This is a genomic window from Arcicella aurantiaca, from assembly GCF_003148625.1.
In the GTDB taxonomy this organism is placed as follows: Bacteria; Bacteroidota; Bacteroidia; order Cytophagales; family Spirosomataceae; genus Arcicella; species Arcicella aurantiaca.
Window position 1 is genome coordinate 1 of sequence record NZ_QGGO01000016.1, and the last position, 115343, is coordinate 115343.

General features: G+C 35.7%; 85 protein-coding genes and 1 riboswitch (1 of these 86 running past the window's edge). Of the genes, 38 read left to right on the forward strand and 47 right to left on the reverse strand.

The window, feature by feature from the left end; translation table 11 throughout:
• The first annotated feature begins 80 nt into the window (after positions 1 to 80).
• On the forward strand, positions 81 to 224 hold the full coding sequence (locus LV89_RS25200; RefSeq protein WP_158279596.1) for a hypothetical protein: 144 nt from the start codon (positions 81 to 83) through the stop codon (positions 222 to 224).
• Between the two features lie 99 nt (positions 225 to 323).
• Positions 324 to 1169, forward strand: a complete 846-nt coding sequence (locus tag LV89_RS14990) for a prephenate dehydrogenase (RefSeq protein WP_109743732.1) — start codon at positions 324 to 326, stop codon at positions 1167 to 1169.
• Between the two features lie 87 nt (positions 1170 to 1256).
• Here LV89_RS14990 and LV89_RS14995 read toward each other — a convergent pair whose 3' ends face one another.
• The 8 genes from LV89_RS14995 to LV89_RS15030 all read right to left on the reverse strand — a co-directional run bounded on the left by LV89_RS14995 (position 1257) and on the right by LV89_RS15030 (position 20643).
• Complete coding sequence (locus LV89_RS14995) at positions 1257 to 3200, reverse strand: RagB/SusD family nutrient uptake outer membrane protein (protein WP_109743733.1); 1944 nt, start codon at positions 3198 to 3200, stop codon at positions 1257 to 1259.
• A gap of 27 nt (positions 3201 to 3227) precedes the next feature.
• Positions 3228 to 6434 carry a SusC/RagA family TonB-linked outer membrane protein gene (locus LV89_RS15000; RefSeq protein ID WP_109743734.1) on the reverse strand — a complete coding sequence of 1069 codons (3207 nt, stop codon included), beginning with the start codon at positions 6432 to 6434 and terminating at the stop codon, positions 3228 to 3230.
• A gap of 430 nt (positions 6435 to 6864) precedes the next feature.
• On the reverse strand, positions 6865 to 11268 hold the full coding sequence (locus LV89_RS15005; protein ID WP_109743735.1) for a pectinesterase family protein: 4404 nt from the start codon (positions 11266 to 11268) through the stop codon (positions 6865 to 6867).
• 133 nt (positions 11269 to 11401) lie between these two features.
• Positions 11402 to 13081, reverse strand: a complete 1680-nt coding sequence (locus LV89_RS15010) for a DUF4957 domain-containing protein (protein WP_109743736.1) — start codon at positions 13079 to 13081, stop codon at positions 11402 to 11404.
• A gap of 139 nt (positions 13082 to 13220) precedes the next feature.
• The gene (locus LV89_RS15015) at positions 13221 to 15062 is read right to left on the reverse strand and encodes a RagB/SusD family nutrient uptake outer membrane protein (protein ID WP_229201526.1); all 1842 of its coding nucleotides are present in this window, start codon (positions 15060 to 15062) and stop codon (positions 13221 to 13223) included.
• A 31-nt stretch (positions 15063 to 15093) separates the two neighbouring features.
• The gene (locus LV89_RS15020) at positions 15094 to 18708 is read right to left on the reverse strand and encodes a SusC/RagA family TonB-linked outer membrane protein (RefSeq protein ID WP_229201527.1); all 3615 of its coding nucleotides are present in this window, start codon (positions 18706 to 18708) and stop codon (positions 15094 to 15096) included.
• A gap of 193 nt (positions 18709 to 18901) precedes the next feature.
• Positions 18902 to 19951 (reverse strand): FecR family protein, encoded by a 1050-nt coding sequence (locus LV89_RS15025; protein WP_109743737.1) that lies wholly within the window; start codon positions 19949 to 19951, stop codon positions 18902 to 18904.
• Positions 19952 to 20049: 98 nt separating this feature from the next.
• A complete protein-coding gene (locus LV89_RS15030) occupies positions 20050 to 20643 on the reverse strand; it encodes an RNA polymerase sigma-70 factor (RefSeq protein ID WP_109743738.1) in 594 nt (197 codons plus the stop codon).
• A 388-nt stretch (positions 20644 to 21031) separates the two neighbouring features.
• On the opposite strand from LV89_RS15030, the gene LV89_RS15035 reads away from it, so the two are divergent.
• The 10 genes from LV89_RS15035 to LV89_RS15080 all read left to right on the forward strand — a co-directional run bounded on the left by LV89_RS15035 (position 21032) and on the right by LV89_RS15080 (position 32685).
• On the forward strand, positions 21032 to 21958 hold the full coding sequence (locus LV89_RS15035) for a helix-turn-helix domain-containing protein (protein WP_109743739.1): 927 nt from the start codon (positions 21032 to 21034) through the stop codon (positions 21956 to 21958).
• A 142-nt stretch (positions 21959 to 22100) separates the two neighbouring features.
• Positions 22101 to 22198, forward strand: a riboswitch (TPP riboswitch).
• 257 nt (positions 22199 to 22455) lie between these two features.
• Positions 22456 to 22659 carry a sulfur carrier protein ThiS gene (gene thiS, locus LV89_RS15040; protein ID WP_109743740.1) on the forward strand — a complete coding sequence of 68 codons (204 nt, stop codon included), beginning with the start codon at positions 22456 to 22458 and terminating at the stop codon, positions 22657 to 22659.
• Positions 22660 to 22750: 91 nt separating this feature from the next.
• Complete coding sequence (gene thiC / locus LV89_RS15045) at positions 22751 to 24607, forward strand: phosphomethylpyrimidine synthase ThiC (RefSeq protein WP_109743741.1); 1857 nt, start codon at positions 22751 to 22753, stop codon at positions 24605 to 24607.
• A gap of 6 nt (positions 24608 to 24613) precedes the next feature.
• Positions 24614 to 25201 (forward strand): thiamine phosphate synthase, encoded by a 588-nt coding sequence (locus tag LV89_RS15050; protein ID WP_109743742.1) that lies wholly within the window; start codon positions 24614 to 24616, stop codon positions 25199 to 25201.
• Positions 25202 to 25217: 16 nt separating this feature from the next.
• Positions 25218 to 25967, forward strand: a complete 750-nt coding sequence (locus LV89_RS15055; RefSeq protein WP_109743743.1) for a hydroxymethylpyrimidine/phosphomethylpyrimidine kinase — start codon at positions 25218 to 25220, stop codon at positions 25965 to 25967.
• 18 nt (positions 25968 to 25985) lie between these two features.
• Complete coding sequence (locus tag LV89_RS15060) at positions 25986 to 26612, forward strand: thiamine phosphate synthase (protein WP_109743744.1); 627 nt, start codon at positions 25986 to 25988, stop codon at positions 26610 to 26612.
• 99 nt (positions 26613 to 26711) lie between these two features.
• Entirely contained in the window at positions 26712 to 27473 is a 762-nt protein-coding gene (locus tag LV89_RS15065; protein ID WP_109743745.1) for a thiazole synthase, read from the forward strand.
• 2 nt (positions 27474 to 27475) lie between these two features.
• The gene (thiH, locus tag LV89_RS15070; protein WP_109743746.1) at positions 27476 to 28585 is read left to right on the forward strand and encodes a 2-iminoacetate synthase ThiH; all 1110 of its coding nucleotides are present in this window, start codon (positions 27476 to 27478) and stop codon (positions 28583 to 28585) included.
• 100 nt (positions 28586 to 28685) lie between these two features.
• On the forward strand, positions 28686 to 29744 hold the full coding sequence (moeB, locus tag LV89_RS15075; RefSeq protein WP_109743823.1) for a molybdopterin-synthase adenylyltransferase MoeB: 1059 nt from the start codon (positions 28686 to 28688) through the stop codon (positions 29742 to 29744).
• Between the two features lie 334 nt (positions 29745 to 30078).
• Positions 30079 to 32685: a carbohydrate-binding domain-containing protein gene (locus LV89_RS15080; protein ID WP_109743747.1), complete on the forward strand. Its 2607-nt coding sequence runs from the start codon at positions 30079 to 30081 to the stop codon at positions 32683 to 32685.
• Positions 32686 to 32792: 107 nt separating this feature from the next.
• Here LV89_RS15080 and LV89_RS15085 read toward each other — a convergent pair whose 3' ends face one another.
• The 12 genes from LV89_RS15085 to LV89_RS15140 all read right to left on the reverse strand — a co-directional run bounded on the left by LV89_RS15085 (position 32793) and on the right by LV89_RS15140 (position 54596).
• Positions 32793 to 36065: a glycosyl hydrolase gene (locus LV89_RS15085; RefSeq protein ID WP_109743824.1), complete on the reverse strand. Its 3273-nt coding sequence runs from the start codon at positions 36063 to 36065 to the stop codon at positions 32793 to 32795.
• Positions 36066 to 36070: 5 nt separating this feature from the next.
• Positions 36071 to 37045 (reverse strand): alpha/beta hydrolase, encoded by a 975-nt coding sequence (locus LV89_RS15090; RefSeq protein ID WP_109743748.1) that lies wholly within the window; start codon positions 37043 to 37045, stop codon positions 36071 to 36073.
• A gap of 30 nt (positions 37046 to 37075) precedes the next feature.
• The gene (locus LV89_RS15095) at positions 37076 to 37987 is read right to left on the reverse strand and encodes an alpha/beta hydrolase (protein ID WP_109743749.1); all 912 of its coding nucleotides are present in this window, start codon (positions 37985 to 37987) and stop codon (positions 37076 to 37078) included.
• 301 nt (positions 37988 to 38288) lie between these two features.
• Positions 38289 to 41498, reverse strand: a complete 3210-nt coding sequence (locus LV89_RS15100) for a TonB-dependent receptor domain-containing protein (RefSeq protein ID WP_109743750.1) — start codon at positions 41496 to 41498, stop codon at positions 38289 to 38291.
• 320 nt (positions 41499 to 41818) lie between these two features.
• The gene (locus LV89_RS15105) at positions 41819 to 42889 is read right to left on the reverse strand and encodes a FecR family protein (RefSeq protein WP_109743751.1); all 1071 of its coding nucleotides are present in this window, start codon (positions 42887 to 42889) and stop codon (positions 41819 to 41821) included.
• Between the two features lie 180 nt (positions 42890 to 43069).
• On the reverse strand, positions 43070 to 43636 hold the full coding sequence (locus LV89_RS15110; RefSeq protein WP_109743752.1) for an RNA polymerase sigma factor: 567 nt from the start codon (positions 43634 to 43636) through the stop codon (positions 43070 to 43072).
• A 360-nt stretch (positions 43637 to 43996) separates the two neighbouring features.
• Positions 43997 to 46621, reverse strand: coding sequence for a TonB-dependent receptor (locus tag LV89_RS15115; protein ID WP_109743753.1), 2625 nt, complete (start codon positions 46619 to 46621; stop codon positions 43997 to 43999).
• A gap of 361 nt (positions 46622 to 46982) precedes the next feature.
• Entirely contained in the window at positions 46983 to 47681 is a 699-nt protein-coding gene (locus tag LV89_RS15120; RefSeq protein WP_109743754.1) for a LytR/AlgR family response regulator transcription factor, read from the reverse strand.
• Positions 47671 to 48735, reverse strand: a complete 1065-nt coding sequence (locus tag LV89_RS15125; protein ID WP_109743755.1) for a sensor histidine kinase — start codon at positions 48733 to 48735, stop codon at positions 47671 to 47673. Before LV89_RS15125 ends, LV89_RS15120 begins: the two co-directional genes overlap by 11 nt.
• 133 nt (positions 48736 to 48868) lie before the next feature.
• The gene (locus LV89_RS15130; protein ID WP_109743756.1) at positions 48869 to 52531 is read right to left on the reverse strand and encodes a PVC-type heme-binding CxxCH protein; all 3663 of its coding nucleotides are present in this window, start codon (positions 52529 to 52531) and stop codon (positions 48869 to 48871) included.
• A 122-nt stretch (positions 52532 to 52653) separates the two neighbouring features.
• On the reverse strand, positions 52654 to 53778 hold the full coding sequence (locus tag LV89_RS15135) for a Gfo/Idh/MocA family protein (protein WP_109743757.1): 1125 nt from the start codon (positions 53776 to 53778) through the stop codon (positions 52654 to 52656).
• Positions 53779 to 53783: 5 nt separating this feature from the next.
• Positions 53784 to 54596, reverse strand: a complete 813-nt coding sequence (locus LV89_RS15140; RefSeq protein ID WP_229201528.1) for a sugar phosphate isomerase/epimerase family protein — start codon at positions 54594 to 54596, stop codon at positions 53784 to 53786.
• A gap of 193 nt (positions 54597 to 54789) precedes the next feature.
• Between LV89_RS15140 and LV89_RS15145 the strand changes: the two genes are divergently transcribed.
• On the forward strand, positions 54790 to 55659 hold the full coding sequence (locus tag LV89_RS15145) for an AraC family transcriptional regulator (protein ID WP_109743759.1): 870 nt from the start codon (positions 54790 to 54792) through the stop codon (positions 55657 to 55659).
• 8 nt (positions 55660 to 55667) lie between these two features.
• Here the strand turns inward: LV89_RS15145 and LV89_RS15150 are convergent, their stop codons facing one another.
• Together LV89_RS15150 and LV89_RS15155 are read right to left on the reverse strand one after the other, a co-directional pair.
• Positions 55668 to 58373: an alpha-L-rhamnosidase gene (locus LV89_RS15150; protein ID WP_109743760.1), complete on the reverse strand. Its 2706-nt coding sequence runs from the start codon at positions 58371 to 58373 to the stop codon at positions 55668 to 55670.
• 729 nt (positions 58374 to 59102) lie between these two features.
• A complete protein-coding gene (locus LV89_RS15155) occupies positions 59103 to 60116 on the reverse strand; it encodes a replication initiation protein (protein WP_109743761.1) in 1014 nt (337 codons plus the stop codon).
• A 1020-nt stretch (positions 60117 to 61136) separates the two neighbouring features.
• Between LV89_RS15155 and LV89_RS15160 the strand changes: the two genes are divergently transcribed.
• The 16 genes from LV89_RS15160 (at position 61137) to LV89_RS15235 (ending at position 76797) form a co-directional block, all read left to right on the forward strand.
• The gene (locus LV89_RS15160; RefSeq protein WP_109743762.1) at positions 61137 to 62078 is read left to right on the forward strand and encodes a ParA family protein; all 942 of its coding nucleotides are present in this window, start codon (positions 61137 to 61139) and stop codon (positions 62076 to 62078) included.
• Positions 62079 to 62083: 5 nt separating this feature from the next.
• A complete protein-coding gene (locus tag LV89_RS15165) occupies positions 62084 to 62938 on the forward strand; it encodes a ParB/RepB/Spo0J family partition protein (RefSeq protein WP_109743763.1) in 855 nt (284 codons plus the stop codon).
• Positions 62939 to 63306: 368 nt separating this feature from the next.
• On the forward strand, positions 63307 to 64926 hold the full coding sequence (gene flxA / locus LV89_RS15170; protein WP_211321214.1) for a flexirubin biosynthesis tyrosine ammonia-lyase FlxA: 1620 nt from the start codon (positions 63307 to 63309) through the stop codon (positions 64924 to 64926).
• Positions 64927 to 64977: 51 nt separating this feature from the next.
• Complete coding sequence (gene flxB, locus LV89_RS15175; protein WP_109743764.1) at positions 64978 to 65706, forward strand: flexirubin biosynthesis SDR family reductase FlxB; 729 nt, start codon at positions 64978 to 64980, stop codon at positions 65704 to 65706.
• Positions 65707 to 65772: 66 nt separating this feature from the next.
• Positions 65773 to 66195: an acyl-CoA thioesterase gene (locus tag LV89_RS15180; RefSeq protein ID WP_109743765.1), complete on the forward strand. Its 423-nt coding sequence runs from the start codon at positions 65773 to 65775 to the stop codon at positions 66193 to 66195.
• A 12-nt stretch (positions 66196 to 66207) separates the two neighbouring features.
• Entirely contained in the window at positions 66208 to 67356 is a 1149-nt protein-coding gene (locus LV89_RS15185; protein WP_109743766.1) for a beta-ketoacyl synthase N-terminal-like domain-containing protein, read from the forward strand.
• Positions 67353 to 68045: a beta-ketoacyl-[acyl-carrier-protein] synthase family protein gene (locus LV89_RS15190; protein ID WP_109743767.1), complete on the forward strand. Its 693-nt coding sequence runs from the start codon at positions 67353 to 67355 to the stop codon at positions 68043 to 68045. The genes LV89_RS15185 and LV89_RS15190 overlap by 4 nt, the downstream gene beginning before the upstream one ends.
• A 106-nt stretch (positions 68046 to 68151) precedes the next feature.
• Positions 68152 to 68421 carry a phosphopantetheine-binding protein gene (locus LV89_RS15195; protein WP_109743768.1) on the forward strand — a complete coding sequence of 90 codons (270 nt, stop codon included), beginning with the start codon at positions 68152 to 68154 and terminating at the stop codon, positions 68419 to 68421.
• Between the two features lie 12 nt (positions 68422 to 68433).
• Positions 68434 to 69072 carry a 4'-phosphopantetheinyl transferase family protein gene (locus LV89_RS15200; protein WP_109743769.1) on the forward strand — a complete coding sequence of 213 codons (639 nt, stop codon included), beginning with the start codon at positions 68434 to 68436 and terminating at the stop codon, positions 69070 to 69072.
• Positions 69073 to 69100: 28 nt separating this feature from the next.
• Positions 69101 to 70288: a beta-ketoacyl-[acyl-carrier-protein] synthase family protein gene (locus LV89_RS15205; RefSeq protein WP_109743770.1), complete on the forward strand. Its 1188-nt coding sequence runs from the start codon at positions 69101 to 69103 to the stop codon at positions 70286 to 70288.
• On the forward strand, positions 70285 to 71280 hold the full coding sequence (locus tag LV89_RS15210; RefSeq protein ID WP_109743771.1) for a beta-ketoacyl synthase chain length factor: 996 nt from the start codon (positions 70285 to 70287) through the stop codon (positions 71278 to 71280). Before LV89_RS15205 ends, LV89_RS15210 begins: the two co-directional genes overlap by 4 nt.
• Positions 71277 to 71729 (forward strand): hotdog family protein, encoded by a 453-nt coding sequence (locus LV89_RS15215; protein ID WP_109743772.1) that lies wholly within the window; start codon positions 71277 to 71279, stop codon positions 71727 to 71729. Before LV89_RS15210 ends, LV89_RS15215 begins: the two co-directional genes overlap by 4 nt.
• Positions 71726 to 72100 (forward strand): ApeI family dehydratase, encoded by a 375-nt coding sequence (locus tag LV89_RS15220; RefSeq protein ID WP_109743773.1) that lies wholly within the window; start codon positions 71726 to 71728, stop codon positions 72098 to 72100. Before LV89_RS15215 ends, LV89_RS15220 begins: the two co-directional genes overlap by 4 nt.
• 93 nt (positions 72101 to 72193) lie before the next feature.
• Positions 72194 to 74548, forward strand: coding sequence for a TonB-dependent receptor (locus tag LV89_RS15225; protein ID WP_109743774.1), 2355 nt, complete (start codon positions 72194 to 72196; stop codon positions 74546 to 74548).
• Positions 74549 to 74815: 267 nt separating this feature from the next.
• Positions 74816 to 75565 (forward strand): DUF2306 domain-containing protein, encoded by a 750-nt coding sequence (locus tag LV89_RS15230; RefSeq protein WP_109743775.1) that lies wholly within the window; start codon positions 74816 to 74818, stop codon positions 75563 to 75565.
• A 41-nt stretch (positions 75566 to 75606) separates the two neighbouring features.
• Positions 75607 to 76797 carry a carboxypeptidase-like regulatory domain-containing protein gene (locus LV89_RS15235; RefSeq protein ID WP_158279598.1) on the forward strand — a complete coding sequence of 397 codons (1191 nt, stop codon included), beginning with the start codon at positions 75607 to 75609 and terminating at the stop codon, positions 76795 to 76797.
• 297 nt (positions 76798 to 77094) lie between these two features.
• Here LV89_RS15235 and LV89_RS15240 read toward each other — a convergent pair whose 3' ends face one another.
• From LV89_RS15240 to LV89_RS15355, 24 genes are all read right to left on the reverse strand, one after another.
• On the reverse strand, positions 77095 to 77991 hold the full coding sequence (locus tag LV89_RS15240) for a serine O-acetyltransferase (protein WP_109743777.1): 897 nt from the start codon (positions 77989 to 77991) through the stop codon (positions 77095 to 77097).
• A gap of 16 nt (positions 77992 to 78007) precedes the next feature.
• Positions 78008 to 78757, reverse strand: coding sequence for an alanyl-tRNA editing protein (locus tag LV89_RS15245; protein ID WP_109743778.1), 750 nt, complete (start codon positions 78755 to 78757; stop codon positions 78008 to 78010).
• Between the two features lie 495 nt (positions 78758 to 79252).
• Positions 79253 to 80203: a PLP-dependent cysteine synthase family protein gene (locus LV89_RS15250; RefSeq protein ID WP_109743779.1), complete on the reverse strand. Its 951-nt coding sequence runs from the start codon at positions 80201 to 80203 to the stop codon at positions 79253 to 79255.
• 101 nt (positions 80204 to 80304) lie between these two features.
• Positions 80305 to 81474: a molybdopterin-synthase adenylyltransferase MoeB gene (moeB, locus tag LV89_RS15255; protein ID WP_109743780.1), complete on the reverse strand. Its 1170-nt coding sequence runs from the start codon at positions 81472 to 81474 to the stop codon at positions 80305 to 80307.
• An 89-nt stretch (positions 81475 to 81563) separates the two neighbouring features.
• Entirely contained in the window at positions 81564 to 82598 is a 1035-nt protein-coding gene (locus LV89_RS15260; protein ID WP_109743781.1) for a sulfite exporter TauE/SafE family protein, read from the reverse strand.
• Positions 82599 to 82603: 5 nt separating this feature from the next.
• A complete protein-coding gene (locus tag LV89_RS15265) occupies positions 82604 to 83917 on the reverse strand; it encodes a hypothetical protein (RefSeq protein ID WP_146199170.1) in 1314 nt (437 codons plus the stop codon).
• A gap of 28 nt (positions 83918 to 83945) precedes the next feature.
• A complete protein-coding gene (locus LV89_RS15270; protein WP_109743783.1) occupies positions 83946 to 84698 on the reverse strand; it encodes an outer membrane lipoprotein-sorting protein in 753 nt (250 codons plus the stop codon).
• Positions 84699 to 85080: 382 nt separating this feature from the next.
• Positions 85081 to 85527 carry a hypothetical protein gene (locus LV89_RS15275; protein WP_109743784.1) on the reverse strand — a complete coding sequence of 149 codons (447 nt, stop codon included), beginning with the start codon at positions 85525 to 85527 and terminating at the stop codon, positions 85081 to 85083.
• A 19-nt stretch (positions 85528 to 85546) separates the two neighbouring features.
• Positions 85547 to 86689 (reverse strand): hypothetical protein, encoded by a 1143-nt coding sequence (locus LV89_RS15280; protein WP_109743785.1) that lies wholly within the window; start codon positions 86687 to 86689, stop codon positions 85547 to 85549.
• Positions 86690 to 86723: 34 nt separating this feature from the next.
• Positions 86724 to 87008 carry a ubiquitin family protein gene (locus LV89_RS15285; protein ID WP_109743786.1) on the reverse strand — a complete coding sequence of 95 codons (285 nt, stop codon included), beginning with the start codon at positions 87006 to 87008 and terminating at the stop codon, positions 86724 to 86726.
• A gap of 152 nt (positions 87009 to 87160) precedes the next feature.
• Positions 87161 to 88411, reverse strand: a complete 1251-nt coding sequence (locus tag LV89_RS15290; RefSeq protein ID WP_109743787.1) for an ABC transporter permease — start codon at positions 88409 to 88411, stop codon at positions 87161 to 87163.
• 4 nt (positions 88412 to 88415) lie between these two features.
• Positions 88416 to 89117 carry an ABC transporter ATP-binding protein gene (locus LV89_RS15295; RefSeq protein WP_109743788.1) on the reverse strand — a complete coding sequence of 234 codons (702 nt, stop codon included), beginning with the start codon at positions 89115 to 89117 and terminating at the stop codon, positions 88416 to 88418.
• Positions 89118 to 89429: 312 nt separating this feature from the next.
• Positions 89430 to 89879 carry an acyl-CoA thioesterase gene (locus LV89_RS15300; RefSeq protein ID WP_109743789.1) on the reverse strand — a complete coding sequence of 150 codons (450 nt, stop codon included), beginning with the start codon at positions 89877 to 89879 and terminating at the stop codon, positions 89430 to 89432.
• On the reverse strand, positions 89866 to 95439 hold the full coding sequence (locus tag LV89_RS15305; RefSeq protein WP_109743790.1) for a type I polyketide synthase: 5574 nt from the start codon (positions 95437 to 95439) through the stop codon (positions 89866 to 89868). Before LV89_RS15305 ends, LV89_RS15300 begins: the two co-directional genes overlap by 14 nt.
• 73 nt (positions 95440 to 95512) lie before the next feature.
• Positions 95513 to 96514, reverse strand: coding sequence for a DUF1702 family protein (locus LV89_RS15310; protein WP_109743791.1), 1002 nt, complete (start codon positions 96512 to 96514; stop codon positions 95513 to 95515).
• Positions 96515 to 96534: 20 nt separating this feature from the next.
• Entirely contained in the window at positions 96535 to 97515 is a 981-nt protein-coding gene (locus LV89_RS15315; RefSeq protein ID WP_211321215.1) for a hypothetical protein, read from the reverse strand.
• 81 nt (positions 97516 to 97596) lie between these two features.
• On the reverse strand, positions 97597 to 99483 hold the full coding sequence (locus LV89_RS15320) for a CRTAC1 family protein (RefSeq protein ID WP_109743792.1): 1887 nt from the start codon (positions 99481 to 99483) through the stop codon (positions 97597 to 97599).
• Between the two features lie 751 nt (positions 99484 to 100234).
• Positions 100235 to 101383 (reverse strand): pyridoxal-dependent decarboxylase, encoded by a 1149-nt coding sequence (locus LV89_RS15325; protein ID WP_109743793.1) that lies wholly within the window; start codon positions 101381 to 101383, stop codon positions 100235 to 100237.
• A gap of 339 nt (positions 101384 to 101722) precedes the next feature.
• A complete protein-coding gene (locus tag LV89_RS15330) occupies positions 101723 to 102280 on the reverse strand; it encodes an SRPBCC family protein (RefSeq protein ID WP_109743794.1) in 558 nt (185 codons plus the stop codon).
• 10 nt (positions 102281 to 102290) lie between these two features.
• Complete coding sequence (locus LV89_RS15335) at positions 102291 to 102743, reverse strand: DinB family protein (protein WP_109743795.1); 453 nt, start codon at positions 102741 to 102743, stop codon at positions 102291 to 102293.
• 314 nt (positions 102744 to 103057) lie between these two features.
• Positions 103058 to 103396 carry a YciI family protein gene (locus LV89_RS15340; protein ID WP_109743796.1) on the reverse strand — a complete coding sequence of 113 codons (339 nt, stop codon included), beginning with the start codon at positions 103394 to 103396 and terminating at the stop codon, positions 103058 to 103060.
• Positions 103397 to 103554: 158 nt separating this feature from the next.
• Positions 103555 to 103893, reverse strand: coding sequence for a YciI family protein (locus LV89_RS15345; RefSeq protein ID WP_109743797.1), 339 nt, complete (start codon positions 103891 to 103893; stop codon positions 103555 to 103557).
• A 57-nt stretch (positions 103894 to 103950) separates the two neighbouring features.
• A complete protein-coding gene (locus tag LV89_RS15350) occupies positions 103951 to 105636 on the reverse strand; it encodes an MBL fold metallo-hydrolase (protein WP_109743798.1) in 1686 nt (561 codons plus the stop codon).
• A gap of 267 nt (positions 105637 to 105903) precedes the next feature.
• Positions 105904 to 106269 (reverse strand): LytR/AlgR family response regulator transcription factor, encoded by a 366-nt coding sequence (locus LV89_RS15355; protein WP_109743799.1) that lies wholly within the window; start codon positions 106267 to 106269, stop codon positions 105904 to 105906.
• Between the two features lie 491 nt (positions 106270 to 106760).
• On the opposite strand from LV89_RS15355, the gene LV89_RS15360 reads away from it, so the two are divergent.
• From LV89_RS15360 to LV89_RS15395, 9 genes are all read left to right on the forward strand, one after another.
• The gene (locus LV89_RS15360) at positions 106761 to 107513 is read left to right on the forward strand and encodes a LytR/AlgR family response regulator transcription factor (RefSeq protein ID WP_109743800.1); all 753 of its coding nucleotides are present in this window, start codon (positions 106761 to 106763) and stop codon (positions 107511 to 107513) included.
• A 1-nt stretch (position 107514) separates the two neighbouring features.
• A complete protein-coding gene (locus LV89_RS15365) occupies positions 107515 to 108636 on the forward strand; it encodes a sensor histidine kinase (RefSeq protein WP_109743801.1) in 1122 nt (373 codons plus the stop codon).
• 49 nt (positions 108637 to 108685) lie between these two features.
• A complete protein-coding gene (locus tag LV89_RS15370; RefSeq protein ID WP_109743802.1) occupies positions 108686 to 109807 on the forward strand; it encodes a sensor histidine kinase in 1122 nt (373 codons plus the stop codon).
• Between the two features lie 348 nt (positions 109808 to 110155).
• Entirely contained in the window at positions 110156 to 110563 is a 408-nt protein-coding gene (locus tag LV89_RS15375) for a LytR/AlgR family response regulator transcription factor (protein WP_109743803.1), read from the forward strand.
• 233 nt (positions 110564 to 110796) lie between these two features.
• Positions 110797 to 111348, forward strand: coding sequence for a DUF5655 domain-containing protein (locus LV89_RS15385; RefSeq protein WP_109743805.1), 552 nt, complete (start codon positions 110797 to 110799; stop codon positions 111346 to 111348).
• A gap of 253 nt (positions 111349 to 111601) precedes the next feature.
• Positions 111602 to 112327 carry a 4'-phosphopantetheinyl transferase family protein gene (locus tag LV89_RS15390; protein WP_109743806.1) on the forward strand — a complete coding sequence of 242 codons (726 nt, stop codon included), beginning with the start codon at positions 111602 to 111604 and terminating at the stop codon, positions 112325 to 112327.
• Positions 112328 to 112334: 7 nt separating this feature from the next.
• Positions 112335 to 112511: a hypothetical protein gene (locus LV89_RS25205; RefSeq protein WP_158279599.1), complete on the forward strand. Its 177-nt coding sequence runs from the start codon at positions 112335 to 112337 to the stop codon at positions 112509 to 112511.
• 231 nt (positions 112512 to 112742) lie between these two features.
• Entirely contained in the window at positions 112743 to 112937 is a 195-nt protein-coding gene (locus LV89_RS24915) for a hypothetical protein (protein WP_146199171.1), read from the forward strand.
• A gap of 103 nt (positions 112938 to 113040) precedes the next feature.
• The gene (locus tag LV89_RS15395) at positions 113041 to 114504 is read left to right on the forward strand and encodes a cysteine peptidase family C39 domain-containing protein (protein WP_109743807.1); all 1464 of its coding nucleotides are present in this window, start codon (positions 113041 to 113043) and stop codon (positions 114502 to 114504) included.
• 249 nt (positions 114505 to 114753) lie between these two features.
• Here LV89_RS15395 and metE read toward each other — a convergent pair whose 3' ends face one another.
• A protein-coding gene (gene metE, locus LV89_RS15400; protein ID WP_109743808.1) for a 5-methyltetrahydropteroyltriglutamate--homocysteine S-methyltransferase crosses the window boundary here: on the reverse strand, positions 114754 to 115343 show its final stretch. The gene runs 1738 nt beyond the window's last position; the window shows 590 of its 2328 coding nt (coding positions 1739-2328); its start codon lies off the right edge, out of view; the stop codon is at positions 114754 to 114756.

Here is a 115343-nt window from a genome sequence, read left to right on the forward strand (position 1 = left end):
TGTTTCTTTGACTTAGTAAACTTCTGGGGTAGCCGAAAACCAGCAAAAGAGTAGGCAAAAATCCTAAACTAAACATCACTATGAAAAATCAAGAAATCGAATTAACAGAAGGTTTATTCACCATCGAGGCTGAAGAGAGATTAGAAACTATCCAAATGGCAACCGACGTAGCAGAAAGCTGCTGTGTTGACGACAATGGTGACATTGGATTTTCACTTCTATAATTGAAACTTCTGGGGGTGCCGAAAACCAGCAAGAGAGTAGGCAGTTTTTTGAAATAGTAATTTTTGATTCATACTCGAATCAACATAAATATAAAAATCATGACGGTAACTATACTTGGACTCGGACTCATTGGAGGCTCTATCGCACTAAGTTTGAAAGAAAACAAATTTGCAGATTTAGTCATTGGCGTTGACAGCAACATTGACCACATTTTAACGGCTCTCGACCTCAGAATTGTAGATAAAGTCATGCGACTATCTGATGCAATTGCCCAAGCGGACATCATCATTTTAGCGATTCCTGTGGATATGCTTTCAACAATGTTACCTCATGTATTAAATCTGATTTCCGAAAATCAAGTGGTTATTGATGTAGGTTCTACCAAAAAAATAATCATTGATAAAATTAAAAGTCATCCTAAAAGACGTAATTTTATCGCTACTCACCCAATGGCTGGTACAGAATTTTCTGGCCCTAAAGCCGCCATTCCCAATCTCTTCACTAATAAAAATTGTGTACTTTGTGACGTTGATGATTCAAAGCCCGAATTGGTAGAAATCATAGAGAATATGTACACCAACGGACTAAAAATGAAGGTGATGTATTTAGAATCTACCTCACATGATGTTCATACGGCTTACATTTCTCATATTTCACATATCTGTTCATTTGCCTTAGCCTCAACCGTTTTAGCGAAAGAAGAAAATGAAAACAACATTTTTAATTTAGCAAGCACAGGTTTTGAATCGACGGTGCGTTTGGCAAAATCTAATCCAGAAACTTGGATTCCCATTTTCCGACAAAATCAGCAAAATATCATTGAAGTAATGGATGAATATATCAATACGCTTCATTCGTACCGAAATTTAATGCTTGCAGGAGACTATGAGGTATTAAAAAAGATGCTTTGGCAAGCCAATCAGATAAAATATGTGCTTTCTTAATGAAAAATTAAGCATAAAAAAACTCCTTTATTAGCTCTAAAATTCATTAGTAACCAATAAAGGAGTTTTTCAAATTAATGAGAAATTTTAGTATCCAGGATTTTGCATTGCAGTTTTTTGCTCAGATGATAATGGTTGACCACCGCTAAAAATTGCATCAAGGAAAGTCTGTGGAATAGGTCTCAATAAGTGATAATCTTTGATATTGGCTGCTGCACCTACGTTAAATGCTTTTGCTCTTGCTACCAAAGTTTTTGTTCTACTTAAATCTTCCCAACGGTGAAATTCACCACAAAGTTCTCTTGTTTTTTCATTCAATACTAAACAGAGCATTTTATCATAAGTAGAAGTATAACCTAATTTATTGATAACTGCTACGTCTTGTGCTGGTAAGTTTGAAATACTTGAGATAGTAAGGTCAGTTGCTGTTGTAGTAGCAGGAATGTTGTTTGACTCGTAGTATGAGTTTTCAGTCATATAAGAGTTAATACTAACATTTTGTCCAGAAGTAGAAACCACGAAAGCCGCTGCACCGTCAGCATAAGATGCTCTGTCTTCACCAGATTTAAAAGAAGCTCTATTTCTTAGAGCATTAATATATGGTAAAGCAGCATCATAAGAACCTTGACCAAGGTTAGCCAAACGAACTTTAGCTTCAGCAGCCATCAAATATGTTTCAGCTGAACGTGCCAAAACTTCATCTCTATATCCTTTCACTTCGTTAACACCCACACGAGAACCGTCAAAGTGTTTGCTTAATGATGGGAATCTAACACCCCCTGCTAATCCTTTTCCATCAAGAGCATTGGCTACATAAACTGAAGGGATTGTTTTTCCCGTTTTAGCATAAACAATTGCATCAACATTGACCGTATTTGCAAAGCGAGTATCGGTTGGACTGTTGATTACGTACATAATTCCTAAGTCACCATTTACATATTTACCACTTCCTTTGTTACATCTTGATTTTGTTCTAAAACTTTTCCAGAATCTTGAGTCATTTACTTGGTCAAAAACTGAATAAGTAAAATAAGTAGGAGCTAAACGGCTAAATGGTCTCATTCCTGTTAAATCACGTTGCATATACGGAAGGTCATCATAACGACCTGTAAAATACAAATGTTGATTATTATTGGTAGTTGCCAATGTATTATCAGAGAATTGAGCAGATAAAATCAATTCAGGGAGAGCTTCACTTGCTGCGTTAGGTTTTTCCCATGCCCAAAGGTTTCCATAATTTGTAGCCAATGGGTGTCTTGAAATTACTTCGTCTGAAAGGCTAACTACTTTTGCTAAGTCGGCAGCTTTAGTAGAAGTATTCCAAGAATCATTAATTTCACTTGCTCTTGAAAGTAATGCTTTTGCAAGAAAATGTGCAGCAGCATCTTTACTGATTTTTTGAGGTAATGGCCCTGTATTATCCAATAATTCGTAAGCTTTCGTGAAATCACTAATCACAAGGTTATAAACTTCTTGTGCAGTAGAACGTGTAAATTCAAGTTCTACTGTGGTACTTACAGTTGTTTTGATAGGTACACCTCCGTATTGACGAACTAATCTAAGATAGTTGAATGCTCTCAAGAAATATCCTTCTCCTAATGCGGTTTTTTTGATAGCATTGTTAGTAGAATTAATCTCAGTGGCTGATTTGATAACTTGATTAGCCATTCCGATTCCCACATAATACATATCCCAAGCTCTTTCAGCCGCAATCGTATTTGAAGTTACCGACGTTACGATAGATTTTAAACCTCCATCATAGTTATTCCATGGACTGTTTGAACCATCACCACCTACATGAAATTCATCTGTTCCGTAGTTAGTTGTGGCAAATTGAACTTCACCACTAAATGGAACTGCAAATACTTGGTTATATGCACCTACTAATGCTGCTTGAATACCAGCTTCTGAATCGTAATAACTATTTCCTCGTTGAGTGGTAAGCTCTTCTTTCAGGAAATCATTTTGGCAAGCTACTGTTGCGAAAAGAGCAAAAGTACAAATGCCTATTTTTATATATTTTGTATTCATTTTATTCCTTTTTAATTAAAGTTGTGACTAAAAATCAACATTTATACCAAATGTATAACCTCTGTTCCATGCAGACGACTGTAAATCCATGTCAATCCATTTAATGTTATTGTATAACATTCCTAAGTTCTGAGCTTGGAAGAAGATTCTTGAGTTGCTCAATCCTAAGCTTTTGTTCAAACTTTCAGGTAATTTATAACCTAATGAAATGTTACGAACTTTAATGAATGAACCATCTTTATAACCTAAGGTTGGTGAATATACATCTCCAGCTCCTTCAGAATAGAATGGACGTTGATAATCAGAGTTTGTATTATTAGGAGTATAATAACTAACTACACGTTGAGTTGAGCGTCCAGAAAGAGCTTCACCACCAGTGTTGTATAGATAACCTAAACGTCCGTATAGCATCACTGACAATGAAATACCTTTGTATTCAAAGTTGTTAGTTAAACCAACAATAAATCTTGGAATTGTACTTCCTAATACTTTACGGTCATTGTTAGGGTCAATTTTGTAGTCACCATTTTGGTCAACAGGTCTAACAGAACCCACAGTAAACGTACTTCCATTTGCGTTGAATTTTGCCATTTCAGCAGCATCAGCATCTTTCCATAATCCATTTGACTGATAGTCATAGATTACACCTTGACTTTGACCAATGAACCATTTGTTATTGATATCATCAACTTTACCTTTTGATAAAGTTACGATTTCATTGTCTTGCCATGAACCGTTAAATGTGGTACTCCATTCAAAACCTCTTTTATTCAAGTTTACGCTTGTTAAGGTTAAATCAACACCACGGCTTGCAGTTTCTCCAACGTTTGAATAAGTATTAGCAAATCCAGTTGTTGATGGAATAGACATTAACATCAATAAGTCACTTGTATGTGAGGTATAATAGTCTAAGCTACCCATGATATTTCTTTTAAATAAAGAGAAATCCACACCGTAGTTAAATTGAGTTGTTTTTTCCCAAGTTAAATTTTGGTTTGCCAAAACAGTGTTATTGGCAACACCTGAAGAAAGACTACCACCAGCTGCATAATAAATAGGAGGTAAACCACCTTGCGTTGCATAAGGGTCGATAGCGGCGTTTCCTGTAACACCTACACCAGCTCTTAATTTCAAGGCATCAATCCAAGTTTGTTCTGCCAAGAATTTTTCGTTGTTTAATCTCCAACCTAATGCTGTACTTGGGAAGAATGCCCACTTATTACCTTCTGCTAATTGTGATGCACCATCAAAACGACCAGAAACTGTTAATAAGAAACGATTATCGTAGTCATAGTTGATACGTCCCATATAAGAACGAAGTTGTTTTTCGGTCAATGTAGAAGCCCATCCACCTTGTGCCAAGGTAATATTTAAAGCATTCCATTTTTGACTTGAGAACGGAACATTGTCTGCTGCCATTCTGTTACTTTCAAAGCCGTACTCTGTTTGTGTCTGTAAAGCTGTAATCCCGATTTGATGCTTATTATTAATTGTCTTATTATAAGTAAGCATATTATCCAAAGTATAAGAAACAAATTGGTCTTTCGACAAAGAAGCATAGCTTGTACCTGTTCTTGTAACAGAGTTTCCATCTAAGAATATACCATTTCTATTGAATGAAACGTCTGGGCCAAAGTTTACACGGAATTTTAAACCATCTAAAGCTTTTGAGAATGCTCCAAAGTTTAATTCTGAATAAAAACTACCGAAAAGTCTCAAGTTGACACGTTGGTCTTGTGAATATTTTTCTTCATCAACAATTGTATATACCAATGGGTCATTACCTGGTTGTAAAATTCTAACACCATTTGCATCGTAAGGAACGGCATAGCTAAAAAGTCTTCTTGAAGATTCATAAAGACTTGATGCAATATTGCTACCTACAAGTGCTGATTGTCCAAATTCATTTACAGAATAAGATGTATTAAGAACTCCACCCATTGAGAACCAACTTAATGGTTTCACATCAACACTTAATTTACCTGTATAACGCTTGTATCCTTGTGCTTTTACAGTCCCTTGGTTATCAAGAAAACCAAATGAAGCATAAGCTTTCATTTTTTCAGTACCACCACTTACACTAATTGTGTGTTGTCCTGTCAAAGATGGTCTTGTTACCATACCAATCCAGTCAGTAGTTTCTACTTTAGAACCGTCCCAAGTACCACTTGCCCAACCTTTCATAATATTTGCCCAAGCAGATGGGTCAGAATCTCCTTTGAAGATTAACTTGTCATTTGCTTGTGTAGGTTGGTCTCCACGTGGATATGCCAAAGTTGGCGTTGATTTGTAGAAGTATGACCATCTTCTATAATCAATATACTCTGAGGCATTCATTAACTGAGCACTGTTATTGATGTTTTCACTTGTAAATGTTGAGTTCAAACTCAAAGTATATTTCCCGTTTTTCCCTTTTTTAGTTGTGATAATAACAACTCCATTGGCACCACGAGAACCATAAATGGCTGTTGCAGAAGCATCTTTCAATACGTCAACAGATTCAATGTCATTTGGGTTAAGGTTATCAATACCACCAGTTTGTACACCATCACTTCTTGTTGCAACATTTTTGAATTGTCCGTTTTCAACCACCCCAGTAGTAAGAGGAATACCATCTACTACATATAATGGTTCGTTTGAAGCAGATAATGAACGAACCCCTCTAATGGTAATTTTACCCACTTGACCAGGTCTTTCATTGGAAGTAATATCAACCCCTGCTGCTCTACCTTGCATACCTTGTAAAGCGTTGGCTACTGGTCTTTGATTTAATTCTGCCGACCCTACACTAACCATCGCACCTGTTACGTCAGACTTTTTACGTTCTCCGTAACCAACAACTACAACTTCCTCTAATGATTTTATATCATTTGCTAAAACAACATTAATAACTGAACGTGAACCAACGGTTACTTCTTGTGTTTCAAAACCTGTTGAAGAAATCACTAATACACTATTCCCGTCTGGTACATCAAGTTTGAATGAACCATCTCCTCCTGTGATAGTACCTCTGGCTGTCCCTTTAATCTTGATGGTTACTCCAGGAAGTGCTTCTCCATCACTACTTGTTATTTTTCCTGTAACTGGTAAAGCAATCCCCGACTTGTTTGACATTCCTTCCGAACTCACCAAGCTAATACCTTTTGAAGGTAGCGGATTCCCTTTACCCTGAACTTGAGTATAACCACCAGCGAAAGCCATCAGCACACTCACACTTAGTAATTTTTTAAGCATTGAAATTGGGTTTTTAAAATTGAAAAAATTGAAAGTTGACTCAAATACATGATTTATTTAATATTTTTTTGTCTTTTAATGTAAAAGTATTGTGGCTAAAATACCAAACCTTCATGGGGCGTCCTGTAATATAAGTCATATCCTGTAATAGAGGGAAACACAAAAATCTACTCATTTTACTTGAAAAAATTATAAAAAAAATGATTTTTACTTCAAATTATACAAATAGTGGAGATATTTTTTTGAATAATTTAATGTCAGCGAAACGAACTTTCTGTCCCTTTTTACCCGATTTTTACTAAATTTTACTGATTTTGACAGTTAAATTTGAGTCGAAAAAACCTCACCCCCAACGGAGAGAGGGTGAGGTTTTGCGACATTAAGTACATACTTCCGTTAATTTATTAGATATTTTTTACAAGGTTGATTTTTAGAGCTTTATGAATTTAAAAGCCTTGTTCCCATTTTCACTTTGGTATTGCAATAGGTAAACGCCTTCTGCCAAATTACTAACATTTATGCTTGTAGATGTGCTACCGTGTTGAATCATAAATGTGTTAATTTTTGTGCCTCCTAAAGAATAAATAGACAAACTGTCATGTATTAAACCATTAGGGTGACTGACTTTTAATATATTTTGAACAGGGTTTGGGTTTACCGTAATGGTCGTTTCAAGGGATTCATTTTCGGTTGATAATGGTAACGTTACCAAACTTTTTACAGGAATATTTTGAGCAACAGCTCCTTGTGTTGTGTGTACAATTTCTCCTGAATAAGTACCCGATTTTAAGGTTTGAATTGGGCGAATAGAAACGGTTGTTTGGGCTAATTTCCCAAGCGTTGAAGTTAGTTTTAAGATTGATGCCCATGTTTTTGCATCACTACTAATTTCAAAATTTGTGGGTGCCGTAATGGTAATATCACTTGTTAAATTCTCCGCCGAAATCGTATAGTTTTGAACTGCAACTGCTTGTCCTTCTGTCATCAGAAAGTCATTCAATGCCGAAGTAATTGTTACAACTGGCGGTTTCACCGTTAAATCTTTGCTTGAACCTTTCAATTGTAAATCTTTAATTTTGGCATAACGTCCAGTACTTCCACTTCCTGTACTGTAATATAAACGAACTGTTAGCGAGTCGCCCGAAGCTAAGTTGATACCTTCATTTCCCTTTAAAGCCATTTTATACAAAGTTGTGGTACTGGCAGGGTCAGATGCAAGAATTAATGGCGTTGCAAATGCTCCATTAGCAGCACTAAGCATTGGCGTACCGTCTGGTAATATTCCGCCAGAAACATCTGTTGAATCGGCTTTGAAAGCACTTTTAGAATATACAACGGCTAATTTTCCTGTTGCTGCTTGATATAAAGAGCTTTTCAGAATAAGAGAATCCACCTTTACTGAAAAATTTGCTTGGGCTTTTATGACAAATTGTTCATAAATTCCACGATGCAAATTGTTGGCATTTCCACCGCCCGCAGTAGTCCAAAGTCCACCACCGTCTGCTGATGGGGCAATACATTGTCCGTGCAAAATAGAATATGGAGCTATCACAGAGCCATTCGATAGGGTTAATCTTTTCAATGTAGGTGTTTGTGGAATAACTCCTTTAGCTCTTAGGGCTAAACTATCAGCATTATTTACATTCATCGACCAAAATGCCAAAGTTTGTGTTACGGGCAAAGGGTCTTTTTGAGTAATGCCATTGATGTTAATATTTTGTGTGGTAGCCCCTGTACTTGTGTGTGTGATTATACCTGTATAAGTGCCTGCAACATTAGCATTCAGACGTACTTGTACATTCGTTGGCCCAAACGAACCATTTGTAATTGAAAGCACTATTTGTCTTTGGTCGTTGTTCCAAGTTTTGCCACCATCTACTGAAATTTCAAAATTAGTGGGAACTTTTATGGTTAAATTTTCTGCCAAGTTTACACCCGCAAGCGAATACACTTGTGGAATTGATGGAGTTCCCATGCCTTGTAAAAAATCTTTTGGCGAACCAGAAACCGTTATCGTTGGAATACTTGAAACCGATATTGTGTCAGAAAAATACGTTTTCAGACCTGATTTAGATACTTTTAGAATGTAATAAAACTGTTTATTGGCAGCAGGAGCATCGTCGGAAGTATTAAAATTAATGAGCGTATCAGTCGTTGCGGTAATTGTTTTTACGGCTGAAAACGTCGCTTTATTATCGGTACTTCTCAAAAGTTCATACTTTAAATCTTTCATAGCCCATACAACATTCCAATTAAAAGTTGTTGGAATTGACAAATCAGCTCCTTTTTTAACTTTAAGATTTACCACTGCTATTTCTGGGGTAGTCGTTTTGCACAAATCCGTTACCGATGTACATGGTTCCCAATTATTAAAAACTATGGAATTGCTTAAATACGGATTGGCTTCTGCGTCTGAAAGTTGTTTTGACCATGCAACCCGACTACTAATATTGGCAGATATTCCATTATACTTTTTGGGTTTATATTCGGCATACGTAATTAAGGAAGTATTCGTGCCTGAATCCCAAGTTGACCAACCTTCTGACTTGATAATTTTATCACCATATACACTATTTAAGAAAACAACTTTATTGTTTTTCTTGGCAGCGTCGGCAGTAGAAGCATCATTTTGCCACGGACGACCTAACACATACGCTGTTACGCCTGTGTTGGAAGGTAAAGTACAATTTCTAAAAACATAACCATACGCTTGTCCGCTTGGAGTATTGGCAGCCGTAATATAACTGCCTGATAATTTATCAACACGGTCTTTGGCATAAATCACGCAAGAGTCAAAAACAGCGGTTGAACTTCCAAAAATAAAATCTACCACACCGTCAATATAGGTGTTTTTGATGTACTGACGTTTGCCGTCTCCGTTGGCTAAAAAAGTATCTTGTCCACCCAATAAAATACAAGATTTTACGATGTCTCTATCAGCTTCCAACGAAAGGGCTACTGCTTGCGGAGAATCACCCGTTGAGTTTTCAATCGTCAAATTCATTAATAAACAATCAGCCGCTTTAACCGCTAAAGTAGTTGAGGTACTTGTGCCAATGGTAACGCCACTTACTATTTTGCCAGAATAATCATTCCAAGAAATAATGGTTTTTGCGGCACTTTCACCAATTAAATGAATAAATGGTTTGTTAGAGGCAATGGTTACTTTTTCAAGATATTTTCCATTTTTGATAAATATTCTAAAAGCTTTTGTACCGTTTATTACTACCGAATTTATAGCGTCTTGTACTGTTTTAAAACTACCTGTTCCGTCTTTGGCAACTACGGCATCATAGCCCATTAAATCAATTATGGGGTTATTGCTACCCGAACCGCCGACAATAGTACCTGTTCCAGTATCTCCCGTAATAGAATTGAGATAGTTTTCAAGATTGGTATAATCGTTTGAGGCTATCAGATTTCCATCACTTGCATTGTTAGGATTTAGCCCTTTTGAAATTTCCCAAGCATCGGGCATTCCGTCTTTATCCGTATCAATATAAGCGGTATTTGAGCCATATTTAGGGATACCCCCTACGTTTGCTGGACTATCAATTATTCCCGAAGGATGACTTACTCCTGCATCTTTTACGGCTGCATACGCTGCTCCTTCGTAAGTGGCTGTTCCTGTTTTGGTTTCATATACAATACGGGTATCAATGCCATCACGTCTTGGTAAAATAGCCCCAACACTGTCTAAAACGGCTTTGTAAGCATCAATAGCACTTTGTACTTTAATCGTTGAAACCATTTTGAATGGTTCAGTTTGCTTGTTTGTTGCAATTAGAGCAGAAGCACGAGCGTAACTATCTTTTTGAACACCTTTCGCCCAGTTGTCAGCCGAAACATCTGGAAAACCATCAACATAATTTCCATCAATATAAAATTTTCCTCCAAAAAGTGTATCAACCCCTGCTTCGGCGTAATAGCTGGTATAATTTAAAATTCTATTTCTTTTGTTGGAAGTTGAACTTGTGGTTAAATTACCAGCCGTAGCAGGGCCTGCTTTGTAGTAATTATTCACCATATTGATTTTTGCCCCTTCACCGCCGTAAGAAGAATTGATATTTCCCCAGTTATAAATCACGTTATTACGATAATCAACCAATTCTTCGCTTGGTTCATAAGGAATATAACCTTTGCGAGTTCCGCCAAAACGTGGGTTTCGAGAAGTATGATGGGCAACTAAATTATGGTGAAAAGTAGCATTTGCTCCCCCCCAAATACCTGCGTATCCGTGGTCGCCTTTATCATGTTTTGAACGATATAAACTTTCAGCGACAAGACACCATTGTAAGGTGAAATTTTTAATTCCATAGAAAGTAGCCGTTTCGTCAATTGACCAACTCATAGAACAGTGGTCGATAATAATGTTTTGAAAAGCTCCATTCCAACAATTCATCGCATCGTCGTCCACTGCGTTGGCATCTCCAAAACGGCAACGAATGTAACGCACGATAATATTTGAGGCAGAAATATTTAATGTATAGCCTGTCAAACAAATACCTTCACCCGGAGCCGTTTGACCCGCAATGGTGATATTATCTTTTTTTATTGAGAGACGACTTTGTAGTTTAATTTCTCCCGAAACTTTAAAAATAATGGTTCTATTCCCTTCGCTGATGGCATCTCGTAAACTCCCAACTCCTGCGTCATTTAAGTTGGTTACTTCATAAACTGTTCCACCACGCCCACCTATGGCATAACGCCCACCGCCTTCTGCTCCAGGAAAAGCGATTCTTTGAGAAACGCCAAAATAGGATAGCGTAAGTAGCAATAGAAAAAAAGAAAATGTTGAGGGAATAAATTTTATGATTTGAGATTGTTTTTTCATAGTTTTAGATTTTTGAAATTAAATCAATTGTCTGTAAATCAAATAGTTATTTTGTTTTAGATTTTAAATTGGCTTTAAAAAAAGCTCCCCAAAAATCAGGGAGCTTTGTAAATAAATCCAACTTAATCTATCTTTATTTTATTCTCCAACGTGGGTCTCCAGTGTCTTTTCTTCCTGCAAATCCCAAATCTTTAAAATTAAAATTCAAATCAGCATTTGGGCTTACCCATAAATCTGTTGCCGTTTTGGCATACACCGTTGTTGGGAAACCTGTAATTTCTGTTCCTGCTACAAACGTTAAAGTGCTTAATCCGTAAGTGTTTTCTACGGTGAAATTTGTTGTTGCAAGTGACGTAGCCGATTTTGCCCGTATCGAAACCGCAGTAGGCGTACCTGCTTGGTCCCAAGCTCCACCCCAAACACAATTTGATATTTTTATACCATTGGTTACGTTGTTGGTTGCTGCGGTTGTGCCTCTCCAGTTAAATAATAGCACCGAAGTATTGGTATTTGAACCAACTTCATTTAGTGTACAATCAGAAATTAATACAGATTTTGAGCTTTGTCTCGAAGTCAAGAAAATATTAATTTTACTAAACGTACTATTTTGAATCGCAATATTATCAACTGCCGCCATGCCTGTTCCGTCAGTGTCAGTTGTTAAAATACCATAATTTCCGATTTGATAAACAATTGAATTTTTGATATTGAAATTGGTTAAGAAAAACTTTGTTCTCATTCTCAATACGCCACGCATATTTGATAAAATACAATTATCAAAAGTCAATTCTTTTAATAACGTAACTGAGGCTCTATCAGGATTGAAAACATAACTCGCACCAATATCAGCACCTTTAATTTCAACATTTGAAAAACGGATATAATCTATCGTTGAACCATCGGCAATAACCCCACCTCCAGAGGTAGTAATAATGGTTTTTTGTTCTCCAAAACCATAGGCACTTGTTATCCAAACCGACTTTGTAAATGCGGTTGTTGGCATGGTATAAGTAGCTCCTTTTTTCAAAACAATGATACCTCCATCAACAGCGTTTGATAAGGCAGTATTCAGAGCAGTTGGGTCGTCACTTTCAGAAAGGTCAATTACATTTGACTGTTTTGTGTCAACTGCTTGTTTGATAGTGGTATAATTATCCCAGCCTTGCACTTTTCCTGTGGCATCATAAATAGCTAATTGATAGGTGGTTTCTGGCAATAATTTCTTTACGATGGTAATACCTGTTTTTTGGTCGGCATCGCTAACGTCATAAGATGCCAAAGGATTGGCTAATTTCAAGTCTGTTTTAGCAAATACCTTTACTTTAGCAACTTTAATTCCAGTAGAAATATTCCATTTTACTCGTGCAGACACATCTAATAAATCTGCTGATGTTGGAACAATAAGAATACTTGGAAATTTATCTGTTTTTACGCTTCCTAAGTCAGAAACTTTACTATTATAGATGGCATCTGCGGCTAAAGCGGTGGCTCTGACCTGATAAAGGGTATTCCAAAAAAGAGATTCTCCTTTTAACAGTTTTTCATTAACTACCACATAGTTTGTATCGGCATTTATTTTATAATCAACCGTTTTAAAAGTATCTCTACTAACTTCTATGGCATATCCTGTGGCTGTTTTTGCCCCTGCCATATTGACAATAATGGTATTATTGAGGACTGATAAATCTTTTTTCAGTACAGGCATAAAAAGGCGAGTTTGTTGCACAAGCTCTTCTTCTGGCTTGCAGGCAAGTAATAAACTAACGCCTGCAAATGCTACCCAAAATGATTTTATTATATGACTTTTATTCATTTTTCTTCTGTTAAATACTTTCACTTAAATGATAATTAAGTAATGATGCAAAATTAAAATACACTTGAAGATTTCATAAATCATTGATAATCAGGCTTATGAAAATGCTAAATCCTAACACCTAAATTCCAAGTCCTAATTACTGAAACTGATAGCCGTCGTTTGCTAATTTGCCTTGGCTATTGGTGATGGCTTCGGAAGGTATTGGGAAAATATAACGAGCCACACCTTTGGCTGGGCCAGAATTATAGTGTTTATCCCAATCTTTCAGAATCCATTCGCCGTATCCTGTGGTAGTTTTCATACTTGCCAAAAATGATACTTTTGTCCACGTAGCATCGGGAGTTCCAATGAATTTTCTGCTCGGATTTAAAATGGTGAATACGCCACTTGTGTTACGTTTCCAGTACATAAAATCTGGTAAATCAGCATATTGACCTGTTCCTGTTGTGGCAGCGTCAGCCATTTGCTTTAAAATATTTACGGTTTCTTCTGATTTTTTAGCGTATAAATTCCAACGAATCAATTCATATTTACGAATCATTTCACCGCCAAATTCCCATGCTCTTTCGTTAACAATTGCATCAAAAAATGATGATTTACTTTTGGCAATGTTTGATACATACGTTTCAACTTTATCCGACCAATATTTAGAAGCAAATGCTCTTTGTCTCACTCGTTTTAAAGCATCTTGTGCAAGTGCAGTTGGACCATTTAATTCATTTTCTGCTTCCGACAACATCAATAAAACATCAGAATAACGCAACATTGGCCAGTTGATACCTGTACCTTTTGCTGAAGAAATACCCGGAGCTTTATCTAATGACCAACGGCTCCATTTACCTTGAGCGATATTTAGGGAGTTATTGACAAAAATTTGTTGACCGCTTGTGTTAATTTTATACAAAGCACAAGTAACATCACGACGAACGTCCAAAGTATCAAAAGAAAAATAATACGACGGAGGCATTGACATATAATTACTTCCAGAACCATAACTATGTGAAGCCGTAGCTCCGCCATCTACTGTAATTCCGATGTTCCAACCTACATCTCCGTTACCATTGGCAAAAGGAATTTCAAAAAGAATATCGCTATTAGTAGGCGTAATTAATTTTGCTTCATTTAGAAAAACCTGACGGAAATCTGTTGGTAAAGCACGGTCTTTTAAAGTAACCAATTTTTGAGCGTATGTTTTGGCAATTTTGTAGTAATCTAAATAGTCAGATTTACGTTCCATTTTTAGGGCAGGAGTCAAATAATATCCACCTCTTTGTAATGCCAAACGAGCTATCATTCCCAAAGTAAATTCACGGTTTACTTGCTCAATACCAAAACTTGTTTCGTCAGCCCAAGACATTTTAGGTTCAATTTCAATCAAATCTTGAATACATTGCGTAAGAATAACGTTGCGGTCTTCTTTGGCTAAAAAGAAATCATTTCCTGCCTTCGGAGCATCACGAACATTGGGAACGTCACCAAAATAAAATGCTAACATACTATACCAATAAGCTCTGATGGTATAGGCTTCACCGAGCATATTATTCATTTTTTTAGCACTTGCTATATCAGCCGAATTCAAGACTTCACTTGCCAAAATTCCTTCAATAGCAACATTACAGTTACGAATAGCCGTGTAAGCAGCATTCCAAACAATTTTCAAATCTGCGTTTGAAGAATTGGCGTTCAAATCCCAAATTTCATAACGAGCTCCCGTTGCTCCCCATCCACTTTGGCGTTCAATGTCGGTATTACCTGTCATATTATTCGACAAACGAGAACGAAACGCATCTTGTCCGAATGGCTCATAAATGGCATTTACGCCTTTTCGGGCATCGTCCACATTGGAATAAATATATTTTGTATCAAAAGTTGAAGGAGAGTCTGGTTCTAAAAAGTCTTTGCAGGAAGTCAAAAACATCGACAAGCCTGCGATTAAAAACATATATTTTTTCATATTCTGAAATGATTGAATTAGCATTTATGTAAATTATAAAGGTATTTTACCTCAATTAAAAGGTAATACTAAGCCCTACTGTATATGAACGGCTTCTTGGAAATGACGAATTATCGATACCCGGTGTAAGTGCAGAGGTACTATTTTTTGCGGTACTTACTTCAGGGTCATAACCAGAATATTTTGTCCAAATATGTAGGTTGTTGCCAGTTACATAAAATCTACATTGTGACATACCCAATCTGCCGATTATACTTTTTGGTAAAGAATAACCAATATTTACATTGTTTAAACGAATGAACGAACCGTCTTCAACTGCCCAAGAGTGAATAATTGCCTGTGAGTCATTGAAAGTAAAAGGTGACCAAATCGTTTTGTTGGCATTTATTTCTGCTAATTGTGCCAAATCTGTGACAATGCCACCTGCAACGCCTGTGTATTTCCCGTCAATATCTAAATATGTAAAACGGTTATCCAAACTCATCGCATCTGTTAAATTTCCGTAAGTCACACGGCGAAATTGGTTATACTGAATTTTTCCTGCGTTATAGACATCATTGCCATACGACCAGTTAAAGAAAACGGAGGCATCAAAACCTTTGTAACGTCCATTAAACCCAAAACCTCCTTGTGCTTTTGGTAACGTGTTTCCAATTACTTGACGGTCGCTGGCATTGATGACACCATCTCCATTCAAGTCTTTCAACTTTAAAAACCCTGGACGTATAGCGGTATTTCCAGTGATAGTTGTGGAGTTGGTAATTCCTTCTTTAAGAATATATTTTTTAGTGGCTACGTCATAACTTGAAAAGTCATTAGTAGAATAAAAACCATCTGTTACATAGCCGTAAACATCCCCTATTGTTCCGCCAACTTTCAAATAAAAGTCTTCTTGTTCTCTTAAATCTGTACTTGCCCAACCCGACTGGATGAATCTTTCAGTTGTTCCGTCTAATTCAAGAATTTTGGCTTTGTTTACCCCAATATTGAAGTTTGTAGAGAATGAATAATCCGATTTATCAACAAGGTAAGCTGTTAAACCTAATTCAATCCCCCTGTTTGAAGTACTACCTACGTTGTTCCATTGTTTGGTAAATCCAGAACTTGAAGGAATGGCAGACTGTAATAATAAATCTTTGGTTACATTTTCATATAAGTCTAAACTACCCGTTAAACGTTGTTTGAAAAGTGAGAAATCTAAACCAATATTGGTGGTTACGGTAGTTTCCCATTTCAAATTCGGATTGTATAAAACTGTTCCAACTGGCGTGTAATATACGTTATCGGCATTGCCAAATCCAGGGCCTCTTAGTGTTGTAGTTTCAAATAAAGGTTTTGTGGAAGTTGGGTCAATACGGTCGTTTCCTGTTGCTCCATAACTGGCACGTAATTTCAACTCGTCCAAAGATTTGAAAGATTTGAATAATTCTGTTTCAGAGATTTTCCAACCTAAAGCTAAAGCAGGGAAAAAACCAACTCTATTGGCTTCACTGAATTTACTTGAAGCATCGGCACGGAAAGTTACGGTTGCTAAATAACGGTCTTTGAATTGATAATTAACTCTACCAAATCCTGATATTCTGTTGGCGTCAGTATTTTCAATGGCGTATTGGCGGTCAGTTCTACCTAAAGCCATGTTTGCAAATAAATCTTGCGGTGCTATTGAAGCTCTGTAATCTTCTGTACGAATAAAACTCTGATTTCCACCGACGGTATAAATCTCTTGTCCTAATAAAAAATCTAATTTATGATTTCCCATTCCAGACATTTGAAAACCTAAAGTGTTTAACCAACGTAAAGAATTAGTTTCTGTTTGCGTTTTTTCTCCGACAGGCAAGCTACCGCCGTTATTGAATGATTCGCCTGTAAGTGGGCCATAAAAACGAAGACTTTTGTCATACGTTTTAGAACCCGTTATGGTCGTTTTAAAATCCAAACCTTTCAAGATAGTCCATGTCAAGCCAGCATTTAAAACATAATCATTGGTGTTTTTCTTTCTCCAATCTTGTGCAACTAATTTAGTTGGACTCACCAAAGCTGTAAGGAATGAAGCGAAATCGTCATCTGTACTTGCACCACCCAAATCAATATCCAATTGGTCGGCAATACCGTTGATTGGACGAGTTTGAATGGCATCTTTGATACTTAATTGAGCTCCTGCCGTACCTGCACCGTCAACGATTGTACTTGTAATACGTGTTGAGGCATCAAATTTTAAGTTTTTTGAAATTTTCTGATTTATTTTAAAATTCAAAACATTACGAGTATATCCAGAACCAGTTAATAAGCCTTGGTCAGTATTGTTGGTGATACTTAAATTAAACATCGTGTTTTCATTTCCACCACCAATACTTACGTTATGTTGTTGGGACATTCTTGGCGAACCAAATAATTCATCTTGCCAATCTGTTCCTTTTTGGGTTTTATATAAATCGTAGTCACCGTATTTGCCAAAGTATTTTTCCATACTTGCCAAAGTTGCTGTACTTCCCAATTTAGCCTTTTCATAATTTGCCATTACATATTCATAAGGTGATAAAACCTTGTAGGCTCTGTTTGAAGGCAATTTTTTGAATTGAAAGAATCCGTTATAAGAAACGCTTGTTCTACCTGATTTTGGTTTTTTAGTCGTAATAACTACCACACCATTTGATGCTTGAGCTCCATAAATTGCCGTAGAAGCGGCATCTTTCAAAACGTTGATTGATTCAATATCTGATGGTGGAACATCCTTAATACTACTTACAATAAAACCATCAACCACAAATAATGGTGAATTATCTTGCGTGATTGAACCTCCCCCACGTACACGAATTACCACATCAGCATCTGGCGAACCATCGGTTGTTTGTACACTCACCCCTGCTAAACGTCCTGTCATGGCTTGGGCAGCACTTGTAAGCGGAATATTTCTAATATCTCTTGCAGACATTGAAGCCACCGAACCTGTATTGTCTGTTTTTTTGACAACGCCATATCCGTCACTTACCACAGAAACTTCATCTAAAATACTATTGTCATTTACAAAAGAGACATTTATTTCAGTACGGTCATCCACCGAAATTTCCTGAGTTTTCATGCCAATAAATGAAAAAACTAAGGTAGAATTTTTGGGTGCAGTAATGCTATAATTCCCTTTTGAGTCGGAAGTCGTACCTTTTGACGAGCCTTTTACCTTAATAGAAACGCCAGGAAGAGGTTCACCTGTCTCTGAATCCACGATTTTTCCTTTGATGGGATTGTCGATGACTGCTTTTCGCATTTCGATTTCTTCATTACTGGGAGTATTCCCTTTTTCTTCCGAAGAAACTAAAGGCGTAAGTACAACTGCATCATGTACCACTTTATAACCAATATTTAATGGCGGTAAAAAGCGACCCAATACATTTTGTAATTTTTCATTGTTGGCGGTTAAGCTCAGATTATTTAATTGTGTAAAATTGTTTTTTGAACTAAAAACAAAAGTTACACCCGATTCCCGTTGTAGTTCGTTCAATACACCTTTGATATTGGTGTTTTTGATAGAGACTGTTACAGTCTTGCTCAGAATTTCTTGGGCAAGCGTTTCTTTGGCATACGCAACCACCGCAAAGGCTATGACAAAGGCAAACTGTATGACAGTTATCCGCATGATTTTTAAAATTGTTGTCTTAATAAATTGTTTTTCCATAAATTTGCTTTGTACGATTTTGGTTTTGAAATCTACAATTACTCGATGAATTACCTTGTCAGGATGATTTGAGTTAAATTTGAGCGAAAGTGTTGGTAGCACTTTCGCTTTTTTGATTAAAATGAGTATAGTAATGTGTTAATGGTATTCAATAAGTTGAAATGTTTACTAAGAAAATTCCTCTTGCTTTGAGTTACAAACAGCCTTCTCCGATAATAGTAATCTCTTGACCGTCAATTTGATACGTTGCATTAATTGAACTGCAAAGAATATCTAAAATCACGGGTAAACGTTGGTTGTTAAAATTGGCAAAGAGCGTACATTTCCGAATAGAAGCATTGGGTGTTCTAATGGTTACGCCATATTCTTGCTCTAATTTTGTTAATACTTTCCCAATTGGCACTTCATCAAAACCAATACTGATGGGTTCCCACAATTGGCGATGAGCTGAATGTTCTAAACTCAAATCATGCGTTTCTAAAGTGTTTTCTTGTTTTCTGATGATAACTTCTTGTTGTGGTGTAATAATTACCTGATTGAAGCGGTCGCTATGTTCAGGGTCTTGATATTTTACTTTTACCTTACCTGTTACTACCGAAACCTCATATTTATCATCTTTTTCAGAAGCTACCACATTAAAACTTGTTCCTAAAACCACCACATTTAAGCCTCTGTTTTTTACATGAAATGGTTGTTCTTTATTGGGTTTTACATCAAAAAAAGCTTCTCCTTCCAAAAAAATATCACGTGTTGGGGCATTTGCCAAAATCTTGTAAGATATTGTTGTTGATGGGTTTAACCATACTTTTGAGCCATCTGGTAAGTTCAGTTCATAAATGGCTTTTGAAGTATTGGAGAATGTATGCCAAAGTGGTAAATCTGCCTTTGCAACCTCTCGGAGCGTAGTAAATTGTTTTTGTACCGCATCTCCATTATTTTTCCCAACAAATAGCCAACCCACAACAAGTATGATACTGGCTGCCAGCCCAATCAACGACCAAGTGTTAAATAATTTTCGGCTTAATCCTGTTGGTTCTTCTTCTATTTCTTCAGCAAAGGCAGTGCTTTGTTGAAGTTTGCCCCAAATCTTATCCTCAACTTCCAAAATATTATCTTCACCGAGGTCTTCTGTGTCATCAAAAGCATTATACCATGCTAATAATTTTCTTAATTCCTCGGGAGTGTATTTATCTTTTAGCGAGTTTAAAATCTCATCGTCACCCTTTAAATCATTGAGGTTCATATATATTAATATTTTTTATATGGAAAATACCATTTACCCCACATAAACAAGGTCGGTTGGGCAAAGGGTTTCCACTACTTGAATGCGAAAAATTTTAATTATTTTTCAAAAAGGAAGAAAAAAATGGGAAATAAAGCGTTCGGATTGATAAATTCTGCCATGCGTGTTTTGAGTAAACGCAAGGCTTTGGCAATATGATTTTCAACGGTATTTTCAGAAATACCCAATTTTGCCGCTATTTCTTTTTGAGAAAGTCCGCTTCTACTTAATAAAAATGCTTCACGACATTTATCAGGAAGAAAAACTAAATTTTCTTCATACAACTTCATGGCATCAGAATATAAGATGTTTTCTTCGGTAGTATTTGAAATTTGAGGAGTAAATGATTGATAATCAGCAAATTTTTGCTTTACTGTTTGATGGTCTAATTCATCCAAAACTCGATATTTTACACTTCTCATTAAGTAATTTTGGAGTGTATCAATCTGAATTTTTTGGCGACTCACCCATAAGTTCAAGAATAAATCATGCACAATATCTTCGGTGTGTTGTACATTATTGATACGTCGTTTGGCGAGTGAATGTAATTTTTGAAAGTAACGACGATAAATTTCTTCAAAAGCTGCTTCGTTGTCTTCCCTTAAGAGAACAAGCAACTCGTAGTCGGTAGATGCTTTGAATGGTCTATACATGAGAAATATTTAAAGAAGAGCAAAAGTTTATTTTCTACATGGCATAAACCACAATTAAGTAATATTCTACTCATAAAATCACTACGTCTCTAAGCAAGGTTATTATATTTTTAAAATTTTTGTGATGGACGAAAGTGATTTTATAGAGTACGACATAACGTATCAGAATATATTTTGGAATAATGTTGTTTAGATTTGATAGCTTTCAAAAATTTGTCAAATTTAATTCCAATACGTCATGTCATTGTCTATAAATTGATTGAAATTATCAAAACTCAGACTGATTTAGCTAACATTTTGAGATTATTATAAAATTAACTTTGTTCAATAAAATATTATAATTATTCAATCTATTTTTGAAATAAATTTAGAAAACATTATTTCTGATATGAAAAAAGAGGAAATATTATCAATAGAAGTTCAAGAACTCATTAAAACGGAGCTAAAGGCTATTGAGGGTTCATCTTTATTGAAAATTACATCGTTTGCTCATAACTACTTTCATATCAATAGATTAGAAGATTTTTTCAAATTGATAGAGTCCCCTTTGCCGACTGATTTTTTACCAAGAAGAATGAATGTTTACTATTTTATTTTTCTGACCAAAGGAAACACAACGAGAAGTATTGGTTTAGAAACGTATGAATTTGGTGAAAACACTTTCTTTTTTGTGCCAGCTCATGAAATTACCACTCATAAATTTGTGAGAAATGACGTACAAGGATATTATTGTCATTTTGATATTCAGTTGTTAGCTAAACATACTATTCCCAAAAAAATATACAGTGATTTTCCCTTTTTGGAATACAATAGTTTCCCATTATTAGAAATAAATCCAGAAGCTAAAAGTCATATTGTCAGCTTATTAGAAAGACTTTTGTTTGAATACCAGAAAGGTGTTAATGGTAGAATTGAGATTTTTGAGACTTATCTACTTTCTCTTTTTACAGAACTGCAACCATTTGTAAAACGCTTGTCGCATAATAGTATAAATGCCGCTTTAGAAATTACGAAAGAGTTTAAAAAAGCATTATCCAAAAATATTACGCATAAAAATAAGGTGTCAGATTATGCCGAATTACTAAACATTTCGCCAAACCATCTTAATAAATGTGTAAAATCAGCCACTGGAAAATCAGCTAACGACTTAGTCAATGAAATGCTACTACTTGAAGCCAAAGTTATGCTGAAACAAACCAATCTTTCGATAAAAGAAATTGCTTATAATGTGGGTAAAAGCGAAGTAAGTGTTTTTTCGAGATTCTTCAAAACTCAAACAGGAATTAGTCCGACCGATTATAGACTTCTTCAATAATTTTTCATTTTAGTAAAAAAAACTAAACATAAGTGGTTGATTTTCAATTATTTATGATTGTATTTTTTCTGCTTTAGCTTATTTCTTGAAATATTTTTTACAAATAATTAGCATCAAATTATAAAATTATCATTTACATTTGTCCAAACTTTAGGGGTGCCTTTAATATTACGGGCTGAGATTATACCCTCAAAACCTGAACAGCGTAGTTGCTGCGTAGGAAAAAGTAAGGCAGACATTTCGTAGCGATTCGGTGTATTCCGTTTTCAAAATTTCACTGCTTTTCTTGGTTAAATTACATGATAGACAATCAAACAAAGTGAATTTGTTGGCTTGTTTCGTCGGAATTTTAAAACTGTTTTTGTTCTAAAAGCATTGGCTTTTTAGTGACAATTCAGTGTAATTTCTTGGCTTGTTAATTTTACCAATTTTCACTTTTCCTCTCAATAGGTCTTACCCAAAAGTTCATTTGTACAAATTTTTAAACAATTGAACGCATGACAATTTTTATTAACGACCAACCCACCGATTTTGACCCTCCCCCAACAATCGTAGATATTTTCGAGAAACTGCAAATTTCTGATTTACAAGGAATTGCCTTAGCCATTAATGACGAAGTCGTTAAGAAAGCTGATTGGCAACAAATCACGCTAAATCAAAATGACCGCTTGATGCTCATTCGAGCTACGCAAGGCGGGTAACACAGGTTTCCAACCTGTAATTTCTCAAGTACCACAGGTTTTAACCTGTATTTAACCTCAACTGACAGGTTAGAAACCTGTCCTACTTTCAATGAAAAAAACTGAAAAAACTCCTCAAACAGAAATAATTAGTAGAGCCCCATTTCCTGCATCAAAAAAGGTGTATGTAAAAGGTCAATTGCATGATATTCAGGTGGCTATGCGAGAAATAACCCTTTCGGATACCGTCGTAAATGGTAAAGTTATTTCAAAAAATGCACCTGTAACGGTTTACGACACAAGTGGACCTTTTACTGACCCAAATATTGATATTGATGTGAGAAAAGGACTGCCACGGTTACGTCAAAATTGGATTTTAGAACGTGGAGATGTAGAAGAATTGGAGTCGATTACCTCAAATTATGGACTTGAAAGATTGGCAAATCCAAGTTTAGATTCTCTACGTTTTGAACATTTGAAAAAGCCATTAAGAGCAAAAGCAGGGCAAAATGTTTCGCAGTTGCATTATGCTAAAAAAGGCATTATTACGCCAGAAATGGAATATATCGCCATTCGTGAAAATCAAAAAATTGCTGAATTAAACAATATTGGGCATCAGCATGAAGGTCATAGTTTTGGAGCAAATACACAAAAAGGGCTGATTACGCCAGAATTTGTACGTTCAGAGGTAGCTTTGGGGCGTGCCGTAATTCCTAATAATATCAATCACCCAGAAAGTGAACCGATGATTTTGGGACGTAATTTTTTGGTGAAAATTAATGCCAATATTGGAAATTCAGCGGTTTCTTCAAACATAGAAGAGGAAGTTGAAAAAACCGTTTGGGCTTGCCGTTGGGGTGCCGATACCATCATGGATTTATCGACAGGTAAAAATATTCATGAAACCCGTGAGTGGATTATTCGGAATTCGCCCGTGCCAATTGGTACAGTTCCGATTTATCAAGCCCTTGAAAAAGTAGGCGGAAAAGCAGAAGATTTAACTTGGGAAATTTTCAAAGATACCCTCATCGAACAAGCTGAACAGGGCGTTGATTATTTCACGATTCATGCAGGCGTGTTGTTGCGTTATGTTCCCATGACCGCAAAAAGAGTAACGGGAATTGTGTCTCGTGGGGGCAGTATTATGGCAAAATGGTGTTTAGCTCATCACAAAGAAAACTTCCTTTACACCCATTTTGAAGAGATTTGCGAAATTATGAAAGCCTACGACGTGGCGTTTTCATTGGGAGATGGTTTACGCCCTGGGAGTATTGCAGATGCAAACGATGCTGCCCAATTTGCCGAATTAGAAACTTTAGGAGAACTGACCAAAATTGCTTGGAAACACGATATTCAAACCATTATTGAAGGACCGGGACACGTGCCAATGCACCTCATTAAGGAAAATATGGATAAGCAATTGCAAGAATGCCACGAAGCTCCTTTTTACACACTTGGACCCCTCACAACGGATATTGCACCCGCTTACGACCACATTACATCAGGTATTGGGGCAGCAATGATTGGCTGGTTTGGCTGTGCGATGCTTTGCTATGTAACGCCAAAAGAACATTTAGGTTTACCCAATAAGGAAGACGTAAAAGTTGGGGTGATTACCTACAAAATTGCGGCTCATGCTGCTGACCTTGCCAAAGGACATTATGGGGCTCAAATTCGGGATAATGCTTTGAGTAAAGCTCGTTTTGAATTCCGTTGGGAAGACCAATTTAATTTATCCCTCGACCCAGATACTGCTCGTGAATATCACGATGAAACCTTGCCAGCTGAGGGTGCAAAAATCGCCCATTTTTGTTCGATGTGTGGACCTAATTTCTGTTCCATGAAAATCACACAAGAAGTACGTGATTATGCTGATAATATGGGCGTTGACGAGCAAGAAGCCTTAGCAAAAGGTATGGCAGAACGCTCAAAAACATTCATTGAGGCGGGTTCAGAGGTGTATATTTAACATAACATGAAAAAAGTAATCATCTCAAACCCAACTGATTTTGAGGGTGAAATAGACATAATTGAGCAGTTATTAAGCGATAAAACTTTGATTTTTCACCTTAGAAAACCCGAGAAGTCAAAAGACGAATTAACTGAATTTTTACAGAAAATTTCACCTAAGTTTTATCGACAAATTGTGGTGCATTCTCATCATGATTTATTGAAAAAATATAACCTGAAAGGTGTCCATTTTACTGAAAAAATGAGAGAACAATTGCCTAATGACGACCTCATTTCAATGGCGAAAACGTTACGAAAAAGAGGATTGACGGTAAGTTTTTCTTTACATAGTTTAGAAGCCATTGAGCAATTGCCTTGCAAAGCAGATTATGTATTTCTGAGTCCGATTTTTCAAAGTATTTCAAAACCTGATTATCCGTCTGCGTTTTCGATAGAAATCTTGAAGCAGTTTTTTAAAAATCGAATAAGCAATGTGCCTGTTTTAGCTTTGGGAGGAGTCAATAATGAGAATATTGAAATTGTACAAACGATTGGTTTTCAAGGATATGCGTTAATGGGTTCAGTTTGGAAAATAGGACAGATTTCTAATTAATTCAATCTTAATAACCATGAATAAAAGACCATTTGCCCTTACAATTGCAGGTTTTGACCCATCGGGCGGGGCAGGACTTTTGGCTGATATTAAAACTTTTGAAGCCAATCAAATTTACGGTTTGGGCGTTTGTACAGCTTTGACAGTTCAGCATGAAAATCGTTTTGATTCTGTGCAATGGATTGAAAGTGAATTGATTATTGAACAAGCAAGATTGCTTTTTGAAAAATACGATATTCAATATGTAAAAATTGGATTGATAAAAAGTCTTGAAGATTTATCAAAAATTATCAACGCATTGTTGTCTTGGAATCCAGATTTAAAAATTATTTGGGACCCGATTTTAAAAGCAAGTGCAGGTTTTAATTTTCACGATGAAATCAATGCAAATCTTTTAAAAACAATCTTAAAACAGATTTACGTACTAACGCCCAATTTGCCCGAAGCGAATTTATTGGTAAATGACTCAATAAATACAGAAGAAAAAGCTCAAATTTTAGCCGAAAACTGTGCCGTTTTTCTAAAAGGTGGTCATGGTGATTTGGACGAAAGTAAAGACGTATTATTCTACAAAAATCAACGGTTTGAGTATTTAGCAAAACGCATTGAACATGGTGAAAAACACGGTTCTGGTTGTGTACTTTCATCAGCAATTACCGCCAATTTAGCCAAGGGTTTGCCTTTAGAAAAAGCCTGCGAGGAAGCAAAAAAGTACATTACGGCATTTTTAGGTAGCAATAATAGTTTGTTAGGCTATCATTTATAAAAACACGATAACAATATCATGAAAATATCAAAATTACATTATATCACTCAAGATTTACCTCATATTTCGCATTGGGAACAGGCTCGTTTAGCTTGTGAAGGTGGAGCAGATTGGGTACAATTACGAGTAAAAAATCAGTCGTTCCCCGATTGGAAAGAAACGGCTTTGCGTACCCAAGAAGTTTGTAAAAGCTTTGGCTCGACTTTAATTATCAACGACAATGCTCAAATAGCTTTTGAAATTGAAGCTGATGGCGTGCATTTGGGTAAAACTGATGGCTCACCGATTGAAGCAAGAGCAATGTTAGGCGAAAAATTTATCATTGGAGGTACTGCAAACACCTTTGAGGACATTCAGTTTTTGCATGAAGCAAAGGTGAATTATATCGGTTTAGGACCTTTTCGTTTTACAAAAACTAAGAAAAATTTGAGTCCAATTTTAGGTTTAGAAGGCTATCAATCTATTTTAGAACAGTGTGAAATAGCAAATTTATCATTGCCAATTATTGGTATTGGAGGCATAATTTTAGACGATGTCGCAACGCTAAAAGCCACTAATTTGCACGGAATCGCCATTTCTTCTTTAATCAATTTAGCAGAAAATCCTGTCTCTGTTACGCAAGATTTGATAGGTGCTTTAAAGTAGGACTGGTTTTCAACCTGTCAGCCAACAAATTAAAAACAGGTAGAAAACCTGTTGTACTCAAAAAGACTTTTGACAGGTAGGAAACCTGTTGTACTGAAAATGAAAATAGCCAACAAAGAATTTACATCCCGACTTTTTACAGGCACGGGGAAATTCAGTTCCAATGCGTTAATGGAAGAAAGTCTGTTAGCTTCTGGTTCGGAATTAGTAACAATTGCCTTGAAAAGGGTAGATTTACAAAATCCTGCTGATGATATTTTAGCTCATTTAAACCATTCACATATCAATTGGTTGCCTAATACTTCGGGTGTGAGAAATGCCAAAGAGGCAGTTTTTGCGGCACAATTGGCTCGTGAAGCGATGCAAACTAATTGGGTAAAATTAGAAATTCACCCCGACCCAAAATATCTTTTACCTGACCCCATCGAAACACTAAAAGCTGCCGAAGAATTGGCAAAATTGGGCTTTGTTGTCTTGCCTTATATTCATGCTGACCCTGTTTTGTGTAAACGTTTAGAGGAAGTTGGTGTTGCGGCGGTAATGCCTTTGGGTTCGCCAATTGGGAGTAATAAAGGCTTAAAAACGATAGATTTTTTAGAGATAATCATTGAGCAAAGTAACATTCCTGTGATTGTAGATGCGGGAATTGGCTCGCCTTCTGATGCTGCAAAAGCCATGGAAATTGGGGCAGATGCCGTGTTGGTAAATACTGCAATTGCTGTATCTCAAAATCCCGTAGCGATGGCAAAAGCCTTCAAAATGGCAGTTGAAGCGGGTAGAATGGCTTTTGAAGCCAAATTAGCACCTCTAAATAATCACGCTGTGGCGAGTAGTCCGTTGACGGCATTTTTAAATTTATAAGAATGAATTCTTTCCAAACGTTATTTCAGCAACATTCTTGGGACAGTGTCAAACAGAGTATTTTAGCAAAAACCGTTCAAGATGTTCAACACGCTTTGCAAACCTCCAAACCTACTTTAGAAGATTTCAAAGCCTTGATTTCTCCTGCTGCTATGCCTTTTTTGGAATTATTGGCACAAAAAAGCCAACAGATTACCCAAAAACGTTTTGGCAAAACGATTCAAATGTATGTGCCTTTGTATTTGTCTAATGAATGCCAAAATATTTGTACCTATTGTGGTTTTAGCTTCGACAATAAAATCAAGCGAAAAACGCTCAATGACCAAGAAATTATTGCTGAGGTAGAAGTTTTAAAATCAATGGGTTACGACCATGTTTTGCTGGTAACAGGTGAAGCAAATCAGACCGTTGGCGTGCCATATTTGAAGCGAGTTATTCAATTAATTCGTCCTTATTTCTCGCATATTTCAATGGAAGTTCAGCCTTTGGACGAAACGGATTATACCGAATTGATTGCCGAAGGTTTAAATACCGTGTTGGTTTATCAAGAAACGTATCACGAAGAAGATTATAAATTGCATCATCCGAAGGGGAAAAAATCTAATTTTCAATATCGTTTAGAAACGCCTGAACGTTTGGGAAAAGCGGAAATTCATAAAATGGGTTTAGGTGTTTTGATTGGTTTGGAGGATTGGCGAACCGACTGTTTTTTTACCGCTTTGCATCTCGATTATCTGGAAAAAAATTTTTGGAAAACAAAATATTCCATTTCGTTTCCTCGCCTGCGTCCGTTTTCGGGCGGACTCGAACCCAAAGTTGTGATGTCAGATGCTGAATTGGTACAATTAATTTGTGCTTATCGAATTTTTAATGAAGAAGTTGAGTTATCTATTTCAACGAGAGAGAACGAAGTTTTTAGAGATAACATCATAAAATTAGGAATTACATCGATGAGTGCAGGCTCGAAAACGAATCCAGGAGGCTATAAAGTTGAGCCACAATCGTTAGAACAATTTGAAATTAGTGACGAAAGAAGTCCGAATGAAATTGCCCAAATGATTCAAAATCAAGGATATGAAGTTGTTTGGAAAGATTGGGATATGGCTTTTTAATAGTAACACAGGTTTTAACCTGTTTGTAACGTGGTATCAGTTTCTCAAAACTGACACCAGAGCATAATAATTGACAGGTTGGAAACCTGTCCTACTTGGAATGAACACAAACCGTTATAATCGACAAATTATCTTACCCGAAATTGGCGTTGAAGGTCAGCAAAAACTATTAAATGCTCATGTTTTAGTGATTGGGGCAGGCGGTTTGGGTTGTCCTATTTTACAATATTTAGTAGCTGCGGGCGTAGGAAATATTGGCATTGTCGATGCCGATGTGGTATCAATTTCAAATTTGCAACGCCAAATTTTATACACGGTTTCTGATGTTGGCAAGCAAAAAGTAGTCGTGGCAAAAGCTCATCTTTTAGCACAAAATCCAGAGGCAAACATTGATATTTATCCTGTAATGTTACATTCTTCAAACGTACTGGATATATTCCAAAACTATGATTTTGTGATTGATGGCTCTGATAATTTTGCCACTCGTTATTTGGTAAATGATGCTTGTGTAATCTTGAAAAAAGCCTTTGTTTCGGGTTCTATTTTCAAATTTGAAGGACAAATTTCTGTTTTTAATTACCAAAATGGACCAACTTACCGCTGTCTTTATCCCGAACCACCCACCGTAGGAAGTGTACCTAATTGTTCAGAAATTGGCGTAATTGGTACATTAGCAGGGATTATTGGCACGATGCAAGCCGCAGAAGCCATTAAAATTATTACAGATGCTGGCGAAGTTTTGAGTGGTAAATTATTATTGTTTGATATGCTCACGATGCGTTCTCAAATTATTAAATTCAAAGCCATTGAAAGTAATAAAGAAATCGAAGAATTAATTGATTATCAAGAGTTTTGTGGTGATTTTCCTGTTGAAACAATACAGAATATTGACTCAGAAACGCTACAAATGTGGATAAATGAGCAACGAGATTTTCAATTGATTGATGTTAGAAACCCTCATGAATTTGAGCGAGATAATATTGGGGGTGAAAACATTCCTTTAGATGATTTATTAGAAAATATCGCTCAATTAGATTTACAAAAACTGATTATTTTTTGTTGCCAGACAGGATTACGAAGTGCAAAAGCTCTTGAATTATTAGCAAAAAATGATATTAAAGGACATTTTTATCATTTAGCAGGAGGAATCGTTTTTTAATGTACTCTCTTCTATTCTACTCAAAATTCTTCATTTTACAATATTCCATGCAACTATATATGCCTTTATGGTTGTCTAAACCCATTATTGAAACTCCTTTTTAAGAAGTATTTTATTGATTAAGCAATACACAAAATCATTACTGTGTATTTTAAAGAATAAATAGAACTCTCTGCTTTGTAACACAAAAACGAATATAGAGATTGTTTCATTCGTTTTTGTGCTTGACTTCATAAGCCTTATTGTGTATTTGATATTTCATTTTTCTTAATTGAAAATACAGGAGGAGATTTCTCAACCTTATGCTACAATTAGTGTTTCTCTAAAAACTAAGATGATGATTAAAAAAAGTTTAGTGGTAGTTAGCTTTGTGCTGACTTTTATTTTGAGTTTTCAGTCGTGTAAAACGGATGAAATAACGGCAGTTAAAACCGCAAGCATAACTGGGCTTACTTGTGGGAGCGTAACGTTTTCGGCTACTGCTACCAGCGGAGCTTCATATACCGGCACGGCAACAGTGCCTTATACAGGTGGCAATGGAGTTGCTTATACAGCGGGAGCTCCAGTGGCATCATCGGGAGTAACAGGACTTACCGCAACTTTATCAGCAGGAACTTTAGCGACAGGTAGCGGAACTGCCAGTTTTGTCATTACAGGCACACCGTCTGCGGCTGGAACTGCCAGTTTTCCAATTGATTTAGGCGGACAAAGTTGTACCTTATCCTTGCCAGTTGTTGCTTCAAAAGCTAATATTTCTACTTTAGTATGTACTGTTGCTCCTGCCGTTGGTACTAATGGAACGGCTTATACAGGTACAGTAACAATGGCTTATACAGGCGGAAATGGCGGAACTTATGATGTTTCGGTAGCTTCGTCAACAGGCGTTGAAGGGCTTACCGCAACTTTAGCGGCAGGAACATTAGCAAACGGAGCGGGAAGTTTGATTTATACTATTGCAGGTACGCCAACTTCATCAGGAACAGCTACTTTTAATTTGAGTTTGGGCGGACAAAGTTGTACTGTTACACTTGCCATTTCAGCAGGTTCTACGGGTACAGCAACTGCGGCTAAAGATACTGTTGTAATTGCCTATTCTGGGACAAGTGCAACGATTAACAATCCTTATCAATCGTCTGGTGTCAGTGTTGCGGTAAGTGGTGCAGATGTTACAGTAACTTCTACCAATACCACCAAAGAAATCGTATATCTATTATCGGGAACAGCGTCCAAAGGAAGTTTCAAGATTTATAGTGAATATAAATACAACATTACTTTAAAAGGCGTGAGTTTGACGAATAGCACTGGACCAGCCATTAACAGTCAGTCGAAAAAGAAGGGTACAATAAACGTAGTTACAGGAACAACCAACACCTTGATTGACGGTGCAACGTATGCTACCAGTAGTGAAGACCAAAAAGGTACAGTTTTCAGTGAAGGTCAATTGAGTTTTATGGGAACAGGTACTTTAAATGTGACTGGAAACAACAAACATGGAGTCGTTTCAGATGATTATATCGAAATAAATGATGTGAATATCGTTGTGAAGTCAGCAGTTAAAGATGGTATTCATGCCAATAATTACTTTTTGATGAATACAGGAACTTTAGCCGTTACGTCTTCTAATGATGGTATCGTTGCTGAAGAGGGTTACGTTGCTATCAATGGCGGAACTATCACTGTAAATAGTGTTGATGATGGCATTACTGCCCCTTATGAAGGCACAAGCACCACAATAACCCCTTATGTTTTGATAAAAGGTGGAAAAATAACCGTTACAACTACTGGAGACAAAGCAAATGCTATCAAAAGTGAGAGTTATACAACAATTGGAACAAGTGATGTTATTACGTTAACTGTTTCTGGAAAAGGTTCAAAAGGAATAAAAACAGGGGGAGATTTTACCCTAACTTCTGGAACAGTAAAAATCACAACCACAGGAGCTGCCTATTATGATACTGCTGATTTAGATATTGCTGCTCCAGCGGGAATCAATTGTGATAAAAATTTAGCCCTAAAAGGAGGAACTTTAACCATCAGTAGTACAGGTATTGGTGGAAAAGGCATTACCGTAGATGGCACGGCAACCGTTAGTGGTGGCACGACTAACATTACTGCATCAGGAAGTACATATACCTATAATTCTGCCAATACAAGTGAAGCAAAAGGGTTTAAAAGTGATGGAGCATTTGTGATGAATAATGGCGAATTAAATATTTCTGCTACGGATGATGGATTAAAATCTGGAACGTCAATTACCGTTAATGATGGCACTATCAATGTGACCAAATCTTATGAAGGAATGGAGTCTATCCTCATTACCATTGCAGGTGGTGTATGTAATTTGACGGCTTCTAATGATGGTATAAACACATCTTATGGAACGGTTTCGGGTGGAACAGAATCAAATGATAATAGTCAACTGACGGTTAGTGGTGGGGTTTTGATTGTAACAGGTTCTGATGCAATCGACAGTAACGGAAACTTCACTATCAAAGGTGGTACGGTGATAACTTATGGTAATGAAGATATAGATGTAAATGGAAATTTCTTGGTTAATGGCGGAACATTAATTGGGGCTGAACCCAATAATAACATGACCAAAGCGATGGGAACGGCTTCTACGCAGGTCGGAATGTTTATTAAATCAAGTGCTTCACTTGCTACTACTTCGATTTTACATATAGAAGATGCCAACGGAAAGGATTTAGTGACATTTAAACCCAAAAGTGCTTCTGCTATTTTCCACTTTTCTCATCCAAGTTTAGCTAAAAGTTCTCCTTATAAAATTTATTTTGGTGGAAGTTATACAGGAGGAAGTTTTGTAGGAGGTTCAACGGGTTGGGGATTGTACACAGGTGGTACCTATTCGAATACTGGAGCAACTCTAAAATCTTCTCCAACGACTTCTGGAACATCTACTGTAAATGCTATTTCTTTCTAATTTTTAACAGAAATTGACTATAAATCGATAGATAAAATTGTAAAACAAAAAGCGAAGGATGATTTTTCACCCTTCGCTTTTTGTTTTACTCAACTTACATAAAATCCTTATTTAAGAATAGTAATTTTTACATCACTCATTAAACCAGAAGGTAATAAAGGCTCTTGACCTCTATAAAATGGCATTGTGGTAAAAGTTGTTTTGGTTGTTACGTTTGGTTGTGCATCGCCAATTAAGCGGTTTACCCAAAGGTTAGTTACTTTCACTTGAATTGTATTTTCGCCCGCTTTTACAGCTTCCGAAATATCCAATTTGAAAGGTTTTTTCCAAGCCGTACCAACGTTTTTACCGTTTACGATTACTTCTGCAATATTTTTAACTTCGCCTAAATCAATGACATATTTTGCTGATTTATCAAGGGAAGCTACTTTAAATGTATTGTCGTAAGTAGCTGTTCCTGAGAAATATTTGATGTCATTGTCTGAACTTTCTGACCATGAAGAAAGTTTGTCAAACGTTACATTTTTATCATTGAAACCAACTTTCCAAGGCGTTGCAATTTGTGCCAAAGTCTTTTCTGTTTTTGTTGGATTTGTGAATGATGCCGCAACGTTTCCTGCATTGGCAAAAACAATAAAGTAAGCTTCCCAAGATTCAAATTTTAGAGGAACGATTGTTCTGCCATTTTTTACTTGATACGAAACGGCTTCTGTTTTTCCTGTTTCAGGATTCCACAATTGCGGAATTTTGCCTGATACTCTGAAACTTACCTCAGCATTTGTTGTATTTTCGCTACGATTGTCTAACCAATAAATTTCTTGATTGGCAGTTTGACGGTGACGGAAAAGAATTTTATTTTTTGCATTTGAAATAATCACGTCTGGCTGTAGAGACGTTGCCTGCAACGTCTGTAAGCTTGTAACGTTTGATTTTGCCCAAATTTCATTGGCAAGTTTCTGAAATTCAGCATCATTATCAGATAAGCTTGGCGATTTTTCTGGTTTTGCACCAACTACTTTTATGCCTGCATCTACCAAAGATTTGATTTTTTTCAGAACAGGTAAAGTCATCAATTTTGCCGATTCGTCAAGCATTAATACTTGGTAAGTGTTTCCACTTTTGGCAACTAACTTCCCATCTTTTGCTTGAATTACATCTAAAAGAGCCGAAGAATTGACAAAATCAAATTCTGAACCTGCTGGAATATTTGGCAATTTGTTTTGACAAATTAAAGTAACGTTCGAGTTTTCTCCGTAATAATAAAGAACATCAGCTACGTTTTTACCTTGTTGAAGCATATAACTGCTACGTCCTAAATAACCCATCCAAGCCTTTCCGCCTGCTTCTGCCCAAGTTTCCAGACGAGTAAAATATTGCCCAAAAGGTCCAAGTGAGAATCCCGGTCCTTTATCCAAAGGTTGATGTACTGAAGTATGAATCACAAAACGATTTAAGCCAGAAGCCATTTCCATATCGGCAGTGCGTTTCAACTTTTCTGGATTCCATGAAAAAGCATTTTGAATAGAAGTCATCGATTCTGCCGCCACAATGTTTTGTCCATAAATATTGGCTACCGAAGCCGCTTCTCTAATATCGCCTTCGCTACGCACTTCTTCTTCATTACCACCTGCTAAACTTCCCGGAGTCCACATGGCAGACATTGGAATATCTGCATTGCGTTTTACGTCCATACCGTCAGCCAAATAAATACGTCCATTTTCATGAGATTCTGTATAGCGTTTCATGCCACGTTTGTGTAATTCTTCACCAATGACATCGTAATGATTTTCTGCAATCATTTCACCGATAGTTTTTCTAAAATCCCACAAAAACTTCTCGGTTGCTTCAAGATTATTAACCACTCTGCCCGTCAATGCAGGAATCCATGAAATAATATCATAACCACGTCTTTTCTTAAATTCTTGCGGAAAACCTTTTGTCCAGTTCATGTGTCCAGCTTCGTAGCTATCCAAAACCATGTATTGCAAACCTTTTTCGCCCATCAAGCCACCCGTTGCATCTTTGTACATATCCAAATAAGTGTTGATATATCTTCTAACGGCTTCTTTGTCTAATTTATCAACTTCCAAACCCGTAGCTTCTGGCGATGCAGGGTGATTTTGGCGACCAGTCAACGAATATCCAAAACGAACAACCATCCAATTGCCTTCGGGAACATCCCATTCAAGGCTTCCGTCTGCATTCATTTTACCTGTTAAATTCACAATATCCGCCGTTGGAATTGCTTCTACATCTTTTGCACCTGCCAATTTCCCATCTTCTTTCCAAGCCGAGAAACCTGCTTTATCTTCAGCTTGGTCAATGCGAGAAGTATTAAATAAAACAAATTCCGAAATATTTGTTCCCGCAGGTTTAGGTGCATCTGTCATGCCCATCATTGCCATGATTGGGTTTAATTCTCCCTTGAGCGTTTCAAAGCAAATTCTCCAATATTTAGCCGTGGTAGTCGGGATTTGTGTTGTAATAAACGGCAAGGTCGTATTAGAAACTTTGGCAACTGTTCTAAAATTCACGCCATCATCACTAACTTTTAAGCTACGATTAGTTGGACCTCCATTAAATTCTGCTAATTCGCCTGCTTCTCCCATTCCTAAGCCAAAAGCTTTGAAAGTTTGAGGAGCATCAAATTCATATTGTATCCACATATCCTGTCCAACTTCCATTGGAGGCAAAAGATAGGTTTTGTTAGCATCGTGGTCGAGCATCGTTTTGGTGTCAAAATCACCGCCACTTTTAGTCATTTTAGGCTGTAAATCCATGATATGCTTTTCATTGCTTGGCAATTTGTAAGCAATCACCAGAGCATCGGCTGAAAAATGTGGTTTTTCGCCCACGAAACCACCCATAACCCCACCTGCATGAGTTTCAATTGCCCCATATTTCCCGATAACATCAGGCAATTTTGGTAATTGAATCGTTTGTTTTTTACCACCTTCAACCAATGCTTCCGTAAAAACATATTTTTTCATGCCATCTTCTGGTTTTACCCAAGGTCCACCCGTTACACTCCAACCCGGTGAGCCAGCAATTGCCATTTCAAGCCCTTTTTTATCGGCTAATTCCGTCGTGAATTTGAAGGCATCTTTCCAATCGGGTTGCATAAAAACCAATTTTTTAGGCACAACCACAGGCGTAAATAAGTTTGCATCAAAATTTTGGAAACCGCCAATGCCCACTCTTTGCATCCAATCCAAATCTTTTTGGATACCATCTTTGGAGATATTTCCGTTCATCCAATGCCACCAAACACGTGGTTTTGCCGAATTTGGCGGTGTTAGAAACTGATTTTTATCTTGTGCATAGCCACTCAAACTTGAGAGTACGCACAAGGCTAAAATTGATTTTTTAGTTTTTTTCATGTTTTTTATTTTAGATTTTTTATCCATTTAATACAGTTCCCTATCCAATCTATATCACTTGTTGGGTTATCCATTCCGTAGCCGTGTCCGCCTTTTGCATAAAAAAATGACTCGACAGGCACTTTGTTTTGTTGTAGTGCAGCGATAAATAAAATTGAGTTTTGAACAGGAACAACATCATCATCATTGGCATGAGTAATGAAGGTCGGAGGCGTATTTGAAGTTACTTGTAATTCGTTTGAGTATTCTTTTACTTTTTCTGCCGAAACAGGCAACGCTTTGAGTAGTTTTTCAGAATTTTGCCAGTCGCTCATGATTTTATTCAATTCTTCCGAAGGCATTTCTCCAATTAAATTAAAACGTGAACCGTAATGCGTTAGGTTATCTGCAAAACTGATTACGGGGTAATTAAGAACCATAAAATCAGGACGAAGACTCGTTTTTTTAGGATTGCTGATTTGCTCTTTCATAAAATGAGTTCCCGCCGTAGAAGCTAAATGTCCACCCGCTGAATTGCCTTGAATCCCGATTTTATGAGGATTTATGCCCCATTTCTGTGCATTTTCTCTCACGATTTGAATGGCTCTTTGAGCATCTTGCAAAGGCACAAATTCTTTATTATTGACCAAATCGGTATTGGGCAAACGATATTTCAATACAAATCCTGCGATGCCGTTTGCTTGTAATTTTTTAGCAATGGCGTGTCCTTCGTGTTCAGCCGCTAAACCCGAATACCCACCACCCGGACAAACAACTACGGCAATACCTGTTGCTTTGCTTTTTTCGGGTAAATACATGGTCAATTCGGGTGTAATTACTCTAACCACAAAAGGGGTATCGCCATATTTTACCGTTGAATCTTTAAGGTTCGATGGTTTTGAATTTGGAGCAAGTTGGTCGTAAAGAGAAATGGTTTTTTGAGCAGATAATGATAAACACAGGCTCAGACAAAAAAGAATTAGAGGCACTATTTTTTTCATGGTAAATGGGGCTTATTGTTATGACTTTATTTAATTTCCATTCCTAAGTTCCTGTTTTAAGAAATGAATCACTTTGTTTCTAATTTCCTCTACATCGTACATCGTTCCAAAATGTGGAGCATCTTTCACGATGGTTAATTCATTTTTCACTTTGTGATATTTTAGCCAAGCACTAAATAACTTCGATTGTTTATTGGATACAATTTCGTCTTTTTCACCATGAAATATCAAAAAAGGAGGGTCGTTTTTATCTATGTAGGTAATTGGGCTTGCTGCTTTTGCTAAATCGGGGCGTTCTAATGGAGCGGCTCCAATTAAAAGACCTTCTGGCGATTTAGCATTTTCATTTCCCGGTAATAAAACCAAATCTGTTGGCCCATAAAAATCTACGACTGCCTTGTAGTTGAATGCACGATACGAAGTAGGAAAATATAAATCATCTACTTTATTATTTTGGGAAGTCCCCATTAATGAAGCCAAGTGTCCGCCTGCCGAAAAGCCCATTAAGGCAATTCTGTTTTTGTCTAAATTATATTTTTCAGCATTGTCATAAAGGAAAGAAACCGCTTTGTTACAATCTTGTAAAATAGCAGGAAAAACCGCCTGAGTTGCAAACCGATAATCAATTGAGGCTACTGCCATACCATTTTCCAACATTGCCGCTACGGTATTTGGCATATAACCCATATCTGCATATTTGTCGTTGCCAATCCAACCACCACCATGAATAAAAACAACAAGCGGTAATTTCCCTTTTGTTTCAGCGGGCAAATATATGTCTAATAAATGCTTTTTGAGTGTGTCATTATTGTAGGCAACATTCCCATGAATAATGGTTGCTTTGGGTAAGCGAGCATGGATTTGACTTGCCGTTGGTAATTGAGCAAAACTCTTCGCTGAAATGATAAAAAGGACAAAACACAATGACAGTTTTTTAAACATGATAATGAGAAAATAAATGTGTGGTGATAAATTATTAAATATGTAATGTGTTTGTTTTCAATTGATTAGTCCTCATGCCCCCCCCGATTAGTCTGTAAAAATATAGGAATAATGTACTTAATATCACAAAACCTCACCCCCAGCCCCTCTCCGATGGAGAGGGGAGAAAATGGAGCCGAATGCTCCCCTCTCCATCGGAGAGGGGCTGGGGGTGAGGTTTTGCTACATTAAGTATATACTTCCGAAATATTTTCCCTACAAAAGGACAGATTTTCTGTCCTTTTGTAGGGAATGGTAAAAATTAAAACTTGTAAGTAAAAGTCAAGAAATATGCTCTTGGAGGAATACTTACCGTTGAATACACCGCATTTGGATTTGCCTCAAGCATTGCTTTGGTAAAACCATCTCTATTGAGAGCAGCAGGGAAACCACCCGGTGCCGACCAACCCATTACACCATTTTGATTAAATACATTATTTACGTTGGCTTGTAACGAAATTTGATTCGTGAATGTATAACCTAATGTTAAATTGCTTTGTGTGTAGTCTGGAAGTTTAAAGGCATTGGGTACATTGGCTTGTCTTGCTCCCATATATGTCCATTCCAAAGAAGCAAATAATTTATCCGCCGTATAAGTTGGCGATAAACGGAACATGGTTTGAGGTACGTTTCCTGCTTCATTTCCTGAGAAATCCAAGATTTGGTCATCCGCTTTTCCATTGCCATTCAAAATCCAAGAACGGAAATTTACTGCTACCGATTTTTGGAAAGTAGCCACTGCTTTTACAGAAAATTGTTTCGTGAAATTATAATTTCCTTCAAGTTCTAATCCTTTAGTTTCAAATGAGTTATATAAAACTGGGGTTGCATAAGTTGAAGAAAGTTCTGCTGTTTCCTGTCCTGTTTGCTGATTTACCACATTATTTAACAAACTATAAAATGGCGTAACAAAGAAGGTAAGACGGTCTGTTTTTGTTTTGAAACCTAATTCTACCTGTTGAATCTTTTGAGCAATTGGGTCTAAGAATTTCAAACCTGCATCTGTATTCACACTCAAATACATATCCATATCTGGAGCTTTACTACCTTTAGAATAACGTCCATAAACGGCATAATTATCATTGATTTTGTAGTTTAAACCACCTGAAAACGATAAGGTACTCACCGTTTTATCATAGCTATATTTACTCGTGATTTTACCTTCGCTATTGTCATATAAGGTTAATGGATTGCCGTCTGTTCCGCCATTTGTCGTGGCAGAAGTTGTAGCAATTTGGTTTGTTCCTGCCACATTTACCGTTTCATAACGAAGCCCCCAATCTAAATTAAGTTTTTCATTAATTTGCCAATTATGACCCATGAAAAACGCTAAATTTCCTTGTGTGGCATCAATAATGTTGAAAGCTGCACTTTTACCACTTCCTCCTGCTACGCCGTCTGCATTGGTAAATTGGTAAGTTTTGCCATCAAAACCAGCATATGAAATATTAGTAGCCGTTGGGCGAGGGGTAGTTAATTGGCTATACATCACGCCTACGTCTGTACCATTGAGACGGTGCAAACTTGAATTAGCATAGAAACCACCAAATGTCAAGCTCATATCCTTGATTCTTTTGGTAAAAGAAAACTGTTCAATAAACTCTTTCATATTATTATTTTGATAAAAAAGCGGATTGAACAATACCGAATTTGCTTGTACAGTTGCCCCCGGTAATGAACTTTTGTTCACAACGTCATTGAAACCTGCAAAATTACCATTAATGATATTGGGAGCATGGGTAACATTGGCTAATTCAGTACCTGATTTTAAATCTTTGAACGAATAATTACCAAAGTTGAACAAATTGCCCGAAACTGCATACCAAAGGAAATTATCAACGGCAAAAGGATATGCTACGGCTGTGGTATTCCAAATCGATGTTTTGTCAGAATAACGCATTTTGTTATCGAAAGTCCAGCCATTACCAAAGGTTTTGTCAAAGTTAAAACCAAGTGATAAGTCTTTTGAATGGATTTTATCACGAGAATCGTAATGAATGGTTTCATTGGTTTGGTTGATTTTTACATCTGCCGTCACCGCTGGAATTAACACCGAATTTGTTTGACTAACACCTGCGGGTAAATGTGGGTCTGTAAAACCAATGGTTGGCAAAAACTCAAACCAAGCATTATGGTCGTTCAAGTATTTGGCATAAAATTTCAATGAACCGCCTTTCAATTGTTTTACGATATTAGCTTTAATTTGTCCACCATTATTCATTGGATAACCTGGGTATCTTGCACCGTCAGCTTGTCTGAAAAACCCTCCAACATTATAAGTTAAAGACTTATCTTTATTGAGTGGCCCTCCGAAGTTTCCGTCAATTCTGTAAAATGGATTGATGCCGTCTCCTTCTAAACCGTATTTGGCACGAGCTTCCCCAGAAAACACTTTTCCACCCGTTTTTGACACATAATTAAAAATTCCCCCAGGTGCATTATTGCCTAAAATAGAGGCAGTTCCACCACGAACCGCTTCCAATCTACCCATTGTAGCATCTGAACGCAAGTAATAATCAGGGCCATAATTACCAAAAGTGGCATTGGTAACAGGCAAACCGTCTTCTTGCATTGAGATATAATAATAACCAGAAGCTCCATCGTTTGAACCCACAGAAACCCCACGAGAATAAACGGTATTACGAATTTCTCCCAATGAAGAATTGACATAAACTCCCGGAATATTTTTCAATAAATCAGCCGCACTTAATGGAGCAACTCTGTCTAATTGCTTTGAACTAAGTACCGAAATCGCTACTGAAGACTCCATTCGGCTACGTTTGTCGAAAACGCCTGTTACCACTACTTCGTCTAAAGAAGCTACATCTTCAATTAAAGTAAGTCTAATATTGGTTTGATTTCCTGCTTTTATTTCTTGTGAAACATAACCGATAAATGAAAAAACTAAGGTTGCGTTTTCACTCGGAACATCAATTGAAAATTGACCATTACCGTCTGTTCTTGTACCTTGTTGTGTTCCTTTTATTTGAATACTTACTCCCGGTAAAGTCTCCCCTTTTTCGTTCAAAACCAAGCCTGTAATATTCTGTTTTACGGAAAGCTTTGAGTTTAAACCCATGTCGCTCATTTTCCAGATTTCGATGGGCTTTACAATTTGTTCTTTTTGCTTTAAAATAATCTGATTTCCACTTAATTGAAAATCTATATTGAGCGGAACAAACAGTTTATTAAGGGTATTTGAAATACTTTCGTTTAAACTTCTTACAGAAACTTTTTGGTTAGATTTAATAGCTTGTGGGCTATAAAAAAATTTTACATTAGCGTTTTTTTCAATCTGAATGAGTACATTTTTTAATTTTTCGTCATTCGCTTCAATACTAATTTTACGGTTAAGAATCTCTTGAGCTTCGGCAGTTTTTGCGAAGCCAATGGCTACAAAATTGATAGCTAAGAGAAATTGTACCAACGAAATTTTCATACATTGGATGATTAAATCATACTTTTTTTTCATACTTTTGATTGTTTTGTTTGATTTTTGAGAAATTTTGAACACAACAATCCCCTCCAACCATTTTTTGGTTGTTTTGATTTTTGGGGACTTTCTTCGCCAATGGTTCTGGTACAACCATTGGCTTTTTTTCAAAATAGGATTGATTTTTATTTATTTCATACCTCGGAGATTTTAAGGTAATTGATAGGTTTGTTTTAAATTATATTTTTAATTGAAATTTCATTTAATCAATCGTCCGAATTTAAAATTCGTTTTGGACTTTCATAAGCCATTGATAGTTAAGCTGATTGTGATGCTAACATCTAAATCCCAACACCTACTTATTCTCGACAGCCGACTGAGTTTATCAAAATTTTCCCTTCCACTACTTCATAAGACCCTCCAATAATTTTTGTAATAATGTCGAGTTTCTGGAAAAGGCTTTCATTATCAAATGTTCCCGTAACTTGGCACCCATGTAGCAAACTTTCATCAAATTCTATGTCTATTCCATAGGCAATTTCTATTCTTTTAAAGACCTCTTGAATGGGTGTTTCATTAAAAGAAAAACTCATTGGATTGGCATTGATAATGGTCGGTTTTTGAATGAGTTTTTTATTATATTGGTCAGACGAACGGTCGAAAATGGCTTGCTGATTTGGCAATAAAATTACGCCTGTTAGTTCGTTTTCATGGCTTGCTTTTTTCTTGTTTTTATAGACGCTCACTTTCCCTTCTTCCACCGAAACCACAATGTCTTTCATGCTTTCATAGGCTTTCACGTTAAAGCGTGTTCCTAAAACTTTGGTGGTTACTTCATTAGCATACACTAAAAATGGTCGAGATGCGTCTTTGGCAATGTCAAAAGTGGCTTCTCCTAATAAAATGACTACTCTTTTGTTTTTTTCAAAATTGGCAGGATACGAAATTTTACTTTTTGAAGCTAATTTAACCGCTGAACCATCTGGTAAATGTATCAATATGGCTTCTTTATGTTGATTTTCCTTTTCAATAAATTTCTGATTAAGTTCAGCTAAATTTGAGTTGTACGACGATGTTTTATGGGTGAAAAAAACGGCTAAACAAACTAAAACTACCGATGCCGCTACTCCTAACCATTGTTTAGGATATTTGGCAAATTGAAATATGCTTTTCTTTCTATTGGTTTCTTTTATTTTATTGAAAATGAAAGACTTAGTGTCTTCTGTGATTTCATTATTTTCATAACTGTTTAGTCCCAAACAGATTGATTTAAGAATACTCACTGCCTCTGAGTATTCGGTATCAGCGTGATACGACTGCCAGTTTTGCCAAAAACTTTCTGATTCATTGGTAGGGTTTAAATGTTGCCCCACAAATTCATCATCAGTTAGAAAGTCGGATACTTTATATTTTGTATAGTCTTTTTCCATTCCGAAAAATTATTCTTTGATGTTAAGACACGCAGTATAAAGATATATACTCACTAAAATTTTAAAAAATGTTGAAATAGTTATAAATGAGTATTGGGGCTTAGGATTTAGGTGTTGGGTTCTCAATTAATCAAGTATAACCTGATTTTGCATCATTAGTAAGTAAAAGAAAAAGCGAGCTTATAAATTAAGCGAAGGGAAAGTTTTACGAAGTTTTTCGACAGCTCTAACCACCAAATTTTGAGCAGACTGACGATTGATACTCATGACATTGGCAACTTCACTGTATTCCAATTCTTCTACAAAACGAAGGCGAAGGGCTTCTTGCTGACGTGGGGGTAATTGTGCAATAAGTTTATTGACTAATTCTTCTTTTGAAAAACCATAATTATTGAAAAACGCCATTTCATCTGAAACAGAATCTTCCCATAATTCATCAAATTCACCATCTTTAATAGGCAAAAACTTACTTTCTCGACGCAAAATTTGATTTTGCATTCTGTTTTTTAATGCTTTCAGTAAGTACGACCGAATATTTGTTGGCGTGGTAATGGTGGCTCTTTTTGCCCAAATTTCAGTAAAAACATCATGGATACAATCAAAAACAAAATACTCTGAAAGCGACGAAAGACTCATGCCGTATCGGTACATTGCTCCAACGTGTTCACGATAAAGTATAGAATAGGCATCTTCGTCACCATTTCTGAAGGATTCCCAAATTTCTATATCTTTAATTACCTCAAACATTGTACTCTAAAATGGTTTTTTTATTATTTTACAACAAAAAAATACAATTTCTACTGATTGACACTCATGTACTATCATGGAAAATTAGTAAAAAAGTTGATGACCAAAATCGTTTGCTATTGTTTCATCAGCAGTTTTTATCTTATTAGTAAATAAAAAAAGAGCAGATTTTACCTGCTCTCTAAAAGTTTAACGGAACAATAAAGGGTTTGTCGCCAGACAAACGATAGACCAGAGATAACACGGATAAAACAGATTTATACTGATTTTTATTTAATTTTTCCGTGTAAATCTGTTAAATCAGTACAATCTGTGGTCTAATTTTATTCTGCGTCAAATTGTAGATAGTTCCGATTCAAATTATTGCATTTGCATTCCTTCCATATTTGAAGAGTTACTGCTTTTCTTGAGTGAACTCATATCCATTTTTCCAAAACGGAACGATAGATTTAAACGAACAATTTGAGGGTTTGAGATTCTATAATATGTTTGTGTAAAGCCCTCTCCTGTTGATACTTGAGTGTTTCCTCTGGTTTTGAAAATATCATTTACAGAAAGCGTAAGTGAGGCTAAATCATTTTTCAAGAACGTCTTTTTAATGGCTAAGTCGAAACCGTAAAAAGGTTTAATATATCCTTGTGATGAACTTTGAGCTTGGTTCATTGGCGGTCCGCCCATTCCTTGATTTTGCGTTATTGGTAAATTGGTTTTACCTTGATAGTCGCCAGAAACTTGGATTACCCATTTTTTAGGAAGTGTAATGTTGTTATTCAATTTCCCGAAAACTGTCCAAAGAGCATCCGTTGAAACACCTTTATCGATGTTGTCAATGTTAATTTTTGAATTATAAAAGTTAACATTTGCCGTAATATCCCACCATTTTACGATTTTATTGGTGTAAGTAAATTCAGCACCGTAATTAATACTCGAATTGGCGTTGATATACGTATTGATAAGGTCAAGTTTGCCACTAATTGGATTAACTTCTTGATTCAAATATCTGGTAATCAAATTGTTTGTATGCTTGTAATATACAGACGTTAAAAATGTTGCCGAACCTTTGGTTTTGCTATAAGAGAACTCACTTGAAGTGGTAAATTCTGGTACTAAATCAGCATTTCCACGAGTAATATTTAAGCTATCGCTATAATCAACAAAAGGAATTATTTGAAAGAAATTCGGACGATTTACTCTACGTGTTACGCTCAATTGGATTTGGTCGCTTTGTGTTAAATTTTTGCTCAAAAACACCGAAGGGAACAAACTGATAGGATAACGGTTGCTGAATTTTTCGCCAGTATTCAATAATTTTCCATCATAAGCAGAACTTTCTCCTCTCAAACCAACTTTGTACGAAAACAATTTTTTCACTTTTCCTGCCAGCGAAATATAGGCGGCATACACGTTATTTTTACTTTCATAATTGGTAGATGCCGAAGTAATATTTTTGTAAGTGTCGCTTCCTACGGCTTTCAGGCTATTATCATTGATGTTTGATAATTCGTTTAACTGAAATCTAAGCCCCGTTTCAAGCGTAACTTCATTTTTTAAAGGCTTCACATAATCAGTCTGGAAAGTCATAAATTTATTATCTCCCGAACCGATATTTTTCTGAATTTGTGTTCCCGTAATTTGCGTTCCATTCAGATAATTGGTTGAATACAAACCATCATTTTTGTTTGTGCCTCCAAAATAGGTCAAGTCAACGGTTAGTTCTTCTCCTGCTTTGGCAAATGAATGTTTAAAACCCATTTGTCCACCTCTTGGTTTAAAACTACGTTCTGACGAAGAAATACGGTTGCTATAACTGGTAAAGCCACTGGTAGTATTTTTAATATCAATGTCTTCAGAAGGTGAAAATTGCCCACTTCCTAAAATTCCCGCAATGGAGAAACTCGTTTTATTCGTCAAATTATAGTCTAAACCCAATCTTGAAAATACCATTGAGCCTTTCGTTTTGCTTTCAATATCTTGGTAAACATTAGAATTAATGCCCCCAATGGTACTTGTTCTTTCGCTGTATCCGTTAGTATTATTTCTCATGTTGAAGTTCATCAACATCAATGAAAGATTTACTTTTTTCTGTTGAAGATTAAAGCTTCCCATTAAATTTGAACCACCGAAACGGTCAGCTCCTGCATTGACAAATCCGTTATAACCATTGCGTTTATTTTTCTTCAAAACCACGTTGATAATGCCCGCCATACTGCCAGAAGCGTCATATTTGGCTGAAGGATTGGTAATTACTTCCACTTTTTCAATCACATCCGCAGGAATTTGGTCTAACGAAAGCGTGGTTGGTCTGCCATCAATAAAAAGTGTTGGAGCGGCATTTCTAACTTTCACATTTCCATCAATATCCACTTGTACCGACGGAATATTTCGCATCACATCAACGGCTGTTCCGCCCGCAGTTACAATATTTTTATCAACGTTAAATGTCTTTTTGTCAATATCCATCTCAACCAAAGCTTTAGTTGCCGTAACCACAACGGCATCTAAAACCTTATTATCATTTTCAAGTTTAAGTTTCCCTAAATCTTTCTCGAAACCTGCCATAAATTTGGCAATCATAGCGGGGTCAGGTTGTTGACCGGGTTTAGGTGGAGCAAAACTTCCATCCATTTTAGGAAATTGAAAAGCAATTGGCATTTCAAGTGTTTTATAACCTACCGAGCTAATTTTTAGTTTTAAGCGTCCCATTACAGGCAAATCTTTCATGCTAAATTCGCCATTCATTTCACCTTGTACCGCTTTTACTAAAATATCTTTATTTTGTTTTGTAGCCGTATCTTGAACCGTTTTTAAAAGCACCACAGAGGCAAACTCAACAGGTTTTCCTTGTTCATCAACTATTTTTCCAATAATTTTCCCGAAGTTCATTTCAGGGGCTTTTGCACCTTTTGCAGGTGTTCCAAAAGGCATTTGGGCAACACTCGTGAGTGAAATAAATGCCGCCAATAATGCTGATAATAAGAGTTTCATTTTGTATTAATTTTAATTGAACGAAGTCCATTGATTACCCGAATCAAAAACTTAGGTCAAAGTTGTAACAGAAGATTGACACTATCAACCATTTGTATAGCAATGAATAGCAAGTGTATATCTGTGAGAATTTAGGGAAGGAAATGTGTAGAAATTTAGAAAGAATTACGATTTAAGAATTACGATTGACGATTGTGAGAAATGGGGCTTTTATGATTTTGTCAATTACCAATTCACCAATAATGAATTCTACTTTGGTACTTTCAAACTTACCCTAAAAAGAGCCGTAGGCTCGGGAGATTTTATAGCCCCGAAATTTATTTCGGGGAAAGCTAATTTCCAATAACCAATAACTAATAAACTATTCTGCAAGCGTTTTTATACTGGCTACGTATTTTTTGCCGACGGGTAGCTCGACTGTTGAAAGTGAAACTTTAGATTGGTGAAAACCTGTGATTTTTTGTTTATTGATAATGTATGAGTTGTGGATTCGAGTAAAATATTTTTCGGGCAATTTGGTTTCCATTCCTCTCAAATTGCTACGAGTCATTAAAGGATGAACTCTGTCTGTTAAGTAAATTTTGACATAATCTTTGAGTCCTTCGATGTAAATAATTTCATTGAAAAGCAACTTAACCTTCTGATATTCAACGTTAATTAAAATATAGTTCTCTTCATTTTCTTCGTTCAGTTTTTCTCGAAGCGTAAGTTGGTCTTCTACTTTTTTGAGGGCAGTCGCTAATCTTTCTTTACGAATGGGTTTCATTAAATAATCAACGGCATTTAATTCAAAACCCTCTAAAGCGTATTGATGAAAAGCCGTCGTAAAAATAACCAACGGAGGTTTTTCTAAGTTTTTTATAAACTGAGTACCCAACATTTCGGGCATTTGAATGTCTGAAAATATCAAATCGACCTCATTTTTTTGCAAAAAATCGGGTACATCCAAAGGGCTATTAAATTTTTCAAGAATTTCAACATTGGCAAAGTCCAATAAATCATCTTCCAAAATATTTAAAGCAAAAGGCTCGTCGTCTATTAGAATACACCTAATTTTCATCTAAAATAAGTTTCAGTTTTATCTCAAAAAAATCGTCTATGGTATTGATAATCAGTTCGTGACGATTGGGATACAATAATTCTAATCTTCTCTGAATATTTATCAAGCCAATGCCTTCATTATCAATCATTGTTTTTTTCAAAAGTATCTTATTTTTCGAGCTAAACAAGATTCCTTTGGGTATTTTTCTAAATTCAAAAGTTATGTCAGGAGCATTTTTACTATCAATGCCATATTTAAAGGCGTTTTCAACAAAATGTATAAATAGTAAAGGTTCAATCAAGAAATTTTGGATATTTTCATCTACATTAAAAATTACATTTCCTTCAATTGGTAAACGAAGTGTTTGTAATTCGATGAAATTCTTTAAATGCTCCATTTCTCGGTTGAATTCCACTTTATTTCCTTCTACTTCGTACAAAATATATCGTAGAATTTCAGACAGTTTCATGACCGATTCTTCCGACATTTCCGACTTTTTCCTGATTAGCCATCTGATATTATTGAGGGTATTGAATAAAAAATGAGGGCTAATTTGCAGCTTCAGCATACTTAATTCTGCCGCAGTTTTTTCGAGTTCTATCAGTTTATTTAACTCTTTTTGCTTGGCTTGTTCTTCATAAAGGAATAACATAGTACTTGTTAAAATGCACAATGAAAACATGATTGTTGGTCCAATCACCAAGCGAATGAAAAAGATATTTTGCTCTTCAAATCGTTTAAATTCTTCAAAAGGGCTAAAATGGATTGTCAGATAATTAAAGAAAATATAAATGGCTAAAAGTATAAAAATGAAGATGGTAAATTTTATTCGCCTTTTTTCAAAAAAATACTTTGGAGCGATAAAATTGATATTCAAATAGAAACTTGTGGCGATAAATAGAATATTTAGGAAATGCGTTTTGACGAAGTAAAAGTTGAAATCGCTGATTTTTTTTGGCTCGTATAAATAACCAATAAAAGGCAAAAGAAACAATATCAGCCAAGTAATAAGATGTGACGAATACTGTTTAACAAAGGTCAGCGAGAAGATTGTATTTTGTTTTTGCCCCATCGTACTATTTTTTGAGAATTTATGACAAATGTATCGTTAATTCTTTTATGATACTCAAACAAAAAAACAACCCCACAAAATTTTTCACGAATGAAAAACCTGTGAGGTTGACATAGTTAATTGTTTAGATGGGTTATTTAACGACTTTCATTACGCCATTCATGATGCTCCAATGCCCTGGAAAAGTACATACAAATGGGTAATTTCCTGTTTGTGTTGGAGCGGTAAAGCGTAATCGATATGTTTCATTTGGATTGACCAAAGGTGATGAAAACAACACTTGCGGAATGGCAGGAACGTACCCTTTTTCGGCAGCATCTTTTTGCGTAATCATTTTATTGGCTGCATTCCCGATGATTTCAAGGCTTTTTGGTTTTCCGATAACCAAATTATGTTGCATGGCGTCGGGGTTTTCAAATCTGATTTCTACGTTTTTTCCTGCCGTTACGGTAAATTCTTTTAACGAATATTTCATGGCTTCTGGAATGGTTTTCAGCACAATAACTTGTGCGTTGGCATTGGGTAAATTGCCTTCCCAAGTTTGCACCAAACGAGTTAATCTTGTTTTGCTATCCGCAGAAACTTCTGATGATAATTTTGCGATAAAGGCTTTATTTTCAGTAGTTAAGTTTGCTTTTTTATTCGGATTCCAGCCATCAACTACGCCTTTAATTAAAGCATTTTTACCTAAAATATCCAAAGATTGTGCTTGCTTTAAAATAGCTAAAACAGAGTCGATAGGGGCAGTAGAAGTATAACTGCGAACGGCTTTTTCTAAGGCAAAATTCACCATTGATTTTGGAGCATCGAAAACTAATTGATACTTGAATGAATTATTGGTTTCATTGCTTTCTTTGATGCCGTTGCTTTTATCTACTTCAACCGACAAATTATAAGTACCTGCAATATCTGATAAATATTTCAAGTCGCTTGTCCATGTTCCATTTGAAACTTTAGAAATAGTAACCGTTTCACCTGATTGAATACCGTCTTCGTGAGGTTTACCGACTAAGTTTATTTTGCGATTCATGCCTTCAAGGCGAATATCTAAAGGAATAATCGTTCCTGCGGGAATTGCTTTCCCTTGATTTTTTAGTTCGATATAGATAAAAACATTATCACGAACGGCAGGATTGGCAGGTTCTGTTCTAATATTTGTAATGACTAAATCAGGAAATTGAGCAACAATTAGTTTTTCGGTAGAAGTTTTCGCAGGATGTGTCATAGCATGGTGGTCATGGTTCATCATGGGCGTTTCTTCTGTCGTTTTTGGCAAATTTGAAGCCTTTTTAATCGCATTCTGTAATTGAATTTTCAATAATTTACGGTCGTGACTGGTTAAAGCGATTGAAAATGCTTCGGGTAACCAACGGTCATAAATATCGGTTGAACTTTCTAATTTAGACAAAATTGCCATTTCTGAAGCATTCGTCAAAGGCATTTCAGACAAAGCCAAAATGGTATTTAAAACCACCAAAGGTTCTGAATCATTCAATAAATTATTACTCAATAAAATATCAACAGAAGCCGAATTTCTTGGTAAAACTTGAACGGCATTTTTACGAACGCCCGCACATGGATGTTTCAAACAGGCAGTAATTGCGGATAAATTTCCCTCAATTGCTCCCAATCCTTCCAAAGTTCTAAGTACATGAATTACGGTTGGATTTATGCCTGTTTCGTCCAAAGATTGGTCTTTCAACATTTCAAGCAATTGCGGAACAACGTCTTTATTCCCACGTTCTACCAAAAGTCTTTGGGCGTTCATTCTCCAAAACATATTGGTATTTTTGAGTGCAGACAATAAACCTTCTGGTTGATTTTTATTTAAGCTAATTGTTTGATTATTAGCTGATTGCTTATAGCCAACTCGGTAAATTCTGCCGTGTGTATAATCTCGCAAATCGGTTTCGTAGGCGTTTCCAACACCCATCGTAAAACCCGCAGGTTTTGGGTTATGCTGAATAATATAACTGTACCAATCTGCTATCCAAACGGCACCGTCTGGACCTGTTTGGGCAAAAACTGGAGAAACCCATTCGTCAGCTCCTGCTAATAAATTGAATCCTTCTGAATCTTCGTAATCTGTGCCTTTTTTCACGATTGCATTTTGGTGAACAACGTGACCTGTTGGCTCACAAACGAAGGCAATTTTATTCCAATACTGTTTTGGGAAATTTCTTGCCGTATAAAAATTATGCCCTGCTGCTGCCGTATAGCCACCAAAAACATCTACCTGACGAATGCGTGGCGTAATGGTTTTCATGTCTTTATGCGTATCAATACTGCGACTTCCGTTATCCAAATTGTAAGACGGATTCAAATAATGACGGTTTGGAATTGCCATATACCAACCGTGCGAATTGTTGGCAGTTGAGCCAAAAACGTCGCCAGTTTCGTTGAAAGCCATTCCCCACGTATTATTTGAGGTACTCGTCATCCATTCTAACTGAGAACCGTCTGATTTAAATCTAAAAAATGCTTGTCCAAATTTTAAAGAATCACCATTGGCAACTTTTCCGTTGAAACCTGCATAGCCAACAGAACCCCAAATCCAATTGTCAAATCCATAATGAAGATTTGAAGGGCCAGCGTGCGTGTCGTTGATACCAAAACCTGTAAATAGCGTTCTTTTTTCATCAACTTTATCGTCGCCGTCATTGTCTTTCAAAAAAACCATGTCGGGAGCTTGCGAAACAATTAGCCCGCCATTGGCAAAAACCATTCCCGTCGGAATACTCAAACCTTCTGCAAAACGGGTGAATTTATCGGCTTTTCCGTCTTTATTAGTGTCTTCGCAAAGCAAAATATAGTCGCTACCGCCTGTATTTTTACGTTCGTTGGGATAATCTTTGGTAATCAATACGTACAAACGTCCTTTTTCGTCCCAATCCATTGCAATGGGGTGCATAACGTTTGGTTCAGCGGCAAAAATATCCAAAGTAAAATCAGCAGGAACTTGAATATGTTTCAGCGATTCTTCGGGCGAAAGCGGTAATTGTTGCACTTGAACGCCTGCCCGTTTTTCGTAGTTGGGCAATTTTGCCTCACGATATTCAAATGGCTTGGGATTGAGTGCCGCATGAGCTGCTCTTGCTTCATCGTTTACTGCCCAAATAATTCCATTTTCAAGTAATTTCTGAAAATTATCATCATTCCAAGTTCTTTCATCATGTCCGTATGCGGTATAAAAAACTCGCCCTTTTCCATAAGAACGTGTCCAAGTATAAGGCTCAGTTTTAGCTTCTGGACGGTCTTTGGCTTGGTCTGCCTTAATTTCACGCACCATCAAAACATTATTGTCTGCTTGTAATTGACTGTGCAAATAAGTTTCGTCGTAGGTTTTTATCTTACCCAAACCCTTCATAATGATATGATTAGGTTGAACAATATTCGCTTGGATAGTGTCCATACGATGACGCCAAAATTGTCCGCCGACCATTTTTACATATTCGGGTGAATTTCTAAAACAATATGAAGCACAGTGAATCGGTAAAATTCCTTTTCCTGATGACACATAATCAAGCAATGCTTTTTCGGCATTGGGCGTGATATTATCCCAATTGGCAAAAATCATCAAAGCATCATATTTGGCAAGGTTTTGACTGTTAATATCTTCTAATTTATCGGTGTAGGTAATATTTATGCCCTTGTTGCCCAAGGCTGACATAATTGATGGCACTCGTTCAATGGGTTTATGATGCCCATTATCACCTAAAAAAAGGATTTCTAATCGTCGTTGAGCATAAGTATATTGGACGAAAAGAATCAATATAACTACCAAAAACTTTTTCATGATTTGATGAAATTTTAGGTAACACAGACTTCAGTCTGTCAATGAAAACAAACAAATTGAAGTCTATGGTGGTTTGAAAAATGCAAACTGATTTGAGTATTTACAGACTGAAGTCTGTGTTACTACACGACATTAAAATCTGGCAAATACATAATTTTCCCGCCTTCCATCGCTGATTCATGTGCTAAAATACCCACTGACGTCCAATTGGCAGATTGTACAGCATTCGGGAATGGGTCACGGTCTTCAATCAGAGCCGAAATAAATTCATGTGCCAAATGTGGGTGCGAACCGCCATGTCCGCCACCTTGGGCAAAACTTAAATGCGTATTTTCGTCTGAATCATACACTCCTTTTCCTGTAAAAGATTGAATTTCTTTTGGTAATAAATGAGCGTAATCAGGGGTTTCCACTTTTTCTGGAATTTCGTGTTCTGGTTTTTTAGCGGTATGAATTACGTTAGGTTCGTTTTCAATTAACGCCCATTCAAACGATTTTTTAGAACCATAAACCTCAAAACTTTCACGATATTGACGAGCCACATCAAATAATGAACGATATACGTAAGCACTCAAATCGCTATCTTTAAATTTAATATGGGCAGATTCAACGGCAAAAGGCGAATTATGAATATCGGCTAATTCTTTTCTGATTGTTCCCGAACCAAAACATGAAATATATTCGGCTTCTAATTTCAATAAACCTGCCACAGGCCCAACGCAATGCGTAGCGTAGTGCATCGGTGGAAGTCCAGGCCAATAGTCAGGCCAGCCGTCCATATCTTGTTGGTGAGAGGCTTTTAAAAATTGTACTTTGCCAAGTTCTCCTTTTTCGTAAAGTTCTTTCACGAATAAAAATTCACGAGCATATACAACCGTTTCCATCATCATATATTTTTTGCCCGTTTCTTTGCAAGCCTTCACAATAGCCTTACAATCTTCAACCGAAGTCGCCATTGGAACGGTACACGCTACGTGTTTTCCTGCATAAAGTGCCTTTAAACTCTGTTCAGCGTGATTTGGAATCGGTGAATTAATATGAACAGCATCAATATTTGGGTCTTTCAGCAATTCGTCATAATCAGAATATCGTTTTTCAATGCCAAATGTGTCGCCAATGGCATTCAATTTTTCGACATTACGCTGACAAATAGCGTACATATTTGCTTGTGGATGAAGTTGATAAATAGGAATAAATTCAGCTCCGAATCCCAAGCCTACAATGGCAATGTTGATTTGTTTTGACATGATTTTTATGCGTGATTTTTTAAAAATGCTAAACTTTCTTTCATTAATTGTTCTTCCGAATCGAACATTTTTCGCCAGATATTGGCTACGGCTAATTTTTCAGAAAAGGCTTCAATTGATAACCAACCGTCATAATTGATGTCTTTTAGGGCTTTGAAAACATCGTCCCAATTCACATTTCCTTTGCCAACGGTACTGCGGTCATTTTCAGATACTTGTACGTGAACCAAATGTTTGGCTAATTTTCGGATGGCATCGCCCAAACTTTTTTCTTCGATATTGGCATGAAAAGTATCGAACATAATTTTACAAGCAGGATGATTTACGTCTTCAATCAATTTCAATAATTCATCCGCCGAAGACACCAAATAGCTCTCAAAACGGTTCAAATATTCCAAGCCTAAGGTAATTCCCATGTCATCGGCGTATTGGGATAATTCTCGCAGATTTTCTACTGCCCAATCCCATTCTTGTTGGGTGGCAGGTTTTCCTGTAAAATGACAAAGTGCTGAATGATAAGGGCCTGTGAGTAAATCAGCCCCCAAAATCATGGCACAGTCAACCGCTCTTTTATTGCGTTCGAGCGTAGCTTTTCGCATAGATTCATCTGGACTGATTTGGTTAAAATCTGCTCCGCAAATGGTTACTGCAATGCGTTTCAGACCTAATTCATCTAATTTTTTACGCCAAGCATACCAATTTTCTGGATTTGTATCGAAAATTGGTACTTCAACGCCATCAAATCCCATTGCCTTAATTTGCTCCAAAACGGGAAAAAGGCTTTCATTTATTTCTGTTCCCCACAAAAGCAGGTTCATTCCGTAGGTCATTCTTTCGTATTTGTTAGTCTGAATTATGATGCAATTTTATCCTAAAAAAATCATATAAAATGTGCGTGTTTTTACTACCATTGACTGTATTTTGATAATAATGAATATATTTGTTTGAAAAATGGCAAAAATAGGTATGTTTGAGTTTTTAAATAATGAATGAACACAGAAATCAGATAATATGAAACTGCTCAAAAAGTCGCTTGAAAGTCAGGTATATTCTTTTGCCGTACAAGAATTGCGAGAAACTCACTTTGATTCAAGTTGGCATTTTCATCCTCATTATCAGTTATTTACAGTTTTTGAAGGAGATGGCACTCGTTTTATTGGCGATAATATTCAACATTTTGAAGTCGGTGATACCGTTTTTTTAGGGCCCAATATTCCACATTTATGGCGAAGTGATAAAGCCTATTTTGAGCAAAATTCAAACCTGATGACGCACGGTATTGTGGTTTATTTTACAGAAGATTTCCTTGGAAATCACTTCTTCGATAAATCCGAAATGTTTCGACTTAAACAGTTGTTCCAAAGTAGCCTTCGAGGTTTAGATATTGTTGGCGATATGCGTGAAAAAATCAGAAATGGTTTATTGGCTCTTAATAAATTAGAAGGCTTTGATAGAGTTTTGAAATTACTTCAATTACTGCATGAACTTTCTCAAACCTCTGATTATAAGTATATTTCAAGTATTGGCTATGTAAATAATTACAAAATTTCAGAAACGGAAAGAATGCAAAAAGTACATGATTACGTGATGAAACACTTTAAAGAAGAAGTCCGTTTGAGCGAATTAGCTTCTTTAGTAAGCATGAGTGATGCCGCCTTTTGCAGATATTTCAAGAGCCGAACCAATAAATCTTTCTTCGATTTTATCGCTGAAATTCGCATTGGTCATGCTTGTAAATTGCTACACGAAGGCACGCTCAATGTTACCCAAATTGCGTATGAAAGTGGCTATAATACGATGTCAAATTTTAATCGCCAATTCAAAAATATCGTTGGAAAATCACCTTTAGTTTATCAAAAAGAGTATCATCATAATAAATAATGGATTCATTATTGAATTTCAAATTGATATGTTCCAGATTCTAATTTGTTGATTTTTAGTTGTTTACGATTATTGGAAATATTCTTTTCCTCTACTGAATATTGCTTTTGAATATGCTGATTGGTTTTTACGTTTAATAAAACCGTTGCCGTTGCATTGGCAGGAATTGTGATATTATAGACAATCTTCTCTCCTACCCTTTTCCACGATGAAATAATTTTGCCTTGTGGACTATCATGCGAAGCCTCAAAAGCGTTCAAGTTTTCAACAAAATTTGGGGCTAAAATGGTATTTTTAAAACCCGCCTGTGATTCGTCAGGTTTGATGCCCCCGATGCCTTTGTACAACCAAGCCCCAATTTCTCCAAACATAATATGGTTCATCGAAATGTCACTTTTGGCATCAATTGGCCAGTTTTCAAAAAGTGAAGTTGCTCCGTTGGCAATCCACCAACCCCAAGAAGGAAATGTCTCTTGTGATGCTATTTTATACGCTACATCGGCATAACCATTTTCACTTAAAGCATTTAAAATGGCTTTTGTACCCAATAATCCCACATCCAAATGATTATTGTCGGCTTCTACTCGCTTGGCTAAATTTTCAGCCACTTTTGCTTTTAATTCATCGGGTACTAAACTCCAACAAAGTGGAACGCTCAATTCTGTTTGGAATCCGCTTCCGTAAATGCCTGTTGTTTTGTTCAAGTATTTGTTGTTAAAAGCGGTTTTTATCTTTTCTGCCAAAGCTGTGTATTTTTCAAAATCGGCGGTTTTCCCGAATAATTTTGCCGTTTTTGCCAAAATGGTGACATCTACAAAATAGTAAGCGGAAGATGTTAATTCTACGGGAGATTTTGATTTGACAGGAACCCAATCGCCTAATCCCCAAGTTGTTAATCCATTTGGACTGATAGATTCTATATGATTGACGTAGCGTTTAAGGTTTTCGTAATTGTCCGACAAAATTTTGGTATCGCCATAAAACAAATAGATATTCCAAGGAATAATGGCGATGGTACTTGTCCAATCTGGTCCATTGCCCCATTCATAACCCCAACCGTCGGTAGGAATAATCGAAGGCAAAACGCCATTGGCTTGTTGTTCGTCACGGTGGTCGGCGAGCCATTTTTCGTAAATCGTAATGCCGTCAAAATTGTATAAACCCGTTTCACTGGCGATATGGGCATCACCTGTCCAACCGTTTTTCTCTCTTTGTGGGCAGTCGGTCGGATACCCAAATAAATTAGATAAATAAGAAACATTTGTAGCCGACCAAATTTTATTAATCGTTGAATTTGAGGAGTTTACATTTCCCGCCACAGGTACATCACTGTGCATAAAATAGCCCGAAAGACTTTCTTTTGTCAATTGAATTGGCTGAGAACTTGTTACTTCAACATACTGAAAACCCTTATAATTGAAACGTGGCATAAAGCTTTCTTCCCCTTTTCCCGAAAGTATAATGATGTCCGTTTGGAATGGGTCTTTGTCATCTGTCGGGCGATAATGCACATCAATATTCGATAAATCCGCTCTTCCGTTGGGGTACAATCTTTCAGCGTGTTTTAAGCGTAAAACTGTACCTGCTTTTCCAGAAACGTTAATTTTACTTACGCCCGAAATGTTTCTGCCTAAATCAAAAACAAAAGTGGTGTCATTGATTTTATTCAAACTTTTGCTTGGAATCTCTTCTACATTTCTAATCGGATGTAAAGCTTGAGCCACGATATTGTTGGAAGGTGCGGTTCTGAAAATTACGTCTTTCCAATGTTTGTCATCAAAATTAGCTTTGTTCCAATCGGTTTGTTCTTGTCGTGCATCGTAATGTTCTGCCGTATAAATACTGTTGAAAATAATCGGACTCAAAGCGGTTTTCCAATCTTTTCCTGTGGCAATTATTTCGCTTGTTCCATCGGCATATTTCACCCGAATATCCATGCAAAAAGTGGGACGACCACGCCAAGGAGCTTCATGAAAATACCAAACGGCAGTCGATTGATGATTGTACCAACCATTGCCCAAAAGTACGCCAATGGCATTTTTACCTGTTTGCAATTGCTTCGTCACATCGTGCGTCACATACAAAGTACGTCTATCAAAACGAGTGTACATTGGGTCGAGGCGGTGATTGCTGATTTTTTCACCGTTGATATACAATTCATACAAACCCGCCACGGCAATGTAAGCACGTGCCGAAACGATTTTTTTATTGTTCTGAAAACTCTTTCTAAAATACGGAGCAGGTTTTGTATTTACATCTCTTGAATCACTAATCCAAGCACCTTGCCAATTACTCATATTCATCATTCCCGTCTCAAAAGTGGCTATTTCAGATTCTACAATTTGTCCATCTTTATCCCAAATTTTCACTCGCCAAAAGTATTTAGTAAAAGCCTTTAAAGCCTTTCCTTGATAACTTACTAAGGTTTGAGTCATATTTTTTTGACCAGAATTCCATTCATTCGCTATTCCTTTGCTCAAAGCTGAGGAATCAGTATTTACTAAAACCTGATATGCCTTTTGTTTTGCCCCTTGTCGTGCATCAGCTAACTGCCAAGTAAAGCGTGGCGAATGAGCATCAATTCCCAACGGATTCGTTAAATACTCACTTCTTAAAGCCGTAACTTTATAGGGAGTATTTCCCCAAGATTTTTTGTTTTGGGATAGAGATAATGAAAGAAATAGTAAAGAGATAATGAAAGGTTTGAGATTCATAGTTTGTTTGTCAATTTGTCAAAATTCTGTGTAAGAAAATTACATAGTAAATAATGAAAGACTATTCTCTCTTGTAGGTGATTAAGGTTTGAATCTTGTTTTTATCAAAATAAATTCTTTCTTAAAATTTACTACCAATGAAATTACACTTACAGACGATTGAAAAATATAGGGAATTTTTATAGTGAAGTTCAAACGTATCATTTGCCTTTATATCGAGATGGGTTTGAGATTGGGTGCAAGTCAACTACTGGAATGATTACTTTTCAGAATAATCAAATTATTTCATTTTACTTTTGATAAACTTTACTTATCGGAATTAAATTAGTTCAAAATTTGCTACAACTACGGACATCGACTTTTTATGCTCTGTCTGCGGCTATTTCTTGATTGCAACAAATAATAGATAGTTTTATGTCTCGACATTGATTTATTTCCTTGAAGTGGTCGTGACAAAAAGTTTTATTAGAATCTCAGACGTTTCGTTTGTTGCTTAAATGTATTGGTATTGTATGTAAGTTGTTTATTTTCAGTTGATTATATTTTTAAAGATTACAATAAACTTTTCAACAACTTAATTTGTATTTTTAGAGAAATCGAGCGTTTGACTAACGACGATGTGTAAATGATAATTTATTGACTCTTAAAAGTTGTATTTTAAGAAAAACGAATTTGTATTTACTTTGTGCGACAAATTTACATGCTACTCCCCTATTCAAAATACACTTATTATTTTTTGGCGGACAAACTACTCTTTTTTGAAACCATGTCTAAGCAGGCAAGAATGTAGGCAGTCTTATTTTTGACTTTGGGGTGTAAATTATTTTCAAACTCAATATGAAGGGTTGCAAACTTATTGAGTTTCTCATTGTCGTTTAGAATGATGTTGCGATGGTTTTCTCTGAAATTATATTTGGTCGCTAAAATTTCTTCCAATCTAATATTTACCAATTGTGGATTTATCGTTGTAGCTTCTAAAAACTCCTGTTTCTCAGATTGACTAAGTTCAAAAGCCGTAAAAATGGTAAATTGTAAATGGGTTACATTTCGTTGTTTATTACCACAATTTTCATAGTCAAAATGTATCGGAATCCCATTAATTTGCTTTAGTTCAACCTTTACAGGTTCAAGAACACGCTTCTTAAAGTCATTCAAATTATTGTATTTGTCTTTATCTACTTGTAGTAGCTTCCTAAGCTCCTCAATGCTGTATATAAATGTTGTCCTATTTTGTCCAAGATGTAGTCTTATCAACTTATACATCAATGTCGAATAGATAGATTTGAATTGGAGAATGGTCTTAAAATCATATCGTGTGTATTGAGTTCCTAAATTTGCTAAATAGGGCGATAACTGTGCATTTGACTTAAATTCTAAATGTCCGTTATTGTCTTCGTTATAACTAATGCTCGAAAACATAGGAATATGCTTAAACTCCAAATTCGGTTTCGACAAGTCAAAAAATGTCATGACTTTTTGTGCCATACTTCGTGTTACAGCTACTATTTGTCGTGGAGTGATAAACTCTTTCACTTTATCCAAAGGAATCCTTACAAGCATTCCATGATTGACATCAATCGAGCCGTGGTCAATCTGATTTACAAAGTATTCAAATAATCTCTGCTCAACTCTGGTAAATTGGGTATTACTAACTACGAGTTTATTAGGCAAATAGTTATCTTTTCTATTTGGAGTATAGGGATGTTCAAGGTATTTTTCAGCTTCGAGAATAATGTTTGCCATAGTTGTAAGAATTGGGTAATAAAGATAAGTATAAAATGTAAAAATGTCGCCTTAAAGTGTAAAAATGTCGCCTTAAATCTGTGTTTTTGTGTAAAAATGTCGCCTTACGAGTGTAAAAATGTCGCCTTACGGTTTGTAAATACTTGAAAAACAGTGAGTTAGAAGCCTCCTAAATCATTCAAATTATTTGATAAAATTTAAAAATCAAGAAGTGATTACTAAAAATAAAAGGATTTAGCTGCTTTTTTGCTAAAAAAAGGCTTATTCAGACACAAACATTGAATAATGGTCATTATGTATGTAAAAATGTCGCTTTACGTGTATTTATACTCTTTTTTGATGAAATTTTTAATCGCTGCCTTGTAAAAATGTCGCCTTATGCTCTTTTTCTTTAAAATTTGAGCTAATTCTAATACTTAAATAGCTCTTTTAGGAATTTAGAATGATTGTTTTTAGTATTTATAGAGGAATCCAACCTCATTTTTTGTGTAAAAAAGTCGCTTTATGTTCATGCAACTTATCATTCATAAGTTGCATGAACATAAAATTTTAGAAAAAGAATGTGTTTTTACTCATAACTTGTTGATTATTATTGAGTTATGTTTATTGTAAAAATGTCGCTTAGTTTTTTTTGAAAAAAAGCATTAAATGACAAACGTTTTTTTTTGTGTAAAAATGTCGCTTTAAGGTATGTCTTCGGAAGATTTTAGGCAATAATTATTTTTTAAAAGGGGTAATTAGACGATAATTTGGCGTTTTTGTAGCTTAGCGAAGTTTAAAGCGACATTTTTACACAAAATATTCATCTTTTTGACTATTTCTTCAGAATCGCTTGAAACAATGTAAAAATGTCGCTTTAGCGTCTTTATTGGATATATTACGGTTCAAAAGTGGGTTTCCTATTTTGATTATGAAATTTTCAGATAGCAAACGGACAATTTGTCCGTTTGCTATCTGAAAATAAATTTGCGTTTTGTGTAAAAAGATATACATTTGTGTATATTTTGTATAAATATTTATATGATAACACAAGAAAAAATAGAACGCTTCTTCCAAACCAGAACAGGTTTAAATATTTCTCAAATAGAAAAGGAGTCAGGGATGCCAGCAAGAACTTTGCATAGGGCATTTCAAGAGAAAAAAACAATTCCGAATAAATATATACCAGCTTTAGAAAGTGTTTTGAGGCAGTATGGTTATTCAGATTCGCTTTTTGAAAAAGCTACTATTATTTCAGTGGTTAATCACAAAGGAGGAGTTGGTAAAACAACAACAACCATTAATGTTGGAAAAGCTTTGAGTTTAATGGGTAATCGAGTTCTGTTAATTGATATGGATTCGCAGGGGAATCTTTCGCAATGTTATGGAATTCATCAACCAACTGAGCAAATAATAAACTCCCTTTTAGATGATGAATCATTGCCAATTGTGGAAATTAACAAGCATTTACACATTTCACCGTCAGATATAACGATGGCGGATAGAGAATCTGAGTTTTCAAGTGCTGTTGGTGCAGAAAGACGATTGGCTCTAAAAATCCAAGAAATTGAAAAAAATTATGACTATGTGTTAATTGATTGTCCGCCAAGTTTGGGTATTTGTACCATAAGTTCATTGGTAGCGTCTAATCAGTGTTTGATACCAATTCAACCAGAAGCGAGTGCTTTTCATGGAGTTGATAATCTTTTCAAGAGAATAAAACAGGTTCAAACATACAGTAATCCTAATTTAAGAATTAAGGGAATCGTTTTTACGATGGTCTTAAATCAAAATGTGCATAAAGCATTGATGGAACAAATTAGAGAGAAATATAATAATTTTAACGTCTGTGATACAATGATTGATAACTCAAAATATTTGAGAGAATCACAAGTAATGCAACAAGATATTTTTACATATAGTCCAAAATCATTACCAAGCGAACAATACAGTAATTTGGCTAAAGAATTAATAAATGCGTAATCCTGATGAAAAAAGATATATTCAAAAAAGCCATACAAAAAAATACAGAAGCAATTCCTTTATCCTTGCTTGAAACTGAAACTAAAATAAAAAAAGAGTTTATTATTATTGATGAACTTCGGGATTTTATCAGTCCACTAAGCAAAGAAGAATCGGAAGGTTTGGAGCAAGATATTCTAAAAGATGGTATCTCTGACCCATTGATTATTTGGGAAACTACGCCCGAAGCTGTGGGATTGGAAAACACGGGCAATAAAACAGTTTATGTGTTAGTTGACGGACACAACCGTTATCGTATTAGTCAGAAATATAATTTAGATTTTCGGATAATTCTGAGAAGCTACAAGGATATTCAGGATGTGAAAGATTCAATGTTAAACAAACAATTGAATAGAAGAAACTTAACACCTGAGCAAATTTCTTATTACCGAGGTTTGAAGTATAATAACGTTGTTAAAAGCCAAGAAGGATTGCCCAAAACGGTGAATGTTGCGTTTAATTTAGCGGAAGAATTTAAGGTAAATGAAAAGACAATCAGACGAGATGCCGAATTTGCCAAAGGCTTAAATAAACTTACGCCAGAATTACGACAAGACGTATTGTCGGGAAAAACGAAAGTAAATAAATCTGATATTGTAAGTTTAGCAAAAGTAGATACTACTGAAACGCAAGAATTGAGTTCGCCACAAGAAATTGTAAAAACGATTGCAAGAGAAAAAACGCAAAAAATAGGAGAGGAGAATACAACAAATGTAAGTGATTTAGAAAACTCAATCCGAGCATTAGCGACTAATAAATTAGATAAACAAGCGTGCCTTATTTTATTAGAAAAAATAAACACTTTGATGAATTATTTATAGCGTAAAAGTCTGATTATCAGATAAAAATAATAAAACAGGAGTCATCATTATTTCGGTAATGATGACTCCTGTTTTATTATTTAAAGAGTAGAGGTGAAAAATATTGCGAATTTGAGTTGCAAGTGATTAAATCAAAATATTTAAAAATGAATAATTGGAGCATGTATGAATGCCAAATTTGGCTAAAAAACATAATATTGAGATAATGTCAAATCTTGAAAAATCGAATTAGTATAGTTAAAAATAGGGATTAGTATAAATTTTTTTAGGGAGTATAGCCGATTTATTAATTTTCAAATGTGAAAAACTCTCAATTACTGCTAAACCATTTTGATAATATAAATTACTAAACTGAAAACCATACTGACATGAAAATTACTATTGGTAACGACCATCTGACACTCGAAGATTTTAAGAAAATTTTATTTGAAGACGCTAACATTGAAATAGGTAATAAAGCCGCCAAAAGGGTGGAGAAATGCTATAATTTTTTAGAGGACTTCACTAAAAATAAACTCATCTATGGTATCAATACAGGTTTTGGCCCAATGGCTCAGTATCGTATTGAGGAAGAAGAACAAACACAATTACAGTATAATTTAATCAGAAGCCACACCACAGGAATGGGAAATCCAATCTCGCCTGTTTTTGTGAAATCATTGATGGTGGCTCGTTTAAATACCCTTTTGAAAGGATATTCTGGCGTGCATCCCGAATTGGTAGAACTTCTCTGCGAATACATCAATAACGATGTTTTACCTGTTATTTACGAACACGGTAGCGTTGGAGCAAGTGGCGATTTAGTCCAACTTTCTCATTTAGCTTTATCCTTGATTGGTGAAGGAAAAGTAACCGACCTAAAAGGAAATATTCAGAATACACAACATGTTATTGAAGAATTAGGCTTAGAACCATTCAGAATTCGTTTGCGTGAAGCATTGGCATTGATGAATGGAACGTCTGCCATGACGGGCGTCGGTATTGTGAATGCAATTCATGCTCAAAATTTAATGAATTGGAGTATTCTTGCCTCAGCTATGATTGTTGAATTGGTAGAATCTTTCGACGACCATTATTCTTATGAACTCAATGCCGTTAAACTGCACGAAGGACAAGCTTTTGTTGCTAAAAAAATGCGTAGTGTATTGAAAGATAGCACTTTGGTAAGAAGTAGAAGAGAACACCATTACGAAAAGAAAGTAACGGTAAATGTCTTGAAAGAGAAAATGCAGGAGTATTATTCTATCAGATGCGTTCCTCAAATTTTAGGTCCAATTCATGATACCATTGAACAAGTTATCAATGTATTAATTGCAGAAGTAAATTCGGTTAATGATAATCCAATTGTAGATGCAGAACGTGAAGACGTGTATCACGGCGGGAATTTTCATGGTGATTATGTGTCGCTCGAAATGGATAAATTGAAAACTGCTATTACCAAATTATCAATGCTTTCTGAACGTCAATTGAATTATTTATTGAACGATAAATTGAATCAAATTTTACCGCCATTTGTCAATTTAGGAAAATTAGGGTTCAATCTCGGAATGCAAGGAGCTCAATTTGTGGCGACCTCAACAGTTGCCGAAAATCAAACTTTGTCTTTCCCGATGTACGTTCATAGCATTCCGAATAATAACGATAATCAGGACATTGTGAGTATGGGTTCAAATGCGGCACTTTTGGCGAGTAAAGTTATCGAAAACACCTTTCAAATTTTAGCAGTTGAGTTTCTGACTATCATTCAAGCGGTTGATTATTTAGGCTTTGAAGATAAGCTGTCAAGTTGTTCAAAAAGAGTTTATCAGCAACTTCGAGAACTTGTACCAGTCTTTTCTAACGATAGTATCATGTATCCAAAAATTGGGGCAGTCAAAGAATATCTGTACAATACCACGATTGACATTACCTCAAAAGGCTGTAAAATGGAGAGTACCGTAGAAACCAACGCCGAATTTGAAATGGAAGTGGAATGTTGTCCTGTTTAAATAACATTCGATAAAATCATAAACGTATATAGAAAAAGGTTATCTGAAAATATGAAATACGCATTAGTTACAGGTGGTTCTCGTGGAATCGGTAGAGCCATCTGTTTAAAAATGGCAGAAATGGGTTATAATGTGCTGATAAACTACGTCAGCAATGAAGAAAAAGCCCGTGAAGTACAAACTGAACTTATCGAAAAAGGCGTTCAATCTGAAATTTTGCAATTTGATGTTGCTAATCAAAATCAGGTGGATACTGCCATCAATACATGGTTGGCGAATAATCCAGAGGCCAGAATTGAAGTTTTGGTCAACAATGCGGGAATCAGAAAAGACCGTTTGTTAATGTCAATGACTAACGAAGAATGGTACGGTGTAATGGATACAGGAATCGGTGGTTTTTATAATGTTACTCGTTTGATTATCAGAGAAATGATAAAGAAAAGATACGGACGAGTAATCAATATTGTCTCACTTTCTGGACTGACAGGTTTACCGGGACAAACCAATTACTCCGCCTCAAAAGCCGCCATTATTGGTGCTACAAAGGCTTTGGCACAAGAAGTTGGACGTAAAAATATTACCGTCAATGCCATTGCTCCCGGTTTTATTCGTACCGATATGATTCACGATATTGATGAAGATGCACACAAAGGAATGATTCCGATGAAACGTTTTGGCGAACCCGAAGACGTAGCGGAATTGGTCGGGTTTATCGCTTCTTCAAAAGCATCTTACATCACCAGTCAAGTTTTAGAAGTAAACGGAGGATTACATTCTTGATTAAGCGATAATATATTTTACTAATTTTCTAATCACTAATCACCAATCACCATATACCTAAATAATATGGAAACTTTACAAATGACTTCTACCAAAGAAGTCCTTATTCGCTTCAATGAGGTGGATTCGATGTCTATTGTTTGGCACGGAAACTATGTCAAATATTTGGAAGATGGACGAGAGGATTTCGGGAGAAAATTTGGTCTAAGCTATATTCACATACAAAAAGCAGGCTATCTTGCTCCAATCGTTGATTTGAAAATTCAATACAAAAAATCTTTGTATTATGGCGATAGCGTTTTGGTTGAAACCACTTTTGTGGAAACAGAAGCCGCCAAGTTATTTTTCAAATATCGCTTGATTTCGCCAACCACTTCAAAAGTATTGTGTACCGCTACCACTACCCAAGTTTTTTTAGATACCAAAGGAACATTACAACTCACGCTACCTGATTTTGTCCAAGATTGGAAGAAAAGATGGTTTGCCTAATTTTCATGGATTATGAAAAATACCTACGTCATTGCCACCAATGTAGTGAGTCCTTTGGGATTTAATACAGAAGACAATTTTGAGCATATTCAATCCCAAAAATCTGGGTTAAGTTTTCAAGAATTTGATTTTACCAACGAACCATTTTGTGTTTCAAAAATGCAGGAAAACGTTATAAATCAGCGATTTAAAGTTTTGGGTGACTTTAAAGATGAATACTCAAAATTAGAAAAAATGTGTATTCTGTCAGTTGCCGATGCTCTAAAACAAACAAAACATAATTGTTTGGGAAAAGACTCCGTTTTGATATTTTGTTCGACCAAAGGAAATATTGATTTGTTGGAGAATATTGTTCAAAATCAAAGTTTTGACACAGGGCTTTTTCTTGCTGAAACGGCTCAGAAAATTGCAGAATTTTTAGGCTTTGAAAATAAGCCAATCGTGGTTTCAAATGCCTGTGTATCAGGTACTCAGGGGATTTTAGTGGGCAAAAGATTCATTGACGCAGGGATTTATAATAATGTGGTGGTTTTGGGTGGCGACTTAGTTACCAAATTCACCGTTTCGGGCTTTAAGGCTTTCAACGCTTTGAGTGCTGAACCCTGCCAACCATTTGACGATAATCGAAAAGGAGTAAATTTAGGTGAAGGGGCTGCAACGGTTATTTTAAGTAATAAATCCAATGAAAACAAGGAACAAATTATCGTTAAAGCAGGCTTTAGCTCAAACGATGCAACTCATATTTCTGCTCCTTCACGCACGGGGCAAGGGTTATTGAAAGCCATTCAAAAAATATCAGAAGTGTCTGATTTAGAAGATATTGACTTTGTTTCTGCTCATGGAACGGCTACACGTTATAACGACGATATGGAGTCTCAGGCATTGGCAAGAGCTGATTTGAATTTTGTACCCATTCATAGTTTAAAAGGCTATTTTGGGCATACTTTAGGGGCGGCTGGTGTCTTGGAGTCGGTCATGGGAATTGCGTCTTTACAACATAACCAAACGATAATTTCTAAAGGTTTTGAGGTATCAGGAACCGTTCAAAATTTGAACCCCATTAAGTCAGTAGAACACAAGCCATTACGGTCATTTTTAAAAACTTCATCTGGATTTGGTGGTTGCAATGCCGCCGTATTATTTAGCAAAATAAACCTATGAAAACATCTATCCAACACATTTGTCATATCAGCCAGCAGACGATTAGTTTGGATGGCAAAGTTGTATTTCATCTTGAAAATCAAGTGGAATCAAACGAGTTTTTGAATGAAAGTTATCGTTTTTTGCAAATAGATTATCCTAAGTTTTTCAAGATGGATATTTTGGCAAAATTAGCTTTTATTGCTACTGAATTAATTTGTAAGTCTTTGATTATTAAAGACATCAATAAAGATGAAGTCGGGATTGTATTTGGCAATAAATCGTCAAGTCTAATGGCGGATTTAACGCACCAACGAAGTATTCAAGATAAAAACGCCCACTTCCCAAGTCCTGCCGTTTTTGTATATACTTTACCCAATATTATGATGGGCGAAATGTGCATTCGTCATGGGTTTAGCAATGAAAATACACTGTTTATTTCAGAAGAATTTGACGCTGAAATTTTAGCAAAATATACCAATCACCTTTTAAATGAACGAATTGTTGAGCATTGCATGGGTGGTTGGGTAGATGCTCAGCCAGGAAATTACGAAGCATTTTTATATTTTGTTGGCACAGGAAAATCTGCTTTTTGGGGTGAACACACCGCTGAAAATATCTTAGGTTTGAAACAAAAATCAGCCGAAGAAATAGCAGAAAATTTCCAAAAAACGGCTTTTGAGTCAGAACCAATTTCCTCCGAATATTGAGAATAGTATCGTGAAAAAGCCTCTTGGTATAATTTCTTTAGCATCGTCATTTTTTACAAATAAATTTATACAGAATTTAAAATCAACCTCTTAGATATTTACTAACATGGAAAAGTCAGCAGTAATAGACGTATTGAAAACGCAAATTATCCAACAATTAAACTTGGATATTGACCCAAAAACAGTAACCGCAGATTCTTATTTATTTGGAGATGCAGGTCTTGGACTTGACTCAATTGATGCTTTGGAATTAGTGGTTTTATTAGATAAAAATTATGACATCAAAATCGGGAATCCTGAAGATGTGAAAGAGCATTTTAAATCGCTTAGCACATTGGCTGATTACGTTCTTGAAAAATCTCCTGTTGTTGCTTAAAATTCTACCTAAATGTTGGCAATCTATTATACTCAAAAATCAGATGTGATGACTCCTTTGTTTTGGGAGTGGTGCCGTCTGCAATTGCCAGCTACTATCAGAGACAGAATTGAGCGAAAAGTTAGCCGAGAAAAAATACAAACGAGTCTTTTGGGGTATCTACTTCTGAAAGAATCCTTTGAAAGAAATGGACTCCCACAGGCGATTGACATGATAAAACAATCGCCTACTGGACGCCCGAATATTGTGCAAGATTTTGATTTTAATATCTCTCATTCGGCTCAATATGCCGTTTGTGCTTTCAGTAAAAAATATAGTATTGGCATTGATATTGAGAAGATTAAGCCCATTTCATTAGAATTCTTACAAAGTTTTTTTAACCAAGATGAATGGGCAGAATTACACCAAAATGAAAATACGCAAGAGCAATTTTATCGGCTCTGGACAAAAAAAGAAGCGGTTGTGAAAGCAGATGGACGAGGCTTGAATATTCCACTGAAAGAAATTATCATCAGAAATAATCAAGGATTTGTGGAACGTGCCAAATGGTTTTTGCAGGAAATTCCATTAGACCAAAACTACATGATGCACGTCGCCACCAACGAACCCATTAGCGAATATCAACGAGTAAAAATCAGTTTTAAGGGATAGGCAATTGCTAAACAAAACCTCCGAACCAATGAATATTTACATAACAGGAATGGGCTGTATTTCTGCTCTTGGAAGCGAGATGAGCCAGACACTTTATCATCTTCAAAACGAAAAATCGGGCTTGACTTACATGGATTTTGTCGAAACAGAATTTAAACAAAAATTCGTGGCTGGAGAAATCAAAATGAGTAATCAAGATTTGGCAAATCGTTTAGGAATTGCTGGTAAAATGCCAACTCGCACCAGTTTATTGGGACTTTGGGCGGCTCAGGACGCAGTTGCTCAGTCGGGGATTGAAATTGCTGATAAAACCTACAAAACTGGCTTTATTTCTGCTTCAACCGTTGGCGGAATGGTCAATACAGAACGCCATTTTCATAACTTTTTAAAAGGCACCAATCAAGAACATTTTGTTACCTCCAATGACATGGGCGATAGCAGTGAATATATCGCTAATGCTTTGAAAATCAAAGGTTTTGTTACCACTATCAATACCGCTTGTGCATCCTCTTTAAACGCCATTATTTTAGGAACAAGAATGATAAAGCAAGGCATTTTAGACCGTGTAATTGTAGGCGGAACAGATGCTCTTTGCAAATTTACTATCAACGGATTTAACGCTTTAATGCTTTTAGATACCGAAGCCTGTTTGCCCTTTGATGCCCGCAGAAAAGGCATAAATTTAGGCGAAGGAGCAGCGTATTTGGTCATCGAATCTGAGAAAGTAATTAAGGATAAAAATAAAATATTAGCCAAAATAAGTGGCTACGGTAGCAGTAACGATGCCTATCATCAAACTGCCTCATCTCCAAACGGTTATGGCTTACAATTAGCCATGAAAGCCGCCTTAAAAACGGCATCTTTAAGTACCACAGACATTAATTATCTCAACGCTCACGGAACGGCAACGCCCAATAATGACCTCACCGAAGGCTGGGCGATAAAAGAAACCTTTACCGAAGGCGTTTCTTTTAGTTCTACCAAGAGTTTTACAGGACATACTTTAGCGGCTTCAGGGTCGATAGAGGCAGTTTTTTCCATTTTATCAATCAATAATAGCTTCATTCCTGCCAATTTAGGTTTCAACGAAGCCATTGAAGAACATGGGCTAATTCCCATCAGCACAACCCAGAAAGGTGTTTCCTTAAACCATATCATGTCTAATTCTGCTGGCATGGGTGGCTCGTGTTCTTCTATCATTTTCTCAAAACCATGAAAGCGTACATCAACAGTATTCATTGTATGGCGGCACAAGGTGCGAGCAATACATTCTTCAAAATTTCAGAACCCAATTACGCTGAAGTTTTAGGCAGTAGTGGCGAACTCCGCCGAATGTCGAGATTGGTAAAATTGGGTATGTACGCTTCCCAAAAATGTATCAACGAAACTGCTCTCGAACAAATGGATGCCATTGTGGTTGGTACGGGACTTGGAGGCGTGGAATGTTCGGATAAATTCTTGATTCCGCTATTAGAAAACGAAACTTCAACTCATTCGCCAACGCCTTTTATTCAGTCGTTACCTAATTCAATTGCGGGGCAAATTGCCTTAAAATTAAAGTGTTACGGCTATAATATGACCTATGTGCATCGTGGTTTTTCGTTTGAAAGTGCTTTGATGGACGCCTTAATGTTGATGGAAGAAAATGACGAAAATAAGAATGTTTTGGTAGGAGGTTTAGACGAATTAGTAGATACTTACATCGAACAAATGCGACAAGCGGGCTATTTGAAAGAAGAGTCAAAACCTGCGGATTTGGGTGTTGTTTTGGGAGAAGGAGCTACTTTTTTACAAATTTCTTCCGAACCCAACACACAAACACAAGCAGTTTTGAAAGATTTGAGAATGTTATATTGCCCTGAAAATGATTCAGAAATAACGAACGAAATTAGTCAGTTGTTGAATGATAACGCTCTCGAAATTAACGATATAGATTTTGTTTTGATTGGCAATTGTGGCGATAAAAACTTAGATGCCAAATTAAAAAATATTGCAGAAACACAGTTTGCGAATCATTCAAAAATGAATTTTAAAGAACAATGTGGCGAATATCATACCTCATCAGGCTATGCGATGTGGCAAGCGGTTCAGCTTTTGAATAACACTTCGAGTTTATATGATGAAGCTCCAAAAGAAATCAATAACGTGCTGATTATCAATCATTACAACGATATAAATTATAGTATTTTTCTCATTTCAAAACCATGAATATACTTGAAATAGATTTACTGGTGAATGTTGACAATGTAGCTAATTTTCTACCTCAACAAGCCCCTTTTATCATGGTTGATTCATTGTTAGAAACAACTGAAAATACCGCAATCTCGCAATTTTTAGTCAAATCAGATAATGTTTTAGTGAATGATGGCATTTTGCAAGAGTCGGGTTTGATAGAAAATATTGCTCAAACAATTGCCCTAAAAGCAGGCTATGAGTCGGTTTTGAGAAATGAAAAACCACAAGTTGGTTTTATTGTACAAATCAAAGACTTATCCATTCTTGATTTTCCAAAAATTGGCGATGTTATCACAACAAAAATTGAAATTTTAATGAATTTACAACAAATGTTAGTGATAAAAGGCGAGTCGTTTTGTGATGAAAAAGTTTTGGCAATCTGCGAAATGAGAGTTTTTTTAGATAATCCCACAAAAGCATGAAAGCATTATTAGAGACTAATTTCGGGAAAATTCTGAGTACAGAAACACAAGAAAATAAAGTGATTTTTGAAGTTTCTCTGAATGCAAAACATGATATTTACCAAGGGCATTTTCCTTTCAAACCTATCGTCCCAGGTGTTTGTACTTTGCAATTGGTCAGAGAGTTATTGGAAATTCATTTGGGTAAAAAACTTAGGTTTTCAAGTTCTAAAAACGTAAAATTTAGCGGAATGATTGACCCCAATACAACGCCCCAAATAACCGTAGAAATTCAAAATTTAACTACTGATTCTACCCAAAAAATTAAAGCAAGCGTATTCTGTAAAGAACAAACATTTTGTAAATACGATGGTGAGTACGTAATGCAATAAAGTGAAGTGATTTTTGATTAAACCGCTGATTCATAAATAATTAAATGCAATAACTTCTAAGTCTGGTTTAACAAAACTGTAATAATTTTCTAAATGAAAAAGGTACTTTTCTTATCAATTATCTTCATAGTGGGGATATTGGCAAACCTCAAAGCACAAGATGAGGAAACTCAAATGTTAAGAGGCAAAATTGTAGATTCTCAATCAAAAACTCCTTTGATTGGTGTAAATGTTATCATTGTTGGCACTGAACCTCTGAAAGGCGGAAGCACAGATAACGAAGGTATTTTCAGAATTAAAAATACGCCACTTGGTAGAAATTTAATCAAAATTTCATCGGTTGGCTACAAAGAAATTACTTTGTCAAATATCGTTGTTACGGCTGGAAAACAAACCGTTTTGGATATTGAAATGGAGGAGCAAATTACGCTTGGAAATGAAATTGTGGTCACGGCTGCTCGCTCCAAAACGTCCATCGAAAAAGGAATGGTTTCGGTAAGTGGCAAAACTTTTGACATTGAAGATACTCGCAGATTTTCGGGTAGTAGAAATGACCCTTCTCGCATGGTTGCCAATTTTGCGGGAGTTGTTGGCAATAGTGATGCTCGCAATGACATTATTATCCGAGGAAACGCTCCAACGGGTTTACTTTGGCGTTTTGAAGGAATTGATATTCCAAATCCAAGCCATTTTGGAGCTTTGGGTGCAACAGGTGGACCAGTTACCATGCTGAATAATAACCTTTTAGCTCGTTCATCTTTTTTAACGGGTGCTTTCCCTGCCAATTATGGCAATGCTATTGCAGGTGTTTTTGATTTACAATTGCGGACAGGCAATAACGAAAAGCGAGAATATACAGGTCAAGTTGGATTTAATGGTGTAGAATTAGGAGCAGAAGGAGCTTTTTCAAAAACCTCAAAAGCGTCCTATTTAGTTAATTATCGTTATTCAATGTTGGGTTTATTACAAAAAATAGGCTTAAACTTTGGCACAGGCACAAATACACCAAAATATCAAGATTTGTCTTTTAAACTTGATTTCCCTACTGAAAAAGCAGGACGATTTACGGTTTTCGGAATGGGTGGAACAAGTGGTATTATCAACAAACCTGATTCGAGTGGTACAAAAGATTTTTATAGTAATTCAAGTGAAAACACCACCTACGATACCCAAATGGGCGTTTTAGGACTTGGACACACGTATTATCTCAATAATTTTTCTTTCTTAAAAACGACTGTCGCTATTTCTGGAAACGCCGTACAAAGTGCCACAGATTCTGTTGCAAACAAGTTATTGATAGCTAAATATAGAAGTAATTCAAGTCAAGATAAAATCTCGTTTCATACGGCTTTGACTAATAAATTGAATGCTTCGCAGACCTTAGTCATTGGTGTAATGGCTGACAGACTTGGCGTTAATTATTCTGATAGTGCGTTGGTTTCGAAGAATTATTTTAAGAAATTAAGAGAATTTGAAGGTAGCACTTATTTGCTCAGAGCTTACGGAAATTGGCAATGGAAAGTGATGGATAAATTGGTCATCAACACAGGTGCATACATTCAGCACTTTGGACTCAATAAAACGACTTCCTTTGAGCCACGTTTGGGACTACGTTTTTCGCCTTCACAAAATCATACTTTCAGCTTCGGAATTGGGCGACATAGCCAATTACAAGACTTAGCGATTTATTTTAATAATTTGAAAAATGATAATGGATATGCTCGACCAAATGAAAATTTAGGCTTTACTATGAGCAATCAAGCCGTATTTGGATACGAAACTTTCGTGAGCAAAAACACCAAATTAAAGGCTGAGGCATATTATCAAGCACTTTCAGACGTACCCGTTCAAACGCAATCATCTGCATATTCTGTGTTGAATGAAGGAGCTAATTTTGAGTCTCCAACGGTTACTAATTTGGTCAATAAAGGTTCGGGCAAAAATTACGGAGTGGAGCTAACCATTGAAAGAAATTTTATCAATAATTATTACTTTTTAGGCACCTTATCGCTTTATGAAAGTACCTATAAAGGAAGCGACGGAGTAGAACGCAATACGGCATTTAATGGAAATTACGTAGGAAATATCTTGGCTGGACGAGAATTTAAAGTGAGTAAAAGAGGCACTTTTGCCATTGATTTTAAAGTAACCGCAACGGGAGGAAAACGCTACACGCCTTTTGACATTGAGAAGTCTTTGAAAGAGAAAAAAGTTTATTATACCGACGACATCAACGGGGCAAAAATGAAAGATTATATGAGAGCAGATTTGAAAATTCTCTTTCGTTTAAATCGTAAAAAAGTGATGGAAGAATGGTTTTTAGACTTACAAAATATCACAGGACGAGCTAATATTTATTCTCAAAAATTAGACCCTGTTGCCAAAACATTAGTTTATTCTACACAACAAGGATTTTATCCGACCTTTAATTACCGTATTCAGTTTTAAAGATTTTAAGTAGGTGTTGGGATTTAGGGATTAGGATTTAGTGTTTTTATACAATTGATTATCAATGATTTATAAAATTATAACCCCTACTTAATTCTACTTTGGCACTTTAAATAAATGGGGAAAATTTGAATTTGGGGAACTTCCCGAAAGTTCAAAACTTTCGGGAAGTTGAACGGCAAATACCCAAATTTCCATCTTTTTTTAAGTGCCAAAATAGAATTAAACACTTAAAGAGAATTAGCTCATGTATAAATCTGATTATTTATGGAGACTATCTTAAAAATTGACCTTTACTTGCACATTGCCGCAGGTACAGTTGCCTTGATAACTGGTATGATTGCCATTTTTGCCCAAAAAGGAGGATTGGTACATCGCAAGGCGGGGCAATGGTATTTTTTTGCCATGATAACCGTTTGTATTACGGCTCTGATACGTTTTAGACTGTCGCCAAGTATTATTTTTTTAACGATGATTGCCATTTTTAGTTTTTATCTCAACTTTTCGGGAAAGAGAATTTTAGCTTTCAAAAGTAAAACTGCAAAATATCAAAGGGTTGATTGGACGATGGCGTATCTCACCTTAATTTGTGGAATATTGATGGTGGTATCGAGTGGCTATTATTTCTTCTCAGCAAACAATGTGGTACTAAGTATTTTGTTTGCTATCTTCGGTTTATTCTGTATTTCTATTGCCAGAATGGATATTTTAAGGTTTAAAGGAAAAATAGAAGTCGAAAAAATGCACTGGTTTTTTCAACATATTGGTCGGATGATGGGTTCTTATGCAGCCACCGTAACGGCTTTTGTCATCACGAATAATCATGGTTTTTTCCCCGATTTAGTCGTTTGGATTGCCCCAGGTGTAATCATTGGTTTTTTATCAGATGTTTGGGCAAATCGTTACCGAAAAGACTATGGAATTCCGATTATTCCAGTGTTGCCAGTCAGAATTTTACATCGGTTTTTAGAGACATTCAAACAGTTGAATGGTAGCGTTTTAAGTTTCTTTAAATAAACATAATAGCCAGATTATCAAGTATATAATAAATGAATACTATGAAGAAAATAATCTTTATTCTACTCTTGTGCCAAATCAATTTATTTGCCCAAGACTACCATTTTTTCAAAGGTCAAGTTCTTGATTTAGCATCTCAAACACCCATTGAAGGGGCTCATATTCGTATCGGTACTATCGGAACGGCAACCAATGAAAAAGGCGATTTTTTATTAAAAATTCCTGTTAAATTATTGAATGCTCAGCTTACGGTTTCAAGTATTGGTTATAAAAATTATACTCAACAAATCCAGAAATCAGATACTACGTTTCAAAAAATTGCTTTAGAATCAAGTGCAGTCGCTCTCAACGAAGTAAAAGTTTATAGCAGTGCATTAGCCATCGTGAAAAGTGCCATTAAAGAAATTGATAATAATTATTTTTCATCGCCTACTTTATTGACAGGATTTTACAGAGAAGTTTCTCAAGACCCTAACACTTTAAATTACAAATACTTAGCAGAAGCAGTTTTAGAAGTTTTCAAACCTTCGTATCAGTCGTCGGCAGATGGGACAATCCATATTTTGCAATCTCGTAAAAAAGAATTTATGGTTTTAGATTCTATGCAAACGTTCTTCAATTCAGGTACATTTTTGCCTATAACTTTTGATATTGTTCAACAAAAAATATCGTTTATGAATCCCGATGATGTAGAAAAATTCAAGTTTGATGTACAAGACGTTACCACTTTAGATAATCAAGACGTTTACGTGATTTCGTTTAGTCCGAAGAATGAAGAAGATGCTGCTTTGCAAGGGAAATTGTACATCAACACGCAGGATAACGCCTTTGTGGGTATTGATTGTGCTTCTAATAATGCGGCTCTTCAAAAAAATAGTAAGGAGAAAAATAAATATTCTACCATTTTTAAAGGTAAAGAAACGAAGGTTCGTTACGAGAAAATTGAAGGGAAATATTATCTCCAAAGCGTGGCTCATACCATGACTTTGAATAGAATTGTGAAAGGAAAAGCAGAAGATTTCAGACTCGCTTTAGAATTTACAACGACCGATATTGCAACGCAAGAGGTAAAGAAACCGAAAAATCTTCCAAAAGCTCATCGCTCAGACGTTTTCTTGAAAGCAGTAGGAGCAATGGATGAAAACTTTTGGGGAAATTATACAACCGTCCTGCAAAATATCCCTCAGCAAGAACAAGCAAGTATATTGTCGAAACAAACTTTTCAGAAGTAAGTCAGATAAGTTTAAACTTTCTCTTTCGACAAGGTGTCCCCGAATAAAATCAAGTCTTTTAGAATCCTTCAAACCAAAATTTTATCAACGTAGTTCTGCTATCGGTTTCACTGGGAGATTTTAGTTCAAAGATTTCAAAACAGAAAGTTTAAACAGGTTCTTTGTTAAACTTCCCGAAAATCCCCTGCGGGAAGGAACTTTCGGGAAGAAAAGCCTACGTTTTATACTTTTTGAAAGCTCCTTACTCGCAATGGATTTTCGGGAAGTTTAAGAAGACATTGTCAAGAAAATGGTTGTTTAAAGAGAAAATGAAGCCTTTACCATTACTCTTCCCTTTCTTTTCAATATTACATTTACCCAGTTGAATTTCGTAATCAATCCTTTTAAAAGGACTGTAATACCACCCAGATTTGTTTGTTGAAAAGGTAAAATTATTTCTTCGTGGTTATCATTTACCCAAATACATTCATCAATGACTTTTAAGTTTCTTCCTTCGATATCTATTTGTTCTTTTGTAAGAGCAGAAATAGAATCAATTTTGACAGAATCATAATCACGGTAAGTCTCCACGATAGCCTTGCAATAGGAAATGGAGTTGTCATCTAAGTCATAATCAATTCGACAATCCGCACCCACTTTTACATGATTACCAATAGAAACTGCACCCAAAATTTTAACATTTGCAGCACACTCAAAAAAATCTCCAATTATTGGATGCCTTTGGTGACCCGCCCGATTATCCGCAATTCCATTTGCACCCAAAACTACTCCATTGAGTAAATAGGCATATTTTCCCACAATTGATGTTTCTCCAATAACAATACCTGTGCCGTGGTCAATGACAAGTCCAATCCCAAATTTTGCAGCAGGATGAATCTCTATGCCTGAAAATGATTTAGCGTTTTCACTAATCATACGGGCAACCGTGATATAGGAATAGTCTAAATTGAGTAATGTATGGGCTACCCGATACCAAAGAACCGCCTTGAAAGTCAGGTAACTATCCAAGACATAGCGATGATTTTTGGCGGCAGGGTCACGACTAACATAAGCATCCAAATCGGTTTCAATTAATTCGATGAGTGGTATCAAAAAGTGTTCTGATTTAAACGTTGAATCCTTTAAGAAGTGTTTATCGTAAACCTCAAAAATCATTTGAAGTATTTGTAAATGTATTTGGTTTAGTTTTTTCATGGGTTTAATTTTTAGATTATGAGACGAAGAGTTCTTTTCTAAAAATAGCATTAGGGAAACTAAAAGAAACTCGTTGCATATTAGTGCCAAGACTTTTTTTAGAAGTCATTACTTCTCCAACATCGCCAAGGCTTGGTAGATGCGTACCACCACAACAATAAGTGGTGTCTCCTGTTTGCCAATACATAGCCTCTGGTTCGGTAGGATGGGCAAAGGTTTTGGCTTCCCAATTTTCTTTTATAAGCTGATTGGTATATTCACGAGCTTCGATAATTTGTTCATCAGTAAATTTATCCTCCAGCATGAAATCTAAGCGAGCTTTTTCGGGAGAAATATGACAACCCCTGATTGAGCGATAAATATCTGGTTTTATTCTTTCTAAGCCCATCAAAACAACGTGGATTCCTGTGTGGCTTACACATAAACGATTTCTCCGTTCTATATCAATGAATATTTTTATGGACTGTCCAATTTTAAATTTGCCCAAATCTTCTTGTGAAACCTTATGATAAACAGGTGTTTCAATTTGGATAGATGGAAAATCTTTTATCAATAATAATCTACCATATCCTTTTTGAACATCGGTAAATACAGCTTGTGCATCGTCTGTGATGAGCATTCCAGCGTCAGAGATTTGTCCGCCTCCCTCAGCAAAAGCTACGGTAACGTCCGTCGCAATACCCTTTTCGGGGTGAATTTCAGTAACTATTGCTTCGCAAGCAGATAAATATGGTTGTTGTAAATGTAATCTATGTGTTTTTTTCATGGCTGTAAACGGTTAAATTAATTGTCTATAAGTAGGGGTAATTGTCAATCGGTTGAGGTTTATAATTTTCCTAAGACTTACCTAATTCTACTTTGGCACTTTAAAAAAAGATGGAAATTTGGGTATTTACCGTTCAACTTCCCGAAAGTTAAAAACTTTCGGGAAGTTCCTCCAAAAAGCCGTAGGTTTGACCCATCTTGTAGCCCCGAAATTCATTTCGGGGTGAAAATGACAAAACAAACCATTGAGTTCCGTAGGAACGGTTCATCTAAACAAACCTTTAAATATCCTGTTCTTTCGGAACTTTGATTGAATTTTCGTTATTTCCCCGAAATAAATTTCGGGGCTACAAAATCTGCCGAGCCTACGGCTCTTTTTAGGGCAAAGTTTTAGAGTGCCAAAGTAGAAATAATTAGTGTTAGTGAATTAGTGTTGTTATGTGATTGATTATCAATTGGTTGTAATTTTTCAATTTAGTTTAAATTTGCACGATTCTTAATAATGAACATTTTTGATAGAATTTCGGTACTCATTATAATTATCGGCATAATACACACCGCTATCAGCAGAAATGGTCAGAATGGTTTTTCCTGAGCCAACATTACTTGCCAATTTCTTCGCTGCCAAGATATTAGCTCCACTACTAATGCCTAAGAAAAGCCCTTCTGTTGTGTTGAGGTAGTCGCAAGTATCAATAGCTTCTGTGTAACTGATGTCTATCATATCATCTAAGATTTTCTCATTCAGCGTACTTGGTTTTAGACCAACTCCCCAGCCTTGTATGCGATGTTTAACTGCTGTTCCTTTTACAACATCTGTGTTGGTGGGTTGAACACCAATGATTTTAATGCTTGGATATTTTTCTTTGAGAGCTTTTCCCACACCGCTGATAGTGCCACCGCTACCAATGCCACAGACGAAATAATCTATTTTTTCTCCTCCTAATTGGTCAATAATTTCGGGACCTGTGTATAAATAATGTGCCTCAGGATTAGAAGAATTGTGTAATTGATTGGTAAAAAAATGAGTTTCTGGATTAGCTCTGGCTATTTCATTGGCTAAACGAAAATGAGCGTCATTGCCATTTTGTGAATTAGCCAAAATAACCTCAGCACCACGAGCTTCCAATAATTCTATTTTTGTTTTAGAGTAATTATCAGGCACAACAAATACACATTTATATTTATTCTTTGACATTAGCAATAAACCATTTGCCATACTGCCACCAGAACATTCTAATATTGTGCTACCCCAACTATATTGGCTGAGTAAACCTTTAGCTTCTGCCACTTCAATCATGTGTTTGGCTACTCTATCTTTAATAGAACCCGAAGGATTTCCACCTTCAAGTTTTACTAAAACTCGGGCATGACTTTGATAGGTTGATACTTGCACAATTGGTGTTTGTCCAATTGCACTTTCTACGTTTGAGTAAATCGTTTTCATAGTTTTAAAAGTGATATTAAGATTAGAGATAACAGTTTTAATAGACGAATTCCATAATTAACACATTGGAAATAGAACTTGCCTGATTCAACAAAACAGATTTATAATGAACAAGAAGCCACATAATTGCTGTATGAAGGATAATGCTCGTGGTCTTTACATCCACAATAGGGACAATCTGTTTTTTGGTCGATGTCATAAATATCAAAACTCCATGACAAGGCATTAAAACACAATATTTTACCAATCATCAATGTGCCAAATCCTGCTAAAATTTTAATGGCTTCGGTGGCACACATAATACCAACCATTCCCGGTAATACACCCAAAACGCCTGCTTCAGCACAAGAAGGAGCTAATTCTGGCGGTGGCGGTGTTGGATATACGCAACGGTAACAAGGTGCATTTTCTTGCTCTGAGGCAGGGTAAAAAGTAGTAACCTGTCCTTCAAATCTGAAAACTGAACCGTGTACATTAGGAATTTTTAGTTTTACACAGGCATCGTTTATTAAATATCGAGTCGTGAAATTATCTGTTCCATCCAAAACTACGTCATAGTCACTCAAAAGCGAATCTATATTGTCGGCATTTAATCTTTCCTTTATTGGAATAATTTTTATAGCAGGGTTGAGGGCTTCCAGACGTTCTTTAGCAGAATCCACTTTGTACGTTCCAACGCTATTTTCGGTATGAAGAATTTGTCGTTGAAGATTGGTTCTGTCCACAATATCATCATCAATAATACCGATTGTTCCTACGCCTGCGGCAGCCAAATACCAAGCCACAGGCGAACCAATACCACCTGCACCCACAATGAGGGCTTTGCTATTGAGTAGTTTTAATTGACCTTTTTCGCCAACTTCAGGGATTAATAAGTGTCGTTTGTATCGCTCCAAATCTTCGGGTTTCAAGGTTTTAGGAATTTCAAAAGGAAGACCTTGATTTTTCCAATCACCAAATCCACCTTTGACAGAATAAATATGCTGATACCCTAATTCTTGTAAAGCAAAGGCTGAAACCAACGAACGTCTGCCTGAAGCACACAATAAGTATATTTCGGTGTCGCTATTAGGTATTTCATTGACAATATTCATTTCAAGCATTCCTTTTGAAATCCTGATGGCATTGGTTGGGCTACCCGAATTTACTTCGTCTTTTTCTCGAATATCCAAGAGAATAGCCCCTTGCAATTGTTTTTGAAATGCCGTGTTAACATCAACTTCTTTAATAACCCCACGAAGGTTATCTAAATATTTGTTTAATTGTATCATGAGTTTAGAGGAGTTTACAAAACGTTGCGGTTCATAAATGGGCAATTATCCGCATACCTTTAGAAGGTATTGTTTTATGCTGTAACTGATTAAACAGTGCATTGAGTATAAATCATTTTTTGCTTGCGAGATTGTCTCATTCGTCGTTTGCTAATGACTGCTAAATAGCTAAACATTCCAATGCCAGCCAAAAGAATCACAACACAAATCAGAAATTGTAATATAGAGGGTTTTATCACCCACATAGCTCCTATAAATTGTATAATGAGGATACTGTATAAAATTTGAGCGATACTTTCCCGTCTCATTTTGCTAATGACGAAAGCACCCAAAGGGGCAAAAAATACCACCACAGGAATACAAGTTAGCCAAAGTTCAAAAGCAAGCGGTTGAAAATCATGGTTGACTTTTGTATGAATAAAAACGCCTAACAATGTTTCGATGGTCATAATAATAACCGACGACGGCGTTGCCACTTTCTCACTTACCTGATAATAAATAGTCATCAAACAGAATGTAAAAATATTGATTCCTGTTCCAAAAATGGAAGATATAATTCCTCCCACAAAACCAAATAAAATGAGTTTGAAAATATCAGATTTCATCAAGTTTTGAATTCCCTCAAATACTTCTCGATGGCTATTTTTATTTTGTAACCACAAGGCAATGCCAAAACTTAACCAAAGCGAAACAAAAAATAACTTTGCCTGCATAGGGGAAATTAACGGAGCAACATAATATGTACCTAACACCAAACCAAAAACACCGCCAATTGACACATACTTGACATAATTCCAATCTACTTTAATCTTCAAACCTAAGATTAATAAACTGGCAGAAGTCATGCCGATACTTTGAATTGCAAAAGCAAAATTTCGGGTTACATCGGGTGGAATTTTCAATAACAAAGTAAACACAGGATAAGCAATGGCGGCACTTCCTTCGGGGCTTGCTCCTGCGATAAACGAGCCAAATAACATGGTGAGGGCAGCAGGCCAACGAGTGGCAAAAATGCCAAAACTGTCGTGACTAATCATATACCAAAACCAAGTAGAAATGACAGAAATCAAGAAAACAATATAAAGCCACGGTTTGTGGGATTTGGCAGAGGTTGAGTTTTTCATAGTATTTAGAATTTTGAAATTAATCCAATCATGAGTTGATAATGAATCAGTTGAGTATAATCTATTGATGTTGGCGTGGTACTTTTGAGTGCTAATCCGTAAATCTCAAGGTTATCGGCTACATTATATTCAACCAATGCCGAAAGCTGATTAACCGAGTCATCAATTGAGTACAGATTTCGTACATTGATATTGAGTTTATCGAATAAATCATTTTGTCCAAACTGAGCAAACACATAGTTTTGACGGTTTAGAGGAATCCCCGAATTGATAGACCTTCCCAAATTCAAATCCGCCAATTGTCTGGTAATGTCAAAATTATAATTTTGAGCCGTATTGATTTGCGTAGAAAACCTATCAAATTGCTCTTGATTGTATCCTTTGTCATTATGGAAATATTCAAGTTGAATGGTGGGTCCCCAATTAAAAGTATAAGAAGCTCCAATTAAGCCAGAAACGAAGATTTTATCATTTTCTTTGCCATTAACCATTTCATAATTCAACAAACCTGTACTACTACCAATGGCTGGGTAAAAGCGATTGGGGCGATAATCAACCGAAAAATCTGTCCACATTACTACCGACTCACTCACGTTTTTTTGGGCGTAACCTCCGAGCCGAAATCTACCTACTTCGTCAGCCGAAAAAATAATTCCTTCATTGTTGGCATCTCCATAATGTTCCATAAAGAGTCCATAATTTCGTTCAAATTTCAAAAATGGTTCTTTGAAAACGGGCGTATTTGCCGCTCCCAAATTGGCAATCAAAGTATAATTCCATGAACTATTTGAAGAAAAACTTACCTCTAAAAAATCCATAGGGAATAACTCAATTTTGGGATTCAATCTGCTTGTATTGACAATAAAAGGATTGCTTGGATTCACAAAAATAGATGTTCCAATTTGTTTGTAATACCTTCCGCCTTGAACAAAAAATTGATGATTGATTTGCCAACGAGATTTTAATTCTTGGAAGAAAAATTCTGTTGAGTGTCCTTCATAATTCCAGAAATTTTGTCCTCTGGGATAAGGATTTTGTGGAAAATCTACATGAATACGTGGTTTTGCCCAGCAATCTAATCTTTTTAATTTTAGTCTGAAATCTGGTCTGAAATAAATTCCGCCATCATAATCATTCAATTTGGCAATTCTATTCTCTGGATTAATAGAACCAATTTTGTTGGCAAAACCCGTTGCACGTCCAAATCCCATACTTTGAAGCGACCAAAAGAAAGTCTTTTTTTTCAAAGAATCCGTTTTCTCGAAACAATACGCATTATGACCGTAAAGTATTAGCAATATAATAAATATCTTTTTCATTGGTTTTAGAGGTTGAGTTTAATGATTTTCAATCTAACAATCGGTCTTTTTGAAATTTAGCACTACTAAAAACAGGAAACGAAACACTCGAAATACTCAAAATGGTTTTATCATCTTTGTTAATCATATCAGAGATTGAAATTTTTGAGAGGTAATCATATTTCTGAGATTTATATTCAATTTTATTATGATACTCAAAAGTTGCCGTTTTGATGAGTTTATCTGACTTTCCATAAAATTCAGCTTTTAAACCAAAGTTCTCTTTCTTGCTTATCCAATATTTCACTTTGGGATAAGTGATTAAATTGTCTTTGGCTTTGAGTTCCAAAACCCAGCAATTGGCGTTGTTGAATGTCCCATTTTCTACGGACTCAATGGTATAGTCTTTCGAATAATTGGCAGCCGCAACATCTGCATTGGCGGCACTTCCCGAAAGTCTTTGTCGGCTCGAAATAGGGACGGGGTTGGTCAATCCTTGCTTGATAAACCACATATTGTTATCTCTAATCAACAACTTTTGTCCTTCAAATTTTTTGGGTTCTAAGAATGAAATCAACGAATAAAAATGACTGTCATTCGCAGAACCTTCAACCGATAATACAAGGTTGTTTTTCAATTGCCCTTGTTCAATATTTTGAACTTTTACGTTCCATTCAATTCCTTCGCTACCACCACGATAGAAATCTGATTTTTTCAGTGCCTTAACAACTTCTTGGTCTTGAGAGAAAAGAACGTTTGCAGATAAAACATTGATAATGAGTAGTATTGAAAATTTTTTCATTGATTGATTTAGTACACTGTTTAATAAGTTATTTACCCGCAATGGATATTGTTTCGAGAAGTTCTTTCGGATAATTAAGCTTCCCCCAAAAACTTATTAAACACTATATTTAGTACACTGTTTAATAAGTTATCTGGATAATTTTTATTGCAAAATCTTGTAGAACTTCCCGAAAGTAGAAAGAACTTTCGGGAAGTAGTCGAGAGGTTCACTTCCCGAAAGTTATTTCTACTTTCGGGAAGTTGAAATAACTTATTAAACACTATATTTAGTTTTAAAAATTAAGTTTACGATGATTTTGTAGGACAGGTTTTCAACCTGTCAATTTTAGTTTTTTTTACAGGTTGAAAACCTGTGTTACATGAGTTGAAAACCTGTGTTACTAATAAATCCACAAGCCTAATACCGCAGCGATAAGCCCAAAAGTAAAAGTTGCCATAGCCCTTTTCATATAGTTTTCATATAATTGATGAGCTTCTTTATGAGTAGCTAATTGGAGTTTTGGCCAAGTAAAGAATGTTCCGTACATGGTAAAGCCTGTCATAAAAGTGAGTGCCAAAACCTTTCCGACAAGCATCAATATTTCTCTGGGAGTTTGGGGCGGATGGAGTATAACTAAACCAATGCCCGAAGACCAAATAAGAAATATACCTGTGTAAACACTATAAAATACACGGCTTCCTTGCCCAACGATAAACCTAAACGGAAACTCATCTTCTTTGACTGTTTTTTTGGCAGCAGGCCAATCAATGAATGTTCCCATAAAGACTGCCCCAACCCAGACGATGGTAGCAATGAGATGAACATTTAAGAGAAATATCTTTAACATAACTGATTTAGGGTCACTTTTACAAACCCGTTTTTTGATGACATCCGTAACAAGTATATGGTTTTTTGAAAGCCTTTGAATTGATAAATGCCCCTAAATCAATCGTTGGTTTTGCCGTTTTTCTATTAAGAGAGTGCTTCACTAAGGCGGCTTTCAAATCTTGTACCTTTCGTACTCTTTCAAAAAAAGTTTCTTTGTAATCCCAAGCTTCCAAGATTTTTCTTTTGTCAGTAAGAATATAATTGGACGCTCTATCTAATGATGTTATGTAATTATTTATTTCTGAAATATCATCATCAGAAAGGGTGCTTTTTTGTTGAATTAACCAATCTACTTTTTTGAGATTTATATCAAATCTGTATAATGGCCCTAATATTTCGGGAAGTCTTCCTCCTAAATCTCGCAAAGCTCCGGGTACAAGCCTTGTATTGATATTAAACAAGGGAATATCCATGTTTGGGTTCTTGAATGTATTGAGACTGTCTTTATAATTGGTGATAGTTGCCATCGTCATCAAGATATTCCAAACGCCCAAATCTTCATAATCTAAAAGATAGCGACTGGTGTAATTCATCAGAGAGTCGTGGGCAATGGGATTATTAAAATTATTTTTATTTTTCACCCTTTCTTGAACTTGTCTCACTGCCAAATAAAAACCATAAGCCTTATCGTTGAAACCTATGAGATAAGTAGATTTGTGTGAAACATATTTGGCTCTCTCCATCATGGCTTCCAATTCTTTCTGCTCGTAATCAAAAGCCGTTGCGGGTAATTTAGAATATAAACCCACCTGACGAGTCCCATTGATTTCATTGAAAGTCAAATCCTTTTCTGAGTACGTTCCCCCAACAGCCAAAAGGTAAAATGAATAATACATTCCTGCCAGTTGAAAGTTCTCCAAATCATTGGTACTCTTGAATTTTCCTTCTGAATGTTCTTGCTCTAATTTGTGATAAGTTCTCTCAAAATTTTCTATAAATTGAGGTGTTGAATTCCTGATTTCTTTTGAATCAAAATTCAAATTGTCAAAGTAAACAGCCCTAATATCTCTTAGAAAAGACTGAACTTCCTCTTCTTCTTTTATGGGGATATTGGGTTCTTTACAGGAATTGTTGACGAACAATGACAATCCAGCGAAAACCCATAATTTTAGTTTTTTCATCGTCTTAAATAGTTTAGAGAAAATTAAATTTACATCACCCGCCTGCTCTTGATAATAGCAATGCTATGGTATCTCCGTTGTTAATTTTGGTATGGATACCTTCTAAAGATTCGATATTTTTACTTCCCAAAAAGAGATTAATATAAGGTCTTACCCGACCGTCTGACTCAAAGATACGTTCTTTGATGTCTCCATAAATTCCATCAAGTGTATTGATGAAATCATCGATTTTCGTTCCTTCAAATTCGAGATTGTCGATATAACTGATATACTGCCCAAACTGATTGGGGAATTTTATTTTTACATGAGTCTTTTCCATCGTTTTAATTTTTATTTACAATTTATATAGGACTGTCATCCCGACGAAGGAGGGAACTGGTATTTCAGCCCTTCAATTATATTTTTGAGAGAATCTAACAGTTCCCTCCTTCGTCGGGATGACAAATCCACATAAATTGTAGTTGGACATTTTTAATTTGATTGAATTAATGAATCTACAATTTGTTGATTAGCAATTTTTCTTGATACTAAAAATGAGGAGACAATCGCCACTATTGAAAATAAAGCGAATACAAACATCAATTTCGGCACTTTGAGCATCAACACCAATGGCACGGCAACCGACGCTACGGGAGGAATGAAAGATATGCCAATGACTTGTAAAATCCCTGCTATTGCCAATAGAATAGGTATTGCCAACAAACAACCCATGATACCCATGATTAATCCCTCTACACAAAACAATTTGATGACTTGGCTTTTGAGCATTCCGATTGCCCGCATCGTTCCAATTTCTTTTGTTCTTTCAGATACTACCATTTGCATCGTATTTAGCACTGTCAACAGCACAATAACCGAAATAATGATGGTCAATACTCTGAAAATAATGCCAAATAAAGTAGTAACTTTTTTGTAAGATGGAGATAATTCTTCCCAAGTTTTTGCTTCAACTTGCAAACCAGCACTTGTTAATTGTTCCAATAATTGAGTTTTGACAACATCAATATTTTCAGGATTTTTCAAGGTTACAATCACTCTTTCTGCTCCATCAGTATCGTATAAATTTTGGGCTAATGAAAAATCTGAGAGGATGAATTTATCATTGGTTGCAGGGTTGCCAGTATTATAATTTCCTGCAATTTTCACATCAACGGCATTGGCAACACCGTCTTTTGTAGAAGTTAATAGAGTGAGACTCTGCCCTTTTTTAATTTTCAACATCGTCGCTAATTCCGAACCTACAATTACGGCTGAATTATCCTGTTTTTTTGCTTCAAAAGTTACCATTCCAGCAATTTCAGTTCTGCCGTCCACATTCGTTTTTATTAGCTTTTGGTCATCATCAGGCACAATCGCCTCAGTTACGAAGATGGTCGATGCTTTACCATTGCTGGTTACGCCAAACATTCTGAGTCGGGGTGTTGCTAATTCAATTTCTGCATTTTTACGAGTTACCGAAAGGATTTTGGCTAATTCCTGAGCATTCCAAAGGTATTTTTCGGGTTCTAATTTTCCATTTTCATGAAACCCCTTTTTGGCAAAAGTCAAGTGTCCAAAACGTTCGGCGACAATTGCCTGTCCTTTCAGCCTTGAAAAGATATTATTTAAAAATCCTCCTAAAACTCCCAAAGCCACAAAACCCAAACAAACGGTCATGATGGTTACAATGGAACGTCTGCGATGCCGCAGAATATTTCTGTATGCAAATTGTAAGTAATTCATGGTCTTAATATTGATTGATTAAAAGTCCGTCTTCTATCTGCACAACGTGCTGAACACTATTGATGATTCGGTTGTCGTGAGTCGAGAATATAAAAGTTGTATGCTTGGTATAATTTAATTCTTTCATCAAATCCAGAATTTCCATACCTGTTTTAGAATCTAATGCCGCCGTAGGTTCATCTGCAATTACAACCGATGGATTAGTCACCAAAGCTCTGGCAATAGCCACCCGCTGTTTTTGTCCGCCACTCAAATTGGCAGGACGATGATGCAAATGAGTGCCTAAACCCACTTCTTTGAGTATTTTTTCCGCTCTGCTCAAACATACATGGTTAGGAATACCCTGTACTTGGAGGGCAAAAGCAACATTTTCGAGGGCATCTAATACAGGAATGAGATTATAATTCTGGAAAACAATCCCGATTTCCTTATTTCGATACATCGTTTTTTGATTATCCGACAGCGTTGAAATGTCAATATCATTGTAAGTGATTTGTCCATTTGTGGGCGTGTCAATCAAAGCCAAAAGATTAAGTAAGGTACTTTTACCACTTCCAGAAGGTCCAGCGATAGCCATAAAATCACCCGAATTGATGGTTAAATCTATTCCTTTTAAAGCCTGAACTTTCTGATTGCCAAGCTGATATGTTTTACTAACTCCCTCAAAATCTATGAGTTTTGTTGTAGAAATTACTTCCTGTGTCATTGTTTGTTTTTTTAAATCATGAAAGTATTAAGTATTGAGTCCTAAGTATTAAGTCCTGAGTATTGAGAAATCCAAGCCAAATGTTATTTCCAATTATTAACACCTTATCTTCTGATATTAAACAGTATATTTAATACAGTGTTTAATAAGTTTTTGAAGAGTTTAATTCTCAGAAAGAACTTCCCGAAAGTAGAAAAAACTTTCGGGAAGTGAATCTCTCGACTACTTCCCGAAAGTTCTTTCTACTTTCGGGAAGTTCTACAAGATTTTGGAATAAAAATTCCCCAGATAACTTGAGACTTATTATACAACTCAAGCCCCAGCCAAAAGCCCTTCAATATCCATCATCGACTCTGGAAAATGAGTTGAAATCATCATTCCATTGATTTCTCGCATCGCTGCCGTAGCTTGATGCCCCTTACACACTAAGGTAAGGTTTCCATCTTGTTCAAGGTAATATTCAAAACGCATCAATATTCTACTGACACTTTGGGCTTCCATGTACATTTTCATTACTACTTTATTGAAAGCAAATAATTGACCGATATATTGGATACTTAAATCAAGGGTAATAAGATGCAAGCCGTTTTTGATTTCCTCGATAATATCAGGGCAGTATTCATACAAAAACATTTCACGACATTTGCCTTGCCAAACGGCATAATTGGCAAAATATATATTTCCGACCACATTGGTTTCTTCAAAGCTGGTTACAAATCTATACTCGTAATAAGCTCCTTCATTTGTATTAATTATAGGCATTTTCTTTCGTGTTTATAAGTGTTGTGATTTTAGCAGTCTTCGGTAATAATTCTATGGCTAAAGTAACAACCTCTTTAATTTGGCTTATTTTAAGGTTCTGACTAAACAATTTACCTTGTTTCAAAATGTCAGCTTCTGAAGTGCCAATTGGGTGTTTTTTAAGGGTTACATAAAAACCATCTACGGCAATAGATACTTTATCGAAGTCTTTATAATTAATTGGAAGCAAATGGTTTATGAAATTTTTGGGTATATGAATATTTCTACTGCTTGCAAACTGTATCATCAGATATTCGATATAGTTTGCTAATAAAATTAAGTTCCATTCACCCGAAAAGCCACTTCCTGCAACACTGGTCAAGTCTAAGTTTTCCCAATATTGTTTTATTTCACCTTTGGCATTGACAACATAACTATTAATCCGAGTAACGTTTCCGATATGATGAACCTCCTGCGTACTGATGAAAAAAGGTCCTTCAATGGGATTAGGATTAAAAACAATTTTACCGACCGCCGTAGGCAACAAACTTTGGTGAGGTCTGCAAGCCTGATGACAATGAATGGCGGCATCATTTAGACCAGCGTCACCCAAAATTTGATTTTGCGGTAAATACGCATTAAACCACAAATCTGTTAGGTTTTCAGTAGCACTTGCCATTGATTTTAAAGCACTTAGCTCTGAGAAAGCATTGATTCGACGAAATGGCCCATGATGAAATAATAAGTCGTCATAAAATTTTGTCTCCGTATCAAGAGGTAATTTATTGGCATAAGGTAAGGGCAAACTTTTAAATAATGCCACATTATCATTTTTACCCAATTTGATATAAGCCTCAAAACAATTCACCTGAAAATCAGAATCTTCGCTTTGTACAACCGCATGAAAAGTGTATCGGGAAACTCTCGTAACGATAAATCGAATGGTATTTGCTTCAGATTGAGGAATAAATATGGACTTATTAATCTTTAAATCCTCAAATGTCCAAATAGGCATTTCTGTTTCCAAAGCACTACAAACTTGAGCCATTCCCTCCAAAATCATCACCGTAGGAAAAACATATTGTCCTTGAAAAACATGGTTTTGCAAATAAATATCTTCTTTCAAATTGACACTAACCTCTGATACAATTTCCACTTTGGGAATATGATGTTTGATATTTGCCACAAAACGCCCCAATGGTAACCGTTCCTTTACGTAGTTCAAGGTTAGCATATTTCCAAAACGTCCAGAAATGATAAGTCGCCCGCCAGCATAGTTTTTATCGGCAATAACGGCCTTCAAAATTTCAACGCCATGAGCCACAGGAATAGCAAAAACCCCTTTTTCTTTTAGCGTATTGATGGTATTTAGAGAAACGCCCATGCCTGTTTCGTCCCAAACAGACCATTCTAAAGTCATACATCGACAATGTGGATTTTCTTTTCCTACGCTTTCAATTAAAAGAGCCAATTGGTCATTTGCCCAAGCATAATCTGCGTTTCCGTGCATTCCACTTTGGGCGATAATTGACCCATAACCAATGAGTAATTTTAGCGAATGAACATTTAGAGCCGCCAATACATTTTTGAGTCCTTCCACTTTTACCAAAAGCGTTCTGTCAAAATCTTGCGGTTCTAACAAATGTAAGGCTTTGGGATAATTGACCCCTGCACCATGAATGAAAGCTGTGATATTGCCAAATTCACGGATAGATTCTGATATACCTTCCGAAACACTTTTTTGCGAACATACATCAACCGAAAGATATTTATAGTTGATATTATTTTCATCAAGTTTTTTCAAATTTGACCGTAATTCATCGTCACTCTCTGGCAACGAACGCCCCATGATAATCAGTTTTGCCCCTGTACATTTGGCTACGCTAAAGACCGACTCAAAAGTGATTCCTTTACCGCCACCTGTTGCTAAAATAACATCTTCCGTCGATAAGGTATTGTTGATATTCGCCTTTTCTGGATAGAAAAAAGCCAATTCAGATTCTGCCCTAACGCCATCTGTCCCAAATGATACTTCTTTGTATTTGGTAGCATTTCTGATTTCACCAACGATTTTTTCAAAAGCATTATCCTTACTTTGTATTTCAATACTCAACGTTGAATATCTTGGATTTTCTAATTGAAAGGTTTTTAAGATAGGTTTTAAATCTCCCGTAATTACCTCATCAATTATCCCGATTAATACCACTTTTTTAGCCTCCTTTATTTCGGGTTTTCGCAAAAAATCGACAAACTTAAATAGTTCTTTGCGTGCTAACGCAGATGAATATACGAATACCAAGGCGTCCCCAATATTAGCAGAAACATCTGTGAGGATTGGGGCTATTAATTTTACTTGGTCGTCATTGCCCGCTACAAAAACATTGCCCCCGTATTGTTCAATATTGAGTAAACTTGCTTTTTTAGGATTCAGTTTTCTTTGAAAAATATGCGACCAATTATGGATTTTTTCAAAAGAAATAATATCCTTTGAGCTACCCAGCATATTACTACTTTCACCTTTAAAAATGACCGTACTCAATTCTTCAATGTTAGCATCAGAATTTGCCAATATAGACGCTTCCGAAAATACAATTTGGCTTTTATTGAATGCTTTGATAACAATAGATAAAATTTCAGTAATTGCCAGTGAATTGATATGGAGTTGAGACATCAGTCTATCCTCACTATTAATCATTTCAAAGGGTATTTCAACTTTTTTACTGATGATTGCTTTTAGATAATTGGTAATTCCAATGACGGAGGCTTCAAGATTCATCTCTCCAGAAAGATTATCTTTTGCTTCATTTTGAGTAGCTGAAAGGTTGATTTCCTGCGTTTCTTCAGAAAATGAACTTTCAAACTCATTTTGTTCACATGGGTTTACAAAGGCATCTAAACGCCAATTTTCAATATCAAATTCTTTATAAAATCTATTGGTTGACAATTCATCAAAATATACAGGGTTGCCAGAAATATAGGTCAACGAAAGCGTATTGAGCAATCCACGAATAGAATTATTACCAAAATCAAGCGAAACAACCTCAAAATCTTGATAATCTTGCAAAGACCGAGAAAGGGCATTGCCAGGCCCTACTTCAATTAAAATGGGGCTTTCGTGCTTGATTTTATCAATTGCCTGACTAAAATATACAGGCGATTCAATTTGCTCAAACAACATTTGTTGAATATCCGTTTCTGGACAAATACTTTCTGCTGTTACGGTTGAAATGACTTTTCTGATAGGAGTATTAAATTCAATTCCTTCCAAATCTGTCTTAAATTGTATAGCGGCTTGTTTCATCATGGGTGTATGAAAAGCATGAGATACTTTCAATTTAACATGATGAATACCTTTACTTAGAGCTTGATTTTGAACTTTTTGTATCTCATCAATATGTCCGCCAACCACAAAATTTCCTGTACCATTATAACCCGTAATAAATACCTTATAATGACTTATCATTTCCTTTATGGTCTTCTCATCGCATTTGATTGCCAGCATGGCTCCGTCCTTTTCCCCTAATTGAGACATGGCTTTTCCACGAGCAATGGCAAGGTTTTTGGCATCGTCGTTTTCAATGATACCTGCCCATGCCAAAGCTGAAATTTCTCCAAGACTATGTCCGATACCGAAGTTTGCTTCAATCCCAAATTTTTCTAACACCTCTATTGATGTTAAGGAATTTTGTAAAATGGCAGGTTGTGCCACTGAGGTATCTGCAACCCCACAAATGGGGGCTTTCAATGCTGTTTTTGATGGGTTTACCCATGATGAAAATGCTCCAAAATCGGGATAAATGGGAGCTCCTTGCCCTGGAAATAGAAATCCAATTGGTTGAGATTTACCATTACAATCAAAGAAAATACCTTTGTGGGTATCAATAAATCTGGTTTTATTTTGGATAATTTCGTTTTCTAAAACGCCTAAATTTTCAGCTAATTCATTGGGCGTTTTTGCTACTACCGAACCTCTCCAAATACCTTTATCCTCAAAAGATGCCGTGATGGTAGCTGATAAATCTACCAATTCAGCACGAGAAATATCTCTTGACAACGATTTGAGACGAGCGATTATCTCTAAAAATCCTTGTTGGGAATTTGCTGAAAATGGAAAAACTTCGCTATCTCTTTGAGAATCTGATAGTTTGATTATTTTGCCTGATAGTTTTTTGAGTTTTTTGTTATTCGGAGCTTCTTCCATCGTTAAATGTACGTTGATGCCCCCAAATCCCATTGACGAAACTGAGGCTCTCATCGGGATATTTTTCTCCCACAAAATCGGTTTGGTTGCCAATCGCAAAAGACTTTCATTTTCCGTCAGAAGAGCATGAGGCGTATTTCTTCGAGATGCAGGAATAACGCCATTTTTGATAGCCAAAGATGCTTTAATAACACCTGCAACGCCAGCCGCAGCTTTGGTGTGTCCAATCAAATGCTTGACAGAACCCAAAATGGCAGGTATATCGTTTTTCCCTGCCTCTTTCAAAGCATTGACAATGGCTGAAATTTCCACTTGGTCACCTGTGGGCGTACCTGTGCCATGTCCCTCAAACATAGCCACTTGACTAATTTTATACCCTGCTTTTTCGTAGGCACGGTCAAACGCCAATTGTTGCGTTTCAGATTTTGGTCTGGTAATACCACCGCTACCGTCAGACGAAATGCCACAACCTTTGATGACTGCATAAATATTGAGATTGCGAGCCATAGCTTCTGATTCTTTCATCAAAACGACAATTCCACAACCTTCACCGGGCCAAAAACCTTCAGATTTGGTGCTATATACCTCCATTTCGTTCATTGCTAATGCACCGTTGCGGGCAAAACCAATGATTTCGAAAGGGTCGATACTCAAATCTACACCACCTACCAAAACCACATCAAGAGAATTATTTAAGATAGAATTACAACCATTTTCAAAGGCTAATAATGACGACGCACAAGCACCATCAATGGTGAATCCGCCTCCATGAAAATCAAAATAATTACATATTCTTCCGCTAATGGTATTGCTCAATCCTCCTGCCAAACTATCGGCATCAGGTTCTGGAAAAGGCTCTTTATAGGTTTTTTCGGCATTGCTAAGAATGATATTGATGTCCTCTTGCGTGTGGTTTAAGTTTTTAAGTGTTTTTTCAAGCACTTTACGCACATAAGGCCAACGCAATCTCATAATTCCTGAACGGCTAAATTCACCCGTCAGAGAATTTCCCAATACAACTCCAACACGATTTTTATCCAAACCTTCTCCGTTTTCAAACCCCGCATCTTTCAATGCTCCTGCGGCTACGTCCAAGGCTAACCAATGGGTAAAATCAGTACGTTCAAAAGTGCTTTTAGAAACTTTGTATTTTATTCTGTCAAAACTATAACCTGTTATTACCGAAGCAGTTTGAGAATATGTTTTATCTACTTTCGATTTATCTTTAGAATAGTAGTCGTTCATGTTCAAACGTTTGTCAGGAATATGTCTAAATTGTTGACGTAAAGACAAAATATTATCCCAATATTGCTCAATACTATTTGCACCCGGATACCTACAATCCATTCCTACTATCGCTATTCCTTCATTAGTTTTCATATTTTCATAGTTTTAAATTGGCTGTTTCTTTCAGAAACATTTGGGTTTATGAGGTTGTATGCTTGGTATTGTTTTATGACATAATTTCATTTTTAGCCACATAAATATTCGTTGCCTGATTTGAAATTACCCATTCTCTAATCATACCTAAAAACAGTTGGAAAGACGGTTCACCGTTAATATATTTTTCACCTCTCAGTGTTTTCTCAATCACTTCCATCGCAAATTCATGGCATTCCATAGAGCTTCTACCTGTCAATATTTTCTCTGTTTTATCGGTTGTGTGAGGATTGCCCGCTAATTGTCTGGTATGAGTTGCCAAAAACGAACCTTCACCCAAACGATGAGCATATTTGCCTGATAATTCCTTCAGTAAATGGATTTTCCTTTCTGACACTCCACCTGCATAAGTAGCCGCCAAACCAACCCCAGCCCAAACTGCTCCTTGTCTTTCTTCAGGAAATGCCGCTAAAGTTTCCGCAATTTTAGTAGGTTCGCCCGAATTATAAAACCAAACGGCACGTCCAATTCCATTGTCATATCCTTCTAAGAAATAGGCTTTTTTGCCTGCAAATGAGCGAGGAATAAACATTTCTTTGAGGGTTTTTTGAGGCTTAAAATAAGCATTATAAAAACCAATACCGTTCAAGAAAAGCGATTCCCCCTCTGAATTTGCTTTTGTGGTGAAATATTCAAAATTATTATTTCTGAATATCGCAGAAGCAATGCCAGCCCCAATGTAGGACATATAGGCATGGTTTCGTCCTTCTCCCTCAATAAAATCGTACAGGCGATTTTTATTTGAGATTGAAAATAAATCCAACGTAAACAAGCCCATTGCTGCTCCTTCGTGGAAGAAACCAACCAATTCATTTGATACTTGTGCAATGGCAATGGAAAGGTTTTTTGACAAACCACATTCCAAAGCAATGTTATAGGCGTTGACTACCGTTTTGGCAACCAATTCCAATCTATTTTGGGCAGGAAGACCTACTTCAAAATCACGAATTTTAAATTCTGCTTCTGAAAGTGGTAATCCTAAAATAAGTTTCCGAATAATTTTTATTTTTTCCATGATGAATAATTGGTAAGGGTTTATAAATGAGGAATATTTCCATTCACCATTGAACCATAACTTGGCTCTTTAATGTGCGTTAGCGTGTCCTGATAGCTCATTTTTCCGTTTCTAATGGTTGACTGAATTTTGGCTTCATTGGTAGCAAAAACATCTATGAACCAATAATATAAACCTCTGGCAGTACAAACAGTCATCAAGGCAATAAACATGGCAAAAACAATGTGCAAGCTCATCATGATACCATAAACTGCCGCTACGCTAAGTCCAAAAACAATTTGTCCTTTCTTTGTAATTGGGGTAGTAGCTGGGTCTGAAATCATATAAAAAGTGAAAAGTAAAAAGGCAATACCAGACATTGGCATTAATGCCCCAATAGTTGAGGTATCCATGAGGGTGGTTCTGATAACGGCTTGCAAAAAGAAGCCTGAAACCCATGCCAATATCAAAGGAATTTTTTTGGTAAAAACGGCATTTAATAAACTTCCCAACGTCATAAAAATACAAACTAATAACCAATCCGACCATCCAGAAGTAGCTTCACTAAACTGATAAGGCGGTGCCACACCTACCCAAGGAAAAAAAAGTAACATAGTACCAATACCCGTGTTTGATGGATTGAGGAAATGGCGTATTTTTCCGTTGATGTTTACTTTAAATAATACTTTTGAGAGCATCGCAACGGCTGTGGCAAAAATGATTGGCATTAATCTTTCGTTGGTAAATAATAGCATAGAAACTGCTGAGGCAGAAATATGAGCAGGTAAGAGAAACTGAACAAACTCTTTGACACTACCTTTCATAAATGCAACAGGTCTTTTATTGATTTTAGCTTCTAAGATTTCAAAACTAATTTCAAGGGTATAGGCTGTCAATAATGCAACCACCCAGTGAGCTACGGATTGCTCGAAGCCAAGATAAAAATGACCAAATAAATTTAATACCGTTATTGCCGAAGCAAATCTTATGAGTGCGGGGACTCTGTTATCTTTCTTTGTCATAGTTTTAATAAGTTAAAAGGTTATTTGTATTTATAATTAACTGAAAGTCAATTGATTGGTAAATTGTATTCTCCGCCTTACTCAATACGGTAAAGCAACGGTGTGCCAGCCAGCATCAAGTTTGACTTTAGTTAGTGCTACTGTACCGTCAGATTGTCTCCATGAAATTTCAATATTATCAATTTGATTGGCGGCTGCTTTGCCCAAGCCAAAGTGAATTTCACTGCTTCGTTTTCCTGTGTGTCCGTTGCCACCATCTACAAAACTGACTATTTTTTTCCCTCCAACTGTGTAAGCCGTCACTTTTGCTCCAATAGCGTATTTAGCTTTAAGTTTCTGTTTAGGGTCAATAAGCACTTTATGATTGTTGGAATCAAGCGATAGAATAAGTTTTAATCCTAAAAAATTATTTTTGCTTTCGCTTTTATTATGATACATTCTTGAATCTTCCCATTGTGATGATGCTACAAAGTCCAACTTGCCATCATGTTCAAAATCTGCGGTGGCAATTCCTCTTGTTACCTGAATATCATCAACATCTATATTGGCAGAAATATCATAATATTTTCCAGATTTGTGTTTCACGAAAAAAGGAATGTGAGCTCGACCCGAAATATCATCACCTTGATTGATTTTAGGCCAATTTTCTGGATTTGCTAAAAATTCATCATGCCCTGTGGCTAATTCTTGGAGTTCGGGCCATCTATTGGTTTTTCCTTTTCTAAACCCTGTGCCTTGTATCGCTTCTGGAACTCCGTCATTATTAAAATCACCTAAACGAGCCTCCCAACCCCACGAACTTCTCGATAATCCCAGAGATTCACTTTGATTAACAAAAGGAGCAATTCCTTTGGTAAACGACTCGGTATCGCCTGTGTTAATAAAAGCAAAATGGCTTTCATGAAGAGCATAATCATCGGCAATATTACTAACGTATATATCTAAGAGTCCGTCGCCATTTATGTCTCCAAAATCTACGCCCATTCCTTTGAAAGAATCTCTACCCAAAACACTCGAACGAATGGAGAAAAAACCTTTTGGCCCTTTCAATTCTTGGAAAGAAAGTTTCCCATTAGTTGATTTATTGAGTAAAAGTTTATCAGGAGCAAAGTCATTAGCAATATATATATCTGGAAGCATATCACCGTTTAAGTCTGCTGCGGCTACTGCCAAAGTCCAGTCGTAAGGAAACCCCAAACCTTGCAACCAGTCTTTCGATTCTTTAAAAACAGCTTTCCCATTTTTGATGCCTGCCCATAAAAATATGCGATTGGTTGCTCCATTATCCCCTCTCGACATTGAATGTTGCATTACTTGATTTTTATCGGTTGCTCCTTTTTCATATAATTTTGAATTGTCTGGAAAATAATTTCCGATAAAAATGTCATCATGTCCGTTACCATCAAAATCTGCGATGGTGCTGGTAGTGGTAAACCATTTTTCAATAGTTGGGTTCAGTTCTGCTTCTGTGAAACCGTTTTCGGTTTGGTAAAAAATAATCGGCGAACGCCCTAAATAATTCACCAAAATATCCATTTTCCCGTCTTCATTAAAATCATTTGCCAAAGTTCCTGACGGTGGCATTGATGCTGGATTATAGGGTAATGTTTTGGGACTTAGTTGAAATGGTTTGTATCTTTCTCCTGTGCCATTGGCAGGAAATACCGAAACGGTATTGTATCGAGGGTCAACATGAATAATGTCATTGGGTAAATTATCACCGTCAAAATCGGTAACATTTACTGCTGCTCCCACTACTGACACCCAAGCATCTATTTTCTTATACTGAGGGTGTACTTCGTGTATATCCATCGGAATAATACCTTCGGGTTTATATAAAATACTTTTCTCAAATTTAAAGTCTTTGGCTAATTCTTCTCGTTCCTGATACGAAATAGAATTTGGTACGGTAAATCCATAAAGTATGATTAAGAAGGCTACCGCAATCAATTTGGATAAATGTCTCATTGTTTTTCAGTTTAGATTATTGTCATAATTAATGACCGTGACGATTTAATATCGGAATTATCTACTATTTGGCGGAATTAAGGTTAGGCTTCTCCGAAGCCCGTAATTCGAGGCTATTCTTGTGCTACAAAGGTTGAATTTCTCCGAAATTGTGTCGATTTATACCTCGGAGAGGTTCAACCTTTGTAGAATATAGTGAAAATTCTCGTACCCACTTCGGAGAAGTGTAACCTTAAAAGAGTCCGCCAAATATTAGATAATTCCGTTTAATATTTTCGATTGTCATCTGTTTGACTATGAAAATGAATATGGTTTTTTTGTCCTAAGTAGGGATTAGGATTTAGGCGTTGGGATTTAGCGAACGAGCTTGATTAAGAGCAAGTTCGTTCACTAAATATAAACAGACATTATAGACTTCGACATAACTTATTAGAAGTAAAATGTAATAATTTGGCTCAACTTCCCGAAAGTTTAACCCCTAACGGAGTTATTTCAGGAAGTTTCAATTCCAATAAATTATGTCATACTCTATATAATTTCGGAAGTATATACTTAATGTCGCAGGTTAAATTTGAGTCGAAAAAACCTCACCCCCAACCCCTCTCCGATGGAGAGGGGAGCATTCGACCCCATTTTTCTCCCCTCTCCATTGGAGAGGGGTCGGGGGTGAGGTTTTGCGACATTAAATACTTACTTCCGTATAATTTTAATGAATCTCAATTCAGCCCCCTACGTATGTCTATTTCTGAAGCTATTTCAAAGAACATTGTTCAACAAAATCTACAATATTATTTTTTGAAATATGCTCCATAGTGAACGCATGAGTATATACGTCACCGTTGGCGTGACGATATTTTGGTAAGTGATATTCTTTTATAACACTTGGGTGAGGTGCTTTGAAATAAACACAAGGAGAATGTTCGTTAAAAATAGTTGGAATACCCTTTGCTATCAGTTGGTTGTTTAAGAAAGTAGCTTTTGATAAGATTTTTTTTGTCCGTAAAACCATATTTTCATAGCCGATACTTTTCAATTTTGTAAGTACAATAAAAGGAGACAGTCCATCTCTTGAACCCGCAATCGTGGTATCGAGCGAATTATAGTCGTTCACAAAAGAATATTGGATAGTTTTGAGGTTATTTTTTCGTACCAAGAAAACCGAACTCGGAAACGGTACTCCCAAACGTTTATGAAAGCTAACGGCAATGCTATCAACTTCTGGAATGCTAAAATCAGCTCTTATTTCCTCAGCATCAATGAACGGAGTTATTAATCCGCCGAGAGCAGCGTCTATATGAATATGATAGCGTTCTCTGGGAATTTTATGGTCTTTAATAATTTTTATGAGTTTATTGACATCATCATACGCTCCTTTGGAAACTGTACCCGAGGTAAAACAAAAAATAAATGATTTATCACGATTTTTGGCTAAATAATCACTGAATTTATCCAAATCTATTTTACCATATAAATCTGCTTCAATCTCAACCATTTCCTTTACTCTTAGCAACGTAACTGATTTTTCTATGCTTGCATGAGCCTGATTTGAAGTAACTAAAACGCCCTTGTTGTTGAGTTTTAAATTGGCTAAATGTACCGCCTGAATATTGGAGATTGTAGAACCGCTGGTGGTGTATCCCCATACTTCTTCGTGGGAGATTCGGAGGTAATCAGCCATCAAGAAAATAAGCTCACGTTCATAACCCAAAGTATGAACTTGCCCACCAAAACCATCAAAAGGGTCGCCTAAATTATTGAGAGTATGTTTCAATAAACGAGCAAACATAGAACAGTCGCTGGTAGATTGATTAATTTGAAGTCCAAAACACTTTTTTCTTTCTTTACTAAAATAGTTGTCTAATTTTAGTATTTCCTGTTTTTCTAAAACATTATTTTTCATTGTTAAATTCTGGGTTATAAGGTCATACTTTATCCAGTCAAGTTTGTACTTGTTCAAGTTGCAAAGTTGATAGAGCAACAAATGTGAGATTGAACAATGATTAATAATTCATTCCTGACAAAGCCATGAAATCGAATTGGGACTTAGATAAAGTTTCAGTTTAGAGGATAATCGTAATAATCTTAGAGGTGGGGCAAAACGGATGATGAAGGTAGGTGTAAAATATAAGAAGTACCGTGAATAAATAGTTTTTTGTGTTTACTATGCTTGATTGTCAAATCATTGATTAGTCCTAATTATCTACACAGAGGGTACTTCTGTCAAAAAAATAATGTGCTATTACAACTTTGCGAGGTCTTCTTCGCAAACTTTTTTCAATAAAGACAGACCCTTTTCGTTGGTAAGTCTCATTTCAGTTCTAAGGTCAGTCAGATGAGCAATAATATTAGCAGGGAAATCCATTTTTACTTTAAACTCTTGTCTGACGTAAGTATTATTCCCTTTTTCCAAGAAAGAATAGTTGAATTCTGGCTTAGCTTCATACGGCACAGTAATATTACATTTAATGTTTACAGCCTTATTTTCCTCCAATCCAACGATTTCCTGATAACCTTCGCTGGTTTCTTGAACGCCTACCCAGTGAAACTTAGAACCAACTTGTCCATCAACTGCGGTGATGTCAAATTTTTGTTGCGGGTCTGTCAGTCTGAATGGCGACCAACTTGGATAATTCTTGAAATTCCTAACCTTGTTGTAAACCACATTGGAAGGAGCATCAATTTTTTGTTCAGAAACAATGATAATTTCTTTTTCGTCAGAAGAAATGATATTAAGAATAACAACCGCAATAACGATGATTCCTAAAAAAACACCCAATAACTTGATTCCTTTTTTCATGATTGTATTGTTAAACGTTGAATTGTCTTAAATGATGGTCGATATGCTTGTAATTATATTCTCCAACTTGCGTTTTAGTCATTTTGCCAAAGAAAGGATGTGAAAAACCTTCGTAATCAGCTTCGCTTTTGCTCTCAAATTGGTTTATCAAATTAATCCATCTCAATCTGTTGTTTGAGATATATCCGTTTTCTTTAATCTTAAATTCTGGATGCGTAGGCTCATTTTGTTTAAATGGCGTTTCATCTTTTACCAGACTTTTAAGCGACATCTGACCAAAAATTCTGCCGATAAATAATCTATCGTAGCTTTTGATACGGAGATACATTTCTTCGGTTTTGATGCAATGAATTATCATTTGGTAAACATTCATTTTACCCCAATTTGAAGAGCTGCTATCAGATAGCCTTTCAATGCGTTGAATTAACTCTTCTCTTACTTGTTTATCGAATATTGATTTCATGATATTTGTTGTTTAATAGAATTGTGTAAAAGTCCTAAGTATTAGGTATTAAGTATCAAGAATAAGTACATTGTTCCGAATAATTTAATTGCAAAACCTTATTTATCTGTACTTAATACACTGTTTAATAAGTTTTCTTCTTGTAGAACTTCCCGAAAGTAGAAAGAACTTTCGGGAAGTAGTCGAGAGGTTAACTTCCCGAAAGTTTTTTCTACTTTCGGGAAGTTGAAGAAACTTATTAAACACTGTACTTAAAATCTTCATACCTCGGACTTAATACTTTTTAAAAAATCCCAAATGAAAACGTAGTTCTACTACATCGGAATGAGGTCTCTAATCTCAACGTTTCCACCAATTTCTAAGATTGGAGAACCTTTTGCCAACGTCAATGCTTCATCCAAATCTTGAGCATTAATAACCATATCACCAGCAAGCACTTCTGCACCACTCATGTGAATATTATCTACAAAACTGCCATCGCTTTTCAATACTCTTCCCGAATATCCTAATTGATTTGTACCAACAAACTGACCATTTTGGGCCAAACTTCCAATCCATTGTCCCCATTTTTGACCTTCAACCTCCATTTCTTCTGGTGTTGGTTGATAGTTAGGATTAAAGTCGTAGCGAAAGATTAATTTAAATTGTTTCATTGTTTTAGATTTTAGTTAAAAATAAAGTAATTATTATAAATATTTTGTTGCAAAATTTAAGTAAGTTTTGGGGGTAGGGCTTAGGACGTAGTGTCGAAAGCCTTTATTAATCAGGCTGTTATGTGCCTAAATCCTAATGCCTAAATCCCAATTTCTATTTACATTGGAATCACGTCTCTAATCTCAACGTTTCCTCCAATTTCTAAGATTGGAGAACCCTTTGCCAGAGTCAATGCTTCATCTAAATCTTGTGCATTAATCACCATGTCACCAGCAAGCACCTCAGAGCCACTCATGTGAATATTATCTACAAAACTGCCATCACTTTTCAATACTCTTCCTGAATATCCTAATTGATTGGTTTCTACAAACTGACCATTTTGGGCTAAACTTCCAATCCATTGTCCCCATTTCTGACCTTCCACTTCCATTTCTTCTGGTGTTGGTTGATAATTAGGGTTAAAATCGTAGCGGAAGATTAATTTAAATTGTTTCATTGTTTTAGATTTTTGAACGCCCTCTTAGCTTTTATACCAATCAGACCATTCGGTTTATTATTTATTTGTATTTGTAATTGTGTATAAATCTTGAACACTACCAAGTCCTCCGTGCTGAGAAATTATCTTACTAACCTTCAAGTTTTTTTCTTTGATATAGTCCAAGAGATATTGTGAATTATTCTTGATACTAACCTTTGCTTTTTCTGTAAATCCTCTTGGCGTATATCCGCCCCAAACTTTCATAAATGTGCCACTCCAAAGCTGGTCTGCTTGAATAATTATTTCTTCTTGTGGCAAATAAACAATCAACATATCTGACGAATGAGCCGTAGCTGAAGACTTAGTAGCATTTAATCTGTGGATTTCAATTTTTCCATTTTCCAAGACAGTCACATCTTTTACAGGGTTAATAGTCAATGGCTTAGGATTTGTAGCAAATTTGTCTTTATTAAGGCTATGGTCTGCCGAAGTAACTTTTTTCAAAAAAGGTACAGCTTCTTCAGCCAAATAGATATTACCTGTTTCTGTCAATCCTTCTCTAATTCCCGCAAAATGGTCGTGATGGCAATGCGTTGAAATAATACCCTTGATGTTATTTTCATTAAAGGCTTTCTTGGCGGCATCAATCAAACTTCTTGTCCAATCTTGGTTCAATGGAGTATCTACTAAATACAATCCGTCCGAAGTCTTTATCGCTACGTTCCATAATCGATTGTCTGGTCGTCCGATGATTTTAACCGTCGGAGAAACATATTGCGGTTCCATTTTGTATGGTTTCATATCTATCGTTCCCAAATCAAATGCACCGTCATTTACAGGTTCAGGCCAACCAAGATTCCATGCGTTCCATCTCATAATAAATTGAGAGTTATAAACCCCAATTTTAGATTGAACATCATCATAAGGTATTGGGTCATTAACAACTTCTGGATTGAAAAAACTTTCTGTGAATGTAGGATTCACCTTAATATTTGATAAAGTCTCTTTTCTTAATAAATTCTTATTGTGATAGTGTTCCAATGTAGTTGGGTACTGGATACCGTTTACTTTTGTCCAATTCTTGAAAACAACTTCATATTTCACATTTCCTTGTAAAAAATCGACTTCGTTGGTACTCACTTTCGTTGGTAGTTTGGTGTCTTTATCAAAAAACACTTCAAAAATGATAGAAGGGAATTTTTCATGAGTGAAACTCAAGACCAAATTTTTTGTATTGACCGTTTCTTTATTTTTGCTCAGAAGCACTTTTAATAATTGAAGTGGATTAGACATCATTTGAACTTTAAGATGAGCTTCTATTTCGGTCGAAAACATGGCAACAGGAGCAACATCATTAAAGTAATATGATTTCCAAATGTATTGGTCTGATTGAGAGCCTACTCTGTCAGAAATAAATATATTTGGCCCCGACGTTTCGTAGTATGCTGGCTGATTAAATTCACAATAACTATAATCCATTTTCAACTTTCGGGCAGATAAGTTACTATAACATTCATAAATATATTTGTTACTTACCAAAGGCGAAGGCAAAGAAGGAATATCTTGTTCGTATTCATAACTCATTCCATCTACTTTTAAGGAAATAGTTTTGAAATCTTGGATTGCTTGTGCATTGCCTGCTACTGAATTTAAGGCTTCTGATAATTGAATTTCGTTGGACGGGGTACTATTTTCCACTTCTTTACAGGAAGAAATAGATAAGAAAATAACCGCAACAAATGCGTAAAATGATTTTTTCATGGTTTTAGAGAGTTTGACTTTTTATGCGAATTAATTTTAAATTTTTCCCTGTTTTCTTTCAATAAGCCAAGCGATTCCCATGATAATATTGGAAAATATCATCTTTAATTATCGCTTGTTAAGTTTTCAGAACAGATATTGTCTTACTCTTTGATATATACGTTAGATATCGAAAGGGCAGTTAATTGATAGGTAATCAATGTCGTTTAGTGAAGAAATTTATTTGATACAAACTTCCCGAAAGTTAATCTGCTCAACATTCTAACTTTACTTATTTCTGAAATTATTAATCAATTCTTCAAATTTTCGGTATGGAATGGGTTTTTCTAACCAATCAAAATACTGAACATTCTTATCTTGAAATAGCGATGCTCTATAAGCACTTGTAAAAACAATATTTAGCATTTTATCTTCACCCGTTTTTAATAAATGCTCAATGCTTGATTCTTTATTTAATTGAACGTCTAAAAAAACAATATCGACTTCGTAATTGATACTTTTCAAATAATCAAATCCCCCTTTTAAGGTATCAAATGTATCTAATACTATTAAATCATTTAACCTATTGGCAAAATTAACCAGTATCAGGCTTGCTCTTGGTTCATCGTCTATTATTACACATTTTAGTTCCATCGTGTATCAAATAAGTGGTTTCGGTATAATTAATTAAAAAATAATAGGTCAATTTATGATTTCCACATCATATTATTAAGAATTTCTCCATTCTTTTTATTTTAAGTTTTCATTGAAGGGGCGGTTACACTCATGGCTCATTTTGAAAACTATTTAGTGTGTTTATTATTTTTCCCTTTTTGATGAATCAAAGCTACCTAAAATTTGAAAACCGCTGTTTTATCTTAGACTTGTTTAGATATATTTTCGACAGGATACTTGATTTGTTAGATATTATTTTTGAAAAGTATATACTTCCGTTAAATCTAAGATAAATCCAATTTGTTAACATACGGTAAATATACTATGCCGATTTGTTTGTAAATTTATTGTCATAAAGATATTGATGGTGTTTTACATAACCGTTGTTGAACATTATTAAATGTATAAAAATAGATTCTTGCACTCTTTTACACAAAAATAACTCTATCTCAAATCTAACTCATATACCCATGAAATTAACTTGTATTTTTGTTGAGGATGAAACACCTGCCATGAATCTATTAAAGATTTATGCCGACCGAACCCCCACTCTTGAAGTATTAGGTTTTTTTGATAGTTCAATGGAAGCTATTCATTTTTTATCAGAAAACCCCGTTGACGTAATTTTTACCGATGTCAATATGCCGCAACTGACAGGAATAGAGTTAACTCAGTCGCTCAGAAATAAACCCTATATCATTTTTATTACTGCAAATGCCGAATATGCTGTAAATGGCTTTGAGTTGGACATCGTTGATTTTTTAGTAAAACCTGTTACGTTTGAAAGATTTATGAAATCGGTTAATAAGGTATTTGACCGAGAAGAGAAAAAGAAATTGGGAGGGGTAAATAATCATAATGAAATAGAAAATAAAGAAGAATTGGAAGACTATTCCATGACGAGTATATATGTAAAAGAAAGTGGGAAAGTAATTAGAATTGATTTTGATGAAATTATTGCTATTGAAGGGTTAAAAGATTATGTCAAAATTATTACAGATGAAAGACCTATCGTGACCCACTTGACAATGAAAAAATTGGAAGAGCAAATTTTACCTAAATCTAAATTTATGCGTGTTCACAAATCTTTTATTGTGGGGCTTCGCCAAATCCGAAAATTTGATGGTTTAGATTGTTACCTTGAACTTCAAAATAAATTACAAATACCCGTAGGCCCGCAATATAAGGAAGCATTGATGGTAAAACTCAAACCTGTGAATTAGAATGCAAAAAATGATAGAATGGTATCTCAATTTTTATCCAACCAGTGGAGTTCCCCCAAAACGCAGAATAGTCATTCATCTTACTTATTGGATTGTCTGGGGGTTATTTAGTGTATTGGCTTTTATTGCTCAAAATGTCGAGATTAAGGTATTAATAACCTGTTCAGCCGTAATACAAGGTTGTATTATTTATTATGGACTTACTTATTTTGCTGTTCCAAACTTATTCTTAAAAAATCGTTTTGTAATTGGAGTATTTTTTTTAGTCATAGTTTATTCTTTAAGTTATACTACGAATGTAATGGCATACAGCTACGCAATAAAGTTTAACCTTTTCAAGCCCAGAACTTTTATGCACGGATATGCTCAAGAGTATATCCGTAAAGGAATTTTAGGTTTATTTGATGTAAAGACTTTTTTCATAGAATTATATACTATTCTAAATACTATTGCTTTACCATTTCTAATAAAATTTAGTAGAGTTATTAGTGATTATTCTATGCGAGTGGCAAGGCTAACCAAAGAAAAAACCGATTTAGAAATAGACTTTCTAAGAACACAACTCAATCCCCATTTTCTATTAAATTCTCTGAATAATATTTATAGTCAAGTAGTTAGTAAAGATGAAACCGCAGGAGATTCCATTATCGTACTGTCTGACCTGATGAAATATATTCTTTACCATTCAGGAAAAGCAGTTATTGATTTGGATAAAGAGGTACAATTTCTTAGAAACTACATTGATTTAGAAAAGCTACGAGGTAGTAAGTCATTAAAAATTCGTTTTTCACAAACAGGAGATATGCAGGGATTTCGTATAGCCCCATTAATGTTGGTTAATTATGTAGAAAATGCCTTTAAACATGGGCGAGTTCCTAATGGGGAGATCTTATTGATAGATATTGACATAAAATTTATTGATGAAACCTTATATTTCCGCATCGAAAATGATTTTACAGAAAGGCATAGAGAAAATCACATCACTAAAGAAGGAGGAATTGGCATTGCTAACACCATCAAACGATTAGTGTTATTATATCCCAACAGACATTCATTAACGATTCATGATGAAAACAATAAGTTTTTGGTATCATTGATGATAAAATTGTCTCCTAATGAATAAATGTATAATATTTTAAACTCAACTATGGCACTCAAATCCATGAATTAATATGCAAAAAATGATAGAATGGTATCTCAATTTTTATCCAACCAGTGGAGTTCCCCCAAAACGCAGAATAGTCATTCATCTTACTTATTGGATTGTCTGGGGGCTATTTAGTGTATTGGCTTTTATTGCTCCATCAAGTATGGGGCATAAATTGATTATTACACTTTTTATAATGTTACAGGGCATAAACGTTTATTATGGTCTGACTTATTTTGTATTCCCAAATCTATTTTCAGCCAAGCGATTTATTATTGGATTATTAGTTCTATTTATTGTTTATTGTTTGAATTATGCACTTAGTTTAGAATTTTATCATTTAGTGTTAAAATATACATTATACACAAAAAATGGTAACGCATATCGATATGCTAATGCCTTTACTCAAAAGGGATTATGGGGAATGTTTAATCCTCAAAATATTTTTTATGAATTAAATATGGTATTAAGTGTCATTTCACTCCCATTTATGATAAAACTCAGTAGAGTAATTACAGATTATTCTATGCGAGTGGCAAGGCTAACCAAAGAAAAAACCGATTTAGAAATAGACTTTCTAAGAACACAACTCAATCCCCATTTTTTATTGAATTCTCTGAATAATATTTATAGTCAAGTAGTTAGTAAAGATGAAACCGCAGGAGATTCCATCATTGTACTGTCTGACTTGATGAAATATATTCTTTATAATTCGGGGGAACTACTGGTAGATTTAGACCGAGAGATTCATTTTCTCAGAGACTATGTTGATTTAGAAAGACTTCGTGGCAATCGGTATTTAAAGATTCAATTTTCTCAGGAGGGTGCCATGAAAGGTTATAACATTGCACCCTTGATTCTCATCAATTATGTTGAAAATGCGTTTAAACACGGAGGAATACCTTATGGAGATACTTTATTGATAGATATTGACATAAAATTTATTGATGAAACACTATATTTCAGAATAGAAAATGACTTTGTTGATAAAATTGATAGTGGCAAAAAAAACAAAGATGGTGGCGTTGGTATTATCAATACCAAAAAAAGGTTAAAATTATTATACCCCGACAGGCATAGTCTGATAATCAAGAATGATAATCATAAGTTTTGTGTTGAAATAATGATAAAGTTGAAAAAAGAATAACTTTTGTCGAATACAAAATTTAGAAGTCTAAGGAAAATGAAATGTTGTCGAAAAGATTGTTGTGTAGGTCGAGTGACAAAAAAAGAGAACATTGCATTTTTTAATTTTGATTCAACAAAAAACAACAATCATAAACCTTTAAACAATGTTAACTATGAAAAATCAATTAATCTCTGCTTTATCATTTGAGAAGAAAACAATTGTATCTCTTGAAAATGCAACATCTATGAAGAACAAAATAGGAAATAGTTGGGGTACTAATTGTACAGAATTCCTGTAATTTTTGAAGAGCATCCTAACATCTATAACGTATCATTTTAATCATCATACACCAAATCAAATCTTCAAATGAAACTAACTTGCCTAATAATAGAAGACGAGCCACTGGCGAGAAGCCTTATAGAGAACTTCGCTAAGCGTACCAACAAGGTAACTGTTTTAGAACAATTTGAGGATTTAGACGAGGCGTTTAATTATCTTGAAAGAATTGAATACGGAGTAGATTTTATTTTTTTAGATGTTCTGGTTAAACAAAAGTCGAGTATTCTTATGTTAGCCCAAACTGGTAAAGACAAGGAGGTACAAATAGTCTTTGTCAGTGCTTTTCCTCCGAACCTATTTAAAAACTATGATATTCAGTATTTCGAATGGTTACAAAAACCCATTCCCTATCAAGATTTCGAGGAAGTTATCCAAAAGCTCCATCTTGATAAAACAGCAAAATTTGGCGATGATGTGTCGTCAGAAGAAGCATAAACCCTAAAATCACTATACGAAGCATAGTCTAAAAGTATTTGTCGGGGACAAACTGGCTCTCTTTTACTATGCTTCAACCTTAGGGTTTATAAGGTTAAAGAAATAGTTTGAGTGTAAAATCCGAATAACGTATATACAAATGAGTTTGGCTAACAATAGACTCGTAATGGATTATGGGATTTGCAAATTTATATGATTACTTAATTAAAAAAGATAACTAAAAATTAAATAAAATGGACAAAACAGTATTAACAATGCTCGAAAACCTGAAAGAAAAAACAGGTCATTCATTAGAAGAATGGAAAGAATTAATTTCAAGCCAAGGTTTTTCTAAACATGGAGAAATTGTAAAATTTCTAAAAGAAAAACACAATGTTACACACGGGTATGCTTCTGAAATTGCTCTAAAAGTATTAGGTTCTGATGCTGACTCTGCTTCGGATACTGATATTTTGATTGAAAATCAGTATAAAGGTAAAGAACATTTGAAGCCATTTTACGAAAAATTAATTGCCGAAATTCAAAAATTTGATGGTGATTTTGAAATTGCTCCAAAGAAAACTTACGTAAGTTTGAAAAGAAAAAAACAATTCATCATCTTGAATCCAGCCTCAAAAACAAGATTTGAAATTGGGTTTAATCTAAAAGGTGTAGAAGCAAAGGATAGATTGGTTGCCGAAAAACCAGATGGTATTTGCTCGCACAAAATCAACCTTTCTGATATTAATGACGTTGATACTGAAGTAATAGGTTGGATTAAAATGGCTTACGAGAAAGCTGCATAATAGACTTTTCGGTTTTATGTGCGAACTCTTTTTTTCTTCTGTCTCCTTATTTTAAAGCAGAAAGAGAAAAAGAGTTTTATTTTTTGAATCTTTAAAAGATTCAATAACAGATATTTATACTAATTTAAAAAAGTTATTGCGTATCTGAGTCTCAACGGCAGTCGTCGTTCAAAACGACGACTTCCGTAAAGTACGCATCAAATCTTTAAAATGGGTATAATCTCATTCATTGGTTTACCTCAAATCTTTACAGATGGAATTTACGACAAATATAGAAATGAAGAGGGGAGATAAAACCTTTTTGTCGGCTTTTGCTTTCATAGAAAATTGTTCTAAACTACGGCTTAAACAGGTAGAGTTAGCTTTGCATGATATTGAGTATCAGCGTTATAGGTCTTTTAGTACGGATGTTAGAAAAGTGAGTTTTTTATTGGGTAGATACTGTGCAAAAAAGGCAATAGCTTCTCTATACAATATCAAGTCTCTTAATCAAATATATATTGATTCTGGGATTTTTAACCAGCCCATTATAAAACTTCCTAATATTCCTAATATGCGAGTGAGTATCTCGCATGATGGCGTATCGGCGGTGGCTTTGGCATTTCCAGAAGAACATCCTATGGGGATTGACATTGAAAGTATTGATGACGAAAAAAGCTCAGAAATGTCAACTCATTTTACTGCTCATGAAAAAACGTTGTATCAAGGTATGAATCATGCAAAAAATGAAATTGATACCATTCTATGGACAGCTAAGGAGAGCCTATCCAAAGCACTGAAAACGGGACTAACAACAGGCTTGGAAATAATGGAATTGGAAACCCTCGAAAAAGTACATCAACGATATTTTAGAGGAACTTTTACTCATTTTTTTCAGTATCAAACTATCTCCATTATACACGGCAACAAAGTGATAACGCTATTATTACCCAGAAAAAGCATTGTTGAATTAGACAGAAACAGTAACTTATTTAACTAAAAAAAATATGTTTAAGAAAAGTATAGACTTACAAAATGTACAGTTGGTGATGACTGCTTTGGAACATCTAACCCAAGAGTTTGAGGTTTTAGAAAATGGGGATGTGTTTGGAGGTAATTCTCAATGGGATGAACTAAGAGAATTTGTAAACAATGAAGACAAATATTTTGTGCCAACAAGATAATTGAAAATCAACTTGTTGAAAGGCTGATTTTTTAGGTCGAAAAAATGATTGCCTTTGTCGAAAAATTATAAAAAATCAATTCAATTAGGTGAAATTTGATACAGAAGCCGTTTAAACTTTCGCTACCAATGTAGCCCTGCAATATGCCGAACATTCGCTTCGACCTTGTTAAAAATAAATTTTTAAAAGATACCGAAAGTTTAAACAGCTCTATAACTAAACGACAAACCTATGAAAAACACGTCAAGTACTCTTTGGAATAATTTATCTTCAAAATCAACCAACAACAGGCTCATGGTTGCCGAAATGGAATTTATTTCTGATGATATTGCTCATCATATTAGAGGGGGGGATAAGTTTTATATGCCCTTGTATGAAGGCGAAATCAATTCACGAACAAGATTTTTTCTACCTTCAATACTATGATAGTTCTTCAGATTACGAGCCTTTCTGAGTCAAAAAAAAAGACTAAACTTTAACCATAAAGTTAGTAAGAAGCAAACCCAATATAAAATCCGTAGAAAACCCGATGAATGGCAAGTTTATATTTTTCAGACAACTTGATTTCATGGATTGTGGACCCACCAGTTTGAAAATGATTGCCGCTTTTCATGGGAAAGACTATTCCATTGATTTTCTTAGAGTTAGTACCCATATTCAGCGTTCTGGTGTTAGTTTGAATGGTATTAGTGAAGCTGCCGAAAAGATAGGTTTTAGAACTTCAAAAGTAAAACTAACCGTTGAACAATTAATTTCACAAGCCCCTCTTCCAGCTATTTTACACTGGAATCAAGACCATTTTGTAGTGATATATGCCATCAAAAAGAATTTTTGGTCGTTTTTGCCTTGGACTAACGAAAAAGAAGAAAAATTAGTAATTGCTGACCCCGGTCATGACTTAGTGACAGTTGATAAAACAACTTTTCTGAAATGCTGGGTAAATGATGAGAATAAAAAAGGCATAGCTCTTTTGCTTGAACCCACCCCCGAATTTTATCAAAAGCAAGAGTCCATTTCTGCCTCAAAAACAGGATTGAATTCTTTATTTTCGTATTTAATCCCTTACAAAAAATACTTTACTCAAATATTTTTTGGAATATTTTTAGGGTGTATTATGAGCATATTTATTCCCTTCTTACTCCAATTTTGGGTTGATTTTTGGATACAGCAACACAATATGAGGTTCATTCAGCTTATTTTGCTATCTCAGTTATTTTTTTTCATCGGAGGTATAGCTGTCGGAATAATCAGAAACTCGATTTTGTTGCATATTAGCACCCCCGTGAGTGTAACAATCATTTCTACCTTTTTGGTAAAGTTAATGAAATTGCCAATTAGTTTTTTTGAAACCAAAAATGTTAGAGACATCATTCAGCGAATCCAAGACCATCATCGTATCGAACCTTTTTTGACGGGAACGGCTCTCAATACATTTTTTTCTATCATTAACCTTATTGTTTTTTCTATCATTTTGGGTATTCATAGCTCCAAATTATTGGGTATATTCTTTATTGGCAATGTTCTTTCTGTTTGTTGGATGATAATTTTCTTGAAACGTAGGAAAAATTCAGACTATAATCGTTTTCAGCAAACCCTTGTAAATCAGGAGAGTATATTGAAATTGATAATAGGGAAACAAAGCGAAAATGAGACTAATTGCGAAAAAAAACACCTGTGGGATTGGGAAAGTATCCAAACCAAATTATTTAAAATCAATGTGAAAGGTTTAGCTTTAGAGCAATACCAAGAAGCGGGCGTAACCTTTTTTTCACAACTCAAAAATATCATGATTGCATATTTGCTGGCTGCTCAGGTAATTGATAATGTCATTTCGCTCGGGGTGATGTTGAGTATATCATACATTATTGGTCAAATGAATGCCCCACTCAACCAATTGCTGGTGTTTGTCAGAAATATTCAAGATGTCAAAATCAGTCTCGAACGTCTGAGCGAAATTCATCAAAAACCCAGTGATGTATGGGATAAAGGATAGTTTTTCGTAAAATCTTCTTTGAAATACCTTCGTAGTTTTTTATTGTTATGGTGTTGATTATCAGTTGTTTGTCGAGAATATGACCAATGAAATATTCTTCTGTTATGCCTTCTAATCGTTTAAAACCTTGGAACTAAGCAATTTACCAAAGCCTTACTTACTTCATTTTGTGCCATTACTTATAAACGGTATTCATTCACAAAACCTATCTAACTTTGATAGGTTTTGTGAATGAATTTTACGTTTGACTTATCCTGTAATCAATACACTTTCACGTAATTTTTGAGTTGCAATAATCATATTTTTCAAAGCGGCTTCTGTTTCTGCCCATTTGCGGGTTTTTAAACCACAATCTGGATTTACCCATAAATTTCTCGCTGGAATATGTACCAATGCTTTTTCTAATAATTGTAGCATTTCGTCGCTTTCTGGTACACGTGGCGAGTGAATATCATAAACTCCAGGACCAATTTCATTTGGATACTCAAATTCAACAAAAGCATCTAATAATTCCATTTGCGAACGTGAAGTTTCAATCGTTATCACATCGGCATCCATGGCGGCAATGTGTCTAATAATATCATTGAATTCAGAATAGCACATGTGCGTATGAATTTGAGTAATATCTTGAACTTTTGAAGCACTTAATCTAAAAGCTTCAACTGCCCATTCCAGATAATTCTCCCAATCGGCTCTGCGTAATGGTAAACCTTCACGTATTGCAGGTTCATCTATTTGAATAACTTTTATGCCAGCTTTTTCTAAATCTAAAACCTCATCTCTAATCGCCAAAGCAATCTGAAATGCGGTAGTTCTGCGTGGTTGGTCGTCTCTAACAA

Coding starts and splice junctions, on each gene's coding strand:
- LV89_RS15345 (WP_109743797.1), bottom strand. CDS start 103,893: ATGAAACAATTTAAATTAATCTTCCGCTACGATTTTAACCCTAATTAT.
- LV89_RS15185 (WP_109743766.1), top strand. CDS start 66,208: ATGAAAAATACCTACGTCATTGCCACCAATGTAGTGAGTCCTTTGGGA.
- LV89_RS15280 (WP_109743785.1), bottom strand. CDS start 86,689: ATGAAAAAACTAAAATTATGGGTTTTCGCTGGATTGTCATTGTTCGTC.
- LV89_RS15360 (WP_109743800.1), top strand. CDS start 106,761: ATGAAATTAACTTGTATTTTTGTTGAGGATGAAACACCTGCCATGAAT.
- LV89_RS15325 (WP_109743793.1), bottom strand. CDS start 101,383: ATGAAAAATAATGTTTTAGAAAAACAGGAAATACTAAAATTAGACAAC.
- LV89_RS15270 (WP_109743783.1), bottom strand. CDS start 84,698: ATGAAAAAATTTTCAATACTACTCATTATCAATGTTTTATCTGCAAAC.
- LV89_RS15180 (WP_109743765.1), top strand. CDS start 65,773: ATGGAAACTTTACAAATGACTTCTACCAAAGAAGTCCTTATTCGCTTC.
- LV89_RS15225 (WP_109743774.1), top strand. CDS start 72,194: ATGAAAAAGGTACTTTTCTTATCAATTATCTTCATAGTGGGGATATTG.
- LV89_RS15295 (WP_109743788.1), bottom strand. CDS start 89,117: ATGACACAGGAAGTAATTTCTACAACAAAACTCATAGATTTTGAGGGA.
- thiH (WP_109743746.1), top strand. CDS start 27,476: ATGAATTCTTTCCAAACGTTATTTCAGCAACATTCTTGGGACAGTGTC.
- LV89_RS15005 (WP_109743735.1), bottom strand. CDS start 11,268: ATGAAAAAACAATCTCAAATCATAAAATTTATTCCCTCAACATTTTCT.
- LV89_RS15150 (WP_109743760.1), bottom strand. CDS start 58,373: ATGAATCTCAAACCTTTCATTATCTCTTTACTATTTCTTTCATTATCT.
- LV89_RS15135 (WP_109743757.1), bottom strand. CDS start 53,778: ATGTCAAAACAAATCAACATTGCCATTGTAGGCTTGGGATTCGGAGCT.
- LV89_RS15090 (WP_109743748.1), bottom strand. CDS start 37,045: ATGAAAAAAATAGTGCCTCTAATTCTTTTTTGTCTGAGCCTGTGTTTA.
- LV89_RS15080 (WP_109743747.1), top strand. CDS start 30,079: ATGATGATTAAAAAAAGTTTAGTGGTAGTTAGCTTTGTGCTGACTTTT.
- moeB (WP_109743780.1), bottom strand. CDS start 81,474: ATGATACAATTAAACAAATATTTAGATAACCTTCGTGGGGTTATTAAA.
- LV89_RS15340 (WP_109743796.1), bottom strand. CDS start 103,396: ATGAAACAATTTAAATTAATCTTTCGCTACGACTTTAATCCTAACTAT.
- LV89_RS15220 (WP_109743773.1), top strand. CDS start 71,726: ATGAAAGCATTATTAGAGACTAATTTCGGGAAAATTCTGAGTACAGAA.
- LV89_RS15335 (WP_109743795.1), bottom strand. CDS start 102,743: ATGAAATCAATATTCGATAAACAAGTAAGAGAAGAGTTAATTCAACGC.
- LV89_RS15165 (WP_109743763.1), top strand. CDS start 62,084: ATGAAAAAAGATATATTCAAAAAAGCCATACAAAAAAATACAGAAGCA.
- LV89_RS15195 (WP_109743768.1), top strand. CDS start 68,152: ATGGAAAAGTCAGCAGTAATAGACGTATTGAAAACGCAAATTATCCAA.
- LV89_RS15025 (WP_109743737.1), bottom strand. CDS start 19,951: ATGAACCTCAATGATTTAAAGGGTGACGATGAGATTTTAAACTCGCTA.
- LV89_RS15370 (WP_109743802.1), top strand. CDS start 108,686: ATGCAAAAAATGATAGAATGGTATCTCAATTTTTATCCAACCAGTGGA.
- LV89_RS15205 (WP_109743770.1), top strand. CDS start 69,101: ATGAATATTTACATAACAGGAATGGGCTGTATTTCTGCTCTTGGAAGC.
- LV89_RS15120 (WP_109743754.1), bottom strand. CDS start 47,681: ATGAAAATTAGGTGTATTCTAATAGACGACGAGCCTTTTGCTTTAAAT.
- LV89_RS25205 (WP_158279599.1), top strand. CDS start 112,335: ATGTTTAAGAAAAGTATAGACTTACAAAATGTACAGTTGGTGATGACT.
- LV89_RS15155 (WP_109743761.1), bottom strand. CDS start 60,116: ATGGCAAACATTATTCTCGAAGCTGAAAAATACCTTGAACATCCCTAT.
- LV89_RS15010 (WP_109743736.1), bottom strand. CDS start 13,081: ATGAATAAAAGTCATATAATAAAATCATTTTGGGTAGCATTTGCAGGC.
- LV89_RS25200 (WP_158279596.1), top strand. CDS start 81: ATGAAAAATCAAGAAATCGAATTAACAGAAGGTTTATTCACCATCGAG.
- LV89_RS15290 (WP_109743787.1), bottom strand. CDS start 88,411: ATGAATTACTTACAATTTGCATACAGAAATATTCTGCGGCATCGCAGA.
- LV89_RS15240 (WP_109743777.1), bottom strand. CDS start 77,991: ATGAAAAAACTAAACCAAATACATTTACAAATACTTCAAATGATTTTT.
- LV89_RS15160 (WP_109743762.1), top strand. CDS start 61,137: ATGATAACACAAGAAAAAATAGAACGCTTCTTCCAAACCAGAACAGGT.
- LV89_RS15085 (WP_109743824.1), bottom strand. CDS start 36,065: ATGAAAAAAACTAAAAAATCAATTTTAGCCTTGTGCGTACTCTCAAGT.
- LV89_RS15035 (WP_109743739.1), top strand. CDS start 21,032: ATGAAAAAAGAGGAAATATTATCAATAGAAGTTCAAGAACTCATTAAA.
- LV89_RS15055 (WP_109743743.1), top strand. CDS start 25,218: ATGAATAAAAGACCATTTGCCCTTACAATTGCAGGTTTTGACCCATCG.
- LV89_RS15235 (WP_158279598.1), top strand. CDS start 75,607: ATGAAGAAAATAATCTTTATTCTACTCTTGTGCCAAATCAATTTATTT.
- LV89_RS15315 (WP_211321215.1), bottom strand. CDS start 97,515: ATGACAAAGAAAGATAACAGAGTCCCCGCACTCATAAGATTTGCTTCG.
- LV89_RS15065 (WP_109743745.1), top strand. CDS start 26,712: ATGAAAATAGCCAACAAAGAATTTACATCCCGACTTTTTACAGGCACG.
- LV89_RS15260 (WP_109743781.1), bottom strand. CDS start 82,598: ATGAAAAACTCAACCTCTGCCAAATCCCACAAACCGTGGCTTTATATT.
- LV89_RS15230 (WP_109743775.1), top strand. CDS start 74,816: ATGGAGACTATCTTAAAAATTGACCTTTACTTGCACATTGCCGCAGGT.
- LV89_RS15140 (WP_229201528.1), bottom strand. CDS start 54,596: ATGAACCTGCTTTTGTGGGGAACAGAAATAAATGAAAGCCTTTTTCCC.
- LV89_RS14995 (WP_109743733.1), bottom strand. CDS start 3,200: ATGAATACAAAATATATAAAAATAGGCATTTGTACTTTTGCTCTTTTC.
- LV89_RS15250 (WP_109743779.1), bottom strand. CDS start 80,203: ATGAAAACGATTTACTCAAACGTAGAAAGTGCAATTGGACAAACACCA.
- LV89_RS15300 (WP_109743789.1), bottom strand. CDS start 89,879: ATGCCTATAATTAATACAAATGAAGGAGCTTATTACGAGTATAGATTT.
- LV89_RS15130 (WP_109743756.1), bottom strand. CDS start 52,531: ATGAAAAAGTTTTTGGTAGTTATATTGATTCTTTTCGTCCAATATACT.
- LV89_RS15265 (WP_146199170.1), bottom strand. CDS start 83,917: ATGAAAAAGATATTTATTATATTGCTAATACTTTACGGTCATAATGCG.
- LV89_RS24915 (WP_146199171.1), top strand. CDS start 112,743: ATGAAAAACACGTCAAGTACTCTTTGGAATAATTTATCTTCAAAATCA.
- LV89_RS15105 (WP_109743751.1), bottom strand. CDS start 42,889: ATGGAAAAAGACTATACAAAATATAAAGTATCCGACTTTCTAACTGAT.
- LV89_RS15190 (WP_109743767.1), top strand. CDS start 67,353: ATGAAAACATCTATCCAACACATTTGTCATATCAGCCAGCAGACGATT.
- LV89_RS15115 (WP_109743753.1), bottom strand. CDS start 46,621: ATGAAACTCTTATTATCAGCATTATTGGCGGCATTTATTTCACTCACG.
- thiS (WP_109743740.1), top strand. CDS start 22,456: ATGACAATTTTTATTAACGACCAACCCACCGATTTTGACCCTCCCCCA.
- flxA (WP_211321214.1), top strand. CDS start 63,307: ATGAAAATTACTATTGGTAACGACCATCTGACACTCGAAGATTTTAAG.
- LV89_RS15305 (WP_109743790.1), bottom strand. CDS start 95,439: ATGAAAACTAATGAAGGAATAGCGATAGTAGGAATGGATTGTAGGTAT.
- LV89_RS15015 (WP_229201526.1), bottom strand. CDS start 15,062: ATGCTAATTCAATCATTTCAGAATATGAAAAAATATATGTTTTTAATC.
- LV89_RS15095 (WP_109743749.1), bottom strand. CDS start 37,987: ATGTTTAAAAAACTGTCATTGTGTTTTGTCCTTTTTATCATTTCAGCG.
- LV89_RS15110 (WP_109743752.1), bottom strand. CDS start 43,636: ATGTTTGAGGTAATTAAAGATATAGAAATTTGGGAATCCTTCAGAAAT.
- LV89_RS15275 (WP_109743784.1), bottom strand. CDS start 85,527: ATGTTAAAGATATTTCTCTTAAATGTTCATCTCATTGCTACCATCGTC.
- thiC (WP_109743741.1), top strand. CDS start 22,751: ATGAAAAAAACTGAAAAAACTCCTCAAACAGAAATAATTAGTAGAGCC.
- LV89_RS15050 (WP_109743742.1), top strand. CDS start 24,614: ATGAAAAAAGTAATCATCTCAAACCCAACTGATTTTGAGGGTGAAATA.
- LV89_RS15060 (WP_109743744.1), top strand. CDS start 25,986: ATGAAAATATCAAAATTACATTATATCACTCAAGATTTACCTCATATT.
- LV89_RS15210 (WP_109743771.1), top strand. CDS start 70,285: ATGAAAGCGTACATCAACAGTATTCATTGTATGGCGGCACAAGGTGCG.
- LV89_RS15330 (WP_109743794.1), bottom strand. CDS start 102,280: ATGAAAAAAGGAATCAAGTTATTGGGTGTTTTTTTAGGAATCATCGTT.
- LV89_RS15245 (WP_109743778.1), bottom strand. CDS start 78,757: ATGAAAAAAACACATAGATTACATTTACAACAACCATATTTATCTGCT.
- LV89_RS15000 (WP_109743734.1), bottom strand. CDS start 6,434: ATGCTTAAAAAATTACTAAGTGTGAGTGTGCTGATGGCTTTCGCTGGT.
- LV89_RS15125 (WP_109743755.1), bottom strand. CDS start 48,735: ATGGGGCAAAAACAAAATACAATCTTCTCGCTGACCTTTGTTAAACAG.
- LV89_RS15320 (WP_109743792.1), bottom strand. CDS start 99,483: ATGAGACATTTATCCAAATTGATTGCGGTAGCCTTCTTAATCATACTT.
- LV89_RS15365 (WP_109743801.1), top strand. CDS start 107,515: ATGCAAAAAATGATAGAATGGTATCTCAATTTTTATCCAACCAGTGGA.
- LV89_RS15390 (WP_109743806.1), top strand. CDS start 111,602: ATGGAATTTACGACAAATATAGAAATGAAGAGGGGAGATAAAACCTTT.
- LV89_RS15350 (WP_109743798.1), bottom strand. CDS start 105,636: ATGAAAAAATCATTTTACGCATTTGTTGCGGTTATTTTCTTATCTATT.
- flxB (WP_109743764.1), top strand. CDS start 64,978: ATGAAATACGCATTAGTTACAGGTGGTTCTCGTGGAATCGGTAGAGCC.
- LV89_RS15310 (WP_109743791.1), bottom strand. CDS start 96,514: ATGGAAAAAATAAAAATTATTCGGAAACTTATTTTAGGATTACCACTT.
- LV89_RS15395 (WP_109743807.1), top strand. CDS start 113,041: ATGAATGGCAAGTTTATATTTTTCAGACAACTTGATTTCATGGATTGT.
- LV89_RS15385 (WP_109743805.1), top strand. CDS start 110,797: ATGGACAAAACAGTATTAACAATGCTCGAAAACCTGAAAGAAAAAACA.
- LV89_RS15355 (WP_109743799.1), bottom strand. CDS start 106,269: ATGGAACTAAAATGTGTAATAATAGACGATGAACCAAGAGCAAGCCTG.
- LV89_RS15020 (WP_229201527.1), bottom strand. CDS start 18,708: ATGGAAAAACAATTTATTAAGACAACAATTTTAAAAATCATGCGGATA.
- moeB (WP_109743823.1), top strand. CDS start 28,686: ATGAACACAAACCGTTATAATCGACAAATTATCTTACCCGAAATTGGC.
- LV89_RS15200 (WP_109743769.1), top strand. CDS start 68,434: ATGTTGGCAATCTATTATACTCAAAAATCAGATGTGATGACTCCTTTG.
- LV89_RS15030 (WP_109743738.1), bottom strand. CDS start 20,643: ATGTATAGACCATTCAAAGCATCTACCGACTACGAGTTGCTTGTTCTC.
- LV89_RS15100 (WP_109743750.1), bottom strand. CDS start 41,498: ATGAAAAAAAAGTATGATTTAATCATCCAATGTATGAAAATTTCGTTG.
- LV89_RS15145 (WP_109743759.1), top strand. CDS start 54,790: ATGAAACTGCTCAAAAAGTCGCTTGAAAGTCAGGTATATTCTTTTGCC.
- LV89_RS15375 (WP_109743803.1), top strand. CDS start 110,156: ATGAAACTAACTTGCCTAATAATAGAAGACGAGCCACTGGCGAGAAGC.
- LV89_RS14990 (WP_109743732.1), top strand. CDS start 324: ATGACGGTAACTATACTTGGACTCGGACTCATTGGAGGCTCTATCGCA.
- LV89_RS15215 (WP_109743772.1), top strand. CDS start 71,277: ATGAATATACTTGAAATAGATTTACTGGTGAATGTTGACAATGTAGCT.
- LV89_RS15285 (WP_109743786.1), bottom strand. CDS start 87,008: ATGGAAAAGACTCATGTAAAAATAAAATTCCCCAATCAGTTTGGGCAG.